At 66.9% G+C, this 115,343-nt stretch carries 95 protein-coding genes, 1 tRNA gene, 3 rRNA genes and 1 pseudogene (2 of these 100 only partly in view); 78 read left to right on the top strand and 22 right to left on the bottom strand.

Annotated elements, in window-relative coordinates; translation table 11 throughout:
• The 8 genes from argC to argH form a co-directional block, all read left to right on the top strand.
• A protein-coding gene (argC, locus tag E5206_RS15965) for an N-acetyl-gamma-glutamyl-phosphate reductase (RefSeq protein WP_136323343.1) crosses the window boundary here: on the top strand, window positions 1-442 show its 3' portion. 590 nt of this gene lie to the left of the window's left edge; 442 of the gene's 1,032 nt are visible here — the last part of the coding sequence; the start codon falls outside the window, past its left edge; its stop codon occupies window positions 440-442.
• A complete protein-coding gene (argJ, locus tag E5206_RS15960) occupies window positions 439-1,605 on the top strand; it encodes a bifunctional glutamate N-acetyltransferase/amino-acid acetyltransferase ArgJ (RefSeq protein ID WP_136323342.1) in 1,167 nt (388 codons plus the stop codon). The genes argC and argJ overlap by 4 nt, the downstream gene beginning before the upstream one ends.
• Before the next feature lie 34 nt (window positions 1,606-1,639).
• A complete protein-coding gene (gene argB, locus E5206_RS15955) occupies window positions 1,640-2,599 on the top strand; it encodes an acetylglutamate kinase (RefSeq protein WP_136323341.1) in 960 nt (319 codons plus the stop codon).
• A gap of 68 nt (window positions 2,600-2,667) precedes the next feature.
• On the top strand, window positions 2,668-3,894 hold the full coding sequence (locus E5206_RS15950) for an acetylornithine transaminase (RefSeq protein WP_136323340.1): 1,227 nt from the start codon (window positions 2,668-2,670) through the stop codon (window positions 3,892-3,894).
• Window positions 3,891-4,907: an ornithine carbamoyltransferase gene (gene argF, locus E5206_RS15945; protein WP_136323339.1), complete on the top strand. Its 1,017-nt coding sequence runs from the start codon at window positions 3,891-3,893 to the stop codon at window positions 4,905-4,907. The genes E5206_RS15950 and argF overlap by 4 nt, the downstream gene beginning before the upstream one ends.
• Before the next feature lie 16 nt (window positions 4,908-4,923).
• Complete coding sequence (locus tag E5206_RS15940; protein WP_136323338.1) at window positions 4,924-5,484, top strand: arginine repressor; 561 nt, start codon at window positions 4,924-4,926, stop codon at window positions 5,482-5,484.
• 12 nt (window positions 5,485-5,496) lie between these two features.
• Window positions 5,497-6,702: an argininosuccinate synthase gene (locus tag E5206_RS15935; protein ID WP_136323337.1), complete on the top strand. Its 1,206-nt coding sequence runs from the start codon at window positions 5,497-5,499 to the stop codon at window positions 6,700-6,702.
• Entirely contained in the window at window positions 6,702-8,117 is a 1,416-nt protein-coding gene (gene argH / locus E5206_RS15930) for an argininosuccinate lyase (protein WP_136323336.1), read from the top strand. The genes E5206_RS15935 and argH overlap by 1 nt, the downstream gene beginning before the upstream one ends.
• 117 nt (window positions 8,118-8,234) lie before the next feature.
• Here the strand turns inward: argH and E5206_RS15925 are convergent, their stop codons facing one another.
• Both E5206_RS15925 and E5206_RS15920 read right to left on the bottom strand, forming a co-directional pair.
• Complete coding sequence (locus E5206_RS15925; RefSeq protein ID WP_136323335.1) at window positions 8,235-8,747, bottom strand: methylated-DNA--[protein]-cysteine S-methyltransferase; 513 nt, start codon at window positions 8,745-8,747, stop codon at window positions 8,235-8,237.
• Window positions 8,744-10,276 carry an AlkA N-terminal domain-containing protein gene (locus tag E5206_RS15920; protein ID WP_136323334.1) on the bottom strand — a complete coding sequence of 511 codons (1,533 nt, stop codon included), beginning with the start codon at window positions 10,274-10,276 and terminating at the stop codon, window positions 8,744-8,746. Before E5206_RS15920 ends, E5206_RS15925 begins: the two co-directional genes overlap by 4 nt.
• Window positions 10,277-10,377: 101 nt before the next feature.
• Here E5206_RS15920 and E5206_RS15915 point away from each other — a divergent pair, with 101 nt between their 5' ends.
• Both E5206_RS15915 and E5206_RS15910 read left to right on the top strand, forming a co-directional pair.
• On the top strand, window positions 10,378-11,085 hold the full coding sequence (locus E5206_RS15915) for a DNA-3-methyladenine glycosylase (protein ID WP_136323333.1): 708 nt from the start codon (window positions 10,378-10,380) through the stop codon (window positions 11,083-11,085).
• 54 nt (window positions 11,086-11,139) lie between these two features.
• Complete coding sequence (locus tag E5206_RS15910) at window positions 11,140-11,733, top strand: hypothetical protein (protein ID WP_136323332.1); 594 nt, start codon at window positions 11,140-11,142, stop codon at window positions 11,731-11,733.
• 69 nt (window positions 11,734-11,802) lie between these two features.
• On the opposite strand, the gene E5206_RS15905 is transcribed toward E5206_RS15910, so the two are convergent.
• A complete protein-coding gene (locus E5206_RS15905; RefSeq protein WP_136323331.1) occupies window positions 11,803-12,420 on the bottom strand; it encodes a GNAT family protein in 618 nt (205 codons plus the stop codon).
• 209 nt (window positions 12,421-12,629) lie between these two features.
• Between E5206_RS15905 and E5206_RS15900 the strand changes: the two genes are divergently transcribed.
• The 6 genes from E5206_RS15900 (at window position 12,630) to rrf (ending at window position 23,002) form a co-directional block, all read left to right on the top strand.
• Window positions 12,630-13,172, top strand: a complete 543-nt coding sequence (locus tag E5206_RS15900) for an adenine phosphoribosyltransferase (protein WP_136324179.1) — start codon at window positions 12,630-12,632, stop codon at window positions 13,170-13,172.
• Between the two features lie 121 nt (window positions 13,173-13,293).
• On the top strand, window positions 13,294-15,522 hold the full coding sequence (locus tag E5206_RS15895) for an AAA family ATPase (protein ID WP_136323330.1): 2,229 nt from the start codon (window positions 13,294-13,296) through the stop codon (window positions 15,520-15,522).
• A gap of 79 nt (window positions 15,523-15,601) precedes the next feature.
• Complete coding sequence (gene tyrS, locus E5206_RS15890) at window positions 15,602-16,915, top strand: tyrosine--tRNA ligase (protein WP_136323329.1); 1,314 nt, start codon at window positions 15,602-15,604, stop codon at window positions 16,913-16,915.
• A 519-nt stretch (window positions 16,916-17,434) separates the two neighbouring features.
• Window positions 17,435-18,958 (top strand): 16S ribosomal RNA (locus E5206_RS15885).
• Window positions 18,959-19,521: 563 nt separating this feature from the next.
• Window positions 19,522-22,648: ribosomal RNA gene (locus tag E5206_RS15880) — 23S ribosomal RNA — on the top strand.
• A gap of 237 nt (window positions 22,649-22,885) precedes the next feature.
• Window positions 22,886-23,002, top strand: a 5S ribosomal RNA gene (gene rrf / locus E5206_RS15875).
• Together the 16S, 23S and 5S rRNA genes form the textbook arrangement of a ribosomal RNA operon.
• 412 nt (window positions 23,003-23,414) lie before the next feature.
• Here the strand turns inward: rrf and E5206_RS19495 are convergent.
• Window positions 23,415-24,461 (bottom strand): hypothetical protein, encoded by a 1,047-nt coding sequence (locus E5206_RS19495; protein ID WP_240689784.1) that lies wholly within the window; start codon window positions 24,459-24,461, stop codon window positions 23,415-23,417.
• On the opposite strand from E5206_RS19495, the gene E5206_RS19490 reads away from it, so the two are divergent.
• From E5206_RS19490 to E5206_RS15815, 12 genes and pseudogenes are all read left to right on the top strand, one after another.
• Window positions 24,414-25,313: a hypothetical protein gene (locus tag E5206_RS19490; RefSeq protein ID WP_240689783.1), complete on the top strand. Its 900-nt coding sequence runs from the start codon at window positions 24,414-24,416 to the stop codon at window positions 25,311-25,313. The two genes, E5206_RS19495 and E5206_RS19490, sit on opposite strands and share 48 nt — an antisense overlap.
• A gap of 4 nt (window positions 25,314-25,317) precedes the next feature.
• Window positions 25,318-26,310: an HAD-IIA family hydrolase gene (locus tag E5206_RS15865; protein WP_136323327.1), complete on the top strand. Its 993-nt coding sequence runs from the start codon at window positions 25,318-25,320 to the stop codon at window positions 26,308-26,310.
• A 22-nt stretch (window positions 26,311-26,332) separates the two neighbouring features.
• Window positions 26,333-26,629, top strand: coding sequence for a hypothetical protein (locus E5206_RS15860; protein WP_205759948.1), 297 nt, complete (start codon window positions 26,333-26,335; stop codon window positions 26,627-26,629).
• A complete protein-coding gene (locus E5206_RS15855; protein ID WP_136323326.1) occupies window positions 26,616-27,428 on the top strand; it encodes a TlyA family RNA methyltransferase in 813 nt (270 codons plus the stop codon). Before E5206_RS15860 ends, E5206_RS15855 begins: the two co-directional genes overlap by 14 nt.
• Before the next feature lie 22 nt (window positions 27,429-27,450).
• Window positions 27,451-28,473 carry an NAD kinase gene (locus E5206_RS15850; protein WP_136323325.1) on the top strand — a complete coding sequence of 341 codons (1,023 nt, stop codon included), beginning with the start codon at window positions 27,451-27,453 and terminating at the stop codon, window positions 28,471-28,473.
• A 3-nt stretch (window positions 28,474-28,476) separates the two neighbouring features.
• Entirely contained in the window at window positions 28,477-30,216 is a 1,740-nt protein-coding gene (gene recN / locus E5206_RS15845) for a DNA repair protein RecN (RefSeq protein ID WP_136323324.1), read from the top strand.
• 90 nt (window positions 30,217-30,306) lie between these two features.
• Entirely contained in the window at window positions 30,307-32,094 is a 1,788-nt protein-coding gene (locus E5206_RS15840) for a CTP synthase (protein ID WP_136324178.1), read from the top strand.
• 26 nt (window positions 32,095-32,120) lie between these two features.
• Window positions 32,121-32,783, top strand: a complete 663-nt coding sequence (locus tag E5206_RS15835; RefSeq protein WP_136323323.1) for an NUDIX hydrolase — start codon at window positions 32,121-32,123, stop codon at window positions 32,781-32,783.
• Window positions 32,783-33,799: a site-specific tyrosine recombinase XerD gene (gene xerD / locus E5206_RS15830; RefSeq protein ID WP_136323322.1), complete on the top strand. Its 1,017-nt coding sequence runs from the start codon at window positions 32,783-32,785 to the stop codon at window positions 33,797-33,799. The genes E5206_RS15835 and xerD overlap by 1 nt, the downstream gene beginning before the upstream one ends.
• A gap of 292 nt (window positions 33,800-34,091) precedes the next feature.
• Window positions 34,092-35,698, top strand: a pseudogene (locus E5206_RS15825) (DUF222 domain-containing protein).
• 122 nt (window positions 35,699-35,820) lie between these two features.
• Window positions 35,821-36,309, top strand: a complete 489-nt coding sequence (locus E5206_RS15820; protein WP_136323321.1) for an 8-oxo-dGTP diphosphatase — start codon at window positions 35,821-35,823, stop codon at window positions 36,307-36,309.
• A gap of 139 nt (window positions 36,310-36,448) precedes the next feature.
• On the top strand, window positions 36,449-37,225 hold the full coding sequence (locus tag E5206_RS15815; protein ID WP_136323320.1) for a hypothetical protein: 777 nt from the start codon (window positions 36,449-36,451) through the stop codon (window positions 37,223-37,225).
• Between the two features lie 85 nt (window positions 37,226-37,310).
• On the opposite strand, the gene E5206_RS15810 is transcribed toward E5206_RS15815, so the two are convergent.
• The 4 genes from E5206_RS15810 to E5206_RS15795 form a co-directional block, all read right to left on the bottom strand.
• Complete coding sequence (locus tag E5206_RS15810; RefSeq protein WP_136323319.1) at window positions 37,311-38,450, bottom strand: bifunctional 2-methylcitrate synthase/citrate synthase; 1,140 nt, start codon at window positions 38,448-38,450, stop codon at window positions 37,311-37,313.
• A 62-nt stretch (window positions 38,451-38,512) separates the two neighbouring features.
• Window positions 38,513-39,415 (bottom strand): methylisocitrate lyase, encoded by a 903-nt coding sequence (gene prpB / locus E5206_RS15805; RefSeq protein WP_136323318.1) that lies wholly within the window; start codon window positions 39,413-39,415, stop codon window positions 38,513-38,515.
• Window positions 39,415-40,935, bottom strand: coding sequence for an MmgE/PrpD family protein (locus E5206_RS15800; RefSeq protein WP_136323317.1), 1,521 nt, complete (start codon window positions 40,933-40,935; stop codon window positions 39,415-39,417). The genes prpB and E5206_RS15800 overlap by 1 nt, the downstream gene beginning before the upstream one ends.
• 10 nt (window positions 40,936-40,945) lie before the next feature.
• Window positions 40,946-41,587 carry a GntR family transcriptional regulator gene (locus E5206_RS15795; RefSeq protein WP_136323316.1) on the bottom strand — a complete coding sequence of 214 codons (642 nt, stop codon included), beginning with the start codon at window positions 41,585-41,587 and terminating at the stop codon, window positions 40,946-40,948.
• 177 nt (window positions 41,588-41,764) lie between these two features.
• On the opposite strand from E5206_RS15795, the gene E5206_RS15790 reads away from it, so the two are divergent.
• Entirely contained in the window at window positions 41,765-43,678 is a 1,914-nt protein-coding gene (locus E5206_RS15790; protein ID WP_136323315.1) for a propionyl-CoA synthetase, read from the top strand.
• 15 nt (window positions 43,679-43,693) lie between these two features.
• On the opposite strand, the gene E5206_RS15785 is transcribed toward E5206_RS15790, so the two are convergent.
• Entirely contained in the window at window positions 43,694-44,410 is a 717-nt protein-coding gene (locus tag E5206_RS15785) for a response regulator (protein WP_136323314.1), read from the bottom strand.
• Complete coding sequence (locus E5206_RS15780; RefSeq protein ID WP_136323313.1) at window positions 44,407-46,116, bottom strand: sensor histidine kinase; 1,710 nt, start codon at window positions 46,114-46,116, stop codon at window positions 44,407-44,409. Before E5206_RS15780 ends, E5206_RS15785 begins: the two co-directional genes overlap by 4 nt.
• A 139-nt stretch (window positions 46,117-46,255) precedes the next feature.
• Here E5206_RS15780 and E5206_RS15775 point away from each other — a divergent pair, with 139 nt between their 5' ends.
• The 15 genes from E5206_RS15775 to E5206_RS15705 all read left to right on the top strand — a co-directional run bounded on the left by E5206_RS15775 (window position 46,256) and on the right by E5206_RS15705 (window position 59,365).
• Window positions 46,256-47,617 carry a cation:dicarboxylase symporter family transporter gene (locus tag E5206_RS15775; protein WP_136323312.1) on the top strand — a complete coding sequence of 454 codons (1,362 nt, stop codon included), beginning with the start codon at window positions 46,256-46,258 and terminating at the stop codon, window positions 47,615-47,617.
• A 275-nt stretch (window positions 47,618-47,892) separates the two neighbouring features.
• The gene (locus E5206_RS15770; RefSeq protein WP_136323311.1) at window positions 47,893-48,792 is read left to right on the top strand and encodes an AAA family ATPase; all 900 of its coding nucleotides are present in this window, start codon (window positions 47,893-47,895) and stop codon (window positions 48,790-48,792) included.
• An 86-nt stretch (window positions 48,793-48,878) separates the two neighbouring features.
• Window positions 48,879-49,712 (top strand): ScpA family protein, encoded by an 834-nt coding sequence (locus tag E5206_RS15765; RefSeq protein ID WP_136324177.1) that lies wholly within the window; start codon window positions 48,879-48,881, stop codon window positions 49,710-49,712.
• A 101-nt stretch (window positions 49,713-49,813) separates the two neighbouring features.
• On the top strand, window positions 49,814-50,395 hold the full coding sequence (locus E5206_RS15760) for an SMC-Scp complex subunit ScpB (RefSeq protein WP_240690199.1): 582 nt from the start codon (window positions 49,814-49,816) through the stop codon (window positions 50,393-50,395).
• A gap of 123 nt (window positions 50,396-50,518) precedes the next feature.
• Window positions 50,519-51,757, top strand: a complete 1,239-nt coding sequence (locus E5206_RS15755) for a pseudouridine synthase (RefSeq protein ID WP_136323310.1) — start codon at window positions 50,519-50,521, stop codon at window positions 51,755-51,757.
• A 3-nt stretch (window positions 51,758-51,760) separates the two neighbouring features.
• Window positions 51,761-52,870 (top strand): prephenate dehydrogenase, encoded by a 1,110-nt coding sequence (locus E5206_RS15750; RefSeq protein WP_136323309.1) that lies wholly within the window; start codon window positions 51,761-51,763, stop codon window positions 52,868-52,870.
• The gene (gene cmk, locus E5206_RS15745) at window positions 52,870-53,598 is read left to right on the top strand and encodes a (d)CMP kinase (protein WP_136323308.1); all 729 of its coding nucleotides are present in this window, start codon (window positions 52,870-52,872) and stop codon (window positions 53,596-53,598) included. Before E5206_RS15750 ends, cmk begins: the two co-directional genes overlap by 1 nt.
• 4 nt (window positions 53,599-53,602) lie before the next feature.
• A complete protein-coding gene (locus E5206_RS15740) occupies window positions 53,603-54,340 on the top strand; it encodes a lysophospholipid acyltransferase family protein (RefSeq protein ID WP_136324175.1) in 738 nt (245 codons plus the stop codon).
• Window positions 54,337-55,887, top strand: coding sequence for a ribosome biogenesis GTPase Der (gene der / locus E5206_RS15735; RefSeq protein ID WP_136323307.1), 1,551 nt, complete (start codon window positions 54,337-54,339; stop codon window positions 55,885-55,887). Before E5206_RS15740 ends, der begins: the two co-directional genes overlap by 4 nt.
• Before the next feature lie 138 nt (window positions 55,888-56,025).
• Window positions 56,026-56,102, top strand: a tRNA-Pro gene (locus E5206_RS15730).
• A gap of 141 nt (window positions 56,103-56,243) precedes the next feature.
• Window positions 56,244-56,630 (top strand): glycine cleavage system protein GcvH, encoded by a 387-nt coding sequence (gene gcvH / locus E5206_RS15725; protein ID WP_136323306.1) that lies wholly within the window; start codon window positions 56,244-56,246, stop codon window positions 56,628-56,630.
• Window positions 56,631-56,772: 142 nt separating this feature from the next.
• Window positions 56,773-57,249 (top strand): FHA domain-containing protein, encoded by a 477-nt coding sequence (locus E5206_RS15720; protein ID WP_136323305.1) that lies wholly within the window; start codon window positions 56,773-56,775, stop codon window positions 57,247-57,249.
• A 23-nt stretch (window positions 57,250-57,272) separates the two neighbouring features.
• Complete coding sequence (locus tag E5206_RS15715; protein WP_136323304.1) at window positions 57,273-57,989, top strand: MerR family transcriptional regulator; 717 nt, start codon at window positions 57,273-57,275, stop codon at window positions 57,987-57,989.
• On the top strand, window positions 57,989-58,492 hold the full coding sequence (locus E5206_RS15710) for a bifunctional nuclease family protein (protein ID WP_136323303.1): 504 nt from the start codon (window positions 57,989-57,991) through the stop codon (window positions 58,490-58,492). Before E5206_RS15715 ends, E5206_RS15710 begins: the two co-directional genes overlap by 1 nt.
• A 276-nt stretch (window positions 58,493-58,768) precedes the next feature.
• Window positions 58,769-59,365 carry a MerR family transcriptional regulator gene (locus E5206_RS15705; RefSeq protein ID WP_136323302.1) on the top strand — a complete coding sequence of 199 codons (597 nt, stop codon included), beginning with the start codon at window positions 58,769-58,771 and terminating at the stop codon, window positions 59,363-59,365.
• A 105-nt stretch (window positions 59,366-59,470) separates the two neighbouring features.
• Here E5206_RS15705 and E5206_RS15700 read toward each other — a convergent pair whose 3' ends face one another.
• A complete protein-coding gene (locus E5206_RS15700; RefSeq protein ID WP_136323301.1) occupies window positions 59,471-60,313 on the bottom strand; it encodes a ParA family protein in 843 nt (280 codons plus the stop codon).
• Between the two features lie 345 nt (window positions 60,314-60,658).
• Between E5206_RS15700 and E5206_RS15695 the strand changes: the two genes are divergently transcribed.
• Complete coding sequence (locus E5206_RS15695) at window positions 60,659-64,054, top strand: pyruvate carboxylase (RefSeq protein WP_136323300.1); 3,396 nt, start codon at window positions 60,659-60,661, stop codon at window positions 64,052-64,054.
• Window positions 64,055-64,219: 165 nt separating this feature from the next.
• Here E5206_RS15695 and E5206_RS15690 read toward each other — a convergent pair whose 3' ends face one another.
• Window positions 64,220-66,037: an AMP-dependent synthetase/ligase gene (locus E5206_RS15690; RefSeq protein ID WP_136323299.1), complete on the bottom strand. Its 1,818-nt coding sequence runs from the start codon at window positions 66,035-66,037 to the stop codon at window positions 64,220-64,222.
• Window positions 66,038-66,235: 198 nt separating this feature from the next.
• Between E5206_RS15690 and E5206_RS15685 the strand changes: the two genes are divergently transcribed.
• A complete protein-coding gene (locus E5206_RS15685; protein WP_136323298.1) occupies window positions 66,236-67,327 on the top strand; it encodes an ROK family glucokinase in 1,092 nt (363 codons plus the stop codon).
• Here E5206_RS15685 and E5206_RS15680 read toward each other — a convergent pair.
• Complete coding sequence (locus tag E5206_RS15680; protein WP_136323297.1) at window positions 67,324-67,839, bottom strand: hypothetical protein; 516 nt, start codon at window positions 67,837-67,839, stop codon at window positions 67,324-67,326. The genes E5206_RS15685 and E5206_RS15680 overlap by 4 nt on opposite strands.
• Window positions 67,832-68,635 carry an alpha/beta fold hydrolase gene (locus E5206_RS15675; RefSeq protein ID WP_136323296.1) on the bottom strand — a complete coding sequence of 268 codons (804 nt, stop codon included), beginning with the start codon at window positions 68,633-68,635 and terminating at the stop codon, window positions 67,832-67,834. The genes E5206_RS15680 and E5206_RS15675 overlap by 8 nt, the downstream gene beginning before the upstream one ends.
• Window positions 68,636-68,823: 188 nt before the next feature.
• Here E5206_RS15675 and E5206_RS15670 point away from each other — a divergent pair, with 188 nt between their 5' ends.
• Both E5206_RS15670 and E5206_RS15665 read left to right on the top strand, forming a co-directional pair.
• Window positions 68,824-69,567, top strand: coding sequence for a lysophospholipid acyltransferase family protein (locus E5206_RS15670; RefSeq protein ID WP_136323295.1), 744 nt, complete (start codon window positions 68,824-68,826; stop codon window positions 69,565-69,567).
• 66 nt (window positions 69,568-69,633) lie between these two features.
• A complete protein-coding gene (locus tag E5206_RS15665) occupies window positions 69,634-71,025 on the top strand; it encodes a 3-deoxy-7-phosphoheptulonate synthase class II (RefSeq protein ID WP_136323294.1) in 1,392 nt (463 codons plus the stop codon).
• A gap of 74 nt (window positions 71,026-71,099) precedes the next feature.
• On the opposite strand, the gene E5206_RS15660 is transcribed toward E5206_RS15665, so the two are convergent.
• Together E5206_RS15660 and E5206_RS15655 are read right to left on the bottom strand one after the other, a co-directional pair.
• Window positions 71,100-73,220: a PASTA domain-containing protein gene (locus E5206_RS15660; protein WP_136323293.1), complete on the bottom strand. Its 2,121-nt coding sequence runs from the start codon at window positions 73,218-73,220 to the stop codon at window positions 71,100-71,102.
• Between the two features lie 119 nt (window positions 73,221-73,339).
• Window positions 73,340-74,740: a lytic transglycosylase domain-containing protein gene (locus E5206_RS15655; protein ID WP_136323292.1), complete on the bottom strand. Its 1,401-nt coding sequence runs from the start codon at window positions 74,738-74,740 to the stop codon at window positions 73,340-73,342.
• Window positions 74,741-75,027: 287 nt separating this feature from the next.
• On the opposite strand from E5206_RS15655, the gene E5206_RS15650 reads away from it, so the two are divergent.
• Window positions 75,028-75,381 (top strand): Rv2175c family DNA-binding protein, encoded by a 354-nt coding sequence (locus tag E5206_RS15650; protein WP_136323291.1) that lies wholly within the window; start codon window positions 75,028-75,030, stop codon window positions 75,379-75,381.
• Window positions 75,382-75,471: 90 nt separating this feature from the next.
• Here E5206_RS15650 and E5206_RS15645 read toward each other — a convergent pair whose 3' ends face one another.
• The gene (locus tag E5206_RS15645) at window positions 75,472-76,566 is read right to left on the bottom strand and encodes a polyprenyl synthetase family protein (protein WP_136323290.1); all 1,095 of its coding nucleotides are present in this window, start codon (window positions 76,564-76,566) and stop codon (window positions 75,472-75,474) included.
• Window positions 76,563-77,096, bottom strand: a complete 534-nt coding sequence (locus E5206_RS15640) for a hypothetical protein (protein WP_136323289.1) — start codon at window positions 77,094-77,096, stop codon at window positions 76,563-76,565. The genes E5206_RS15645 and E5206_RS15640 overlap by 4 nt, the downstream gene beginning before the upstream one ends.
• Before the next feature lie 189 nt (window positions 77,097-77,285).
• Between E5206_RS15640 and dinB the strand changes: the two genes are divergently transcribed.
• The 23 genes from dinB (at window position 77,286) to dnaE (ending at window position 105,114) form a co-directional block, all read left to right on the top strand.
• Window positions 77,286-78,446 (top strand): DNA polymerase IV, encoded by a 1,161-nt coding sequence (gene dinB, locus E5206_RS15635; RefSeq protein ID WP_136323288.1) that lies wholly within the window; start codon window positions 77,286-77,288, stop codon window positions 78,444-78,446.
• 344 nt (window positions 78,447-78,790) lie between these two features.
• Window positions 78,791-79,162: a DUF3040 domain-containing protein gene (locus E5206_RS15630; protein ID WP_136323287.1), complete on the top strand. Its 372-nt coding sequence runs from the start codon at window positions 78,791-78,793 to the stop codon at window positions 79,160-79,162.
• Between the two features lie 448 nt (window positions 79,163-79,610).
• Window positions 79,611-80,039, top strand: a complete 429-nt coding sequence (mraZ, locus tag E5206_RS15625; protein WP_136323286.1) for a division/cell wall cluster transcriptional repressor MraZ — start codon at window positions 79,611-79,613, stop codon at window positions 80,037-80,039.
• A 210-nt stretch (window positions 80,040-80,249) separates the two neighbouring features.
• A complete protein-coding gene (gene rsmH / locus E5206_RS15620; protein ID WP_136323285.1) occupies window positions 80,250-81,248 on the top strand; it encodes a 16S rRNA (cytosine(1402)-N(4))-methyltransferase RsmH in 999 nt (332 codons plus the stop codon).
• Window positions 81,245-81,943, top strand: a complete 699-nt coding sequence (locus E5206_RS15615) for a hypothetical protein (protein WP_136323284.1) — start codon at window positions 81,245-81,247, stop codon at window positions 81,941-81,943. Before rsmH ends, E5206_RS15615 begins: the two co-directional genes overlap by 4 nt.
• 42 nt (window positions 81,944-81,985) lie before the next feature.
• Complete coding sequence (locus tag E5206_RS15610; RefSeq protein WP_205759947.1) at window positions 81,986-83,788, top strand: penicillin-binding protein 2; 1,803 nt, start codon at window positions 81,986-81,988, stop codon at window positions 83,786-83,788.
• Between the two features lie 105 nt (window positions 83,789-83,893).
• Window positions 83,894-85,546, top strand: coding sequence for a UDP-N-acetylmuramoyl-L-alanyl-D-glutamate--2,6-diaminopimelate ligase (locus tag E5206_RS15605; protein ID WP_240689780.1), 1,653 nt, complete (start codon window positions 83,894-83,896; stop codon window positions 85,544-85,546).
• Between the two features lie 6 nt (window positions 85,547-85,552).
• Window positions 85,553-87,124, top strand: coding sequence for a UDP-N-acetylmuramoyl-tripeptide--D-alanyl-D-alanine ligase (gene murF / locus E5206_RS15600; protein ID WP_136323282.1), 1,572 nt, complete (start codon window positions 85,553-85,555; stop codon window positions 87,122-87,124).
• Window positions 87,121-88,230 carry a phospho-N-acetylmuramoyl-pentapeptide-transferase gene (mraY, locus tag E5206_RS15595; RefSeq protein ID WP_136323281.1) on the top strand — a complete coding sequence of 370 codons (1,110 nt, stop codon included), beginning with the start codon at window positions 87,121-87,123 and terminating at the stop codon, window positions 88,228-88,230. The genes murF and mraY overlap by 4 nt, the downstream gene beginning before the upstream one ends.
• Window positions 88,227-89,813, top strand: coding sequence for a UDP-N-acetylmuramoyl-L-alanine--D-glutamate ligase (murD, locus tag E5206_RS15590; RefSeq protein WP_136323280.1), 1,587 nt, complete (start codon window positions 88,227-88,229; stop codon window positions 89,811-89,813). Before mraY ends, murD begins: the two co-directional genes overlap by 4 nt.
• 2 nt (window positions 89,814-89,815) lie before the next feature.
• A complete protein-coding gene (gene ftsW, locus E5206_RS15585; RefSeq protein WP_136323279.1) occupies window positions 89,816-91,264 on the top strand; it encodes a putative lipid II flippase FtsW in 1,449 nt (482 codons plus the stop codon).
• A 7-nt stretch (window positions 91,265-91,271) separates the two neighbouring features.
• Window positions 91,272-92,408, top strand: coding sequence for an undecaprenyldiphospho-muramoylpentapeptide beta-N-acetylglucosaminyltransferase (gene murG, locus E5206_RS15580; protein WP_136323278.1), 1,137 nt, complete (start codon window positions 91,272-91,274; stop codon window positions 92,406-92,408).
• Between the two features lie 19 nt (window positions 92,409-92,427).
• Window positions 92,428-93,888: a UDP-N-acetylmuramate--L-alanine ligase gene (gene murC / locus E5206_RS15575; protein WP_136324173.1), complete on the top strand. Its 1,461-nt coding sequence runs from the start codon at window positions 92,428-92,430 to the stop codon at window positions 93,886-93,888.
• A complete protein-coding gene (locus tag E5206_RS15570; RefSeq protein WP_136323277.1) occupies window positions 93,881-94,846 on the top strand; it encodes an FtsQ-type POTRA domain-containing protein in 966 nt (321 codons plus the stop codon). Before murC ends, E5206_RS15570 begins: the two co-directional genes overlap by 8 nt.
• A 274-nt stretch (window positions 94,847-95,120) precedes the next feature.
• A complete protein-coding gene (gene ftsZ / locus E5206_RS15565; RefSeq protein WP_136323276.1) occupies window positions 95,121-96,332 on the top strand; it encodes a cell division protein FtsZ in 1,212 nt (403 codons plus the stop codon).
• 90 nt (window positions 96,333-96,422) lie between these two features.
• Complete coding sequence (locus E5206_RS15560; RefSeq protein ID WP_136323275.1) at window positions 96,423-97,154, top strand: polyphenol oxidase family protein; 732 nt, start codon at window positions 96,423-96,425, stop codon at window positions 97,152-97,154.
• Entirely contained in the window at window positions 97,147-97,926 is a 780-nt protein-coding gene (locus tag E5206_RS15555; RefSeq protein WP_136323274.1) for a YggS family pyridoxal phosphate-dependent enzyme, read from the top strand. Before E5206_RS15560 ends, E5206_RS15555 begins: the two co-directional genes overlap by 8 nt.
• 88 nt (window positions 97,927-98,014) lie before the next feature.
• Entirely contained in the window at window positions 98,015-98,545 is a 531-nt protein-coding gene (sepF, locus tag E5206_RS15550) for a cell division protein SepF (RefSeq protein WP_136323273.1), read from the top strand.
• A gap of 122 nt (window positions 98,546-98,667) precedes the next feature.
• The gene (locus E5206_RS15545; RefSeq protein WP_136323272.1) at window positions 98,668-98,976 is read left to right on the top strand and encodes a YggT family protein; all 309 of its coding nucleotides are present in this window, start codon (window positions 98,668-98,670) and stop codon (window positions 98,974-98,976) included.
• Window positions 98,977-99,125: 149 nt separating this feature from the next.
• On the top strand, window positions 99,126-99,809 hold the full coding sequence (locus E5206_RS15540) for a DivIVA domain-containing protein (RefSeq protein WP_136323271.1): 684 nt from the start codon (window positions 99,126-99,128) through the stop codon (window positions 99,807-99,809).
• Between the two features lie 150 nt (window positions 99,810-99,959).
• Window positions 99,960-100,616 carry a signal peptidase II gene (lspA, locus tag E5206_RS15535; protein ID WP_240689778.1) on the top strand — a complete coding sequence of 219 codons (657 nt, stop codon included), beginning with the start codon at window positions 99,960-99,962 and terminating at the stop codon, window positions 100,614-100,616.
• Entirely contained in the window at window positions 100,609-101,565 is a 957-nt protein-coding gene (locus E5206_RS15530; RefSeq protein ID WP_136323270.1) for an RluA family pseudouridine synthase, read from the top strand. The genes lspA and E5206_RS15530 overlap by 8 nt, the downstream gene beginning before the upstream one ends.
• An 18-nt stretch (window positions 101,566-101,583) precedes the next feature.
• Window positions 101,584-105,114 carry a DNA polymerase III subunit alpha gene (gene dnaE / locus E5206_RS15525; protein ID WP_136323269.1) on the top strand — a complete coding sequence of 1,177 codons (3,531 nt, stop codon included), beginning with the start codon at window positions 101,584-101,586 and terminating at the stop codon, window positions 105,112-105,114.
• 23 nt (window positions 105,115-105,137) lie between these two features.
• On the opposite strand, the gene E5206_RS15520 is transcribed toward dnaE, so the two are convergent.
• The gene (locus tag E5206_RS15520) at window positions 105,138-105,596 is read right to left on the bottom strand and encodes a flavin reductase family protein (protein WP_136324171.1); all 459 of its coding nucleotides are present in this window, start codon (window positions 105,594-105,596) and stop codon (window positions 105,138-105,140) included.
• Between the two features lie 209 nt (window positions 105,597-105,805).
• Here E5206_RS15520 and E5206_RS15515 point away from each other — a divergent pair, with 209 nt between their 5' ends.
• The 3 genes from E5206_RS15515 to nrdR all read left to right on the top strand — a co-directional run bounded on the left by E5206_RS15515 (window position 105,806) and on the right by nrdR (window position 108,479).
• The gene (locus tag E5206_RS15515) at window positions 105,806-106,402 is read left to right on the top strand and encodes a hypothetical protein (RefSeq protein ID WP_240689776.1); all 597 of its coding nucleotides are present in this window, start codon (window positions 105,806-105,808) and stop codon (window positions 106,400-106,402) included.
• A 14-nt stretch (window positions 106,403-106,416) separates the two neighbouring features.
• Window positions 106,417-107,832, top strand: coding sequence for a histidinol dehydrogenase (gene hisD, locus E5206_RS15510; RefSeq protein ID WP_136323268.1), 1,416 nt, complete (start codon window positions 106,417-106,419; stop codon window positions 107,830-107,832).
• A gap of 146 nt (window positions 107,833-107,978) precedes the next feature.
• Complete coding sequence (gene nrdR / locus E5206_RS15505) at window positions 107,979-108,479, top strand: transcriptional regulator NrdR (protein ID WP_136323267.1); 501 nt, start codon at window positions 107,979-107,981, stop codon at window positions 108,477-108,479.
• A gap of 101 nt (window positions 108,480-108,580) precedes the next feature.
• Here the strand turns inward: nrdR and ppgK are convergent, their stop codons facing one another.
• On the bottom strand, window positions 108,581-109,384 hold the full coding sequence (gene ppgK, locus E5206_RS15500; protein WP_136323266.1) for a polyphosphate--glucose phosphotransferase: 804 nt from the start codon (window positions 109,382-109,384) through the stop codon (window positions 108,581-108,583).
• 100 nt (window positions 109,385-109,484) lie between these two features.
• Window positions 109,485-110,363: a type I methionyl aminopeptidase gene (gene map, locus E5206_RS15495; RefSeq protein WP_136323265.1), complete on the bottom strand. Its 879-nt coding sequence runs from the start codon at window positions 110,361-110,363 to the stop codon at window positions 109,485-109,487.
• A 69-nt stretch (window positions 110,364-110,432) separates the two neighbouring features.
• Here map and E5206_RS15490 point away from each other — a divergent pair, with 69 nt between their 5' ends.
• A complete protein-coding gene (locus E5206_RS15490) occupies window positions 110,433-110,597 on the top strand; it encodes an SPOR domain-containing protein (RefSeq protein WP_136323264.1) in 165 nt (54 codons plus the stop codon).
• 69 nt (window positions 110,598-110,666) lie between these two features.
• On the opposite strand, the gene panB is transcribed toward E5206_RS15490, so the two are convergent.
• Window positions 110,667-111,575, bottom strand: coding sequence for a 3-methyl-2-oxobutanoate hydroxymethyltransferase (gene panB / locus E5206_RS15485; RefSeq protein ID WP_136323263.1), 909 nt, complete (start codon window positions 111,573-111,575; stop codon window positions 110,667-110,669).
• A gap of 261 nt (window positions 111,576-111,836) precedes the next feature.
• Between panB and glnA the strand changes: the two genes are divergently transcribed.
• Window positions 111,837-113,177, top strand: a complete 1,341-nt coding sequence (gene glnA / locus E5206_RS15480) for a type I glutamate--ammonia ligase (RefSeq protein ID WP_136323262.1) — start codon at window positions 111,837-111,839, stop codon at window positions 113,175-113,177.
• A gap of 9 nt (window positions 113,178-113,186) precedes the next feature.
• Window positions 113,187-115,343, top strand: the 5' portion of a protein-coding gene (locus E5206_RS15475) for a bifunctional [glutamine synthetase] adenylyltransferase/[glutamine synthetase]-adenylyl-L-tyrosine phosphorylase (protein ID WP_136323261.1). 855 nt of this gene lie beyond the right edge of the window; 2,157 of the gene's 3,012 nt are visible here — the first part of the coding sequence; its start codon is at window positions 113,187-113,189; its stop codon lies beyond the right edge, outside the window.

Genomic DNA, 115,343 nt, shown 5'->3' with positions numbered 1-115,343 from the left:
GAACCCCTACGGCGTGGGCGGCGGCCACCGGCACACCCCCGAGATCGAACAGGGACTCTCCAAGGCACTGAACGCCCCGGTCACCGTGTCCTTCACGCCCACGCTGGCTCCGATGAGCCGGGGCATCCTCACGACGGCGACGGCGAAGGTGCGTCCGGGCGTGACCGCCGAGGAACTGCGCCGCGCCTGGAGCGAGGCTTACGACGACGAACAGTTCGTCCATCTGCTCCCGGAAGGCCGCTGGCCCACCACCAAATCCGTGCAGGGATCCAACCACGCCGTCATGCAGCTGGCGCTTGACGCGCACACCGGCCGGGTGATCGTCTGCTGCGCCATCGACAACCTGACCAAGGGGACCGCCGGCGGCGCCGTGCAGTCCATGAATATCGCCCTCGGCCTGGCGGAAGACGCCGGCCTCAACCTGCAGGGAGTCGCACCATGAGCATCACCGCACCCAAGGGATTCCGCGCCGCCGGGGTCACCGCCGGGCTGAAGGCCTCCGGCAACCCGGACTTCGCCCTCGTGGTCAACGACGGACCCGCCAAGGCTGCCGCCGCCGTCTTCACCTCCAACCGGGTGGCAGCAGCCCCCGTGCACTGGTCCCGCGAAGTCGCCAAGGACGGACGGGTGGACGCCGTCGTTCTGAACTCCGGAGGAGCCAACGCCTGCACCGGTCCCCAGGGCTTCCAGAACACCCACACCACCGCAGAGAAGACCGCCGCCGCGCTGGGCATCTCCGCCACCGACGTCGTCGTCTGCTCGACGGGCCTGATCGGCGAGCAGCTCCCGATGGACAAGATCCTTGCCGGGATCGGCGCCGCGGCGGCCGCGCTCAGCCCCGAGGGCGGCGCCGAGGCGGCCACCGCCATCATGACCACCGACACCGTGTCCAAGCAGGCCGTGTTCACCGGAACGGACGCCGAAGGCAACGAATACACCATCGGCGGCATGGCCAAGGGCGCCGGCATGCTCGCCCCCGGGCTGGCCACCATGCTGGTGGTCCTCACCACGGACGCCGACGTCCAGCCGGAAATGCTCGACGTCGTGCTCCGCGACGCCACGCGCGTCACCTTCAACCGGGCCGACTCCGATGGCTGCATGTCCACCAACGACACCGTGGTGCTGCTCGCCTCCGGTGCGTCCGGCGTCGTTCCCTCCGCCACCGCGTTCGGGGCCGGCCTGACGCAGGTCTGCGCCGAGCTTGCCCGCAAGCTGATCGGCGACGCCGAGGGCGCCAGCCATGACATCGCGATCCGCACCTTCAACGCCGCCAGCGAGAAGGACGCCGAAATCGTCAGCCGCGCCGTCGCCCGCTCCAACCTCTTCAAGGCCGCCATCTTCGGCAAGGATCCGAACTGGGGCCGGGTGCTCTCCGCCGTCGGCACCACCGACGCGGCCTTCGAGCCGGACCGGCTCAATGTCTCCATGAACGGCGTGCAGATCTGCCGGAACGGCAGCATCGGCGAGGACCGCAGCCTCGTGGACCTGGAACCGCGGGAGGTGCTGGTCGAGATCGATCTCCAGGCCGGCGAGGCCGAGGCCACGATCCTGACCAACGACCTCACGCACGACTACGTCGAAGAAAACAGCGCCTACTCAAGCTAATCCTCCTGGAAGGACGGACAGAAGGACGACCAGCATGAACACCCAGACCCGCGAGAACACCTCCATGTCCGACGCCCAAAGCAAAGCCGGCACCCTGATTGAGGCCCTGCCCTGGATCCAGCGCTTCGCCGGCACCACCATGGTGATCAAATACGGCGGCAACGCCATGGTCAACGAGGAACTGCGCCGCGCCTTTGCCGAGGACGTCGTATTCCTCCACCATGTCGGCATCCACCCCGTTGTGGTGCACGGCGGCGGCCCCCAGATCAATGCCATGCTCAGCCGCCTCGGCATCGAATCCGAGTTCAAGGGCGGCCTGCGGGTCACCACCCCCGAGGCCATGGACGTGGTCCGCATGGTCCTGACCGGCCAGGTGGGCCGCGAACTCGTCGGCCTGATCAACTCCCACGGCCCCTACGCCGTCGGCATGTCCGGGGAGGACGGCGGACTGCTCCGCGCCGTCCGCACCGGCACCGTCGTCGACGGCGAAGAAGTGGACCTGGGCCTGGTCGGCGAAGTGGTCGGCGTCAACCCCGACGGCATCCTGGATATCGTCGCCGCCGGCCGGATCCCGGTGATCTCCACTGTCGCCCCGGAAATCTTCGATGACGGCAGCGGCGACCCAGGAGCAAAGCAGGCGCAGACCACCGGCCAGGTCCTCAACGTCAACGCGGACACCGCCGCGGCCGCCCTGGCCGAAGCGCTCGGCGCCTCCAAGCTCGTGATCCTGACCGACGTCGAAGGGCTCTACGCCAACTGGCCGGACCGCTCCTCGCTGATCTCCTCCCTGACGGTCTCGGAGCTGCGCGAACTGCTGCCGGGCCTTGAGTCCGGCATGATCCCGAAGATGGAAGCCTGCCTCAAGGCCGTGGAGGGCGGCGTTGAACGTGCGCACATCGTGGACGGCAGGCTGCCGCACTCGATGCTGCTGGAAACCTTCACGACGGCGGGCATCGGCACGCAGGTCGTCCCGGACGAGGAAGTGAACGCATAGTGAACAGCACTGAACTGAGCCATTCCCCTGAAGGCCGCAGCAGCGATGGGGCCCCCAAAGCGTCCGTCATGACTGGAACGGGTAGCGGGGCTGAGTGGCTGGCCCGCTACTCATCCTCCCTGCTGGGTGTCTTCGGGACCCCGCAGCGGGTCCTCGTCCGCGGCGCCGGCTGCCTCGTCTGGGACGCCGACGGCAAGGAGTACCTGGACCTCCTGGGCGGGATCGCGGTCAACGCGCTCGGCCACGCCCACCCGTTCGTCACCTCGGTGATCTCCAGCCAGCTCGCCACCCTGGGCCACGTCTCCAACTTCTTCACGAGCCCCACCCAGATTGCCCTGGCCGAGAAGCTGCTGGAAATTTCCAACGCGCCCGCCGGGTCCAAGGTGTTCTTCGCCAACTCCGGCACCGAAGCCGTCGAGGCCGCCTTCAAGCTGGCGCGCCGTAATGCCCGGTCCGGTACGGAAGGAAACGGGAAGCCCCGGACCAGGATCATCGCCTTGGAAGGGGCCTTCCACGGCCGCACCATGGGTGCCCTCGCACTCACCGCGAAGGAGGCCTACCGGGCACCGTTTGCTCCGCTGCCCGGCGGCGTCGTCCACATCCCGTTCGGTGACATCGACGCGCTCCGCGCCGCCGTGGACGAGACCGTTGCCGCCGTCTTCCTCGAACCGATCCAGGGCGAGGCCGGCGTCCGGCCGCTGCCCGCCGGCTACCTGCAGGCGGCCCGTGAGGCCACCAGCCGGGCCGGCGCCCTCCTGATCCTCGACGAGGTCCAGACCGGCATCGGCCGCACCGGCAAGTGGCTCGCCAGCGGCGACGCCGGAATCGTGCCCGACGCCGTGACCTTCGCCAAGGGCCTGGGCGGCGGCTTCCCGATCGGCGCCCTCGTGACCTTCGGCCCGGAGGTCTCCTCGCTGCTGACCGCAGGCCAGCACGGCACCACCTTCGGCGGCAACCCGGTCGCCACCGCGGCGGCCCTGGCCACCCTGCACGTGCTCGAAAGCCAGCATGTCCTGGACCATGTCCGGGATGTGGGGGAGCACCTGCGCTCCGGCCTCGCCGCGATCGACGGCGTCACCGAGGTCCGCGGCGAAGGGCTGCTGATCGGCTTCGACCTCGACGCCGACGTAGCCCCCGGTGTGGTCACCGCCGGCCTCGATGCCGGCTTCATTGTCAACAGCCCCGGCCCGCACACGATCAGGCTCGCGCCGCCGCTGATCCTCACCACTGCCCAGGCCGACCGTTTCCTCGCAGCGCTGCCCGCCATCCTCCAGACCGCAAAGGACGCCCAGTGACCGCCCCCGCTGCAACACCCGTACCCACCCGCCATTTCCTCAAAGACACCGACCTCAGCCCTGCCGAGCAGGCCGAAGTCCTTGACCTCGCCGTCCGGATGAAGGCCGCTCCGTACAGCGTGCAGCCCTTCGCCGCGGAAGGCAACGGCCGTAAGACCGTGGCCGTCATCTTCGACAAGACCTCCACCCGGACCCGTGTCTCCTTCGCCACCGGCGTGGCCGACATGGGCGGCAACGCGCTCATCATCAACCCGGGCGAGGCGCAGATCGGCCACAAAGAGTCCGTGCAGGACACTGCCAAGGTGCTGGAGCGCATGGTCTCCACCATCGTGTGGCGCACCGGGGAACACTCCGGCCTCGTCGCCATGGCGGAGAACTCGCGCGTTCCGGTGATCAACGCCCTCTGCGATGACTACCACCCGTGCCAGCTCCTCGCGGACCTGCTCACCATCAAGGAACACAAGGGCCGGCTCAAGGGCCTCACCATGAGCTACCTCGGCGACTCGGCCAACAACATGGCCAACTCCTACCTGCTGGCCGGCGTCACCGCGGGCATGCACGTCCGCATCGCGGGCCCCGACGGGTATCTGCCCTCTCCGGAAATCATCGCCGCGGCGGAGGACCGTGCCGCGGAGACCGGCGGCTCGGTGCTGGTCACCGTGGACCCGGCCGAGGCGCTCCTGGGCGCCGACGTCGTCGCCACTGATACGTGGGTGTCGATGGGCCAGGAGGACGAGAAGGAAGCCCGGCTGCGGCTGTTCCGTGAGTATTCCGTGGACGAGGCGGCGATGAAGCTCGCGGCGCCGGACGCCGTCGTGCTGCACTGCCTTCCGGCGTACCGGGGCTACGAGATCGCCGCCGGCGTCATCGACGGCCCGCAGTCGGTTGTCTGGGACGAGGCCGAAAACCGGCTTCACGCCCAGAAGGCCCTGATGGCCTGGCTTATGCACCGCTCCGGCCTTGCCGTTGTGGCGGGGTTGACACCGGTCGGAAGCCCAATGGAAAGCCGCTAGTGGAAGGCCGTCGAAAATGACTGTCCAGCCAGCCGCTCCGGGGGCGAGCCCGGCCACCAAGACGGCCCGGCTGGCGCGGATCACCGCGATCCTGACCGGCGAATCGGTCCGCTCGCAGGCCGAGCTCGCCGCGTTGCTGGCCGACGACGGTGTCCAGGTCACCCAGGCCACGCTGTCCCGGGACCTGGTGGAACTCGGTGCGGTGCGGGTCCGCGGCAAGGACGGCGTCCTGGTGTACGCCGTGCCGGGGGAGGGCGGGGAGCGCACGGCCAAGAGCGGCGTGACCCAGGAAATCCTGGATGCCCGGCTCGCCCGGCTGTGCGGGGAACTGCTGGTCACCGCCGAAGCTTCGGCGAACATCGTGGTGCTGCGGACCCCGCCCGGCGCGGCAAACTTCCTGGCGCTCGCGATCGACCACTCGGTGATGCCGTCCATCCTGGGCAGCATCGCCGGGGACGACACCGTGCTGCTGGTCACCCGGGACCCGCTGGGCGGCGCCGCCGTCGCGGCCCGCTTCCTGCAGTTCGCCGAGGAAGCCGGCCATAAGCTTGAAGAAAACCAAGAACCAAACAACTAAGGAGCATTTGAAGTGACTGAGCGTATTGTGCTGGCATACTCCGGTGGCCTGGATACTTCCGTAGCCATCGGCTGGATCGGTGAAGCCACCGGCGCCGAGGTCATCGCCGTGGCGGTCGACGTCGGACAGGGCGGCGAATCGCTGGAGACGATCCGGCAGCGCGCCCTGGGCTGCGGCGCCGTCGAGGCCTACGTGGCCGACGCGGGCGACGAGTTCGCCAACGAGTACTGCATGCCCACCCTGAAGGCCAACGCCCTCTACCAGGGCCACTACCCGCTGGTTTCCGCGATCTCCCGACCGGTGATCGTCAAGCACCTGGTCAAGGCCGCCCGCGAATTCGGCGCCACCACAGTGGCCCACGGCTGCACCGGCAAGGGCAACGACCAGGTCCGCTTCGAGGTCGGCATCCAGACCCTCGGCCCGGACCTGAAGTGCATCGCCCCGGTCCGCGACCTCGCCCTGACCCGAGACAAAGCCATCGCCTTCGCCGAGGAAAAGGGACTGCCGATCGAGACCACCAAGAAGAACCCGTACTCGATCGACCAGAACGTCTGGGGCCGCGCCGTCGAAACCGGCTACCTCGAGGACATCTGGAACGCCCCCACCAAGGACATCTACGACTACACCGCGACCCCGGAATTCCCGCCGGCCCCGGAAGAGGTCACCATCTCCTTCGAAGCCGGCGTCCCGGTCGCGATCGACGGCGTCCGGGTCACCCCGCTGCAGGCCATCAAGGAACTCAACCGCCGTGCCGGCGCCCAGGGCGTCGGCCGGATCGACGTCGTCGAGGACCGCCTCGTCGGCATCAAGTCCCGCGAAATCTACGAAGCCCCCGGCGCCATGGCGCTGATCACGGCGCACAAGCACCTCGAGGACATCACGATCGAACGTGAGCAGGCCCGCTTCAAGGCGACCGTCGGCCAGCGCTGGGCAGAGCTGGTCTACGACGGCCAGTGGTTCTCCCCGCTCAAGCGCTCCCTCGATGCCTTCATCGAGGACACCCAGCGCTACGTCACCGGCGACATCCGCATGGTCCTGCACGGCGGCCAGGCGATCGTCAACGGACGCCGCTCCGACACCTCGCTCTACGACTTCGACCTCGCCACCTACGACACCGGTGACACCTTCGACCAGTCCATGGCCCGCGGCTTCATCGAGCTGTGGGGCATGTCTGCCAAGGTTGCCTCCGGCCGCGATATCCGCGTCGCAGGAAAGTAATGGCCTCCGCAACGAACGAAGGTGCGCTGTGGGGCGGCCGGTTCGCCGGCGGCCCCGCGGACGCCCTCGCGGCCCTGAGCAAGTCCACGCACTTTGACTGGCGGTTGGCCCGCTACGATATCGCCGGTTCCAAGGCGCATGCCCGCGTGCTGCACAAGGCCGGTCTGCTGGACGGCGCCGAGCTCGAAGGCATGCTCGCGGCCCTCACCCGGCTGGACGAGGATGTCGCCTCCGGCGCGTACACGCCCGCTGAGTCCGACGAGGACGTCCACGGATCGCTGGAACGCGGACTGATTGAACGGGCCGGCGCGCAGCTCGGCGGCAAGCTCCGTGCCGGACGCTCGCGCAACGACCAGGTTGCCACGCTCGGCCGGATGTTCCTGCGCGACCACGCCCGGATCATTGCCCGCGGCGTGCTCGCCACCATCGACGCGCTGATCGGCCAGGCCAAGGAGCACCGCGGCGTGGCCATGCCCGGCCGCACGCACCTCCAGCACGCCCAGCCGGTCCTGCTCAGCCACCACCTGCTGGCCCATGCCTGGGCGCTGCTGCGCGATGTGCAGCGCTTCCAGGACTGGGACAAGCGCGCAGGAGTTTCGCCCTACGGTTCCGGCGCCCTCGCGGGCTCCTCGCTGGGCCTGGACCCGGAGGCGGTGGCGGCGGAGCTGGGCTTCTTCTCGGCAACGCACAACTCGATCGACGGCACCGCCTCCCGCGATGTCTTCGCCGAGTTCGCGTGGATCACGGCCATGATCGGCGTGGACCTGTCCCGGGTCTCGGAGGAGGTCATCCTGTGGGCCACGAAGGAGTTTTCCTTCGTCACCCTGCACGATTCCTACTCCACCGGCTCCTCGATCATGCCGCAGAAGAAGAACCCGGACGTGGCCGAGCTGGCGCGCGGGAAGGCAGGCCGGCTGATCGGCAATCTGACCGGGCTCCTGGCCACGCTCAAGGGCCTCCCGCTCGCGTACAACCGCGATCTGCAGGAGGACAAGGAACCGGTCTTCGACGCCGCCGACACGCTCGAGGTGCTGCTGCCGGCAGTGTCCGGCATGATCGCGACGCTGAAGTTCAACACCGCACGGATGGAGTCACTCGCCCCGCAGGGCTTCGCGCTGGCCACGGATATCGCCGAATGGCTCGTCCGCCAGGGGGTTCCGTTCCGCGAGGCGCATGAGCTCTCCGGTGCCGCGGTCAAGCAGGCCGAAAGCCGCGGCGTCGAGCTCTGGGACCTGACGGATGAGGAATACGCCGCCATCTCGGAGCACCTGACGCCGGAAGTCCGCACCGTCCTGTCCACCGAGGGCTCGCTCAACAGCCGGAACTCGCAGGGAGGCACCGCACCGGCCGCCGTCGAGCGACAGCTGCTGGCCCTCGAGGCCGAGCTTGCCGGCGTGCGCGGGTACGCAGGGTAGTCACTCTTTCCGATCCACGCGGGATGACATGTCGCGGCAACGTCTTTCGACAAATGTTTTTCGAAAAAACTGCCGAGAGAAAACACTGCCGTGAAGTGTCATCCCGCGGCGGTTAACTCACTTCGGGGCCGGCGCCAGTCCGTGTTCCCTCTCCAGCAGGCTCTCCTTGATGGCGAGCCCCCAGCGGAAGCCGCCCAGGGTGCCGTCGGTGCGGATCACCCGGTGGCACGGGACAAACAGGGCAGCCGCGTTGAACGCGCAGGCACTGGCCGCAGCACGGACCGCTTTCGGGTTCCCGGAGAGCTCCGCGTACTCCGTGTACGTCACCGGGCTTCCCGGCGCCACCGTCCGGAGCATGTCCCAGGCATGGCTGCGGAAGGGGCCGGATTTCTGCAGCACCGGCACTCCCATGGCCGGGGCCGGATTTCCGGCGTAGAACTCCTCGACGGCCGCGGAAATGGTTCCGAGCCCCAGGACGGGCTCGTATTCCGCGGGCAGCAGCTCGGCGTGGATCTGGCCGGTGAGTTCGCTGGGAACCGCGGTCCAGCCGGAGGCAAGCACGGCGCCGTCCCTGGCAATGATGGTGAACGGGCCGTCAGGGGTGGACATGGTCAACAGCTGGGCTTTCATTTCTTCGCTTCCTTCGTCGAGGGGGTCTGTTTCCGCGCTGCGGCCTGCGCTGCCGCGCGCCACAGGTGCATGGTGGCGTAGGAGCGCCAGGGGCTCACCCCGCGGAAATCCGGGGCCAGGACCGTCGGGTCAAGTGTGGTGTTGTCGGCGGCCGCGCCGTCGGGCCCGTCAGCAGCCTTGGGCAGCAGTGAGCGGATGCCGTTCCGCACCGCCGCGTCGTTGCCGAGGAAGACGTCCGGGGCGCCGATGACCCGCATCGCCACATACCCCACCGTCCACGGCCCGACGCCGGCCAGGGGCAGGAGCCTGGCCTGCAGCCCTGGAAGGTCGTCACCATAGCCGAAACCGAGGTCCCCCGAGGCCATCGCCGCGGCGGCCGCGCGGATGGAGTCGATCCGGCGCTGCGGGCCCCGCAACAGTTCGAAGCCCGTCTCCGCGATCTGTCCCGCCGTGGGAAACAGCCGGTGCAGCCCGCCGGCCGGCACCAGGCTTTCGCTTCCGGCCGCGGAAAGCTGGACCAGGGCGGTGCGGGCGGCCGCCACGGTGATCTGCTGCCCGATCATCGCCCGGATCAGCAGCTCCTGCGGGTCCACCGCGCCCGGCATCCGGATGCCGGGCGTCCGTGCCACGCTGGCCGTTAGCCGGGGATCAGCCGCGAGGGCGCCGTCGATCGCGACCGGATCGGAATCGAGGTCCAGCAGCCGGCGGACCCTGCTGAGCAGGGCGGCGAGGTCCCGCAAATCCACGGCACCGACCGTCAGTACCAGCGGGCGCCCGGGCGCGGCGGCGTCGTACTCCACCACGAAGCGGGCATCGCCGTGGGCCAGCCGCAGGGTCCGGGCATAGGACGTGGAGCTCCCGGTCTCGATCCCCGGGATGGCACGGACCGCGAGGAAATCGAACACGCCCGGATCGAACGGCTCCCGGTACGGCAGGTTCAGCGTCAGCGCCGTGGAAGCCGCAGGCGCCCGGTGGCGGGCCGTGGCCCGCAGCGCCGAGGGTGTCATAGCGAACACCTCGCCGATGGTCTCGTTGAACTGGCGCACGCTGCTGAAGCCAGCGGCGAAGGCGACGTCGGCTACCTTCAGGGAGGTGGAGACCAGCAGGGTGCGGGCGGTCTGGGCGCGGCTGGCCCGTGCCAGGGACAGCGGGCCGGCGCCGAGTTCGTGGCTGAGGATCCGGTTGAGCTGGCGGGAGGAATAGCCGAGCCGGGAGGCGAGCCCTTCCACGCCGTCGCGGTTGATGACCCCGTCATTGATGAGCCGCATGGCCCGCCCGGCGATGTCCGATCGGATGTTCCACGCCGGGGTGCCCGGCACGGCCTCCGGAAGGCAGCGTTTGCAGGCCCGGTACCCGGCGTCGTGGGCGGCGGCGGAGGTCTCGTAGAACGTGACGTTGCCCGCCTTGGGGGTCCGGGCCGGGCAGGAGGGCCGGCAGTAGATGCCGGTGGTCCGGACAGCCGTGTAGAACTGCCCGTCGAAACGGGTGTCCCGGGCATCGATCGCCCGGTAGCGCTGCCAGAAGTCCATGGCTTCATCCTCTCAGCTTGCCGGTGCCACTGCTAGCGGAAATCGGACACGGCCGTGGCGGGGATGGTGCCCCGCCAGGCCAGCTTTGTTAAAGTCGGAGCATGAGTTCGCGCCCGCTTCCAGCAGGCCCGCTGCCGCACCCCCGGCCGGGCGGCCAGCCAGCCGTGCCCCCGGGGCCCGACGGGAGCGCGCCGCTGCGGGAGCTGCTTTCCCGGGATGCGCGGCAGGTGGCGCCGCTGCTGCTCGGCGCCGTGTTGACTCACGAGGGGCCGGAAGGCACGGTGTCGGTGCGGATCACCGAGGTGGAGGCCTATCTTGGGCCGCATGACTCGCTGCACCCTGATCCCGGATCCCACACCTTCCGCGGCGCGACGGCCCGCAATGCGCCGATGTTCGGCCCCGCCGGCCATCTGTACGTGTACTTCAGCTACGGAATGCACCACTGCGCCAACATCGTCTGTGGTCCGGCGGGCGTGGCATCGGCCCTGCTGCTGCGGGCCGGCGAGGTCATCGCCGGGCAGGAGCTGGCACTGGCCAGGCGTCCGACGTCGAAATCCGCCAAGGACCTCGCGAGCGGACCCGCCCGGCTCGCCAGTGTCCTCGGACTCACGACGGCGGACAGCGGACGGGACGCGCTCGGCGCGCCGTTCCGGCTGGAGCTGCCGGCCGTTCCGCCTGCCGCCGTCAGCTCAGGGCCGCGGGTCGGCGTCTCCGGGGACGGCGGCACGGGCGACTACCCCTGGCGGTTCTGGCTGACCGGGGATCCGACGGTGTCCCGCTACAAGGCGGCGAAGGTGCGGACCGCGTAGCTGAGGCTGCAGTCCGATTCCGTAGCGACTGCAGTGGGGGCATGATGAAGCCTTATGGGCGAAGGTAAACGCGGGAAGCCAAGCAGTGAACTGGAAAGGCTCCGGATTTTTGAAAGCCTGGCCACCGAGTACTTCCGGATGGTCGAACTGTTCAAACCGGACGGAGCCGCGCTCCCTCCCGACTCCGTCGAGGGGGAGCGCAGGCATTGGGTAGAGCTCTTCCGTGCGGCCCTGTTGCGTAAATTCATTGTTCGTGATGAACATGTGTCGCTCAAGCTGGTGGTGAGGGCGCTCCGCCTCTGCAACTTCCGGGTGGACCGCAAGGTGGCGGAGGGGACGGAAGAAGTGGCGAGGCTGTTCACCGCCGAGATGGTGCAGGGGCGTCGTCGGCTGTTGTCCGGACTGGCCCAGGATGATGGACCAGACCTTTTCGAGGACGTTTTGTATGGACGGCTGTTGCATGGCGATGCTGACAGGTTCCGCCGTTCCGAATGGGCAGATGACTACTCCCGATTGAGCAGCGTAGCGGCCAGCAGGTTCGATGCGGAGCACGCCCTCAGGAAAGCGCTCGACGTCGTCAGCTACGGGCTCACGAATGAACTCCTGCGGCAGCCCGCTGTGCCGCCCGACGATGCCGGGCCTCCATAGGCAAAACGTAGCTGTTCTCCAGAGCCGGCGACGGCGGTCCCGGCTGACCGGCGATCCGGCCACGCCGCGCTACGAGGCGGCGAAGGTGCGGACCGCGTAGTCTTCCGCCACGGCGAATGGAGCCAACCGCCGTGCCAGCAATTCCCTCACCCGGGGCCACTCACCGCTCAGGATAGAGAACACCGCCGTGTCCGAACGGCCCCCGCCGGGTGCGACCCGATGACCGCGGAGGACTCCCTCGAATTGCGCGCCGAGCCGTTCGATCGCCGCCGCGCTCCGCGTATTCCTGGCATCGCATCGGAAAGCCACCCGACGGACCGCCAGGGCGTCGAAGGCATGGGCGAGGAGCATGTTCTTGCTGGCCGGGTTGACGTGGCTGCCCCAGAACTGCCGCCCGTAGAAGGTGCCGCCGATCTCCAGGCGCTGCTGGGCGGGGACGTAATCGCAGAGGGACGTCGTGCCGAGCAGTGCCCCGGTGCGCTGGTCGGTCACGGCGAAGGGGATATTGGCGGGATCCTCCAGCCTCGACCGGAACAGGGCCGCGAGCTCGTCCGGAGTAGTGGGCATCGCGGCGGCCATACCGGCCCACATGCCCGGATCAACAAAGTCAAACAGCCCCGCGGCATGGTCCGGGGACAGCGGGACCAGGCTGATGCCGTGTCCGGATAAGGCAATTTCGTGTCGCATGGCAGCATCTAATCACCGCCGGAGTGGACGGGAGCCGCGAATCGGTTGCTGCGGCGGTGAACATTGGGTGACGGCAGGGCGGCACCCGGGCGCCAGCCGGGCCAGTGCCCGGCTGGCGTCCGGCCCGGGGTGGGCCGTCAGCGGCGGGCCACGGAATGGCCGGAAGATTTGGCGGCAGCCCGTAAGGTAGATGGGTGAATCAAAGCGCTATGGACCCGATCAACAGAACCGCAACGGTGGATGAGCTGATCAACAGCCTGTGCGCCACCGTCCCGGACTATCCCAAACCGGGAATCAGCTTCAAGGATCTGACCCCCGTGTTCGCCGACGGGACCGCCTTGAAGGCCGTCGTCGATGCCCTCGTGGCTCCGTTCAAGGGCCAGTTCGACGCCGTCGCCGGAGTGGAAGCCCGCGGCTTCCTGCTTGCGGCCGCCGCGGCGTACGCCACGGATACCGGCGTCATCACCGTCCGCAAGGCGGGCAAGCTGCCACGCGAAGTGGTCTCCGAGGACTACGCGCTGGAATACGGCACGGCCACGGTCGAGCTGCACACCACCGATCTGGCGCCGGGCAGCCGGGTCCTGATCCTCGACGATGTGCTCGCCACCGGCGGCACGCTCGGCGCAGCCGTCCGGCTGTTCGAACGGTGCGGGGTCCGGATTGCCGGTGTGGGAGCCGTCCTGGAGCTCGATGAACTGCGGGGCCGTGAGGCCTTGAGCGGACACAGGGTCCACTCCCTGCTGCGCCTTTAGCCGGACCATTCCATCTGTATCGGTACAATGCCTGAAAAACAATGCCTGACATGTTTCAGATGCGTTCACCGAAATGGCTGTAGAATGGACGGTCTGTCTTTTTCGATAGGGGAAACGTTCGATGCACGACGCTGATTTGGCCCATGAACGCGACTATGTGGCCGGCCTCTATGCCCGGCTCGATGAGTTGCGGGCGGAAAAGCGCGCCCAGCTGGCCCAGGTGCGGCGGGCCGGCGCGGTCGGCACCATGCAGAATGTCTCCGAACGCGATGCCTTCGCGGCCTTGTATGAGGACCGCCTCGCCCAGCTCGACGCCGTCGACGACCGCCTCGTCTTCGGCCGCCTGGACCTCGACTCGGGGGAGGCCCAGTACATCGGGCGCATTGGCCTGACCACGGAGGACCTCCAGCGGCTCATGGTGGACTGGCGGGCGCCCGAGGCCGGGCACTTCTACCAAGCCACGGCATTCGACCGGCAGGGCGTGCGCCGCCGCCGGCATCTCATCCTGCAGGGCCGCGAGGTCAAGGCGATCGAGGACGACGTGCTCGACGCCGACCTGCTCGCCGACAACGACTCGCTCCAGGGCGAAGGCGCACTGCTGGCGGCACTGAACTCCAAGCGGACCGGGCGGATGTCCGACATTGTCGGCACCATCCAGTCCGAGCAGGACCGGATCATCCGCTCCTCCATTTCCGGGGCACTCGTGGTCCAGGGCGGACCCGGCACCGGCAAGACCGCCGTCGCCCTGCACCGCGCCGCCTATCTGCTGTACACCCACCGGGACCGCCTCAAGACGGCCGGCGTCCTGCTGGTGGGCCCGACGTCGTCGTTCATGAAGTACATCGAACGTGTGCTGCCCTCCCTCGGCGAGACCGGTGTTGTGATGGCGAGCCTGGGCCGCCTGATGCCCGGCATCCACGCCGTCGAGGAGCCCGAATCCGCCGTTGCGGCGATCAAGGGCCGGCTGGAGATGGCGGACGTGGTGGCAAACGCCGTCGCCAACCGCCAGCGCATCCCTGCCGGGAACCGGATCCTTGAAGTGGACGGACGCAAACTGGTCCTGACGCCGCGGCAGGTCCGCCGGGCCCGGGACAGGGCGCGCGCCACCGGAAAGCCGCACAACGAGGCCCGCGTCCCGTTCGTCAAGATCCTGCTGCGCGAACTTACCGAGCAGATGACCGAACTTGTCGAGGCCGGCAGCATCGGCAACAACGCCGACCGTTCCTATCTGGCCGAGGACGTCCGCTCCGCCCGGGACGTCCGGATTGCGCTGAACCTGTGCTGGATGCCGATGACGCCGGAAAAGCTCGTGGGGGAGCTCCTGAGCAAGCCGGCGATCCTGGAGGCCTGCACGCCGGACCTCACCGCGGCCGAGCGCGCCCTGCTGCTGCGGCCGGCCGATTCGCCGTGGACAGACGCCGATGTGCCGCTGCTCGATGAAGCCGCCGAACTGCTCGGCGAGCTCGACGCCGCTGCCGGGCGGGGCCTGGCGCAGCAGGAAAGCGACCGAGCCCGCGACCTCGCCAACGCCAAGCAGACCCTGGTCAATATGGAAACCGCCGGCGTGGATGTCCTCATTTCTGCCGAGGACCTGGTGGACCAGAACCAGGAACGTGTGTCCCGCCTGACCGCCGCGGAGCGTGCCACGACCGACCGCACCTGGGCCTTCGGGCACATCGTGGTGGACGAGGCCCAGGAACTCTCGCCGATGCAGTGGCGGCTCCTGGTCCGCCGCTGTCCGCTGAAGTCTTTCACCATCGTGGGGGATATCGCGCAGACGAGTTCGGTGGCCGGGGCCAATTCCTGGCAGAGCGCTCTGGCCCCGATGTTCGGGGACCGCTGGCAGCTTGAGGAACTCACGGTCAACTACCGCACGCCATCCCAGATCGCCGAGGCCGCCGCGCGTATGGCCAACGCGGCCGGACTGGTTGTCTCCGCGCCCAAGGCCGTCCGGGAGGGCCGCTGGTCCCCGATCATCGACCGAGTGGAGCCCGGCCGTGTCGTCAGCAAGCTCGTTGAGGTCCTGCCGGAGGAGCTGGCTGCCCTGGAAGGGGGGCTCCTGGCCGTGATTGCCGACGGCGACCTTCTTCCGGAAGCGGCCAAGGCGCTGCGCGCCGTCTACGGACGCCGCGTCGGCACCGGCGCCGGCAGCTACGTGCAGGACATCGTCGTGATCAGCCCCCGCGAGGCGAAGGGCCTGGAGTTCGACGGCGTCGTGGTGCTTGAGCCGACGGCGATGCTCAACCATGAGCATGGCCGCGTCGGGGACCTGTATGTGGCGATGACGCGGCCCACCCAGCGGTTGAGGCTCATCGCCGCCGCGGACGTTCCGGCTGGCATAGAAGACTGAGGCGCGCGCCTGCGGTAAATCCTGTCACCTGCGCTGGCCATCTGCGCTGCGTTGGCCCGATCCTGCTACCTTAGATTCCGTGTCCCAGCTAAATAATCTCGAGTCCCAGCAGAATGACCCCAGCTTCGCCAATGTCTGGCAGGAGCTGAAATGGCGCGGCCTTGTCCACGTCTCCACGGATGAGGCGGAGCTGGAAAAACTGCTCGCCGGTGATCCCGTGACCTACTACTGCGGCTTTGACCCCACCGCGCCGAGCCTGCACCTGGGCAACCTGGTCCAGTTGCTCCTGATGCGCCGGATCCAGCTGGCGGGCCACAATCCGCTCGGTCTGGTCGGAGGTTCCACCGGGCTGATCGGTGATCCCCGTCCCACGGCGGAGCGCACCCTCAACACCAAGGACACGGTTTCAGAGTGGGTGGGGTATCTGCAGGCCCAGGTCCGTCGCTTCCTGAGCTTCGAGGGCGACAACGCCGCACGGATGGTCAACAACCTGGACTGGACCGCGCCGCTGAGCGCCATCGACTTCCTCCGCGAGATCGGAAAGCATTTCCGTGTCGGCACCATGCTGCGCAAGGATGCCGTCGCCTCCCGCCTTGGCTCCGACGAGGGTATCAGCTACACGGAGTTCAGCTACCAGATCCTGCAGGGCATGGACTACCTCCAGCTCTTCCGCGACTACGACTGCGTGCTGCAGACCGGCGGCTCGGACCAGTGGGGCAACCTGACCAGCGGCACCGAACTCATCCGCAAGGTCGAGGGCAAGCACGTCCATGCCCTGGGCACGCCCCTCATCACCAACTCCGACGGCACCAAATTCGGCAAGAGTGAAGGCAACGCGATCTGGCTGGATCCGGAGATGTGCAGCCCCTACGCCTTTTACCAGTTCTGGCTCAACACGGCGGACGACGACGTCGCGGCCCGCCTCAAGGTCTTCACCTTCCTGAGCCGGGCGGAGATCGAGGCCCTGGAGGTGTCCGTCGCCGAGCGTCCCTTCGCCCGCGAGGGCCAGCGGAAGCTCGCCTATGAAGTGACTTCACTGGTCCACGGCACGGATGCCACCGAGAAGGTCATTGCGGCGTCGGCCGCATTGTTCGGCAATGGCGATCTCAGCGTGCTCGACGAGGCGACCCTGAAGGCCGCGACCTCCGAACTGCCCTCCGCGAGCGTCGATGCCGGCGCCCTGGGAATCATCGACCTGCTGGTGGCCTCCGGCCTGTCCGAGAGCAAATCGGCAGCCCGCCGCACCGTAGGGGAGGGTGGGGCCTACGTCAACAATGCGAAGGTCTCCGATCCCGACGCCGTTATCGCGCCCGGCCAGCTGCTGCACGGCCGGTATCTCCTGCTGCGCCGCGGCAAGAAGAACCTGGCGACTGTGGAAGTTTCCCAGTCCTGATCCGTGTCCTGGATCATCATCCGCACGCTCCTTCCCGGCCGATTTGCCCGGTGGGGGAGGAGCGTGTAATGTTTTCTGAGTCGCCGCCGCTGAGTGGTGACAAACCCCCGACAAAACAGAAGCAATTCTTCATGCGCCAGGCGCTGAAATGAAAATTTGCTTCATATTTTGCTGGGGGGATTCATTCCATCAGGTGAAATTCGGAAGAATATCCCGGATTTGCAAAGTGGAAATGAATGAAATAAACTGTAAACATCGCAGCGAAGGAAAGCGAAACAAAAGAATTCATTGAAATTATGAAATGAATTGTTTCGGTAAGTATTTCGAATGTGTCTGTTGTTTGAGAACTCAATAGTGTGCCAAGTTTGTTGATACCAATTTATTGTATTGGATTGGTTGAATTGACTGGATCCGCCACCCCGTGGTGTGGTCTGGTTTTTACAGCTGGTTTCAAATTTTGTGCAGCCTGGGTCCGCGTTTTCCCGTGGGCCTGTTGGTTGTGTCTGTTTTTGTTTTACTTCAACGGAGAGTTTGATCCTGGCTCAGGATGAACGCTGGCGGCGTGCTTAACACATGCAAGTCGAACGATGAACCTCACTTGTGGGGGGATTAGTGGCGAACGGGTGAGTAACACGTGAGTAACCTGCCCTTAACTCTGGGATAAGCCTGGGAAACTGGGTCTAATACCGGATATGACTCCTCATCGCATGGTGGGGGGTGGAAAGCTTTATTGTGGTTTTGGATGGACTCGCGGCCTATCAGCTTGTTGGTGAGGTAATGGCTCACCAAGGCGACGACGGGTAGCCGGCCTGAGAGGGTGACCGGCCACACTGGGACTGAGACACGGCCCAGACTCCTACGGGAGGCAGCAGTGGGGAATATTGCACAATGGGCGCAAGCCTGATGCAGCGACGCCGCGTGAGGGATGACGGCCTTCGGGTTGTAAACCTCTTTCAGTAGGGAAGAAGCGAAAGTGACGGTACCTGCAGAAGAAGCGCCGGCTAACTACGTGCCAGCAGCCGCGGTAATACGTAGGGCGCAAGCGTTATCCGGAATTATTGGGCGTAAAGAGCTCGTAGGCGGTTTGTCGCGTCTGCCGTGAAAGTCCGGGGCTCAACTCCGGATCTGCGGTGGGTACGGGCAGACTAGAGTGATGTAGGGGAGACTGGAATTCCTGGTGTAGCGGTGAAATGCGCAGATATCAGGAGGAACACCGATGGCGAAGGCAGGTCTCTGGGCATTAACTGACGCTGAGGAGCGAAAGCATGGGGAGCGAACAGGATTAGATACCCTGGTAGTCCATGCCGTAAACGTTGGGCACTAGGTGTGGGGGACATTCCACGTTCTCCGTACCGTAGCTAACGCATTAAGTGCCCCGCCTGGGGAGTACGGCCGCAAGGCTAAAACTCAAAGGAATTGACGGGGGCCCGCACAAGCGGCGGAGCATGCGGATTAATTCGATGCAACGCGAAGAACCTTACCAAGGCTTGACATGGACTGGAAACATCTGGAGACAGGTGCCCCGCTTGCGGCCGGTTCACAGGTGGTGCATGGTTGTCGTCAGCTCGTGTCGTGAGATGTTGGGTTAAGTCCCGCAACGAGCGCAACCCTCGTTCTATGTTGCCAGCGCGTGATGGCGGGGACTCATAGGAGACTGCCGGGGTCAACTCGGAGGAAGGTGGGGACGACGTCAAATCATCATGCCCCTTATGTCTTGGGCTTCACGCATGCTACAATGGCCGGTACAAAGGGTTGCGATACTGTGAGGTGGAGCTAATCCCAAAAAGCCGGTCTCAGTTCGGATTGGGGTCTGCAACTCGACCCCATGAAGTCGGAGTCGCTAGTAATCGCAGATCAGCAACGCTGCGGTGAATACGTTCCCGGGCCTTGTACACACCGCCCGTCAAGTCACGAAAGTTGGTAACACCCGAAGCCGGTGGCCTAACCCCTTGTGGGAGGGAGCTGTCGAAGGTGGGACTGGCGATTGGGACTAAGTCGTAACAAGGTAGCCGTACCGGAAGGTGCGGCTGGATCACCTCCTTTCTAAGGAGCACCTACAACTTTCCGTGCCCCGTGTATGCGGGTGTTCAGGGGTTGTCAGGAGTAGGCCCGTTGCGCAGGCGATTGTTCTGCGGCGGGTGCTCACGGGTGGAATATCAGCAGATAGGTGCCTGGCGGCACAGGCCGGCAGCTAGTACGGACGGGTTCCCTTCGGGGTGTCCTGTCCTGGAACGCTCGCCGGGATGGTCCGCCGGGTAGTGTTTGGCACACTGTTGGGTCCTGAGGCAACAGGGCCATGCCGCATGTCTGTTTGTTCCCTTGTGGGGGCGGGCGGGGTGTGGTGTGGGTTTGTTTGTTTCTGGTTTCCTGGCTGCACCGATCACACGGTTCCGGTTCCTGCTTTGGCGGGGCTGGTGTGTGGGGTGTGTGGTACGGGGTTGTTGTTTGAGAACTACATAGTGGACGCGAGCATCTTTTATAAGAAGCAATTTCCAAGAATATGAACCTGGATCTGTGCCGTTGCGTGGTTGTGCCTCTTCGGGGGTGTGGCTGGTGGCGGTGTGGTTTCCGTGGTTCTCTCGAAAATAGCGTTTTTGATCTTTTGTGGTCAAGTTTTTAAGAGCACACGGTGGATGCCTTGGCATTAGGAGCCGAAGAAGGACGTAGGAATCTGCGATAAGCCTGGGGGAGTCGATAACCGGACTGTGATCCCAGGGTGTCCGAATGGGGAAACCCCGCCAGGGGCGCGAGCTGCCTGGTGACCCGCATCTGAACACATAGGGTGTGTGGAGGGAACGCGGGGAAGTGAAACATCTCAGTACCCGCAGGAAGAGAAAACAATAGTGATTCCGTCAGTAGTGGCGAGCGAACGCGGATCAGGCTAAACCGTTCCATGTGTGATAGCCGGCGGGCGTTGCATGGTCGGGGTTGTGGGACTTTCCGTACCAGTTCTGCCGGACTGGTGAGGTGCGAAGTGTGGGCATAGGTGAACGGTCTTGAAAGGCCGGCCAGAGAGGGTGTGAGCCCCGTAACCGAAATGTTGTCATACCGCCTGGAGAGTATCCCAAGTAGCACGGGGCCCGAGAAATCCCGTGTGAATCTGTCAGGACCACCTGATAAGCCTAAATACTCCCTAATGACCGATAGCGGACCAGTACCGTGAGGGAAAGGTGAAAAGTACCCCGGGAGGGGAGTGAAACAGTACCTGAAACCGTGTGCTTACAATCCGTCGGAGCCAGTCTGATTCTGGTGACGGCGTGCCTTTTGAAGAATGAGCCTGCGAGTTAGTGTTACGTCGCGAGGTTAACCCGTGTGGGGAAGCCGTAGCGAAAGCGAGTCTGAACAGGGCGTTGCAGTGGCGTGATCTAGACCCGAAGCGAAGTGATCTACCCATGGCCAGGTTGAAGCGACGGTAAGACGTCGTGGAGGACCGAACCCACTTCAGTTGAAAATGGAGGGGATGAGCTGTGGGTAGGGGTGAAAGGCCAATCAAACTTCGTGATAGCTGGTTCTCCCCGAAATGCATTTAGGTGCAGCGTTGCGTGTTTCTTACCGGAGGTAGAGCTACTGGATGGCTAATGGGCCCTACAAGGTTACTGACGTCAGCCAAACTCCGAATGCCGGTAAGTGAGAGCGCAGCAGTGAGACTGTGGGGGATAAGCTTCATAGTCGAGAGGGAAACAGCCCAGACCACCAACTAAGGCCCCTAAGCGTGTGCTAAGTGGGAAAGGATGTGGAGTTGCGAAGACAACCAGGAGGTTGGCTTAGAAGCAGCCATCCTTAAAAGAGTGCGTAATAGCTCACTGGTCAAGTGATTCCGCGCCGACAATGTAGCGGGGCTCAAGTACACCGCCGAAGTTGTGGATTTCAGACAAGTGCCTAGCCTTCGTGGTTCAGGTGTCTGGAGTGGTAGGGGAGCGTCGTGTGGGCAGTGAAGTCGCGGTGTAAACCAGCGGTGGAGCCTACACGAGTGAGAATGCAGGCATGAGTAGCGAAAGACGGGTGAGAAACCCGTCCGCCGAATGATCAAGGGTTCCAGGGTCAAGCTAATCTGCCCTGGGTAAGTCGGGACCTAAGGCGAGGCCGACAGGCGTAGTCGATGGACAACGGGTTGATATTCCCGTACCGGCGAAAAACCGCCCATGCTGAACAGGGGATACTAACCGCCCGAGACCTGCCCGACCGCCCTTGTGGTGTGAGGGTTTTGGTGGAGCGCGGGACCTGATCCTGGGAGGCAAGCGTATTAACAGGTGTGACGCAGGAAGGTAGCCGGGCCGGGCGATGGTTGCCCCGGTCTAAGGATGTAGGGCGAACGGTAGGCAAATCCGCCGTTCATGATGCCTGAGACCCGATGGGACCCCCTCACGGGGGGATCCGGTGATCCTATGCTGCCGAGAAAAGCATCGACGCGAGGTTTTAGCCGCCCGTACCCCAAACCGACACAGGTGATCAGGTAGAGAATACTAAGGCGATCGAGAGAATTATGGTTAAGGAACTCGGCAAAATGCCCCCGTAACTTCGGGAGAAGGGGGGCCCCCAGCGTGATGGACACAAGCTGTCCGGAGCGTGCAGGGGCCGCAGAGACCAGGGGGAAGCGACTGTTTACTAAAAACACAGGTCCGTGCGAAGTCGCAAGACGATGTATACGGACTGACTCCTGCCCGGTGCTGGAAGGTTAAGAGGACCGGTTAGCCGCAAGGCGAAGCTGAGAATTCAAGCCCCAGTAAACGGCGGTGGTAACTATAACCATCCTAAGGTAGCGAAATTCCTTGTCGGGTAAGTTCCGACCTGCACGAATGGAGTAACGACTTCCCCGCTGTCTCAACCATAAACTCGGCGAAATTGCAGTACGAGTAAAGATGCTCGTTACGCGCAGCAGGACGGAAAGACCCCGAGACCTTTACTATAGTTTGGTATTGGTGTTCGGAGTGGCTTGTGTAGGATAGGTGGGAGACGTGGAAGCCCGGACGCCAGTCCGGGTGGAGTCATCGTTGAAATACCACTCTGGTCACTTTGGACATCTAACTTCGGCCCGTAATCCGGGTCAGGGACAGTGCCTGATGGGTAGTTTAACTGGGGCGGTTGCCTCCTAAAAAGTAACGGAGGCGCCCAAAGGTTCCCTCAGCCTGGTTGGCAATCAGGTGTCGAGTGTAAGTGCACAAGGGAGCTTGACTGTGAGAGAGACATCTCGAGCAGGGACGAAAGTCGGGACTAGTGATCCGGCGGTACATTGTGGAATGGCCGTCGCTCAACGGATAAAAGGTACCTCGGGGATAACAGGCTGATCTTGCCCAAGAGTCCATATCGACGGCATGGTTTGGCACCTCGATGTCGGCTCGTCGCATCCTGGGGCTGGAGTAGGTCCCAAGGGTTGGGCTGTTCGCCCATTAAAGCGGTACGCGAGCTGGGTTTAGAACGTCGTGAGACAGTTCGGTCCCTATCCGCTGCGCGCGCAGGAAATTTGAGAAGGGCTGTCCTTAGTACGAGAGGACCGGGACGGACGAACCTCTGGTGTGTCAGTTGTACTGCCAAGTGCACCGCTGATTAGCTACGTTCGGATGGGATAACCGCTGAAAGCATCTAAGCGGGAAGCTCGCTTCGAGATGAGATTTCCATACACCTTGTGTGTGAGAGGCCCCCAGCCAGACCACTGGGTTGATAGGCCGGACGTGGAAGACAGGACTAAAGACTGTTGAAGCTGACCGGTACTAATAGGCCGATAACTTACACCACACACTCTCTTCGTGAACGGATTCAAAAGACGCTCACACCATGAAGAGAGTACAAAGAAACAAGACTGCTTGCGTCCACTATGTGGTTCCCAAACAACAAACCCGCACCACGGGCACGTTGCACCAGGGAACACCACCACAACACAACAACACCACCACTGCACACACATGCAGCGGACAGGTTGTAACCACAGATTTCCCACCACACCCACCAGGGTGCCAGGTGCGGAGCAAGGGTTACGGCGGTCATAGCGTGGGGGAAACGCCCGGTCCCATTCCGAACCCGGAAGCTAAGACCCACAGCGCCGATGGTACTGCACCCGGGAGGGTGTGGGAGAGTAGGACACCGCCGGACAACCATTAACACGGTCGAGAGCCCCAACCACACGGTTGGGGCTCTCCCGCATTTAACCCCGAAATCCACATAGGAAACATTGCCCCCATCCCCCGCATCCCGCCAGCCAGAGCCCGACGCCCCTTCACACCCCGCCGGTTGGTCGAAAAACAGGTGACGGAGCGTCACCCCGGGAATCCGGGGAACCTGAGGGAACTCCCGTTGTGGCCGCCCTCGACGAAATGCCTATGCTGGACTTCGGCTGTGAGACTTGCCACCGGGACCACCGAAAGGGCCCGAGCCGTTAGTCGGTCGCGGGGGGACTCGCCTAGAATTGGATGAGATGTACGGACTTCGAAGCGCTTGATTTTCGGGTTGCGTAGGAAACGAAACACGGAACAGAGCGGCTGCGATTGCGCCAGTGGTCGGCTCACTACAGGAGGAATCCAGCATGGCTGAGCACAACGACGGCAATCGCGGCGGAAAAGACCGCGGCAACTTCGGTGGGGGCCGTAACTCGGGAGGCGGCGGTTTCCGCGGAACCAACAATTCCGGCGGTGACCCGCGCGGTTTCCGCGCCAGGGAGGACAAAGGCTCCGAGGGAGCGCGACCGTCCTACAACGACCGTGATCGTAAGCCGTTTGGTGATCGCCCAGCGCGCGAAGGTGATCGTAAGCCGTTTGGTGATCGTGCTCCGCGTGAGGGTGGGGAGCGCCGCAGCTTCGGCGGTGGGGATCGTGATCGTAAGCCGTTCAGCGGTGGCGGTGACCGTAAACCGTTCAGCGGTGGCGGTGACCGTAAACCGTTTGGCGCTGGTGATCGTGACCGTAAACCGTTTGGCGCTGGTGATCGTGCTCCGCGTGAGGGTGGGGAACGCCGCAGCTTCGGCGGTGGGGATCGTGACCGTAAGCCGTTCAGCGGTGGCGGTGACCGTAAGCCGTTCAGCGGTGGCGGTGACCGTAAGCCGTTTGGCGATCGTGCCCCGCGTGAGGGTGGAGAGCGCCGCAGCTTCGGCGGTGGGGATCGTGACCGTAAACCGTTCGGCGGTGGGGATCGTGACCGTAAGCCGTTTGGCGATCGTGCTCCGCGTGAGGGTGGAGAGCGCCGCAGCTTCGGCGCTGGGGATCGTGACCGTAAGCCGTTCGGCGGCAGCGGTGACAACCGCAAGCCCTTCGGCAACCGCGAGGATCGTCCTGTCAGGAGCTTCGACCGGGGAGACTCCGGCCCCCGCTCGTTTGCCCGTGACCGCGCCGAAGACCGCCCGGTGCGCGTACCGAACGCCCGCGATCTCCGCAGCGCCAACCGCCCCGACCGTGAGCGTTCCCCCCAGATCGATGAGGACGTCACGGGCAAGGAACTGGACCGCGCCACGCAACACCAGATCAAGACCCTTGAAGACAACAGCGCCGAATGGGTTGCGCGCCACCTCGTCATGGCCGGGCGCCTGATTGACGAAGAGCCCGAGCTTGCCTTCCAGCATGCCCTCGCTGCCAGCCGCCGTGGCGGCCGTCTTGCGGCTGTCCGTGAAGCTGTCGGTCTGACGGCCTATGCCGCCGGGCACTATGGTGAGGCCCTGCGCGAATTCCGCACTTACCGGCGGATCAGCGGCTCGAACATGCACCTGCCGGTCATGGCGGACTGCGAGCGTGGACTTGGCCGCCCGGACCGTGCCCTGGACATGGCGCGCTCCGAAGAAGCCAAGGACCTCGACGCCCCCGGCAAGGTCGAACTGGCCATCGTCGCCGCCGGCGCCCGCACCGATCTGGGCCAGCTCGATGCCGCAGTCGTCGAGCTGGAGATCCCGCAGCTGGACATCAACCGGGCCTTCTCCTATAGCCCCCGGCTGTTCCGGGCCTACGCGGACGCCCTGACGGCAGCCGGCCGCGCCGCCGAAGCCGGAAAGTGGCAGCGCCAGGCCGGCGTCGCCGAAAACGCCCTCGGCATCGATGTCTCGGAGGAGCCGGACATCATCGACCTCGGCTGGGACGAGGAAGAGGAGGCCCGGGAAGAAGAACAGCAGCGCCGGCTCCGCGCCCAGCAGGCCGCCGAAGCAGCAGCGGAACAGCAGGCGCCGCGTGCCGCCGGCGCCGGCGCCGAAGCCGTAGCCGGGCTCCCGGAAGCCTCCCCTGCCGGGTCCGGAGTCACCTCGCTCGACGAAGGTTCCGACGATGCCGAATCGGACTTCTGGGAATCCGACGACGCAGAGTCAGATGAAGACTCCGTGGAGCAGGACGCCCTGGACCACTCTGAGATACTTCCCGGAGAACTCCCCGACGCCGACGCCGACTCCCATGACGCGGACCCGGCCCAGCCGGAACGCGTCGAGGACTAAACGCATGGGAACCGGCCTGATCTCCATGTTCGATGCGCTGCTCGCTGACCTCGATGGTGTGGTCTATGCAGGACCCCACGCCATCCCAGGAGCTGTGGAGTCCTTGCGCAGGCTTGCCGGAATCGGCGTCGGACTGGGCTACGTCACCAATAACGCGTCCCGTTCGCCCGCAGAGGTGGCTCAGCACCTGCGCGAGCTCGGAGCCCCCGCCGAGGACCAGCAGGTGGTGAGTTCCTCGCAGGCCGCGGCCGAACTCCTCGCCTCGCTGCTGCCTGCCGGGGCACATGTGCTCATCACCGGCAGCGCCGCGCTGGCGTACGAGATTGAACTCGTCGGCCTGGTTCCGGTCCACAGTGCGGAGCAGGGACCCGTCGCCGTCGTGCAGGGATTCAGCCCGGAAATCGGGTGGAAGGACCTCGCGGAAGCGTCGTACGTCGTCGCGGGCGGCGCCCTGTGGATGGCCACCAACACGGACATGACCATTCCCCAGGTCCGCGGCTTCGCCCCCGGCAACGGCGCCCTTGTGGCGGCCGTTGCCGCCGCCACCGGCAAAACGCCCCTCGTCGCGGGCAAGCCCCAGGCGCCCCTGTTCCACGCCGCCGCAAAACGGCTGGCAGCAGACCGGCCGCTCGTCGTCGGCGACCGGCTGGATACCGACATCCTCGGTGGCAACAACGCCGGATTCGCCACTGTAGCGGTGCTGACGGGAGTGGACACGCGGGAATCGATCCTTGCCGCCCGGACTTTGGAGCGCCCGGGTTACATCATCCGTGACCTGACGGATCTGTACCGGCCCTACCCCGTAGTGGAGCACGACGCCGGACGGTACCGCTGCGGTGCCGCCTCCGCCGTCGTGCAGGGACAGTCAGTCCGGATCAGCGGGGATCCCGCCGACCTGGACTCCTGGCGGGCCGCCTGTTCGGCGTGGTGGGCCGCGAACCCCGAAACCACGATTGCACTGGCGCCGGTCCTTCAATGGCTGGACCACCAGGACTGACCGAATCACTAGACTGGAGACCATGACCGAGCCGAACCAAGCAGTTCAAGCACCGGAACCGGAAGCGGCGGTCGCGTGGCCGGCGCTTCCCCCGAAGCGGGCCCAGGCTTCCCAAAGCGGGACCGACGGGACCGATAACGGGATCCCGGACGCGGCCGTGGCCGCCCTGCTGGATCGTCTTGGGGCGCTGCCCTCGACGCCGGTGTCCGGGCACGGCGAGACGTATGCAGCGCTGCACGATGACCTGCTGGCAGCCCTGAATGAGGACGTGGCAGGACAGATCAACCCGATGGGGACGCCGCACCATGACCAGGCTTGACCAGACACTTGTCAGCCGGGGATTGGCGAGGTCCCGCACCCATGCCGCACGCCTCATCGCCGAGGGCAAGGTCAGCTCCGGGGGCGAAGTGCTCGCAAAGGCCTCCCTCCAGGTGCAGGACGACACCGTCCTGGATGTCCAGGCCTCCGGTGAGGACAGCTATGTCAGCCGCGCGGGCCACAAGCTGGCCGGCGCGCTGGACGCCTTTCCCGACGTCGAGGTCCAAGGCAAGCGATGCCTGGACGCCGGCGCCTCCACCGGGGGATTCACCGATGTGCTGCTCCGGCGCGGGGCCGGGCACGTCGTCGCCGTGGATGTCGGCCACGACCAGCTCGTTCCGCAGATCCGGACCGATCCCCGGGTTTCCGTCCACGAAGGCCTCAACGTCCGGTACATGACGGCGGCCGAGATCGGCGGCCCGGCCGCGCTGACCGTGGCGGACCTGTCCTTCATCTCGCTGACCCTGGTCATGGCGTCGCTCGCGGCGTGCACCGAGCCGGGCGGCGACCTCGTCCTGATGGTCAAGCCGCAGTTCGAGATCGGCAAGGACCGGCTGGGGCGCACCGGCGTGGTCACCTCGGAACGGGAGCGCCGGATGGCGGTGGGCAAGGTCGCGGCGGAGGCCATGGACAGCGGCCTGGAATTGAAGGGCCTCGCCAGCAGCCCCCTGCCCGGCCAGGACGGAAACGTCGAGTACTTTCTGTGGATAAAGCGCGGGATTGGAACAGACCTGCCTAAGATCGAGGAGCGTGACGCAGCCGTGGCGGCGTTACTCGGAATAATCTGGCCAGAGCACTAGAAGCACTAGAAGGCGGAACCTGATGAGCAGGCGTGTCCTCATCCTTGCCCACACAGGGCGCGAGGAATCCCTCACAGCGGCCTGGGAAGCGTGCGCGCAGCTCCACGCGTCCGGCATCGTTCCGGTGATGCAGAAATCCGAACTCGGTGACATGGTCCGCTTTTTCGGGCGGCTCGACCAGCCAGTCGAGGTCCTCCACCACCACGTCAGACTCCCGGACGTCGAACTGGTTATGGTGCTCGGCGGGGACGGCACGATCCTGCGGGCGGCCGAGCTCGTGCGGGAAGTCGACGTCCCGCTGCTGGGCGTCAACCTCGGCCACGTAGGGTTCCTGGCCGAAAGTGAGCGTGCGGACCTGGCACAGACCGTCGAGTGGATCGCCAGCCGCCAATACACCGTGGAAGAGCGGATGACGATCGACGTCCAGGTCTGGGTCCGCGGGCAGAAGATCTGGCACACCTGGGCGCTGAACGAGGCCGCAATCGAAAAGGGCAACCGCGAACGGATGCTTGAGGTGGTCACCGAAGTCGACGAACGCCCCCTCACCTCCTTCGGCTGCGACGGCGTCGTCCTCGCCACCCCCACCGGGTCCACAGCCTATGCCTTCTCCGCTGGCGGCCCGGTGGTCTGGCCCGAGGTCGAGGCCCTGCTGATCGTGCCGATCAGTGCACACGCGCTGTTCGCCAAGCCGCTCGTGGTGTCCCCCCGGTCCCGGCTCGCCGTCGAGATCCTGAACCGCACCGACGCCCGCGGGGTGCTCTGGTGCGACGGACGCCGTTCCGTGGACCTGCCGCCGGGGGCCCGTGTGGAAGTAACCCGGTCCGCCACGCCCGTGCGGCTGGCGCGCACCCACCAGACCCCCTTCTCGGGGCGGCTGGTCCGCAAGTTCGAGCTGCCGATCCAGGGCTGGCGCGGACCCGTGCCACAGACCGGAACCATCCCGACCGGACCGATGCCGGTTGTCCACACCCTCAGGCCGGCCACGCCGCTGGCACCGCGGCACGCAGGTCCCGGCCAGATAACCGATCCATCGACTGCGAAGTGAACCATGCTTGAAGAACTGAGAATCCGCGACCTGGGAGTTATTACCGACGCCACCCTGCCGCTGGGCCCGGGCCTGAGCGTGGTGACCGGTGAAACGGGCGCAGGCAAGACCATGGTGGTCACCGCCGTCGGGCTGCTGCTCGGGGCGAGGTCCGACGCCGGCGCCGTGCGCAGCGGCGCGAAAAGTGCTTCCGCCGAGGCCGTGCTGAAGCTCGACGCCGGGCACGCCGCCATCGCGCGGGCCCGTGAGGCGGGGGCTGAGATCGAGGAGTTCGACGGCGGTGCGGAGTTGCTGCTCGCCCGCAGCGTCGGCGCTGACGGCCGCAGCCGGGCGTTCCTTGGCGGACGCGCCGCGCCCGTGGGCGTCCTCGCCGAAATCGGCGCAACGCTCGTCGTCGTCCACGGACAGTCCGAGCAGATCCGGCTCAAGAGCCCCGTGGCGCAGCGCAGCGCCCTGGACAAGTTCGCGGGGGAGAGCCTGGCCGGAAGCCTGGCCGGCTACCAGGAACTGCACTCGCACTGGAAGGCAATCCAGGCCGAGCTGGACACGCTCCGCGGCGCCGCCCGCGAACGCCTGCGCGAGGCGGAATCGCTCGAGGCAGCCCTGGCCGAGATCGACGCCGTCGACCCGCAACCGGGGGAGGATGAGTCCCTCAAGGCCGAAGCCGTCAAGCTCGCGAATGTCGAGGAACTGCGGATCGCGGCCACGACGGCTCACCAGGCGCTCATCTCGGAAGACTTCGGGGAGGACGCCGATGCGACGACGCTGGTGGACGCCGCCAAGCGCACCCTGGAACACGTCGCAGGCCACGATGAGGAGCTGGGGTCCGCGGCGGCGCGGCTGGCCGAGGTCGGCTTCCTGCTCAACGACATCGCGGCGGAGCTCGCCAGCTACCAGGCCGCGCTCGATACCGAGGGCCCGGAGCGGCTCGCCGAGATCGAGGACCGGCGGGCGGCGCTGGCGAAGCTCGTGCGCAAATACGCGCCGAGCATCGACGAGGTGCTGGTCTGGGCCGAGGATGCGCGGGCCCGGTTCGAGGAGCTGCAGGACGACTCCACCCGGATCGAGGCGCTGGACGCCGAGGTGGCCCGCGCGGAGGCCGGGCTCCGGAAGCAAGCCGCGGACATCAGCAAGGCGCGCAAGAAGGCCGCCAAGGAGCTCTCGGCCCGGGTCAGCGCGGAGCTGAAGGCCCTGGCCATGGCCGATGCCACCCTGATCATCAACGTGGAGTCCGGTGGGCAGCTGGGTCCGTTCGGCGTCGACGAGATCTCCTTCCTGCTCCAGCCGCACTCCGGAGCCCCGGCCCGTCCGCTCGGCAAGGGTGCCTCGGGGGGTGAGCTCTCGCGTGTGATGTTGGCCATCGAAGTGGTGCTGGCCGCCGTCGACCCCGTCCCCACCTTCGTCTTTGACGAGGTCGACGCCGGCGTGGGCGGCCGCGCCGCCGTCGAGATCGGGCGTCGGCTCGCGATGCTCGCCCGGCACGTCCAGGTGCTCGTGGTCACCCACCTGCCGCAGGTGGCCGCCTTCGCGGACCAGCACATCCGGGTCATCAAGACCTCCGTGCGGGGCCCCGACGGCGCCACTGCGACCGGTTTCACATCCAGCGACGTGCAGCTGCTGGACGAGGCCGAACGGGTCCGGGAACTGGCCCGGATGCTGGCCGGCCAGGAGGATTCCGAATCCGCCCGGGCCCACGCCCAGGAACTGCTGGACGACGCCAAGCTCCTGCCGCAGCAGGGCTGAACCTGCCTTGACGAGCAGCACCGGGACGAGCATGGCCGGGAGGACAATCACAGCGGCATACCGCCGGTGGACCCGTAGGAGGCATAAATGGTGATAGGCTCGAACTCCGTGGTGCAGCGATCAAATTCCCGTGTAAATTCCCGGTTTCCGGGCTCGTCCAAGACGACCAAACACATCTTCGTCACCGGCGGTGTGGCGTCCTCGCTCGGCAAGGGACTGACGGCTTCAAGCCTCGGCCACCTGCTGCGGGCACGCGGTTTGTCTGTAACTATGCAAAAGCTCGATCCCTATCTGAATGTGGATCCGGGCACGATGAATCCGTTCCAGCACGGCGAAGTCTTCGTCACTGACGACGGCGCCGAAACGGACCTCGACATCGGCCACTATGAGCGATTCCTCGATGAAAACCTCGAAGGCTCGGCCAACGTCACGACCGGCCAGGTCTACTCGACGGTCATCGCCAAGGAGCGCCGTGGCGAGTACCTCGGCGACACCGTCCAGGTCATCCCGCACATCACCGATGAAATCAAGCGGCGCATGCGGCTTCCTGCCGAGGGCAAAAACGCCCCCGATGTCATCATCACAGAAATCGGCGGCACCGTGGGCGACATCGAGTCGCAGCCCTTCCTCGAATCCGCCCGCCAGGTCCGCCAGGACATCGGCCGCGGAAATGTCTTCTTCCTTCACGTATCCCTCGTCCCGTACATCGGCCCGTCGCAGGAACTGAAGACCAAGCCGACGCAGCACTCCGTTGCCGCGTTGCGCTCCATCGGCATCCAGCCCGAAGCCATCGTGATCCGCTCGGACCGCGAAGTGCCCCAGCCCATGCGCGAAAAGATCGGCCGGATGTGCGACGTCGACATCGACGCCGTCATCGGCTGCCCGGATGCGCCGAGCATCTATGACATCCCGAAGACCCTGCACTCGCAGGGCCTGGACTCATACATCGTCCGCGCCCTGGACCTTCCGTTCAAGGACGTCGACTGGACCAGCTGGGACAAACTGCTCGACGCGGTCCACAATCCCAAGCACGAGGTTGAGATAGCCCTGGTGGGCAAGTACATCGACCTGCCAGACGCCTACCTCTCGGTCACCGAGGCCCTGCGTGCCGGCGGCTTTGCCAACGACACCAAGGTCAAGATCCGCTGGGTGCCCTCGGACGAATGCGAAACCCTCGAGGGCGCGGTACAGGCCCTCGACGGCGTCGACGCCATCTGCGTTCCGGGCGGCTTCGGGATCCGCGGACTGGAAGGCAAACTGGGCGCGCTGAAGTACGCCCGCGAAACCAAGCTCCCGGTGCTGGGCCTGTGCCTTGGCCTCCAGTGCATGGTGATCGAGTACGCCCGCAACGTGGTCGGCCTCGAAGGCGCATCCTCGTCCGAGTTCGAGCCCGACTCCAAGTACCCGGTCATTGCCACCATGGAAGAACAGCTGGACATCGTTGAGGGCAAGGGCGACCTGGGCGGCACCATGCGCCTGGGCCTGTACGAAGCCAAGCTCGATGAAGGCTCCGTCGTGGCCGAGACGTACGGCACCACCAAGGTCAGCGAACGCCACCGGCACCGCTACGAGGTCAACAACAAGTACCGCGGGCAGATCGCCGCCAAGGGCCTGGTATTCTCCGGAACCTCACCCGACGGCAAGCTCGTGGAGTACGTGGAACTTCCCCGTGAAGTCCACCCGTACTACGTGGCAACGCAGGCGCACCCTGAGCTGAGCTCACGGCCCACCCGCCCGCATCCGCTGTTTGCGGGCCTGGTCAAGGCTGCCCTGGAGCACCAGCACGGCAACGGCAGCAAGTTGACCCCCGCTGCCACGGAGGCCAAGGCCGTTCCCGCAGACCCGGCCAAGCCCTCGACGGCGGCAGTGTCCAAGTAACCCCAGCTGAATCAAAGGACGGCGCGATGCCCGCTACATCTGAGACCCCCAATGCTGCACGGCAGGTTTCGGATCAGCCGAGCCCGCGCCGTCTTTTGTCGTCCCAGACGGTCTATGAGGGCCGGATCTGGGATGTTGTCAGTGACAGCTTCCAGCTCAACGATGAGGGGGCGCCCCTCGTCCGCGACTATATCGAGCACCCCGGGGCCGTGGCGGTGCTTCCGATGAACGACGCGGGTGAGGTGCTGCTGATCAAGCAGTACCGGCACCCCGTCGGCATGGACCTCTGGGAAATCCCGGCCGGGCTGCTGGACGTCGAGGGCGAGGACTTCGTCGTCGGCGCGGCCCGCGAGCTCGCCGAGGAAGCGGATCTTGTGGCCAGCCGCTGGAACGTCCTGGCGGACTTCTTCAATTCCCCCGGATCCTCCAGCGAGGCGATCCGCATATACCTGGCCCGCGGCCTGGGCGATGTGCCGGGCCACGAACTTCACGTCCGCACCGATGAGGAAGCAGAAATTGAGCTCCACTGGCTTCCGCTCGATGCCGCGGTGGCAGCGGTGCTGGATGGCCGCCTGCACAACCCGTCCGCCGTCGTCGGCGTCCTCGCCGCCGCGGCTGCCCGCGCGGACAACTTCGAGGGGCTGCGCCCCGCCGATGCGCCGTGGCCTGCCCATCCCAGCCAGCGCTGATGGCTGAGCCCGCGGCAACAGAGCAACCTGCTCCGGTCGAAGCTCCCGCGAAGGCGGACGCCCGGCCGCCGAACGCGATCGACCGTGCCGTGACGGACTACCTTCAGCACATGGGGGTCGAGCGCGGGCTGGCCGCGAACACCCTTTCGGCGTACCGCCGGGATCTGGCCCGCTATGCCAAACACCTTGCTCGGACCGGCCGCCAGCATCCTGGCGAGATCACCCGGCACGATGTGACGGCCTTCGTCCAGGCGCTGTCCGACGGTTCCGACGGCGGCTCGGCCCTCGGCATCCGCTCGGCGGCCCGGACGGTGGTGGCCGTGCGCGGACTCCATAAATTCTGGGCGCTGGAAGGCGTCACGGCCACGGATCCCGCGAGCGATGTCCATCCGCCGATGCCCGGCAAGCGCCTGCCCAAGGCCATCAGCGTCGATGAGGTCACGAGAATCCTCGAGGCCACCGGCACCGACACGGCGACAGGCCTGCGCGACCGGGCCCTGCTGGAGTTCCTCTACTCCACCGGCGCCCGTATCAGCGAGGCCGTGGGCCTGGATGTCGACGACATCTCACTGCACACCGGGGCTGCCGATGAGGGCACCGGCCCTGCGATTGTCCGTTTGTTCGGCAAAGGCTCCAAGGAACGGCTGGTGCCGCTGGGGTCCTTCGGGGCACGGGCCCTGGACGCCTACCTGGTCCGCGGCCGGCCGTTGCTGTCCGCCAAGGGCAAGGGCACCCCGGCCCTCTTCCTGAACGCGCGGGGCGGGCGGATCAGCAGGCAGAGCGCCTGGACCATCCTGAAGACCGCGGCCGGGAAGGCCAACATCACCAAGGACGTATCGCCCCACACGCTGCGGCACTCCTTTGCCACCCACCTGCTCGAAGGCGGAGCCGACGTCCGCGTCGTCCAGGAGCTGCTGGGCCATGCGTCCGTGACCACCACACAGGTTTACACCCTCGTGACCGCCGATACCCTGCGGGAGATCTACGCAGCGGCGCATCCCCGGGCGCTCGGCTGACAGCCCCCGGCCGTCTGCTTCGCCGGCCTGCGTGCGAATGCTAACTGGGCGGCGATATTCCTGCTTGTTGCTTTTGAGACGGTGACGACGCCGCCCTTGCCTCTATCGATCCAGCCCAGTACCGTCCGGCAGGCCGTTACGCGCATTCTTCGGCCACAAACCGACCTGGCCCACGGCACCATTGGACGTGGTGTCGGGGATCGCCAAGGCATGTACCCGTCCAGTCGGCAACCCACGCAATTTCATCAATACTGTCGGTGGCAGGTGATTGGATGGGGGTGTGGATGGTAACGTGGCATGGAGATGGAGTGCGGACAGCAGGGAGGCCCTGGCGGCCGTCGCCGCGTCCGCTGCTGCGCTTGCTGCCTTCACCGAAGCGGGCGCGGACCACGCTGATCTGCCCGGCGCCGTTCCGCTGCCCGGCGCCGATCCGTTGCGGCGCCTGGCGGATGGTTGCCTGGACGGGCTGGCCGAGGTGGCCCGGCTGGAAGCCCGGACCGCGGCGCTGAAGGTGCGGCTGGCCGCGGAATACGTGCAGGCGGCCAGGGCCCTGGCGTCACCGCCGGCGTCCGCGCGGGAACGCACCGCCGAAGAGATGGCCCTGGTCGCTGAGGTCGCCTGTGTCCTGACCGTCAGCGAACGGGCCGCCGGGCCCTCCTGTCCGAATGCCGGGCCCTGACGACGGCGCTGCCGCTGACCCTTGCGGCCCTTGCGGCCGGGTCGATCTCCTGGCAGCACGCCCGGATCATCGTCGAGGAGGCCACCGGCCTGGATCCCGCCGGAGCGGCCGCGCTGGAGGCGCACTTCCTGGACCCCGGCGCGCCGGACCCCGCCCGGGGCTGCCGGGCCGGGGACCTCGTGGCGTCCCGGTTCCGGGCCAAGGCACGCACCTGGCGGGAACGCCACCACCCGGTCAGCATCGAAAAACGCCACACCAAAAGCGCCGGGGACCGGCGGGTCGAGTACCTCCCGGACCGGGACGGCATGGCCTGGCTTTCGGCCTACCTCCCGGCAGATACCGCCGCAGGGATCTGGGAACGGAGCACCGCCGCCGCCCGCGCCCTCCAGGGCCCGGACGAGGCCCGGTCCCTGGCCCAGCTCCGCGCCGACATCACCGCCAGCTGGCTCCTCACCAGCCACACCACCTGCGCCGCGGGCGGAATGGCCGGCGGCGGCGGCATGGCCGGGTGCGTCGCCGGACGTGTCCCGTCCCCGAGGGCGCAGGTCCTGATCACCGTCCCGGTCCTGTCCCTGCTGGGCGCCACCGCCGAACCGGCCACCCTGGACGGGTACGGGCCGATCCCGCCGTCCATGGCCCGCCGCCTGGTCACCGACGGCGCCGGCTCCTTTTACCGGGTCCTGACCGACCCCCGCGATGGCGCCCCGCTGGAAATCGGACGGACCAGCTACCGCCTGACGAAGGCGCAGCGTCAATGGCTCCGCCTCCGCGACGGCAGGTGCCCCTTCCCCGGCTGCAACAACCACTCACTGGACAACGAGGCAGACCACCTCCTGGCCTGGGCCGACGGAGGCACCACCGCCATCTCCAACCTGGGCCAACCCTGCCCCAGACACCACCGCCTGAAACACGGCTCCGCCTGGACACCCACCGGGGCCAGCAAGGACAGCCCGCCCGGGTGGACCTCCCCATCCAGACGGCACTACCCCAGCGAACACCAGGACTGGGAACCACCCCACTGGCCACACCACATCCAAGCCACCGACGCAGGCCCGGACACCTCCGGCGATCCCGAACGGGAACTGCCCCAGGACCCCTTCCCGGACTGGCACTCATTCACGGCCGCACACCCATTCCCCGCCGCAGACACCGACAACCCGGGCTGGCCGGCGCCCCTCGACGACCCCTACCCGGAATGCTTCCTGCTCCCATGCGTCTGACCGACCATTTTGCAGGTACCCGAGCATATTGGTGGCACCCCGTGGGATAGCCGAAGGCACTACCTGCCGTTTCCTGGCCGGGATCCCGTTGCGCGGCCTCTCCGCAGCTATAGGCTGAATTCATGATCCCAACCCCCGTCACCCTCTGCTTCCTGCTCCGCGAAGCGGGTTCCGCCACCGAAGTGCTGCTTGGCCTGAAACGGACCGGGTTCGGCACCGGCAAGATCGTGGGCATCGGCGGCCACGTGGAAGCGGGGGAGAGCGACGCGGAGGCCGTGGTCCGCGAGGTCTGGGAAGAGGTCGGCATCGTGGTGCTCCAGGAGGACCTGGCCCACGCTGGCGTCGTCGAGTTCATCTTTCCTGCCAGACCCGAATGGAACATGTCGTGCCGGCTCTTCACCAGCCGGCAGTGGGAAGGCGAACCGGGAGAAAGCTCCGAGATCATCCCGGAATGGTTCGACACTGCAGAGCTGCCGATAGACCGGATGTGGCAGGATGCCGAGCACTGGCTGCCCCCCGCGCTGGCAGGGGTATTGATCGACGTCGTGATCGTCATGAACGATGACAACGAAACCGTGGCGTCCGTGCAAGGTCTGTCGCAGCCGATGTAGCCTCTGTCTACGGCCTGGAATCGACGGTGCGCCTGCCGTTGCGGTCCTGTGACCGTCACTGATATTGGGGGAACACATGGCGGGGACCAGAGCAGCTCCAGCAGAACATACTCGGCGGACAGGCGGCGCTGTGCAGGTGATGGTCACAGCAGGAGCCGTCGCCGCAGCGGTGCTACTCGGGATCACCGCATGCGCGCCGGCGGGCACGGTTTCGGCGGCGAACGCAACGGCCGGCGTTACAGCGTCGTCGTCGGCGACGGCGATGACGCCGGACGCGGTGCTGTCGGCAACGCCAGCCTCCCCGGTTGCCCCGACTTCTGCTGCTCCCGTACCCCAGGCCCAACAATGGCGGACGTTCAGCAGCGCAGGCGGAAAAGTCAGCTTCGATTACCCGGCCCAGTGGACCGTCACGGCGCCGCCAGGCGCGTCCGGGTCATCGGCCGTGGACGTCGATGTCACGGACGCCCAGGGCATGGTGGTGGCGTCCCTGCACTACGGTCCCTCCGGGGGAATTGGCGGTGCCTGCCAGGGACCCGTTCCCTACACCGTCCTTGATTCGGTGGAGCTTGCGCTGCCGTACAACACGTACGCAGCCGACACCATCACGCCGCGGTTTGCTTTCCGGGCACTCCAGGAAGCGGGGCGCGTCACTGCCTCCTATGGAATTACGAGCAGTGTGGCTGGGAAAGATGGAAAGTCCTGCATGTTCTACAACGTGGTCAGCGGCCCGGCCGAATCGCCGCTGTACTCTTTTGCCGACGCCTTCCAGGTCAACGTCGGCGGTTCCGAACAGAACGGAAACCGGAAGGGTGCCAAGTCGTTCCCCTCCCTGGAAGAGGCCCGGGCCTACATGCAGAGCTCCGAATACCTCAACGCGAAGCGAATGATCACATCGCTGAAGATCGACGCCGGCTAGCAGCAGAAAAGAAGCGGACAGAAACAGAAAAACGCGGGCCGGTCACCTTTCCCAAGGTGGCCGGCCCGCCGTCGTCGGTGGAAAATTACGCCAGGTGCCGTTCCTCGACGCCGTTGTAGGCGCTCAGCGGGCGGATCAGCGAGTTCGAGTCCAACTGCTCCATGATGTGCGCGGTCCAGCCGGTGATGCGGCTGGCCACGAACAGGGGAGTGAACGTCGCGGTGTCGAAGCCCATGAGGTGGTACGTCGGGCCGGTCGGGTAGTCGAGGTTGGGCTTGATCGCCTTGGCCTCGTCCATCGCGGTCTCCAGCCCGTTGTACAGCCCCAGCAGTTCGGGCCGGCCGTAGTGCGCAATCATCTTGTCCAGTGCCGCTTTCATGGTGGGCACCCGGGAGTCGCCGTGCTTGTAGACGCGGTGGCCGAAGCCCATGACCTTCTTCTTGTGGGCCAGGGCGTCCTCCATCCAGGCCTTGGCCCGGGTGTGTGCCTCCTCCAGCGATTCCTCCGGACGGATGCCGATCTCGTCGAAGGTGTGCATGACGGCCTCGTTCGCGCCGCCGTGCAGGGGGCCCTTAAGTGCGCCGATGGCACCGGTCACGGCCGAGTGCAGGTCCGAAAGCGTGGAGGTGATGACGCGGGCCGTGAAGGTCGAGGCGTTGAAGGAGTGCTCGGCGTACAGGATCATCGAGACGTTGAAGGCGTCAACCACGTCGGGCGCGGCCTCCTCGCCGAACGTCATCCAGAGGAAGTTGGCGTCGTAGCCCAGGTCGTCGCGGGGCTCCACGACGTCCTGGCCGTGCCGGCGCCGCTGGTCGTAGGCCACCACGGCGGGCATGGCCGCGAAGAGATCGATGGCCTTGGCCATGTTGGCTTCGCGGGAGGAATCCTCGGCGAGCGGGTGCCGTGCCCCCATGACGGATGCCGCCGTGCGGCAGACGTCCATCGGGTGCGAGGTGAGCGGCAGGGCGTCGATTACCTGCTTGACGACCGGGTCCAGCGCGCGGCCGGCCCGTTCCTTCGCGGTGAATTCCGCGAGCTGTTCCGGGGTGGGCAGCTCGCCGTTCCACAGCAGGTAGGCGACTTCCTCGAAGCTGCACTTGGCGGCCAGTTCCTGGACCGGGTAGCCGCGGTAGAGCAGCGAATTGGTGTCCGGGTTGACCTTGGAGACGGCGGTGTAGTCCACCACGACGCCGGCGAGGCCCTTTTTGATGTCTTCTTCAGCCATGCTCAAACTCCTTTGTTCCTGTCGCCTGTATGCCGGCGCGGGCCGGAAATCGATTGTGGGGGTCACTGGCCGGGGACCTGGAAATTGAAGACCCCGGTGTCAAAGCGGTTGTAGGCCTCGTAGTCGACGAGGTCGTACAACCGCGCGCGGGTGAGCATGTTTCCTACCTGTGCCTCCTGGGTCCCGTCGGCCATAATCGCTTCCAGCGTACGCTCCGCGGCGCCCATGGCACTACGGAGCAGGGTCACCGGATAGATGATCATGTTGACCCCGACGCCGGCCAGCTCGTCCACCGTGAACAGGGCGCTCTGGCCGAATTCGGTCATGTTCGCCAGGATCGGCACGTCGACGGCGTCGCGGATGGCCTGGAATTCGGACAGGTCCTTCATGGCCTCGGGGAAAATGGCGTCGGCGCCGGCGTCCACGAGTGCCCGGGCGCGGTCCTGGGTGGCCTTGAGCCCGTCGGTGGCCCGGATGTCGGTCCGCGCCATGATCAGGAAGTTGGGGTCCCGCCGGGCGTCGGCCGCCGCGCGGATGCGCTTGGTGGCGGTGTCGAGGTCCACGACGTTCTTGCCGTCCAGGTGGCCGCAACGCTTCGGGTTGAACTGGTCCTCGATGTGCAGGCCGGCGAGGCCTGCGTTCTCGAGTTCCTGGACCGAGCGGGCCACGTTCATCGGCTCGCCGAAGCCGGTGTCGGCGTCGACGATGCAGGGCAGGTCCGTCATCCGGGCGATCTGCCCGGCGCGGGTGGCGACCTCGGTGAGCGTGGTCAGTCCGATGTCCGGCAGGCCGAGGTCATTGGCAAGGACGGCGCCGGAAATATAGACACCGGCGAAGCCCTTCTCCTCGATCAGCCGGGCCGAGAGCGGGTTGAAGGCACCGGGGAACTGCTGGATTGTGCCGGAGGCGAGGAGTTCGCGGAAGCGGATCCGCTTCTGCTCCGGCGTGGTTTTGGAATACAGCATCAGAACAGTCCCTTCGGTGCGGCCGCGAGGTCGATCACGCCGTCGGCGGCCTGGATGTTCAGCTGGTCCAGTTCGCCGGCAGCCAGCTCGGGGAGCCGTGCCGCGGCGGCCAGGAAGCGCTCGATTTCCTCGTCCGCCACGAGTCCGGCGGCGAGGGTGCGGAACTTGTGCACGTACTGGTCACGGGCGAACGGCCGGGCGCCCAGCGGGTGCGCATCGGCGACGGCGATCGACTCGGTGATGACGTTGCCGTCCGTGAGCGTGATCACGACGGTGCCGCCGAAGGCCTTCTCGGCGATGTCGAGGGAGTGGTAGCGCCGGGTCCATTCCGGGTCCTCGACGGTGGTGACCTTATGCCAGAGTTCCACGGTGTCGGGCCGGCCGGCGCGCTCGGGGGCGTAGGAATCGACGTGGTGCCAGGTGCCGTCCTGCAGGGCGACGGTGAAGATGTACGGGATGGAGTGGTCCAGCGTTTCGCGGCTGGCCGTGGGGCTGTACTTCTGCGGATCGTTGGCGCCGGAGCCGATCACATAGTGCGTGTGGTGGCTGGTCTTGATCAGCACCGACTCGACGTTGGCGGGGTCCTTGAGCTCGGGGTGTTCGCCATGGAGTTTGCGGGCGAGGTCGATCCATGCCTGGGCCTGGTACTCGGCGGAGTGTTCCTTGGTGTAGGTGTCCATGATGGCGCGCTTGGCCTCGCCGGCTTCCGGCAGCGGCACCGTGTAGGAGGCGTCGGGGCCGTCCAGCATCCACGCGATCACACCGTCTTCGCCCTCGTAGATCGGCACCGGGGAGGTCTGGCCGCGCATGGCACGGTCCGCCGATTCGACGGCCATCTTGCCGGCGAATGCCGGGGCGTGGGCCTTCCAGGTGGAGATCTCGCCCTTGCGGGACTGGCGGGTGGCGGTGGTGGTGTGCAGCGCCTGGCCGATGGACTGGAAGATCGTTTCAACGTCGAGCCCCAGCAGGGTTCCGATGCCGGCGGCGGCGGAAGGGCCGAGGTGCGCGACATGGTCGATCTTGTGCTTGTGCAGGCAGATGGCCTTGACCAGGTTGACCTGGATCTCGTAGCCGGTGGCGATGCCGCGGATGAGGTCCTTGCCGCTGGAGCCCACGTGCTGGGCCACGGCGAGGATCGGCGGGATGTTGTCACCCGGGTGAGAGTACTCCGCGGCCAGGAATGTGTCGTGGTAGTCGAGTTCGCGGACGGCGACGCCGTTGGCCCAGGCCGCCCATTCCGGGGCGACGCGTTCTTCAATGCCGAAGACCTTCGAGCCCTTGCCGCCGGTGGTGGGTCCGTGCGTCAGTGCCTGGGCGCGGGCTGCGATGATCGGGGCGCGGTTCAGCGAGGCGATGGCTACCGAGGCGTTGTCGATGACCCGGTTGATCACCATGTCGGTGACCTCGTCGGTGACGCCCACGGGATCCGCGGCGACCTTTGCGATCTTGAACGCGAGCTGGTCCTCGCGGGGCAGGTTTTCCTCGCTCTTGTAAACGCGGACGTGGTGTTCCTTGACCATGGTGCTCCTTTTAGTGAGGTGTATGCGTGGCTTTGACGTGGGAAAGACTTCGGTGCAGATGGAGCGTGGTGGCGGCCTCGGCCAGCCGGGGGTTGCCGGCGGCGATCGCTTCGGCAATGGCGGCGTGCTCGGCGGCGGCGGCGGTCAGCCGGGCGGTGTCGTCGGCCGCGAGGCGGCGGACGCGGACCAGGTGCACGCGCAGGCTGCGCATCGCCTGGGCGAGGTAGGAGTTGGAGATAGCGGCGTCGATGGCCGCGTCGAGCCGGCCGACCAGTCCGTAGTAGTCGTGCCGGGCGGGGTCCTCGCCGCCGATCAGTTCCGGGGCCCTGAGCAGCTCGTTCCGGAGCTGCTCGAACGTCGCCGGGTCGCCGCGTTCGGCGGCCAGCGCTGCGGCCTTGCCTTCGAGGGTGTCGCGGAGTTCGAAGAGTTCGTCGATGTCCTCCAGCGAGATGTCGGTGACGACGACGCCGCGGACGCCGGCCGTCGTCGTCAGACCTTCCGCGGTAAGCCGGCTCAGGGCCTCCCGCAGCGGTGTGCGCGAAATGCCCAGCCGCTCGGACTGCTCCACTTCGGCGAGCACCGTCCCCGGAAGCAGGCGCCATTCGATGATGTCGTCGCGGAGGGCCGCATAGGCCTTGTCGCTGGCGCGCATTCCTGCCTCCTTCATTGGCTGACATCAACGAGTGTATACAAGTACGGCGGAAATTCCCAGCAATTCCGCAAAAATTCCAGTGAGCCAGCCCGTAATGTATACACAGCCCCTTGTGTCCTCGTCCGCCGCGGGACTACCATGAGCCACATCACATCGTCGTGGACGGGATTCATTTTCATGGTTACCAAGAGCTATCAGGACAGTTACGATCGCAGCCTGGAACAGCCCGCAGAGTTCTGGCTGGCTGCCGCGGACAAGGTCTCGTGGTCAACGCCGCCCCGGCAGGCCCTCGATTCCAGCAAAGCCCCGCTGTACGGCTGGTTCCCGGACGGCGTCCTGAATACTTGCTACAACGCGCTGGACCGGCATGTGGAGGAAGGCCGCGGCGCGCAGGACGCCCTGATCTGCGACTCGGCCATGCTCGGCACGCAGCGGCGCTACAGCTATGCGGAGCTGACGGACCTCGTGGCCCGGTTTGCCGGGGTCCTGCGCAGCCACGGCGTGGGCAAAGGCGACCGCGTCGTGATCTACATGCCGATGGTCCCCGAGGCAGCCATCGCGATGCTTGCCACGGCCAGGCTCGGCGCAGTGCACTCCGTCGTCTTCGGCGGCTTCGCCCCCAAGGAGCTCGCCGCCCGCATCCGGGACGCCGCGCCTGCCGCGGTGGTCACGGCCTCCGGCGGCATCGAACCGTCGCGCAGGATCGAGTACCTCCCCGCCGTCGAGGAAGCCCTTGGCCTGGCCGGTGCGCCGGACACCCCGGTCCTGGTCAAGGCGCGGGACGGGTTCGCCTCATCCGTGGCCGACCACGCAGGCTGGCTGGACTGGGACACCGAGATGGCAACCGCCGCGCCTGCCGCGCCGGTCGACGTCAAAGCCACTGATCCGCTCTACATCCTCTACACCTCGGGGACCACGGGTTCCCCCAAGGGCGTCGTCCGGGACAACGGCGGCCATGCCGTGGCCCTGTCCTGGACCATGGAAAACATTTACGACGTCGGCCCCGGCGACGTGATGTGGACCGCTTCCGACGTCGGCTGGGTGGTGGGCCACTCCTACATCGTGTACGGTCCGCTGCTGGCCGGCGCGACGACCGTCCTGTACGAAGGCAAGCCCGTGGGAACCCCTGACGCCGGCGCGTTCTGGCGGGTCATCCAGGACCATAAGGTCAACGTGCTCTTCACCGCGCCCACCGCGCTGCGCGCCATCCGGAAGGCCGACCCCGAGGCCACGCTGCTGGGGAGCTATGACATCTCCAGCCTGCGCACCCTCTTCGCCGCGGGCGAACGCCTCGACACCGACACCTTCCACTGGGCCTCCCGGGTCCTGGGCGTCCCGGTGGTGGACCACTGGTGGCAGACCGAGACCGGCTGGGCCATCTGCGCCAACCCCCGGGGACTCGACGAGCTGCCGATCAAGGCCGGCTCGCCCAGCGTGCCGATGCCGGGCTTCCGGCTCAAGATTGTCGACGGCAGCGGCGAAGACGTCGAGGCCGGCATCGAGGGCAATATTGTCCTCGGGCTGCCGCTTCCGCCGGGAACGCTCACCACCCTCTGGGGGGACGACGAACGCTACATCTCCTCCTACCTCGAGGCGTTCGAGGGCTACTACGCCACCGGCGATTCCGGCTACCGGGACGAGGACGGCCACCTGTTCGTGATGGGCCGCACCGATGACATCATCAACGTCGCCGGCCACCGCCTCTCCACGGGCGCCATGGAACAGGTGATTGGCCAGCACCCCGCAGTTGCCGAGTGCGCCGTGATCGGCCTCGCGGATGCCCTGAAAGGCCAGCGCCCGAGCGGCTATGTCGTGCTCAAGTCAGGCGTTGACATGGCCGAGGACGTGCTGGTCAAGGAGCTCATCGCCCTGGTCCGCCGGGACATCGGGGCGGTGGCGGACTTCAAGCACGTCACCGTCGTCGAGGCCCTCCCCAAGACCCGTTCCGGGAAGATCCTGCGCAAGACCATGCGCCAGATCGCCGACGGCGAGGACTACGTGGTGCCGTCCACGATCGAAGACGCCGGCGTGATCGAGACGCTGATCGGGACCCTCCGCCCCGCCGCCACGGGGGAGCAGCACGCGGGCTAAGGGGCAGTGGTGCCGCTATGGCGGCCGGAGCCAGCGGTATTCGTTCTCCGGCCGGCCGGGGGTGCCGTAGCGCGCCGTGCGCGAGACGGCGCCGGCGTCGGCGAGGTACTCGAGGTAGCGCCGGGCGGTCACCCGGGACATGCCCAGCGCCGCCATCACCTCGCTGGCCGAGACGGCGCCGGACTGCTGCCTCATGAAGTCCCGGACGGATTCCAGCGTGGACACGGCCAGCCCTTTGGGCAGCGGCAGCTCCGAAGGGGCCCGCAGGCTCGCAAAGGCCTGGTCCACCTCGCTCTGGGAGGCTCCGGCGCCGGGTCTGCCCGAGGCCGGCGAGGCCAGCTGTTCCCTGAATTTCCGGTAACTGGAGAGTTTGTCCGCGAAGGTCGCATAGGTGAACGGCTTGATCAGGTACTGGACCACCCCGGTGGCCACGGCGCTGCGGACGATGGTGAGCTCGCGCACGGCGGTGATGGCAACGATGTCCGCGAAGAGGCCGGCGGCCCGCATCCGCCGCGCGATGTCCAGCCCGTGCAGGTCCGGGAGATTCATGTCCAGGAGCACCAGGTCAACGGGTGAGCCGGCAGCCGCGAACTCCGTCATGAGGCGCAGGGCGGACTGCCCGTCGGGGGCGGAGCCGGCCAGGGTGAAGCCGTCCAGCCTGCCGACGTAGGCGGCGTGGGCCGCGGCGGCGACGGGCTCGTCTTCGACGACGAGTACGCGGATGTCGCTCATTGCTGTCCCTCCGTGGCCCGGTCCGTGGCCGCTGGCGCGGTTGTAGCTGGCGCGGCAGCGGCCGGCGCGGTGGCCTCCGTCGGCAGCGTGACACGGAAGAGTGCCCCCGCGGGGCTGCTGATGGTCAGGGTGCCGCCGAGGCGCTGGACCGCCTGGCGGACGAGGGCCAGTCCGAGCCCCCGTCCGAACGGTCCCGGCTCCTTGGTACTGAAGCCATGGCGGAAGATGTCCTCCACCGCCGCGGGATCGATGCCCGGGCCGCTGTCTTCCACCGTGATCTCCAAGGCCCCGCCGACGTTCGCGACGGTCAGCTCCACGAGCTTGGGGGCCGGAGCCCCGGCGGCCGCGTCGATGGCGTTGTCCAGCAGGTTGCCCAGGATCGCCACCAGATCCTGGACGGCGAGGCCGGTGACAGCGGTGGAGCCGGCGGCATTGAGGTCCAGTTCGACGCCGCGTTCGTGGGCCTGGGCCACCTTGCCCATGATGAGCGCCCCCAGTACCGGTTCCTCGATGGAGCCCACCACGTCATCCGTCAGGCGCTGGCTGAGCTCGAGGTCCTTGGTGGCGAATTCCAGGGCCTCGGAACCGCGTCCCAGCTCCATCAGCGAGACGATCGTATGCAGCCGGTTGGCGTGCTCGTGCGTCTGGGCGCGGAGGGCATCGGAGAGAGTGCGCACGGTTTCCAGTTCGCTGCCGAGCGCTTCGATTTCCGTGCGGTCCCGGAGGGTGGCCACCGTGCCGAAGACCGCGGCGCGCTGACGCCCGCCGGGGGGCTGCGGCGCCACCGCGGGGCCCTGGTTGACCACCAGGATGCGGGAGCCGGTCAGATGGATCTCGTCCTGGGCGCTCCGCCCTGACTCGAAGAGTTCCTTGAGGCTCGCCGCCAGGGGCAGCCCCGCCAGCGACGGCGCCGCCTGGCGCCCGTCTGTTGGGCCGCCTGGTGGACTGCCTGCGGCCACGTGCGGGGTGAGTCCCAGAAGTTCTGCGGCCTGGTCGTTGTACATCACCACCTTGCCCCTGGAATCAATCAGGATCACGCCCTCCCGGACCGAGTGGAGCACCGATTCGTAGTAGGCGAAGAGCTGCGCAAGCTGCTCCGGGCCCCAGCCGCGCGTCACCCGGCGCAGGTACCGCCCCAGCAGCCAGGACACCACCGAGCCGCCCGCCAGCAGGGCCAATCCGAGGGCCAGCAGCGCCGGCAGCCTGCCGGAGACGGCCACGTCCACCGTCCGCACCGTCACGCCGGCCGCGACGAGGGCCCGCACCGTGCCCCCGGCGTCCTTCACCGGCGCGATGGTGCGGACCGAGGGGCCGAGGGTTCCGGCGGTGATTTCGGTGAAGACCTGACCGTTCAGGGCGGCGTCAATGGACCCGATGTACGGCTTTCCCAGTTCCTCGTTCCGGGGATGGGTCCACCGCGTCCGGTCCGGCGCCATGATGGTGATGAAGTCCGCCTTCGAGTCCTCCATGACCTTGAGGGCGTAGGGCTGGAGCAGGGCCGTAGGGTCGGCGGCGCTCGCCGCCTGCAGCACCAAGGGGTTGTCCGCCACGGCGGTGGCGACGCCGGACATCCGCCGTCCGGCCTCGTCGTAGGCGTGGTCGCGGGCGTCGACGAAGCTGGCCGTGCCCACGATTGCCGTCAGGGCCAGCACAAACAGCAGGTTGGCGACGAACAGCCTCCGCGCGATGCTCCAGCGGTGGATCATCAACACCTTTCATGACCAATATGAACGTAACGGTGAGCCGTGTCACTTCAGCGCCAATGATGGATATCACACCGGAGCGACGTCATGAGCCCAGAGCCTGGGCCGCAGCGTCTTCCAGATTATCCATAAGGAGACAATCATGGCCTCTCAACGAGGAGAGTCAGCTGCGCAGCCCAGCACGCGCCGCAAAGGGCTCGACAAGTCCCATTATCTCTACATTGCCGTCATTGTCGCCGTCATCCTCGGCGCCGTGGTGGGGCTGCTGTTCCCCGAAGCCGGCAAGGCCCTGAAGCCGCTCGGTGATGGGTTCATCAAACTCATCAAGATGATGATCGGCCCGGTCATTTTCTGCACGATCGTGCTGGGCATCGGCTCGATTGCCAAGGCCGCCACGGTGGGCAAGGTCGGCGGCCTGGCCCTGGGCTACTTCGTCGTTATGTCCACCTTCGCACTGGCCATCGGCCTGGTCGTGGGCAACCTGATCCACCCGGGCGAGGGACTGAACCTCGCACCCTACGATCCGAACAAGAAAGCCGCGACGGACAGTACCGTCGACTTCCTGCTCGGCATCATCCCCAACGACATCCCGGTGCTGCCGACCCTGCTCGTCGCGATCCTCGTCGGCTTCGCCCTCCAGAAGCTGGGCAGCCAGGGCGCCCCGGTCCTGAAGGCCATCGGCTATGGCCAGGCCCTCGTCTTCCGCATCCTCATCATGATCATGTGGCTGGCCCCCGTCGGCGCCTTCGGTGCGATCGCCGCCGTCGTCGGTGCCACCGGTGTGCAGGCCATCTTCAGCATGTTCACCCTTATGGTCGCCTTCTACATCACCTGCGCCCTGTTCATCGTCGTGATCCTCGGCGGGCTACTCCGGGTCGTGGCCGGCGTGAGCATCTTCCGGCTCATGAAGTACCTGGCCCGCGAATACCTGCTGATCTTCTCCACTTCATCATCCGAGGCGGCACTGCCACGGCTGATCGCGAAGATGGAGCACCTCGGGGTGTCCAAGCCCGTCGTCGGTGTCACGGTCCCCACCGGCTACTCGTTCAACCTGGACGGCACAGCCATCTACCTGACCATGGCGTCGCTGTTCGTTGCCAACGCCATGGGCACACCGCTGGATCTCGGTGCCCAGGTTTCCCTGCTGGTTTTTATGATCATCGCCTCGAAGGGTGCCGCCGGTGTCACCGGTGCCGGCCTGGCCACCCTGGCCGCCGGTCTCCAGGCGCACGCCCCCGCGCTGCTTGGGGGCGTGGGCATGATTGTCGGCATCGACCGCTTCATGTCCGAGGCCCGCGCGCTGACCAACTTCACCGGCAACGCCGTCGCCACCGTGCTGATCGGCACCTGGGTCAAGGAGATCGACGGCGGCCAGGTCGAGCGTGTCCTCTCCGGCGCCGAGCCCTTCGATGAGCAGACCATGATCGCGGGCCACGCAGCCGGCCCGGATGCCGCTCCGCAGGCCGCTCCGCAGGCCGCACAGCCGTTGCCTGCCAGCGTCTGACCGGACGTCGGAGCGGCAAGAACCCTCCCGGCAGGACTGCCGCGCCACCCCGGTGCAACCGCCCGGACGCGAACACCGCGTCCGGGCGGTTTTCCGCGGCCGGCTGCCAACCCTCGACCTCAACCAGAAGGTCAAGGCTCAAATGACGGCCGCTGTCAAGGTCCGTGGAATACCGTGTCGGGCGCTGTAACCTTGGGAGGAACAAGATCGGCGCTGGGCGTCCAGCGGCAGCAAGATCAAGCACGACAATCACCGTCGAAAGTGTGGATAGATACGTGAGCAGCGAACAGGGTTCAGCAACTCTGGAAGGCACCGAACTCGATCTGGAAGACGCCGTCATGGGCCCCACCGGGCGCCCTCACCGCGACTTTCCGGAGCCTGCACCGCTGTCATCCCACGGCCCCGCGCGGGTCATCGCCATGGTCAACCAGAAGGGCGGGGTGGGTAAGACCACCTCTGCGATCAACCTTGCCGCAGCGCTGGCCGAATACGGCCGCCGTGTGCTTCTGGTCGACTTCGACCCGCAGGGCGCGCTGTCCGCCGGCCTCGGCACCAACCCCCATGAGCTGGACCTCACGGTCTATAACGTCCTGATGGACCGCAAGGTCGACATCCGCGACGCCATCCAGAAGACCGGCGTCGAAAACGTGGACCTGCTCCCGGCCAACATCGATCTCTCGGCCGCGGAAGTCCAGCTGGTCAACGAGGTTGCCCGCGAACAGGTCCTGGACCGGGCACTGAAAAAAGTCGAGGACGATTACGACGTCGTCCTGATCGACTGCCAGCCCTCCCTCGGCCTGCTGACCGTCAATGCCCTGACCGCCGCCCACGGCGTCATCATCCCGCTGATCTGTGAATTTTTCGCCCTCCGCGCCGTGGCGCTGCTCGTGGAAACCATCGACAAGGTCCAGGACCGCCTGAACCCGAGGCTCCAGATCGACGGTGTGCTGGCCACGATGTACGACTCCCGCACCCTGCACGGCCGCGAAGTCATCGCCCGCCTCGTCGAGGCCTTCGGGGACAAGGTCTTCGAGACGGTCATCAAGCGCTCCATCAAGTTCGCCGACGCCACGGTGGCGGCCGAGCCCATCACCACCTACGCCGCCACCCACGTCGGCGCGGAGGCCTACCGCAGCCTGGCCAAGGAGCTCATCTCGCGCGGCGGGGCACCCTAGCGCGAACCGTGGCAGCAACAAGCACGCAAGCGGGGCTCAATCTCCCAGGGCCCGATCTTTCCGGGTTCGATCTTTCCGGGCCCGAGGTGCCGGCGGAGCTGGACGTTCCGGCCGCGAAAAAGCCCGGCTTCGAGGTCCGGCTCGCCAATTTCACCGGTCCCTTCGACCTCCTGCTCGGCCTGATTTCCAAGCACCAACTGGACATCACCGAGGTGGCGCTGTCCACGGTCACCGACGAATTCATCAAGTACATCAAGGGCCTGCAGAAGCTGGGGGAGGAATGGGCCCTGGACGAGGCCAGCGAATTCCTCGTCATCGCCGCCACCCTGCTCGATCTCAAGGCCGCACGGCTGCTGCCGGCCGGCCCGGTCGAGGACGACGAAGACGTCGCCCGGTTTGAAGCCCGGGACCTCCTGTTCGCCCGGCTGCTGCAGTACAAGGCCTTCAAACACGTGGCGGGCATGATCGGCTCCACCCTTGAACTCGAGGCCGGCCGGTACCCGCGGCAGGTTGCGCTGGAAGGCCATTTCGCCGCCCTGCTCCCGGAACTGCTCTGGAAGCACACCCCGCAGCAGTTCGCCGCCCTGGCGGAAACCGCCCTCAAGCCCAGGGACGCCGCCCCCACCGAGGTGGGCCTGGCCCACCTGCACGCCACGCCCGTGAGCGTCACGGAGCAGGCCGAGCTGCTGGGGCGCCGGCTGCGCCTGGGCAAGCCGCTCACCTTCCGGGCACTGATCGCCGACGCCGGATCCACGCTCGTGGTAGTGGCGCGCTTCCTGGCGCTGCTGCAGATGTTCCGGGACAAGGTGGTGGGCTTCGAGCAGCTGCAGCCGCTCGGGGACCTCACCGTGCACTGGACCGCCGACGGGGCGGACTGGAGCAGTGGAAACCTGGGCGAAGACTACGAGGAGCAGCCGTGAGCGGAACCCTGGATCCAGCCGAAACCGGCAGCGGGGCCACAGGCGGCCCCGATGTCCACAGTCTCCCCGGCGGCGCGCGCGCGGCCCTCGAGGCCGTGCTGATGGTGATCGACGAGCCGGCGACGGCCATCGGGCTGGCCGCCGGACTGAACCTGACGGTCGACGTCGTCGAATCCCTGCTGGCGGAACTGCAGGAGGAGTATAACGGCTATACTGGTAATGCCCCGGACATGGACGTTGCCAGTAGCAACAGCAACAGGAACGGCATCAGTGCCACCCCCCGGGGTTTTGAATTGCGGAATATCGCCGGAGGCTGGCGGATCTATTCCCGTGCAGAATTTGCCGACATCGTCGGCGGATTCGTGCTGGAAGGACAGACAGCCAGGCTGACGCAGGCGGCGCTCGAAACGCTCGCCGTCATCGCTTACCGCCAGCCCGTATCCAGGGCGCGCGTGTCTGCAATTCGAGGAGTCAATGTTGACTCTGTCGTGCGGACGCTGACGCAGCGCGGGCTGATCGAGGGTGCCGGGACCGATCCCGAATCCGGGGCCATCCTGTACCGCACGACATCGCATTTCCTGGAGCGGATGGGAATCGGCTCGGTGGCTGAATTGCCGCAGCTTTCCCCCCATCTTCCGGGGCTCGAAGGCATCGAAGAGTTTTACGACGCAGGAAGAATGTAGGCAGTATTTTGTGCCGGCACGACTGCCTGCACAGGAGTATCCACCAGGGCGGAACCATTTTGCCCTAGTCGGCGGGTGTTGTCGGGAGACAGCGGCCGTTGGCCAATAAACGAAGGACGGGTCATGACACAGGCGGGACGCCAGGGTTCACCACGTAACAGTTCGGGACGCAACAGTGCCGGACAAAGTTCAGCGCAGGGCGGCGCGGGCCGCGGCGCGCAGGGCGCCCCTCGCGGCGGCAGGGGCGGAGCCGGTTTCAAGGGAGCCGGTTTCAAGGGCGGCGGAGACCGCCCCTTCAAGCACCCCAAGCCTCGCGAAGAGGCCTTCATCGATCCGGACCTGCAGGCTCCCGGCGGCGCGCCCGCAGAGCGCCCTGCCGGCGACTGGAAGTCCACAGGGCCGTCCGGCAAGGAAGCAGCCCGCAAGGCCGCCGCCCGCAAGCCCGGTTTCGGCAAGGCTCCGGGCACCCCCGGTGCGCTCAAGCCCAAGCCGCGCATCGGCGCCGGCGCGGCCAGGGCCACCGGCTCCCGTGCCTTCGGCAGCGAACGCTTCGGCCAGAACCTTGGCCCGGTCCGTAAGCCCGCCCGCAAGCGCGGACCCCGCGGCGACGTGCCCCAGTCCGAGCTGCACGACGCCGACGGGATCCGGCTGCAGAAGGTCATGGCCTCGGCCGGCGTCGCCTCACGGCGCGTCTGCGAAGAAATGATCGCCGAAGGCCGTGTCGAGGTCGACGGCCAGGTCGTCACCGAGCTCGGCGTCCGCGTCGACCCGAAGACTGCCGTCATCCACGTCGACGGACTCCGCATCCAGCTGGACGAAAACATGGTCTACATGGTCTTCAACAAGCCCAAGGGTGTTGTCTCCACCATGGAAGACCCCGACGGCCGTCCCTGCATCAGCGACTTTGTCCGCAGCCATCACGGCGAAAGGCTCTTCCACGTGGGCCGGCTCGACGTCGCCACCGAGGGCCTGCTGCTGCTGACCAACGACGGCGAACTCGCCAACCGCCTGACGCACCCGTCCTACGAGGTCCCCAAGACCTACCTCGTGCAGGTCCGCGGGCCCTTCCCGCAGGGCATCGGCGCCGAGCTCAAGGCCGGCGTCGAGCTCGAGGACGGAATTGCCTCGGTCGACTCCTTCAAGCTCGTGGACTCCACCCCGGGACACGTGCTGATCGAGGTCGTGCTGCACTCGGGCAAGAACCGGATCGTCCGGCGCCTGTTCGACGCCGTCGGCTTCCCGGTGCTCCGCCTGGTCCGCGTCAAGGTCGGCCCCATCGGCCTGGGCGACCAGCGCCAGGGCAGTATCCGCAACCTCGGCAAGCAGGAAGTCGGCCACCTGCTGGCATCCGTAGGGCTGTAGGGCATGTCCGCCTTTCGTACCCACGGCCGCGGCCACCTGAACGGCCCGGTCGTGGTTATCGGGACGGGGCTGCTGGGGACCAGCATCGGCCTCGGGCTGCGCGGCCGCGGAGTGGCAGTTTTCCTCTCCGATCCGTCGCCCACCAACCAGGCCGTCGCGGTCGACATCGGCGCAGGCCTGCCGTTGGCACGCCTTGACGGGGAACAGCCCGAACTCGTTGTGGTCGCCGCGCCGCCGGACGTCACCGCCGATGTAGTGGAACGGGCCCTCGCCGAGTACCCGCGGGCCGTCGTCGTGGACATCGCCAGTGTGAAGGCCGGCATCCAGGCCGAGCTTCGTGCCCGCGGCGCCGACCTGGGCCGCTACGTGGGGACCCACCCGATGGCGGGCCGCGAGAAGTCCGGCCCCGTCGCAGCCCGCGGCGAGCTGTTCACGTCCATGCCATGGGTCCTGTGCCCGTCGGAAGAGACAACGCCCGAGGCCTTGCAAAGCGCGCGTGCGCTGGCGACAGACCTCGGCGCCGTCGTCTCCGAATTCAGGGCGGAGGAACACGACGAGGCGGTGGCGCTGGTGTCGCACGTACCCCAGGTCATGTCCTCGCTCGTGGCCAGCCGCCTTCAGGGGACGCCGCTGCATGCCCTCTCCCTGGCCGGGAACGGCCTGCGGGACGTGACCAGGATCGCAGCCAGTGATCCCACCCTCTGGGTCCAGATCCTGGGCGCGAATGCGGACAAGGTGGTCCAGGTCCTGCACGGGGTCCGCGACGACCTCAACCGGGTGATCGGCACGCTTGAGAACCCCACGGCCCCGGGCGCCAGGCTGGACCTGGCCCAGCTGATCAGCGAGGGCAACGCCGGCCAATCCCGGATTCCGGGCAAGCACGGCGGACCCCCGCAGGCCTACTCCTGGCTGACGGTCCTGGTGGATGACACGCCGGGCCAGATCGCCCGGCTGCTGACCGAAATCGGCGAGATCGGGGTCAACCTCGAGGACCTCCGCCTGGACCACTCTTCCGGACAGAACGTGGGCATGGTGGAGATCTCCGTGCTGCCCAACAAACACGACCTGCTCATCGAAGCCCTCAACGACCGCGGATGGCGGGTACTCCAGTAATGACCCAGGAACTTATCGAAACTGTGGACCTTGTCCGCCCCGGAAAAAGCCTTGTCGTCGCGATTGATGGACCATCGGGGTCCGGCAAGTCCAGCGTCAGCAAAGAGGTGGCACGCCGGCTCAAGCTGGCTTACCTCGACACCGGCGCCATGTACCGGGCCCTGACCTGGTACTGCCTGGATTCGGGCACCGACCTTGAGGACCGTGCCGCCGTCGAGGCTGCTTCCAAGCGCCTTCCGCTGGAAATCAGCACGAGCCCGCTGGAGGAATACATCCGCGTCGGCGGCACCGATGTCACGCTTGCCATCCGGGAGCCGTCGATTTCCGCCGCCGTCAGCGCCGTCGCCACGGCGCTGGGCGCCCGCACGGAACTGATCCGCCGCCAGCGTGAACTGATCGAAAAGCACCACCGCCGCATGGTGGTCGAGGGCCGGGACATCACCACCGTCGTCGCGCCACACGCCGAAGTGCGCATGCTCCTGACAGCAAGCGAGGAGGCACGCCTGCGCCGCCGTGGCATCCAGCTCGGCGGCAGCCAGAACGCCGAGCAGCTCGCGGCGCAGGTGACCCAACGCGACGCGAAGGATTCGACCGTGGTGAACTTCACCACGGCAGCCGACGGCGTGGTCACCCTGGACTCCTCGGAGCTGGACTTCGAGCAGACGGTCGACGCCGCCCTCGGGATCGTGCACAGCATCATCGACTACAGGGTCGTCACCCGTGAATAAGGCCATGCCGCGGGCGGAATCTGAACTGCCCGGCCGGTTGACCACCGCCTGGAGCCGGCCCGTGGGCTGGATCCTGGACCATATCCTGTACCGGACCTCGGTCACGGGGCGTTCGAACGTCCCGGCCACCGGCCCGGTCATCTTCGCCGGAAACCACATCAGCTTCCTGGACGGACCGGTGATGTTCGGGGCCTCACCGAGGCCGATGCACATCCTGGTCAAGGAGGAAATGTTCGCCGGTTTCCTGGGCCGCGTGCTCATAGCCGCCGGCCAGCTGCCGGTGGACCGCACGGGTGACCGTGCAGCCCTGCAGAAGGCCAAACGGGTGCTCGACGCCGGCCGGTGTGTCGGGATTCTGCCCGAAGGAACGCGGGGGAGCGGCGAAGCCTCCGCGATCAACAACGGGGTGGCCTGGCTGGCGCTGAACTCCCGGGCCACGGTGGTCCCCGTGGCCATCCTCGGCACCCGGAGCGGCGGCGAACATGTCGACACCGTTCCGCCGCTGCGCCGGCGGCTGCACATCAGCTTCGGCGCGGCCCTCAATGTCAGCCGCAGGCCCGGCGAGACCGGGCGTGTTTCAATGGACAGGGCGGGAACCGAGATCCGCGCCGCGCTGGCCCGCCATGTCCAGGATTCGATCCTAAGAACCGGGCAGCCATTGCCCGACGCGGATTCCCCGCAAGAACGTCATGAAGCAGTAGCCGGGACGCCGGCAGATCACCCCATAAGGAAAGTGCAATGAGCGATACGACTCAAACCTCCGGCAATTTTGGCGCCGGCGAAGACGAATACACGCCCACCGGCACGGACCAGGTGGCTGAGCACCTCGCCGCGCTGGATGACGAGGAAGCGGAGCTCCGTGCGGCCTCCCTCCGCGCCGGCCTGGACGACTACGAGCTGGACGAGGAGGACGCCGCCCTCCTCAGCGGCGGGTATGACGACGAGGAATTTGACGGTCCGGTCAAGCTTGACCCCGTCCTGGCCATCATTGGCCGGCCCAACGTGGGCAAGTCCACCCTGGTCAACCGCATCCTCGGCCGCCGGGAGGCCGTTGTGGAGGACACCCCCGGTGTGACCCGTGACCGGGTCATGTACTCGGCGACCTGGAACGGCCGGAACTTCACGGTCGTCGACACCGGCGGCTGGGAACACGACGCCCGCGGCATCCACGCCCGTGTCGCCGAGCAGGCCGAGATGGCCGTGGAGCTCGCCGACGCCGTGCTATTCGTCGTCGACTCCGCTGTCGGCGCGACCGCCACGGACGAAGGCGTCATGAAGATGCTGCGCAAGTCCAAGAAACCGGTCATCATGGTCGCCAACAAGGTGGACGATTTCGCGCAGGAAGCCGACTCGGCCGCCCTGTGGGGGCTGGGCTTCGGCGAGCCGTACCCGGTCTCGGCGCTGCACGGCCGCGGCGTGGCCGACCTGCTGGACCACGTGATGGACACACTGCCGGAGTTCTCCACGATCGAGGGCCTGGAACGGTCCGGCGGACCCCGCCGCATCGCCTTGATCGGACGCCCGAACGTGGGCAAGTCCTCGCTGCTGAACAAACTTGCCGGCTCCGAGCGCGTGGTCGTCGACAACACCGCCGGCACCACCCGCGACCCGGTCGACGAATTCATCGAACTCGGCGGCCGCACCTGGCGCTTCGTGGACACCGCAGGCATCCGCCGCCGCCAGCACATGGCGCAGGGCGCGGACTTCTATGCCTCGCTGCGGACCCAGAGCGCGCTCGAAAAAGCCGAGGTCGCCGTCGTGCTCCTCGCCGTCGACGAAGTGCTCAGCGAGCAGGATGTGCGCATCCTCCAGCTGGCCATCGAGTCCGGCCGCGCCCTGGTGCTGGCGTTCAACAAGTGGGACCTGCTCGACGACGAACGCCGCCGCTACCTTGAGCGGGAGATCGAACAGGACCTGGCCCACGTCGAGTGGGCTCCCCGGGTGAACATCTCGGCCAAGACCGGCTGGCACAAGGACAAGCTCGTTCCCGCCCTGGACACCGCGCTGGAGAGCTGGGACAAGCGCATCCCCACCGGGCGCCTCAACGCCTTCCTGGGCGAACTCGTGGCCGCGCACCCGCACCCGGTGCGGGGCGGCAAGCAGCCACGCATCCTGTTCGGTACCCAGGCCTCCAGCCGGCCCCCGAAGTTCGTGCTCTTCACCACCGGATTCCTGGATCCGGGATACCGCCGCTTCATCACCCGCCGGCTCCGCGAGACCTTCGGTTTCGAGGGCACGCCGATCGAGGTCAACATGCGCGTGCGCGAAAAGCGCGGCAAGAAGCGTTAATTTCGACACACCGGGCCTGCGGCACCTGAAAATGTCATAGGCACCCTCCGGGATCGTGTAAGCTTTTGGAGGTGGTTCGGCCGGACTGCTGAGGTGAAAATCTTCGGATAACACCGCAGCGGAGAACGGCGGAACTAACGGGCTGTAGCGCAGCTTGGTAGCGCACTTGACTGGGGGTCAAGGGGTCGCAGGTTCAAATCCTGTCAGCCCGACCAACAGAAAGTCCCCGCCGTTCCCGACAAGGGAACGGCGGGGTTTTTTGTTTCCCGGACCAGTCCGCTTCGGCCTATACTTTCAGCGGCGGACAGAACATGAACCGCCCCGACATTGCTGACTGACCCGACGAAAGGCCCGTGATGAGCAACATTCCCGAAGAGCTGTCCTACACCGCAGAACACGAATGGGTGTCCGCCCCGAACGCCGACGGCGTCGTGCGTGTGGGCATCACGGATTTTGCCCAGGACGCGCTGGGGGACGTCGTCTACGCCCAGATGCCCGAAGTTGGAACAAAGGTGACGGCGAACGACGTCGTGGGTGAGGTGGAGTCCACCAAGAGCGTCAGCGACATTTATGCGCCAGTGAGCGGCGAGATCGTGTCCCGCAACGAGGCCCTCGACACCGACTCCGCGCTGATCAACTCCGATCCTTACGGGGAGGGATGGCTGATGGAAGTCAGGCTCGCCGAGGCCGACGCGGTCGAGTCGCTGCTGAGTGCATCCGAGTACGAACAGCAGGTAGGCTAAAGCAACGGGTCATTTGGGCCGGGTCGTTGGGAAAACTCATCAAACAACGCCCCGCCGAAGGGCTACACCGGATCTGCGAGGCTTTTCCGGACGGCATGCGTTGTTTGCAGGGGGGACACCTGCAACGAATGAGGAGGACTCAATGTTTGGGCACGAACGGAACGACACCGGTGACGGTTACGGCACGGGTGGAGTGAAGGCTTCGGAGACCACGTCGATCAACCTCACCCCGGTGCGCGACGAACCCACCATCGCACCGAAGCTTTCTGTGGAGGAGCGTGCCGCGGTCGAGGCCCTTCCCTTCGGCTCGGCGCTGCTCGTCGCCCACAGCGGACCCAACATGGGAGCCCGCTTCCTGCTGGACTCGGACGTTACGACGGCGGGCCGGCACCCGGACGCCGACATCTTCCTTGATGACGTGACGGTCTCGCGCCGCCATGTCGAATTCCGCCGCACGCCGCGCAGCTTCGAAGTTGTGGACACCGGAAGCCTGAACGGCACCTATGTCAACCACGACCGCGTTGACAGCGTGGAACTGAAGTCCGGAAACGAGGTCCAGATCGGGAAGTTCCGACTCACCTTCTACCTGAGCCCTGCCCGCGCAGCAGGCAACGTCTGATTCCGGGGTAGTTGCCGGTGGCAATGGCACAAGCCGAACGGCGCGGACCCCAGGTCCTGAACATCGGGGAGGTCCTGGCTCAACTGAGTGGCGATTTCCCCAATATGACAGCGTCGAAAATCAGGTTCCTCGAAGAAAAGGGACTCATCAATCCGCAGCGGTCGCCTGCCGGCTACCGGCAGTACTCGGAGAGCGATGTCGAGCGGCTCCGCTTCGTGCTGGCTCTCCAGCGGGACCAGTACCTCCCGCTGAAGGTCATCAAGGACTACCTTGCGGCGATCGACCGTGGCGAGCGTCCGGACAACCTTTCCCCCGGGGTCACTGTGTCCCCGCGGATCGTCTCCGAGGAGCTCGCCGCCGAACTGCAGAACCGCGTACGGCGGCTGAGCGAGGAACAGCTCCGGGCGGAGTCCGGAGCCAGCGTCCCGCTGCTGGAATCGCTCCTGAGCTACGGCCTGATCAGCCACGCCAACGGCAAGTTCGACGAACACGCGCTCCAGGTGGCGCGTGCCTGCGTGAAGCTGGAGAGCCATGGCCTGGAGCCGCGGCACTTGCGGCCCTTCCAGGCTGCTGCCGAACGTGAATTCGGGCTGGTGGAACGTGCGGTGGCCACGCTGACCTCGCGCAAGGATGCCGCCTCCCATGCGCGTGCCGCCGAGGCTGCGCGGGAAATCAGCGACCTCTGCCTGTCGCTGCATCAGGCACTGGTCCAGGACCGCATTTCGAGGATGGACATCTGATGATTGAAGTGGAGATTGTTGGCGTGCGGATTGAGCTGCCGTCCAACCAGCCGCTCGTCCTGTTGAAGGAAATCCATGGTGAACGCCATGTGCCGATCTGGATCGGCACCCCGGAGGCCAGCGCCATTGCCCTTGCCCAGCAGGGCGTGGTCCCGCCCCGACCGATGACCCATGACCTGCTGGTGGACGTGGTCGAAGCCCTCGGCCACACCATCGTGAGCGCCAACATCGTGGCCGTGGAGGACAACATCTTCTACGGCCAGCTGCAATTCGAGAACGGAGCCACCGTCAGCTCGCGGGCATCGGATGCGCTGGCGCTGGCGCTGCGGGCCAAGTGCCGGATCTGGTGCGCCGACGCCGTCATGGACGAGGCCGGCGTCCGGATCACCGAGCATGACGAGGGCGAGGACACCCACCCGGGGCCCGACGTCGACGAAGAAGGCGAGCTGCGGCGCTTCCGCGAGTTCCTGGACGACGTCGAGCCTGAAGACTTTGCCGGCTGAACCGGCCGAAGCCCGTGAAGCTTAAAGCCGGGGATGAAAGTTTCGACACGCCCAGGCGATAGGGCCGGGGTCTTTGACCTTGGGCGCTGGCAGGCCTAACGTCAGAGGTACAAGTTTCCATTGCATACGGCAGCCGCGCAAGTCACACTGGAAAGTGCAGCCACGGCTAAATTACACGGATGAATTTCACACTCAGGATTCACACTGTGTTGGTTGATTCGTTAATCAGCTGTTGCTGCGACTTCCTCAGGGGAGCTCATGACAAGGAGGATCCACGTGAGTCCGAAAGGCGAAGCAGGAGAGCTTAGGGACCCGTTGACGACCGGTGTAGCTGTGCCCGCCCGCGGCGCCCAGGGCCTGCTGTTCACCGAGGATCTTCCTGTCCTGGATGAGGACGCGGGCTACCGCGGCCCCACCGCCTGCAAGGCCGCGGGGATCACCTACCGCCAGCTCGACTACTGGGCACGCACCGGGCTGGTGGAGCCGGCAGTCCGCGGCGCGGCCGGCTCGGGATCCCAGCGGCTCTACGGTTTCCGGGACATCCTTGTACTGAAGGTCGTCAAGCGCCTCCTTGACACGGGCGTTTCACTGCAGCAGATCCGCTCCGCCGTCGAACACCTGCGGGAACGCGGTGTCGAGGACCTGGCCCAGATCACACTCATGAGCGACGGCGCAAGCGTCTATGAGTGCACCTCGGCAGACGAGGTCATTGATCTGGTCCAGGGCGGCCAGGGTGTTTTCGGCATCGCGGTCGGCCGCGTCTGGCGTGAAGTCGAAGGCAGCCTCGCCGCGCTGCCCAGTGAACATGCCGCCGTGCAGTCGTTTCCCGACGACGAACTAAGCAAGCGCCGGGCAGTCCGCAAGATCGGCTAGCCAGGGCCGGCCACCTGAACCGGTCAGCACATCGAGAGCTGGAACGAAGGCCGCCTTCCCACGGGGAAGGCGGCCTTCGTTTCAGCCCTGGCGGTCGCGGCCTGCCTAGCGGCGGCTGCGGTCCCGGACCTTGCCGTTCGCACCGGTGGACTTCATCAGGTTCGCCAGCAGGGCATCGAACAGCGCCGCGGCGTTCTTGGCGGAGTCTCCGGGCCAATGATGGACGGAGTGGGCCGCACCCTGGATCTGCTGCCAGTTGGCCTGTTCCGGAATGACCGGCGACAGCAGCAGTTCGCCAAACATGGACTGCATCTCGGCCATCCGGAAGCTGTGCTCGGAGGAGGCGCTGCGCACGCGGTTCGCCACGATGCCCGCGGGTGAGAGATTCGGGGCGAATTCCTGACGGAAGAGCTGGATTGCCCGCATGGTGCGCTCGGTGCCGGCCACGGAGAAGAGGCCGGGTTCGGCCACGAGGGTGACCTTGTCACTCGCGGACCATGCCATCCTGGTGAGGCCGTTGAGCGAAGGCGGGCAGTCTACCAGGACCAGCTCATAGTTTTCCGCTCCGGCCAGGACCGCCGAGAGCCGGCGAAGGTCGCGGCGGCCAAGATCCGGGCGGTCATAGATGCCGGTATAGGCGGAGCCCACGGCCACATCCAGGATGGGTACCGGGGAGCCTGCCGGGGAGCCGCTGCCCCGGGCTCGTTCCACCCAGCCGCTGGGGACAACATTGTCGGCCAGCCGCGCCCGCCGGGGGGCCTTGAGCATCCGGCCGATGTCGAGCTGCCCGTCAGGGTGGACGCCCAGGGCAGTGCTCGCATCGGCGTGGGGGTCAAGGTCGACTACGAGGGTGGGAATGCCGGCGGCGAGAGCCGCGGACGCCAATCCTGTGGTCACTGATGTCTTGCCGACACCGCCTTTGAGGCTGCTGATGCTGACTACTTGCACTTGAAAGACCAATACCTAACGCCGGTTGCCGAGACGGGGTCGTGCCGGCTCCTGCGTTCTTCGGAACCGGGGCGTGCGTGCGCCACCCACCCCTTCATCATATGTTGATGCTCCACCGAAACCCGTCTCATCCGGCGCCGGGGCGGCAGGTCGGCGGCTGCCTTGGGGCCGCTTCTGCGCCCGTCACCGGTAAGCCGCACGCCGGGGCGCAGGCTGTGCCCCGGCCCCGGATGGCAAACGTGACGCGCAATACTGTGACCGTGGCCACAATGATTTGTGTTTGCCTACGCCGGTCTTGGAGACTGTGTGGAATTACCGATACGCCCGCAATGATGCAGGAGAAGCATGTTTTCGAAGATTCTGGTGGCAAACCGCGGCGAGATCGCGATCCGTGCCTTCCGTGCGAGCTACGAGCTGGGCGCCAAGACTGTGGCGGTCTTCCCCAATGAGGACCGCAACTCGATCCACCGCCAGAAGGCTGATGAGGCGTACCTGATCGGCGAAGAAGGCCACCCGGTCCGGGCGTACCTCGACGTCGACGAAGTCGTGCGCGTGGCCAAGGAATCCGGGGCGGACGCGATCTACCCGGGTTACGGCTTCCTCTCCGAGAACCCCCGCCTGGCCCGGGCTGCCGAAGCCGCAGGCATCACCTTCGTCGGTCCGCCGGCGGAGGTATTGGAACTGGCCGGCAACAAGGTGGCAGCCCTTGAGGCGGCCCGCCTGGCCGGGGTTCCCGTGCTCAAGTCCAGCCAGCCGTCAAAGGACGTCGCTGAGCTGATCGCTGCGGCAGACGAGATCGGGTTCCCCATCTTCGCCAAAGCAGTAGCCGGCGGCGGCGGCCGCGGCATGCGCCGGGTGGACACCCGGGAGGCGTTGCCGGAGGCCCTGCAGGCGGCCATGCGCGAGGCCGACGCGGCGTTCGGCGATCCCACCATGTTCCTGGAGCAGGCCGTCCTGCGTCCCCGCCACATCGAGGTCCAGATCCTGGCCGATGCCGAGGGCAACGTCATGCATCTCTTCGAACGCGACTGTTCCATCCAGCGCCGCCACCAGAAGGTCATCGAGATCGCCCCGGCACCGAACCTCGACGAGGGCATCCGGCAGGCGCTCTACCGCGATGCCGTGAAGTTCGCCAAGGCGCTGAACTACGTCAACGCCGGAACGGTCGAATTCCTGGTCGACACCGTGGGGGAGCGCGCCGGCCAGCACGTCTTCATCGAGATGAACCCGCGCATCCAGGTCGAGCACACCGTGACCGAGGAAGTCACCGACGTGGACCTCGTCCAGGCGCAGCTGCGCATCGCCGCCGGAGAGACCCTCGCGGACCTGGGACTTTCGCAGGAGACCGTCCAGCTCAAGGGAGCGGCGCTGCAGTGCCGGATCACCACCGAGGACCCCGCCAACGGCTTCCGGCCCGACGTCGGCAAGATCACCGGCTACCGCTCGGCCGGCGGCGCCGGCGTCCGGCTCGACGGCGGCACCGTGTACTCCGGCGCCGAGATCAGCCCGCACTTCGACTCCATGCTGGTCAAGCTCACCTGCCGCGGCCGTGACTACCCGGCCGCCGTCGCCAGGGCACGCCGTGCCCTGGCCGAGTTCCGCATCCGGGGGGTCTCCACCAACATTTCCTTCCTGCAGGCCGTCCTCGACGATGCGGACTTTGTGGCCGGCAACGTGGCCACATCGTTCATTGACGAGCGCCCCGAGCTGCTCAAGGCCCGCATCTCCGCGGACCGCGGCACCAAGCTGCTGACCTGGCTCGCGGAGGTCACCGTCAACAAGCCCAACGGCGAGCTCAAGGTCCACAGTGATCCGGCCGCGAAGCTCCCGTCGCTGGAGGGCACGGACTACCAGCCGGGCTCACGCCAGCGGCTGCTGGAGCTCGGGCCGGAGGGCTTCGCCAAGGCCCTGCGCGCGCAGACTGCAGTCGCCGTCACCGACACCACGTTCCGGGACGCCCACCAGTCCCTGCTGGCCACGCGTGTCCGCACCCGCGACCTCGTCGCGGCCGGCCCTGCCGTCTCGAAGCTGCTGCCCGGGCTGCTCTCGGTGGAAGCCTGGGGCGGCGCGACCTATGACGTCGCGTTGCGGTTCCTGGGCGAAGACCCCTGGGACCGGCTCGCGGCCTTGCGGAAGGCACTGCCGAACGTCTGCCTGCAGATGCTCCTCCGCGGCCGGAACACCGTGGGCTACACCCCGTACCCGGAGGAGGTCACGGTGGCATTTGTCAACGAGGCCGCCGCCACCGGAATCGATATCTTCCGTATCTTCGATGCCCTCAACGACGTCAACCAGATGGCTCCGGCCATCCGCGCCGTCCGTGAGACCGGCACCGCAGTCGCCGAGGTAGCCCTCTGCTACACGGCGGACATGCTGGATCCCGATGAAAAGCTCTACACCCTGGACTACTACCTGGAGCTGGCACAGCGGATCGTCGACGCGGGCGCGCACATCCTGGCGATCAAGGACATGGCCGGGCTGCTGCGCCCCGCCGCGGCTGCCCGCCTGGTAGCGGCCCTGCGGGAGCGGTTTGACCTTCCGGTCCACCTGCACACCCACGACACCGCCGGCGGCCAGCTGGCCACCCTCCTGGCGGCCGTCGACGCCGGCGTGGACGCGGTGGACGTGGCGTCGGCCTCCCTGGCCGGCACCACCAGCCAGCCCTCGGCCTCGGCCCTCGTTGCCGCCCTGGCTCACACTCCCCGGGACACCGGTCTGAGCCTTGCGAACGTCTGCGCCTTGGAACCCTACTGGGAGGCCGTCCGCCGCGTGTACGCGCCGTTCGAATCCGGGCTGCCGGGCCCCACCGGCCGGGTCTACCAGCACGAAATCCCCGGCGGACAGCTCTCCAACCTGCGCCAGCAGGCGATCGCGCTGGGCCTGGGCGAGCGGTTCGAGGCGATCGAGGACATGTACACCTCCGCGGACCGTATCCTCGGCCGGCTCGTGAAGGTGACCCCGTCCTCCAAGGTCGTGGGCGACCTGGCCCTGCACCTCGTCGGTCTCAACGCCGACCCGGCCGACTTCAATGAGAACCCGCAGAAGTACGACATCCCGGATTCCGTGATCGGCTTCCTGTCCGGTGAGCTGGGCGATCCTCCCGGAGGCTGGCCCGAGCCGTTCCGGACCAAGGCCCTGCAGGGCCGCACCATCAAGGTCCGTGACGTCGAACTCAGCGCCGAGGACAGCGCCGCGCTGAGGGGCGACTCCACGACCCGTCAGCAGACACTCAACCGCCTGCTCTTCGCCGGTCCCACCAAGGACTACCAGAAGAGCATTGAGTCGTACGGCAACCTTTCGGTGCTGGACACCCGCGACTACCTGTTCGGACTGCAGCGCGGCGCCGAGCACGAGATCGAGCTGGAGAAGGGCGTCCGCCTGATCGCCTCCCTCGAGGCGGTCTCGGAGCCGGACGAAAAGGGCATGCGCACTGTCATGTGCACGCTCAACGGCCAGTCCCGGCCTGTTGTGGTCCGGGACCGTTCCGTGGTCAGCAACGTCAAGGCTGCCGAGCGTGCCGACGCCTCCCAGCCAGGCCAGGTGGCCGCGCCGTTCGCCGGCGCCGTGACCCTGACGGTCAAGGCCGGAGACACGGTCAAGGCCGGGGATACCGTCGCCACCATCGAGGCCATGAAGATGGAGGCCTCCATCACGACGCCGGTGGGCGGCACCGTCTCCCGGCTCGCCGTCGGCGCCGTGGAACAGGTCCAGGGCGGAGACCTGCTGCTCGTCGTCGAGTAGCTGCAGCGCGTAGCAACACACCGCAACGAAGAAGGGTCCCTCCGGCCGAGGCTGGAAGGACCCTTCTTCGTAAAGAGCAACGCGGGGTCAGATGCGGCCCATCAGAGGGTCGGGGATGGGCGCCAACTGACCCCGCGTTGCTTTGTGGCGCTGCTTGGCTGCTGCTCAGGCGTGCGTGGGGCGCTTCGCGCGGTACATCTCTTCGATCACGTTCTCGAAGTCCTTCATCACCTGCGCGCGCTTGACCTTCATCGAGGGCGTCAGATGCCCGGAGGCCTCAGTGAAGTCGGCCGGAACGATCCGGAACGCCTTGATGGCCTCGGCCTGGGAAACCGAGTTGTTGGCGCGGTTGATCAACTCCTGGACGGCGGCCTTCACCACGGTGTTTTCTCCCGCTTCGGCCAGCGTCGACGCCGGCAGTCCGTGGCGGTGCAGCCAGCCCGGGAGCGCTTCCTCGTCCAGGGTGACCAGGGCGCCGATGAACGGGCGGTTGTCGCCCACCACCAGCACCTGGGAGACGAGCGCATCGGCGCGGATCTGGTCTTCGAGCAGGGCCGGCACCACGTTCTTTCCGCCGGCCGTGACAATGATTTCCTTCTTGCGGCCGGTGATCGTCAGGAAGCCCTGCTCATCAAGCTGGCCGATGTCGCCGGTGCGCAGCCAACCATCCACGAAGGCTTCGGCCGACAGGTCCTCGCGCTTGAAGTAGCCGCGCATGACGCACACGCCCTTGGCGAGGATCTCGCCGTCGTCGGCAATCCTGACGGCGTTGCCGGGAAGCGGGGCGCCGACCGTGCCGATCTTGATCAGCTCCGGCGTGTTCACGGTGACGGGCGCGGTGGTCTCGGTGAGCCCGTAGCCTTCCAGGATCTGCATCCCGATGCCCTGGAAGAAGTGTCCGAGCCGTTCACCGAGCGGGCCGCCGCCGGAGACCGCGTGTGAGACCTGCCCGCCCATCGCGTTCCGGAGCTTGCCGTAAACGAGCTTGTCGAACAGTGCGTGCTTGAGTTTCAGGCCCGGCCCGATCCTGCCGGCCTGCCGGGCGCGGGAGTAGGCGATGGCCGTCTCTGCGGCGCGGTGGAAGATGGCGCCCTTGCCGCCGTCCTCGGCCTTGGTCAGGGCTGAGTTGTAGACCTTCTCGAACACCCGGGGTACGGCGAGGATGAACGTGGGCCGGTAGCTCTGCAGGTCCGGCAGCAGGTTCTTGATGTCCGGGGTGTGCGCGACAGTGACTCCGCCCGCAACAGCCAGCACCGAGATGAAGCGGGCGAAGACGTGGGCGAGGGGCAGGAACATGATGGTCCGGGCGTGTTCGTGGACGACGGCGCCCAGCGAGGAGGCCAGTGCGTTTTCGGAAAGTTCCACGAAGTTGCCGTGCGTCAGTTCGCAGCCTTTGGGCCGGCCGGTCGTGCCGGAGGTATAGATGATGGTGGCGAGGTCGCTGAGGGACGCCAGGCTGCGCCGTGCCTCCAGTTCCGCGTCGCTGACGGCCGCACCGGCGGCGCGGACCTCGTCGAGGCCGGTTCCTTCGAGCTGCCAGACATGGGCCAGGGCGGTGAGGCCTTCGGACGTCGCGGCCTGCCGGATGATGTCCTCGTGGTGCGCGGACTCGCCGAAAGCGGCCACGGCGCCCGAATCGCCGAGGTTCCAGGCCACCTGGGACGCGGAGGAAGTTTCGTAGATCGGAACGGAGACGGCTCCGGCAAACCAGATGGCGAAGTCAATGAGTGCCCATTCGTAGCGGGTGCGGGACATGATGCCGACCCTGTCGCCAGCCCCGACACCGCTGGCCATGAGGCCTTTGGCGAGCAGTGAAGCGTCTGCCAGGAAATCGGTGGCCCGGATGTCCTGCCACTGTCCGGCCGCGTCCAGGCGCGAGAAGAGCGCGGGGTTGGAAGCCTTGGCCGCCTGGCGCAGCACCAGGTCGGTGACGTTCCAGTCCGAGGGGACGTCCACCAAGGGCGGGACACTGATTTCTCGCACAATAGCTCCTTTGGTATCTATAGCCCGCTCGGGGTACAGCTAAGACTAGTACGCGGGCCACAGCGGGGCGTGTTCCACAACACTACTGGCGAGTAACTTTACGATGAAGCCCACACTTCCGCCACCGGGGCGCCTTTCCTGGCAGGGTCTCCGCCGCAGGGCGCCGCCGGGGGCACCCTGTGAATACAATGGGGAACCATGCATACACCGACACCCGGCCAGCAATCCGGCCGACAGCACAGGACTGCCGCATGGCGCCGCAGGGCACTGGCCGGTGCGGGGGCGGGTGCCGCGGCCCAGGGACTCCGTTCGCCCTTGAGGTTGGGCCGGAAGGGCCTGGCCATCGGCGTCGATATTGGCGGCACGAAGGTCGCTGCCGGCGTCGTTGACGCGGAGGGGCGGATCCTCGGCCAGGCGAAGCGTTCCACGCCAGGAAACGATCCCCGCGCGGTGGAGCAGGTCATCGTTGAGCTGGTCGATGAGTTGGGCCGGGGCCACCGGATCTGGTCGGTCGGGATCGGCGCCGCCGGCTGGATGGACCTCGACGGCGGTACGGTCCTGTTCAGCCCGCACCTGGCCTGGCGCAACGAACCCCTGCGTGACAATCTGCAGCGCCTGCTGCGCCGGCCCGTACTGCTGACCAATGACGCCGACGCCGCCGGCTGGGCCGAATGGCGCTTCGGCGCGGGCCGGGGCGAGAGCCGGCTCGTCTGCATCACGCTGGGCACCGGAATCGGCGGTGCGATGGTGATGGACGGACGGCTGGAACGCGGCCGCTTCGGGGTGGCGGGGGAATTCGGCCACCAGATCATCATGCCGGGCGGCCACCGTTGCGAATGCGGGAACCGCGGCTGCTGGGAGCAGTACGCTTCCGGGAACGCGCTCGGCCGGGAAGCCCGGGAACTCGCCGCCGCCAACTCCCCGGTGGCCCAGGAACTGCTTAAAGCGGTGGACGGCCACGTCGAGGGCATCACCGGAGTGATCGTCACCGAACGGGCCAAGGCCGGGGACGCGGCCTCCCGTGAACTGATCGAAGATGTCGGAGAGTGGTTGGGGCTTGGGCTGGCGAACCTGGCTGCCGCCCTGGATCCGGGCACGTTTGTCATCGGCGGCGGGCTCTGCGAAGCCGGCGAACTGCTCGTGGCGCCGGCGAGGAAGGCGTTCGCGAGGAACCTGACCGGGCGCGGCTTTCGTCCCGCGGCCGGGATCGAACTCGCCGCCCTGGGCCCCGACGCAGGCCTGATCGGGGCCGCGGACCTGTCCCGCGTCAGCAGCCGCATGCACTCCTAGACGCGTGCGCCGTCGTCGTGCTCGTCCTTTTCTCCCGGCAACTTCATGATCAGGAAGATCACCGACGCCGCAAACGCGGCCACAATCCCCAGGAGGGCGACCATCGGGGCGGAGCGCCAGAACATTGCGGCCATCACGAGGGCGACGGGGCCGCCGACAGCCCCCAGCCAGGCCAGCACGGTCATCGGATCGGCTCCGGCGAGGCTGGGGGGCTCCTCGGGAACGAAGACGCCGTCGTCGTCGGCCTCGTAGTCCCGGGGTCCCGCCATGTCCTGGCCGGAGCCGGCCGTCCCGGGAGCGGCGGCGAGCCGTTCGTCCGCGGGGAGCTCGACCGGCGCGGCAGCGGAGAGGCCCAGCGGATCGAAATCCGTGAAGGATCTGGCGGGCCGGTACCCGGAGGGTCCGGCCGGGGAATCCGGGTCCTTGCCCTCCAGCCTGGCGACGAGGTCCAGCCAGACGGCGTCGTCCTGATTGGCCCCGGGGTCCGGGGACTCGGGGTCCGGTCTAGTCATCTGCCGTGTCCTTCTGGCTGGCGTGGGCGGCGTCTGGGGTGCTACCGCCGGTAACGGCCCGGATGAATTCGGCCGTGCCGCGGAAGATCTCAGGCGCGTCGTTGTCCATGGTAGCCACGTGATAGCTGTTTTCCAGCCGGATCACCTCCAGCGGGGCGTGGGTCAGCCCGCGTCGCAGGGCCCGGATGCTCTTGTCCGAGACCACGTGGTCCACCGTGGAACGGTACACCCGCACCGGCGCGCTGATCCGGGGGAGGAGCTGCACGGTGTCCTTGAACATCTTGTTCAGCTCGTGCGCGGCGGCGACCGGCGTCCGCGGATAGGCGCCTTCATCCGTATCCGGCTTCCGGATGTCATTGGCGATCGCCGGGGTGCTCCTGAGCACGAATTTGAGGATCCCCGCCAGCGGCGCGCGGGGATCATCGATGACCAGGCCCGGATTCACGACCACGGTCCCGGCTACGGGACGGGTGGCGGCGATCCGGAGCGCCAGCGCCCCGCCCATGGACAGGCCGGCCACGACGACGTGCTCGCACTCCGCAGCGAGTTCGAGGTAGGCGGCGTCCAGGGCCGTGTGCCAATCCTGCCAACGGGTCCTTGCCAGCTCCTGCCAGCTCGTGCCATGGCCGGGCAGCAGCGGCATCCTCACGGCATACCCGGCGGCGGCCAGCGATTGCGCCCAGGCCCGGACCCCGTGGGGGCTTCCGGTGAAGCCGTGCGACACCACGACGCCGGTGCGGGGGCCGGTGCCGGTGAACGGGCTGTTGAAGGGTGTGTGGTCCGGGCCGATGCTCATGGGGTCTCCGAAGATGCCGGGATGGCTGGTAAGGGGCTGACGGCCGCAGGTGCCAGGCGGGAGCGACTTCGGGTCATGGGCCCATCGTGTCACTGTTCCGGACAAAACTCACTAGAGTAGTGTGTCATTGAAGTCCATGCCTGGTCCCGCGGAGGGCAGGACGGACGCCTTCCGGAGGGGTGCACCACGTGTTTTATTGGTTCATGAAGACGTTTGTCCTGGGACCGGTGCTGAAGACGCTGTTCCGGCCCTGGGTTAAAGGCCTGGACAATGTCCCGGCCGAGGGTGCCGCCATCATCGCCTCGAACCATCTGTCCTTTTCGGACTCCATCTTTATGCCGCTCATGGTGCCCCGCCCCGTGGTGTTCCTGGCGAAATCGGAGTACTTCACCGGCACCGGGATCAAGGGCAGGCTTACGGCGGCCTTCTTCCGGCTGACGAACCAACTTCCCATGGACAGGTCCGGGGGAGCCGCCTCGGCGCAGTCGCTGGAAGCAGGCATGGACGTGCTCCGGAACGGCTCGCTGCTCGGGATCTATCCGGAGGGGACCCGCAGCCCCGATGCGCGGCTCTACCGGGGGAAGGTGGGCGTGGCCAGGCTCGCCCTGCAGGCGCGCGTCCCGGTGATCCCGGTGGCGATGATCGGCACCGACAAGGTCCAGCCGATCGGCAAGCGGATGCCCAACATCCGGCGCATCGGGATGATTTTCGGAGAACCGCTGGACTTCAGCCGCTACTACGGGATGGAAGACGACCGCCTGATCCAGCGTTCCGTGACCGACGAGATCATGTATGAGCTGATGCGGCTGTCCGGCCAGGAGTACGTCGACGAGTATGCCGCCGTCGTGAAGCTGCGCCTCGCGGGGAAAGCGGTTGGCGGCAACCCGGCCGCGGCCGGCGATGATGGGCCGCCGGATCCCGGAAAAGTGTGACGGCAGCGCAAAAGCCAATGACGGACCGGATCCGTCGATCCGCGCCGCGGCAACTATCCTTAGAGAGTGACTGAACTAACTGAGAAATCTGTCTCCCCGCTGACCAGTACTGCCCAGAGCGGTGCAGCCGACTATCCCGGGCTGGACGGCTGGCGGGACCTGCCGGCCTCCCAACAGCCCAGCTGGTCGGACCAGGCCGTCTTTGCAGCCTCGGTCAAGGAACTCTCGGTCCTTCCGCCCCTCGTCTTCGCCGGCGAAGTGGACATCCTGCGGGAACGGTTGGCGGCTGCCGCCCAAGGCAAGGCATTCCTGCTCCAGGGCGGCGACTGCGCGGAAACGTTCGAGGCCGCGACGGCGGACAGGATCAGCGCCCGGGTCAAGACCATCCTCCAGATGGCTGTTGTCCTCACCTACGGTGCGGCCATGCCGGTCATCAAGATGGGCCGCATGGCAGGCCAGTTCGCCAAGCCCCGCTCGTCCAATGACGAGACCCGCAACGGCGTGACGCTTCCGGCGTACCGCGGCGACATCGTCAACGGCTACGAGTTCACGCCGGAATCGCGTGCCCACGATGCCAGCCGGATGCTGAAGGCATACCACACCTCGGCGTCGACCCTTAACCTGATCCGCGCCTTCACCCAGGGCGGATTTGCGGATCTGCGCCTCGTGCATCAGTGGAACAAGGGCTTCACGGAAAACCCAGCCCACGCACGCTACGAGTCCCTGGCCCGCGACATCGACCGCGCCATCAAGTTCATGGCCTCCTGCGGTGCCGACTTCGAGGCGCTCAAGCGCGTGGAGTTCTATGCCAGCCACGAGGCGCTGCTGCTTGAGTACGAGCGTGCACTGACCCGCATCGACTCGCGCACCGGCTTCCCCTATGACACCTCCGCACACTTCCTCTGGATCGGCGAGCGTACCCGCGAGCTGGACCACGCCCACGTCGACTTCCTGTCCCGCGTGCGCAACCCCATCGGTGTGAAGCTGGGACCGTCCACGAGCGGCGACGACGCGCTGCGCCTGATCGACAAGCTGGACCCGGACCGCGAACCAGGCCGCCTGACCTTCATCACCCGGATGGGCGCCACCAACATCCGGGAGAAGCTGCCCCCGATCGTCGAGCGGGTCACCGCTTCCGGTGCCCAGGTCCTCTGGGTCACGGATCCGATGCACGGCAACACGGTCACCTCGCCCAACGGCTACAAGACGCGCAGGTTCGACGACGTTATGGACGAGGTCCGCGGGTTCTTCGAGGTGCACCACGGGCTGGGGACCGTTCCGGGCGGACTGCACGTGGAAATGACCGGTGACGATGTGGCCGAATGCCTTGGCGGCGCCGACCCGATCGACCAGGAGGCCTTCCTGGACCGTTACGAATCCGTCTGCGATCCGCGCCTGAACCACATGCAGTCGCTTGAGATGGCCTTCCTGGTGGCCGGAGCCCTGTCCAGCCGCTAGGAATGCGTCCCTGAACGTCGACGAACTCCGCCCCGGCTGATCCAGCCGGGGCGGAGTTCGTTGAGCGGAAGCCGCTAGACCACCGTCAGGGTGACGACGGACCCCTCGGGAGCCTTGGTGTTCACCGGATCCTGGTCCCGGACCGTGCCGAAGAAGCCGCCCAGGATGTTGTTCACCCGGACTTCGAAACCCAGTTGCTCCAGGGCCTTGCGCGCCTCGTTGGCCTGTTTGCCGATATAGCTCGGGACATCCACAAGCTTCGGCCCCTTGGAAATGGTCAGCGTCACCGCACCGCCCCTGGTGAGGTTGCCGGATGCCGGATCCTGCGCCACCACGGCCCCCTTGGGGACCTTCCGGTCGTTGACGGTCTCCCCGGACAGCACCGCCTTCAGACCGGCGGCTTCCAGTGCCTTGACCGCGGCGCCCTGCTCCTGGCCCCGGACATCCGGCACGGGAATGGGCTGCGGGCCCTTGGACACCGTCAGGCTCACGGGCGTGCCGTGCCTTACGGGATTGCCGCTGCGCGGAGCCTGCGCCAGGACGATTCCGGCGGCAGCCGTTTCGTCGTAGGTTTCGGTGACCGGCCCCAAGGCCATCCCTGCGCCGTTGAGGGCGGACTTGGCCTGGTCCAGGGTATTCCCGGCAAGGTCCGGCAGCGGGAACAACTCCGGCCCCTTGGACACGGCGAGCGAGACCGGCTGGAACTTCCGGATCACCTGTCCGGCGACCGGTTCGGAGCCGACCACCAGGCCGGGCGAGACGTTGTCATCGAAGACGTCCTTGACGGTGGACTGGAACCCGGCCGTCCGGAGCAGCAGTTGGGCCTCGGCCACCGTCTTGTTCGCCAGTTGCGGAATGGTCCCGGGGGAGCCGGGACCCATACCGAAGAACCAGCCGGCGCCCGCTGCCAGCAGTGCCGCGATGACAAGGACCAGGACCCACAGCAGGCCCCGGCGTCGGCTGTTCCCCTCGCGCAGGCTGCGGACGGGTGTGGCCGCGGCCCGCTGGCGTGCCTTCTGCTCTTCGCGGTCCTGCTTTCGCTGCGCCCGTTTGGTGGCCGGGGCCCCCTGCCCGGCGCCGTACCCGGGGCCGTCGGGCTGGCCGGGGAACGGCACCTCCTCGGGGGCCGAGAGGGGGCCGTACGCCGGGCGCGGGGGCGCGCCGGACATCACGGCCGTGGGGTTGCTGCCGTGCTCGATGATTTCCGTCGGGAACTGGAGGCCGCCGAGCACCTCGGTATGGGCAGCGGCGGGCGCGGACCGGTCCTCCCGGGAGGAAGCGCGGTCCGGGCTGCCGGGAGGCCCTGCCGGCGCGCCCGGGACGGCGGCCGGCGGCTGGAGGTCGAGTTCGGCGTCGCTCAGGTTCCTCCGGATATGCCGCAGCTCGGACAGCAGTGCGTTCCCGTCGACGGGACGCTTGTCCGGATCGTTGGCGGTGCACCACTGGACCAGCTCATCGACCTCGTCCGCCAGTCCGGGGACCAGCGCCGACGGTGCATCAACTGTGGAGTTGACGTGCTGGTAGGCGACCTGGATGGGGACGTCGCCGTCGAACGGCTGCCGGCCGGTGATCATCTCGTAGAGCATGATTCCGACCGAGTAGATGTCGCTGCGGGCATCCGCCTGCTTGCCCAGGACGAGTTCGGGGGAGAGATACGCGACGGTCCCGATCAGCGTCCCGGTGCTGGTCGACGTAGAGATGGCGCGGGCCAGCCCGAAGTCGCCGAGCTTGATCCCGCCATCGTCGGCGATCAGCACATTTTCCGGTTTGATGTCACGGTGGATGAGGCCGGCGGCATGGGCGGCGCCCAGGCCTTCGACGACGGGGTCGATCAGGGCCAGGGCGAGCCGGGGGGAGAGGGCGCCCTTGTCATTGATGACGTCGCGCAGCGTATGGCCCTTGATGTACTCCATCACGAGATAGGCCAGACGGCCGTCGTCGCCCTGGTCCAGAACGCCCACCACGTGCGGGTGGGAGAGCCTGGCGGCTGCCTTCGCCTCGCGGCCCAGGCGGTCCAGGAACTGGGGATCCTCGGCCAGATGGGGATGCAGGACCTTCAGTGCGACGTCGCGCTCGAGCCGCCGGTCTGTGGCCAGATAGACGGTGGACATGCCGCCGCGGGCCAGCCTGGATTGAACCAGGTACCGGCTGTCCACCAGGGTTCCAACGAGAGGGTCTGACGCGTATTCCTGCACCGTACAATCCTAGTCGCTGCGCGAAAACGGGCCCGGATCGACATACGATCCGGGCCCGCAGCCTGAGGTTCAGGGCGTTCAGCGGGTGCGTCTCAGGTCAGCCGCCGTGCCCTTGCGCCTTAGCCGAACTTCAGTTTGTTGGCCTTGATGGAGGCGACGTACTGCTTGGTGTCGTCGTACATCCCGTACTTGCTGACGGAGTACTGGCCCTGGTAATAGCCCGCAATGGCGGTGTCCACGTCCTTGCTGGTCAGGACCAGCTGGCGGATAATGGCGACGCCGGCCGTCGCGTTGTCATAGGGGTCCAGGAGATTCAGCGTGCGGCCCACGAGATCCGAGGCCCACTGGCCCGAGGACGGGATGACCTGCATGGTGCCGATGGCGTTGGCCGGGGATACCGCGCGCTGGTCGAAGCCGGATTCCTGCAGGGCGAAGGCCAACGCCAGGGACGGATCGACGCCCATCCGGCGTGCTGTGTCTGCAACGATCGACTTCATCTGCTCGCGGCTCGGGACCGGCGAGGCGTTGAGCAGGGCCTTGTTCTCATTGGCCGAGCTGACCACGGCCGCCGGGTAGCTGAACCCAAGGAACGTGCTCGGAACAAGCGGCGTCACCGTGGCTGCGGGCTGGCTGGAAGCCGGCGCGAGGGAGGTGCCGGTGCCGGGGATGACCAGCTTCTGCCCGGGGTAGATGATGCTGCTCATCGTGAGCTGATTGGCGGAGAGGACATCGGAGAGCCTGACACTGTTTCGGGCCGCAATGCCCGAGAGGGTGTCGCCGGATTTGATCGTGTAGGAGCCGGAGGTCGCGGGGGCCGGGGCGGGAGCGGCCGCGGGAGCCGCCGGGGCGGGAACGGCCGGGGCAGGCGCTGACGGGGCGGGAGCGGCTGAGCCGGCGCCGATCTTGATCTTCTGGCCCGGGTAGATGATGGACCCCATATTGAGCCCGTTCCAGCCGAGGACCTCGGAGAGCCCGACGCCGTTGCGGGCTGCGATGGCGCTGAGCGTGTCCCCGGACTTCACGGTGTAGACGCTGCCGCCGGCGGCGGCGGCCGGGGCTGCTGCCGGGGCCGGCTGGGCGGCCGGAGCTGCTGCCGGGCCGTTGAGCCTGATCTTCTGCCCGGGGTAAATGATGGTGTTGGCCTGAAGGTTGTTCAGCTTCAGGATCTCGTACGTGTCCAGGCCGAACTTGCCAGCAATACCGCTGATCGTGTCGCCGCGGGCGATGACGTACTCCGCCGGGGCCGGGGCCAGGGCCGGCTTGAAGGCCGCCGGGATGGCCGCCGGGACGGCCGCGGCCGGGATCACCGCGGCCCTCAGCGGCCTTCCGGTTTCAGCCTGGACCTGCGCGCGCATGGCCGCCGCCAGGGTCACCGGAATGGCGCGCGCACCGGACTCGGCTGCCGCCGGCTGGGCCAGCGCCAAAGAGGAAAGTACGACGGCGGGAAGAGCAGCGGTCGTCGCGGCAATCACCGGCAGGGTGGGCCTCGGGTTGGGCTTTGGCGAACGTGACGTCGTCATGGGAAAGATCCTCTTCTCAGCGGCGAACGCTGCGGTCAGGCCGGTGTTACTGGTGGTATCAGTGGGACTGAAGTTATTGCTGTTACTAATATGATCCCTGTGAATCTCTCATGAATCGGCAATTAGCACAAGAACCGTCTGACATTCCGCAAACACCAGTTCACGGAGTGTCAGTGCGGGTGTCAGTCGGTGTGTCCGGCCGGGTCGGGACCCGTCGGGCGGCAGCGGTGGTTTATCGGGCCGGACCCGACTAGGCGTGGGGGCCCCAGCCATGGCAATCTTGATCCGTGAGTAATGTAGAAAGCCTTGTGGGCGAATGGCTGCCCCTGCCCGATGTTGCACAGCTTCTGAACGTTTCAATTACCAAGGTTCATGCGCTCCTCGATGAACGCGCGCTGGCTGCATTGCGGGTTGGCGACCGGCGCATTCGATGCGTGCCTGCGGCTTTTATCCAGGACGATCACGCCGTGGAGAGCCTGAAGGGGACGATTATTGTTCTCTCGGACGCCGGCTATTCGGATGAGGAACTCATCACCTGGTTGTTTACGCCGGATGAATCCCTGCGTGGCCGCCCGATTGACGCCCTCCGTGAAGGACGCAAAACGGAAATCCGGCGCCGGGCACAGTCCCTGGCCTGGTAAAACATCCCGAATAGTATTTCCCCAGCTTTTCCGCCGGGCCGCGCACAGCAATTAACAATGTGCGCGGCCCGGCGGCGTATCCGGCTCTTCTCAGGCGGCGCGGCTGACGGTGGCCTCGGCGAGCCTGCGGAGGGCCGTCTTGGGCAGTTCCTCCAGTGGCAGGACGTCCAGGGCGTCGAAGGCCGCCCTCCCGAACTCCTCGATGAGTACTTCCGTGGCCTGGAGCGCGCCGCAGTCCACGATGATGCGCCGGATCTCCTCGACATCGGTGCCGCTGAGCTCCGGGCTGCCCAGCTTGGCGTCGATGAACGCTGATTCGGCCGGTGAGGCCTGGTCCAGGGCGAAGGCAACCAGGACCGTCCGCTTGCCTTCGCGCAGGTCGTCCCCGGCAGGCTTCCCGGTGGTGACGGGATCGCCGAAGACGCCCAGCACATCGTCACGCAACTGGAACGCCTCACCGAGGGGCAGTGCAAAGGCCGAATAGCCGCGCAGCAACTCTTCGGGCGCACCGGCCAGTGCGCCGCCAAGCGCCAGCGGGTGCTCGGTGGAGTACTTGGCCGACTTGAAACGGATGATGGACTGGGCGCGGCTGACGGCACCTGCCGGGTCCCGCATCGGCCCGGCGACCTCTTCGAGGATGTCGAGGTACTGGCCGGCCATGACTTCCGCCCGCATCAGGTTGAAGATGTGCCTGGCCTGGCTGCCGGACGCGGCCCGGTGTCCGATTTCCGTGAAGGATTCCTCGCTGAAAGACAGGCAAAGATCACCCGTCAGGATGGCGGCCGCATGGCCGAACCGCTCACTGTCCAGTGCCCAGCCCTGGGTCTGGTGCAGCTCACTGAAGCGCCGGTGCACGCTGGGACCGCCCCGGCGGGTGTCCGAGCGGTCGATGATGTCGTCGTGGATGAGGGCCGCCGCCTGGAAGAGTTCCAGCGCAGAGCCTGCCGTGACGATCTCGCAGGCCCCGGCCTCCCCGCCCGCGCCGCGCCAGCCCCAGTAGCACATGAGTGCCCGAAGCCGCTTTCCCCCCGTCACGAGGTTCGAGATGGATCCCATCAGCGGATCGATGTCCTGGGAGATTGAGGACATGATGGCCTGGCGGCCGGTCAGGAAGTCGGTGAGCTTGCCGGCGACGGCGGCCACGTAGGCCGTCTGCTCCAGGCGCAGCTGTTCCGCGAGGGTCACTTGACCGACTCGGCGGCGACGTTCGCGCCGATGGTGAAGGTGGACACCCCGGAAGCCTCCATGACGGCAATGTTCACAGTCTCGTTGTCACCGCGGAGGAAATCCTTGGACGGCACGGTGCCCACGGTTTCTCCGGGGACGGCCTTGAAGCCCTGGGCCTCAAGTTCTGTCGTGTAGAAGGCGAGGACCGCGGCCGCCGGCGATGCGATGCTGCCCACCAGGGCCACGGTTGCAGGCACCGTGGTCTTGTCAAAGCTGCTCGAAACCACCTTGGCGCCGGGCATCAGTGGCAGGAGCTTCTGCGGGAAACCGGAGACGACGGCGCCCACCGTGGCGGAGGTGCCAGGCTCCGCGGAGGGGCTGGGAGGCGCCGTGGTGGCGGCCTCCGCGGTGGAGGGTGCGGCCGCCACCGACGAGGATGCCGAGGAGGAAGTCCCGGGGGCGGCGGGCGTGCATGCGGCCAGGGCCAGTAGCGCGCCGGCCGCCATCACGGCGGCTCCAGCACGTTTGCGCTCTCCAAAAACCTTCACAGGGACGTTCCTCCATGGTGTCGACGCCGGATCCAGCCTCCAGTTTAGTCAGTCCCTGGGCATAAGATTGCAGTCGTGGGGCCGGACGAAGTTAAAGCAGCAAATACAGCAGCACATAGTCAGAGGGCTGGACAAGGAATCGAGCGGGACAGCGAAGCACGGCTCCGGGAGCTCCGGCGGAGCAGCATCATGCACGTGGACATGGACGCCTTCTTCGTCTCCGTGGAACTGCGGAGCCGCCCGGAGCTGAGGGGCAGGCCCGTCATTGTGGGCTACCCTGCGGACCGTTCGGTGGTACTTTCCGCCTCCTACGAGGCGCGTTCTTTCGGCGTCAAATCCGCGATGCCCATGGTGGTGGCCGCCCGGATGTGCCCCGCGGCCGTCATCATCGAGCCCCGCCACAAGCTCTACTACGAAGTGTCCGGCCAGATCATGGCCATCTTCGGCTCCATCACCGAGCTCGTCGAGCCGCTGAGCGTCGATGAGGCGTTCCTCGACGTCGGGGGAGCTATCCGGCGGCTCGGCCCGCCCCGGGTGATCGGGGAGCTTATCCGCAGCCAGGTCCAGCGCGAACTGGGCATCACGGCATCGGTGGGGATCGCGGCCAGCAAGTTCGTCGCCAAGATCGCGTCCACCCGGTGCAAGCCGGATGGCCTGCTCCTGATCGGGCCGGATGAGACCGTGCCGTACCTGCACAGCCTTCCGGTCAGCGCACTGTGGGGCGTGGGCGCCAAGACTGTGGAGGTGCTGTCCCGGATGGGGATCCGGACGGTCGCCGACGTCGCTGCCTCACCCCTGCCTTCCCTCCGCAAGGTTCTCGGAGCCTCGGGGGAGCACGTCTACCGGCTGTCGTGGGGGATCGACCCCCGGCCGGTCACACCGGTCCGGCTGGAAAAAAGCATCGGCGCTGAAGAGACCTTCGCCGTCGACACCGCCGACGAAGCACTCCTGCACCGGGAGCTGCTCCGGCTTTCGCACCGGACGGCTGAACGGCTCCGCGGTGCGGGCCTGCACGCCCGCACGGTGGCACTGAAGCTGCGCTACGCGGATTTTTCCACCATAACCCGCAGCCGCACGGTGGGTACTCCGATCGACAGCGCACAGTTGCTCTACGCGGTGGCCTTGCAGCTTCTTCAGTCCATCGGGGACCGGCCGATGACCGTGCGCCTTGTAGGCATCCGGGCGGAACAGTTGGAGGAAGCAGCCCAGGCGTCGCTGCAGCTCAGCCTTGACCGCCGCGACGACAACTGGCGCGCCGCGGAGCAGGCCCTGGACCGGGTCACGCAAAAATTCGGTACCAAATCCCTGCTCCCGGCCCGTCTCCTGGACCCTGGCAGCAGCTCCGGCTGAGACCTTGGCCAGGCCCGTCTCCAGGACCCGGGGCCCGGCCGCGGGCCATGGTGCTGGCCCTGGTGCGGCCGCGGGCCCGGGACCCGCTAGCCGATACGGGCGAAGGAAGCAACAGCGTCTTTCAGAACAGGGCGCAACAAACTATCCTTATTTATACGTAGGTTTAGAACGACTGGATCGAACGTTCGGACTACGGCGTGGCCAGCTGAACAACCCGTACGGGACGGTGGAATCGCCTTTTCGATCAATGACGGCGAATGGGAACCACTCGGGAAACCCGGACGTTATGGGTTTAGGCACAGGTCACGTCAAGTCTGGACGTTGGCCGACTTAAGGAGGTCGTGATGCCGCTCTCGGAGCACGAACAGAAGTTGCTGGAGCAACTTGAGAAGCAGCTGAATGAGGACGACCCCAAGTTCGCCAGCTCGATGGGCTCGGTCGCGGGTCGTTCATGGTCCACCCGCCATCTGGTCATCGGGGTCCTTGCCGCCTTGGCCGGCATCGCGCTCCTGCTGGTGGGCGTGACGCTCCAAATCATCGTTGTCGGGGTGCTGGGCTTTGTTGTGATGGGCGCCGGCGTCTATTTCGCCACCATGCGCAGTTCGGGGGTCGGCAGGTCCAGGGCCGAGGCCGGCCGGAAATCAGGCAAGCCCAGGAGCTCATTCATGAGCAACCTCGAGCAGCGTTGGGACGAGAGGCACCGCGGGGAATCCTGACAGCTCCGGACTGTCCGGCGGCCGCATCCGCCCCGCCCTCCATTTTCCACCACCCGGCACGCCGGGAGGCCGCTGGGAGACCCGCTTCGACGGGTCTCCCACTTTTTTAACCTGAACCCCGCGTAACCCGGCTGGCCCGTACTGAGCCCGCTCCCTTGCAGGCCGCCGCGGCACCGGCGGACCGGCCGGCGCCGTCATGCCCCGTCATTCCCGGCCGCCGGGCATGGCCGGTTCCGGACCACTCCGGGCCAGACTTCCTCCACTGCGCCCCACGATCCCTGCTTCCCTGCGGTGACAGGAAACGCCGGGCCCACACCTCCCACGGATTTGGGCAAATAGCCCCCGCGCCTCGTTGACTGTGGAGGGATGTGGAGTAATGTGGAGGGCGTAAGAGGGTAGTGGCAGCACAGGGGACGTTGGGCTTCCTAGGACAGACGGGCGGTGGGCCGTGTTTCTCGGCACACATTCGCCGCGTCTGGACGAAAAAGGTCGAATTATCCTCCCAGCGAAGTTTCGTGAGGAACTTGCCAGCGGGCTGGTTCTCACAAGGGGTCAGGAGCGTTGCATCTACGTCTTCAGTGAGGCGGAATTCGGGCGGGTTCACGAGCAGATGCGGGAGGCTCCAATCTCCAATAAGCAAGCGCGTGATTACATCCGTGTTTTCCTCTCTGGAGCCTCGGACGAGGTACCTGACAAGCAGGGGCGCGTGACGATTCCGCAGGCGCTCCGGGAATACGCAGGTCTTAGCAGGGAGCTGGCCGTCATCGGCGCCGGAACCCGCGCCGAGATCTGGGACGCCCAGGCCTGGAATGAGTACCTGGCCGAAAAGGAAACCGCCTTCTCGGAGACCGACGACGCCATCCCGGGGATTCTCTGAAGCCCCACCTGACCGCCGCACCATACGATTCTTGATCGAGATCTCCAGCCGCCCGTCCGTTTGTTTTCCTGGCTCACTTCCCCGGAGCCAGGCGGACGCAGGTCAGGGGCGGATGGGGATCCCGACCAAGAAGCACACAGTCCAGCAACACCAGTAAAAGCACCACAAGAAGCCAGCACAGCAAGATCCGGACAACGAAAGGACGCAGGCATGACGGACCCCGACCAAGCGAAGCCTACGTCCGAACGGCATGTACCGGTCCTCAAGGACCGGTGCATTAATTTGTTGGCACCTGCTTTCGAGGTTGCCCGCAGCCGCGGCGAGACGCCGGTGGTCATCGACGCCACCCTCGGCATGGGCGGCCACGCCGAAGCCATGCTTGAGCGCTTTCCGGATCTTCACCTGATCGGGATCGACCGCGACGAGGAAGCCCTGGCCCTGGCAGGGGAGCGGCTGTTGCCGTTCGCGGACCGCATCGACCTGGTTCACGCCGTGTATGACGAAATCCCGGAGGTGCTTGAGGACCTGGGATTCGCGGAAGTCCACGGAGTCCTGATGGACCTCGGGGTATCCTCCCTGCAGCTCGACGAGCGGGACCGCGGCTTCGCTTACTCCTTTGACGCACCCCTGGACATGCGGATGGACACTGGCCGCGGCCAGACCGCCGCCGACGTCGTCAATAACTACAGCGAAGAGGACCTCGTCCGGATTATCCGGAAGTGGGGCGAAGAGAAGTTCGCGGGCCGCATCGCCAACAGGATCGTCACGGCGCGCGCCGCGAAGCCCTTCACCACCACGGGGGAACTTGTCGAGCAGATCCGCGACGTCGTCCCCGCGGGCGCCGCCAAGTCCGGCGGCCACCCCGCGAAGCGCACCTTCCAGGCGCTCCGGATCGAGGTCAACGAGGAACTCGACGTCCTGGAGCGTGCCGTCCCGGCAGCCATCGCCGCGATCGCCCCCGGCGGCCGCGTCGTCGTGATGTCCTACCACTCGCTGGAGGACAAGATCGTCAAGGGATTCTTCCAGGCCGGCTCGAAGTCCTCCGCGCCGCTGGGCTTCCCTGTGGAGCTGGAAGAACACAAAGCCGAACTGAAGACCCTGACCAAGGGCACCGAAGTCCCGACCCCCGCTGAAATCGCCGAGAACCCACGCGCCGCCTCCGCAAGGCTCCGCGCCGTGGAACGCATCAAAGCCAGGAGAGCCGCATGAGCACTGCCGCTGTCAACAGATACCCCGTTTCCACTGGCGCCACCGCCCGTGCCCTGCCCGGCCGGGCCCCCGGACCGGCGCGGAAGGCACGCACGCCGCTTTCGCTCGTCCGCTCTGCTCCGCGCAAGCGCCGCGCCCCGTTCGTGGTGCTCTGCTTCGGACTCCTTGCGATTGCCCTGATGGTGGTGTTGGTGCTCAACATCTCCGTGTCTTCGGCGCAGTACCAACTGGTACAGCTGCGGGGCGAGCAATCCACCCTGACGAAGCAGAACCAGGATCTGACGCAGCAGGTGCAGAACTTTGACGCACCGCAGAACCTGGCGGCCAAGGCGACGGAACTGGGCATGGTCGCTTCCACCGCGAAGGGCCAGATCGACCTGTCCACCCTGACCGTCACAGGCAAGGCCAAGCCCGCGGTCAAGGGCGATGCCCCCGGCGCCGTCATCGCCGCACCGGCCGTCGCCGGGCAGCTCACTGTGGTGCCGCCCGCCTCGGCCAATGAGCCGCTCGCTAACCGCAAGCCCGCCGAAAGCGTTGCCGCGGCACCTGCGGCGCCCGCCGCCGCTACCCCGGCTCCGCCGGCCGCCGCCGCTACCCCGGCTCCGCCGGCCGCCGCCGCTACCCCGGCTCCGCCGGCCGTCGAACTGCACGGGGGATCGGTTCCGGCCCCCGCACAAAAGGTTCCGGGACACTAGGACAGGACTGACCCCCAGCCAGGCAAACAGCAAGGAAACATCGTGGCGCAGAAGACCGGCAACGCCCGGAAGGCGAACGTGCCGAGCGCGACGCGTCGGCTCCGCCTGGGCCTTGGCATTATGCTCGTATTCCTGCTCGTCGTCGGCGGCAAGCTGTTCCTGGTCCAGGGCCTCGACGTCGGGGGCATGGCCGAGGCGGCGCTCAAGAACCGGCTCACGCCTGTCGAGCTGCCCGCCGAACGGGGCCGTATCCTGGATTCCGCCGGCACCGTGCTCGCCAGCAGCGTCATCCGCTACAACGTCGTCGTGGACCAGACCGTCAATACCAAGACGGAATCCTTCCGCCGGCTGGAAACGGTGGACGGCAAGGACACGCTGGTCAAAGTGTCCCGGGACCAGGGCATCTCGGAACTGGCGTCCGTGCTCGGCATGGACAAGAGTGCCCTGACGGACGCCCTCACCGGAAACCAGCGCTACTACATCGTGGCCAAGGACATCAAGCCAGACATCGAGGACCGCATCTCGAAACTGCAGATCCCCGGCATCGTCACCGAAGGCACCAGCAAGCGGGTCTACCCCAACGGCTCCGTCGCCGGCGGAATCATAGGTTTCCTGAAGGACGGCACCACCGGGCAGGCCGGGCTTGAACAGACCCAGGACGAGGTCCTGAAAGGCACGCCCGGCAAACGGCTGTTCGAAATCGGCGCCGACGGGCTGCGCATTCCGGTGGGTGTGGACCAGTTGACGCCCGCGGTGAACGGCAAGGACGTCAAGCTCACGCTCAACTCGGACCTCCAGTACTTCGCCCAGCAGGCGATCCAGAGCCAGAAGGACAAGCTCAGCGCCGAGTGGGGCACGATCATCGTCTCCGACGTCAAGACCGGCAACATCATCGCGATGGCGGACACCAACGCCCCGGATCCGAACGACCCGGGCAAGGTCGATGCCAAGGACCGCGGCGTCCGCGCCGTGACGGCCGCCTACGAGCCCGGTTCGGTGGAAAAGATGATCACTGCTGCCTCGGCAATCGACGAAGGCAAGTCCAGCCCGCTGGACAGGTTTACCATCCCGCCGACCTATACCGTCGACGGGCAGACCTTCAGCGATGCCTTTGAGCACGGCACCGAGGAACGGACGCTGGCAGGTATCGTGGGCTACTCGATGAACACCGGCACCGTCATGGTGGGCCAGCGGCTGAGTAAAGACCAACGCCACGACTGGCTGCAGAAGTTCGGCATCGGCGAGGCGCCCGACATCGGGCTTCCAGCCGAAGCCACGGGCATCCTGACGCCGGCCGACCAATGGGACGGACGCCAGGAGTACACCGTCCTCTTCGGCCAGGGCGTCTCCCAGTCGACCCTGCAGACCGTGCGGGCCTACCAGAGCATCGCCAACGGCGGCGTTATGCTCCAACCACGGCTGATCGACAGCTATATCGGCCCCGGCGGCACCGAGGAAAAGGTCCCCGCCCAGCCCTCGCGGCAGATCGTTTCGAAGGACACCGCGAAGCAGGTCCGTGACATCCTCGAGAGCGCCGTGACCGAGGGCGAGATAAAGGAAGCCGCGATCGACGGCTACCGGGTGGGTGCGAAGACCGGAACCTCGGAATCGCCCTGCGATGACGGTAAATCCGGGTTCTGCGGCTACACCGCCTCCATCATCGGGATGGCGCCGATGGATGATCCGCGGTTTATTGTTGAGGTGGTCCTGCAACGGCCAAAGGGCAGCATCTATGGCATCACGAACGGGCCGGTGTTCCGTTCGGTGATGAGCCAGACGTTGCGGACATTCAACATCCAGCCGTCCACCGGCGAGCCCGCCCGGTTGCCGCAGTACGCCAAGTAGCGCCCCGAACCACACAGCACGGGAAGCTGTACCAGAAGAGCCTGCGGGCCGGAGCAATCCTCCATGCGCAGCGCAAGATCCACTAGCACCACAACGGAGATCCACTTGTCAGAACTCAACGCCCCCGGCGCGTCCGCGCCGTCCGGCCGGGAATCCACTGCCGGCTTCCGGCCCACCGCGGTCGCCGCCGTGCCGCTGGCCACCATCGGTGAGTCGATCGGCGTCGTCGTTCCCGGGCAGGCCGGATCCGTCCCGGTCACCGGGATCTCGCTGAATTCCCGTGCCGTGCAGCCCGGGGACCTCTACGTTGCTCTGCCGGGTGCCACGCGGCACGGTGCCGACTTCGCCGCCCAGGCGGTCGGAGCCGGGGCCGCCGCCATCTTGACGGACGACGCCGGCGCGCGCCTGCTGGCGCTCTCCAACGACATCTCCGTACCCGTGCTGCTCGCCGAGGAACCACGCGGCCTCGTCGGCCGGCTGTCCGCCCTGATCTACCGGAGCCGGCCCGAAGGCGCCGGCGCGCCGGTCCTGTTCGGTGTCACGGGTACGAACGGCAAGACCACCACGACGTACTTCATCAATTCCCTGCTGCGGGCGCTCGACAGGAAAACCGGCCTGATCGGCACCATCGAGATCCTGGCCGGCGGCGAGCCGATCCCCAGCCTGCTCACGACGCCGGAGTCCACGGACGTCCATGCCCTGCTCGCGCTGATGCGTGAACGGGGGCTCGATGCGGCGTCCATGGAGGTCTCCTCGCACGCCGTTTCCTTCCACCGGGTCGACGGGGTCGTGTTCGACGTGGCCGGCTTCACGAACCTGACCCAGGACCATCTGGACCTGCACGGCACCATGGAGGAGTACTTCCAGACCAAGGCCAGGCTCTTCACGGCGCAGCGTGCCCGTTCCGCCGTCGTGACCGTCGACGACGAGTGGGGCCGGAAGCTGGCTGCCGCGGCGGACATCCCGGTCACGACCCTCGCCACGGCCCAGGCCGCCGGCGGCACCGGCGCAGCCGGCGCTGACTGGACCGTCGCCCGCCCGGTACCCCGGGCGCTGGGCACCGAATTCACGCTCCGGCACCGCGACGGCACGGAACTGCACGTCCACACCGGCTTGCCCGGCAGCTTCAACGTCGCCAACGCGGCGCTGGCCACCATCATGGTCCTTCAGAGCGGGCAGGATCCGGCCGCCGTGCAGTCGGCCCTCGACACCGCGGACCCGTTTACCGTGGCCGTCCCCGGCCGCATGCAGCTGATCTCCACGGCTCCCGCCGCTGTCGTTGACTTTGCGCACAACCCGGATGCCCTGGCCAGGGCGCTGGAGGCTGTCCGTTCCCCGCAACCCGGCTCCAGAGTGATCATCGTTTTCGGCGCCACCGGGCAGCGGGACCAGGGTAAACGGCCCGCCATGGGGGCCATCGCCGCCCGGCTCGCCGACACCGTCATTGTCAGCGACGACGACCCGCACGACGAGGACGCGGCGGCGATCCGTGCCGATGTGCTGGCCGGCGCCGTGGCCGCGAAGCACAACGAGGGCCTGGACTGCACGGTCCTGGAGGTCTTTCCGCGCGACGCGGCGATCAGGAAGGCCGTGGAACTGGCGGCGCCCGAGGACACCATCCTCGTGGCCGGCCGGGGGCACGAGGTATGGCAGGAGGTCAAGGGAGTCAACCTCTCCCTCGACGACAGGGTGGAGCTCCGGAACGCCTTGACAGCCCGGGGATTCACCGTTCTCGAAGACCAGCGGATAGAGTCCTAAACCGAGATGATTGCACTTACAGCGGCGGAAATCGCCGAGATTACCAACGGCCGGCTGGCCGCGGAACCGGGCATTACCCCCGCATCCGTGGTGACCGACTCCCGTGAAGCCACAGCGGGTTCCCTCTACGTGGCGAAGCCCGGCGAGAGCGCCGACGGCCACGACTTCGTCGGCGCCGCATTTGAACGCGGCGCCGTGCTGGCACTCGTGGAGCATGATGTCGCCGACGGCGCCGGGCGGAACTATCCCGCCGTCGTGGTCGAGGATTCGGTCCTTGCCATGGGCGCCCTCGCGGCCGAAACCGTGCGCCGGATCCGCGCCCGCCGCGACGCCGAAGGCGCCAGGCTGACGGTCATCGGCATTACCGGCTCGGCCGGCAAGACCACCACCAAGGACCTGCTCGCCGGGATCCTCGACGCGGGCGCCGGCCCGGACAGCGACGCCGGCGGTGCCACCGAAGGCAGGACGATTGCCCCGCAGGGCTCCTACAACGGCGAGATCGGCGTCCCTCTCACCGTCTTCAGGGCCGGATACGACACGCGGTACCTCGTGATCGAGATGGGCGCCACGGGCGTCGGCCACATCCGCTACCTTGCCGGGATGGTCCGCCCGGACATCGGGGTCGTGCTCGGCGTCGGCTCGGCCCACGCCGGGGAGTTCGGCGGCGTCGAGAACATCGCCATTGCCAAGGGCGAGCTCGTCGAGGCCCTTCCGGCCGGCGGTACGGCCGTGCTGAACCTGGATGACTCCCGTGTCGCGGCCATGGCGGACCGGACGACGGCCACCGTACTCGGGTACACCTCGCAACCGGCGCGCAGCGTCCAGCCCGGCGCAGCCGGTGGAGAGTGTGTCCGCGCGGAAGGCGTCGAACTCAACGCCGGCGGGCACCCCGAATTCGACCTGATCCTGCCCGGCGGGGATTCCCGGCGCCATGTCTCGAGCCGCCTGATCGGCGCCCACCATGTCGGGAACCTGCTGGCAGCGGCGGCGGCGGCCTACGCCGCCGGCATCACCGGTGCGCAGATCGCCGCCTCGCTCAGCGCGCAGACCGCCGCCAGCCGCTGGCGGATGGAACGCACGGAGCGGGCCGACGGCGTCACCATCATCAACGACGCGTACAACGCGAACCCGGAATCCATGCGAGCCGCCCTGCGGACACTCGCCGATCTGGGCCGGGGCCGGCGGACCTGGGCCGTCCTGGGCGCCATGCTGGAGCTGGGCGAGGATTCCATCCGCGAACACATGGCCGTGGGCACCCAGGTGGTGAGGCTGAATATCTCCCGTCTGGTCGTGGTCGGGCGGGAGGCACGCTCGCTCTACGTCTCCGCGGTCAATGAAGGGTCCTGGGGCAACGAATGCGTCTTCGCCGAGACGGCGGACGAGGCGTTCGAGCTCCTGCAGGCGGAACTCGAGCCGGGCGATCTGGTCCTGTTCAAGTCCTCCAACAGCATCGGGCTCCGCCACCTGGGGGATCGGATAGCATTACCCGCACAGGCCCTTGGAACCCCTGCCGGAACCCCGGTTGGAAATGCTGCCGGAAAACCCGCCGGAACCGCCACTGAAGGGAGTGCGCTGTGATTGCACTGCTGATCGGCGCCGGCCTGGCCCTGCTCTTCGCCCTCATCGGCACGCCCCTGTTCATCCGGCTCCTGGTCCGGAAGAGCTACGGGCAATTCATCCGGGACGACGGGCCCACCTCGCACCACACCAAACGCGGCACGCCCACGATGGGCGGGACGGTGGTCGTCCTGGCGGTCATCGCCAGCTACGGCATCACGCACCTGGTCATGTGGCTGATGAACCCGCGGTCTCCGGGGCCGACGGCCTCGGCACTGCTGCTGCTGTTCCTCATGGTGGGCATGGGACTCGTCGGCTTCCTGGACGACTTCATCAAGATCTCCAAGCAGCGCAGCCTCGGGCTGAACGCCAAGGCCAAGCTGATTCTGCAGGGCGCCGTCGGCATCATCTTCGCCGTGCTGACCCTGAACTTCCCCAATGCCGGCGGAGTGACGCCCGCGTCCACACAGATTTCCCTGGTCCGCGATATTCCGTGGCTGAACCTTGCCTTCGGCGGCACCGTGTTCGGCGCCATCCTCTTCGTCCTGTGGTCCAACCTGATCGTCACGGCGGCAACCAACGGCGTGAACCTCACGGACGGCCTCGACGGCCTTGCCGCAGGCGCCTCCGTGATGGTCTTCGGTGCCTACACCCTGATGGGGATCTGGCAGAGCAACCAGGCCTGCGGCTCACCGCGGCAGGCCGGCAGCGGCTGCTATACCGTCCGCGACCCCCTGGACCTGGCACTGCTGGCCGCGATCCTCAGCGCGGCACTGGTCGGCTTCCTGTGGTGGAACACCTCACCGGCCAAGATCTTCATGGGGGACACCGGCTCCCTGGCCATCGGCGGCGCCGTCGCCGGCTTCGCCATCCTGTCCCGGACCGAACTGCTGCTGGCCTTCATCGGTGGCCTCTTCGTCCTGATCACCCTCTCGGTCATCATCCAGGTCGGTTACTTCAAGATCACCAAGGGAAAGCGCTTCTTCAAGATGGCCCCGCTGCAGCACCACTTCGAACTCAAGGGCTGGGCGGAAGTCACCGTCGTCGTCCGTTTCTGGATCCTGTGCGGACTGTTTGTCGCCGCGGGTCTGGGCATCTTCTACGCAGAATGGGTGGTGCTCCTATGACCGGTCCGATTCCCTCCGCTATCACGACGTCGCCGCGGCTCAAGGACCTGGACAGTTGGGATTCCGACTGGGCCGGGCTGCGCGTGGTGGTCACGGGCATCGGAGTCTCCGGATTCGCCGCAGCGGACACCCTGATCGAGCTCGGCGCCCGTGTCGTCGTGGTGGACGCCGCGACCAGCACGAAAGCCAAGGCCCAGGCGGACACTCTCCGGATTGTCGGCGCGGCCGGGGTCCTGCTGGGGGAGGACGCCGTCGCCACGGTGCCCAAGGTCGACGGCCAGAAGCCGGAGCTGATCGTCACCTCGCCGGGCTGGCGGCCGGATCAGTCGCTGCTGGCCGCCGCGGCGCGGGCCCACATCCCGGTCTGGGGCGACGTCGAACTGGCCTGGCGCGTCCGTGTACGCAAGGGACGCAAGACCGCCGACTGGCTCACCATCACCGGCACCAACGGCAAGACCACCACCGTCGGCCTGACCGAGGCCATGCTGCAGGCCGCCGGCCTCAAGGCCATCGCCGTCGGCAACGTCGGGACCCCCATCCTGGACGCCTTGCGCGACCCGGTGGAGTACGACGTGTTTGCCGTGGAGCTCTCAAGCTTCCAGCTGCACTGGAGCGGCTCCGTCTCGCCCGTGGCCAGTGTGTGCCTGAACGTCGCCGAGGACCATGTGGACTGGCATGGCTCCTATGCCTCCTACCTGGCGGACAAGGCGAAGGTCTACGAAAACACCCAGAAGGCGTGCATCTACAACGCCGAACAGATCGAAACCGAACGGATGGTCGAGGACGCTGACGTGGTGGAGGGCTGCCGTGCGGTCGGCTTCACCACCCTGCCGCCCGCGGTCAGCATGCTCGGCGTCGTCGAGGGCCTGCTGGTGGACCGTGCCTTCATCGCCGAGCGCAAGGACAGCGCCGCTGAACTGGCCGCCGTCTCGGACCTCGGAGCGGTGGCACCCCGCCACATGGTGGCCAACGCCCTCGCCGCGGCGGCGCTCGTCCGGGCCTACGGCGTCGAACCGTCCGCGGTCCGCAAGGGACTACAGGACTACCTGCCGGGGGACCACCGCATCCAGCCCGTCGCCCGCCACAACGGTGTGCTCTGGGTCAATGACTCCAAGGCCACCAACCCGCATGCCGCCTCCGCCTCGCTGTCCTCGTTCAAGAACGTGGTCTGGATCGCCGGCGGACTGTCCAAGGGCGTCAACTATGACGCGCTGATCAGGGAGCACGCCCACCGGCTCAAGGCCGTCGTGCTGATCGGCGCGGACTCCAGCGCCCTGCACTCCGCGCTGCAGCGACACGCACCGGATGTCCCCGTGATCAGCGAGGCGAAGGGCGACACTGAAAATGTGCAGACTGCCGGGACGGCCCATGCCGGTGCAATACCTTCGCCGATTTTCAGCGAGACTGTGATGGCCCGGGCCGTCGCGTCGGCGGCACAGCTGGCCGCCTCCGGTGACACTGTGCTCCTGGCCCCGGCGGCTGCTTCCATGGATCAGTTCTCTTCCTACGCTCACCGTGGCGACGCCTTTATCGAAGCTGTCCGCGAGCTGGTGGAGGGGCAGGCTCAGACCAGCGAGGAGTGAGAATGGCCAGCACGCCCACACGTACGACGGCGGCCAGGCCCGCCGTCGCCACGACGCCGGCCGCTAAAGCAAGCACCGCGAAGTCCCCCGCGGCGCCCAGGACCCTCCCGGAGAAGCTCCGCGGGGGGTACCGGGCCTTCTGGGCGGCCCTGGAGGGAAACGGCAAGTCCCGCAACGGTTCCACCTATTACCTGATCCTCGGATCCACCCTGGCACTGACCGCGATCGGTATCATGATGGTGCTCTCGGCCTCCAGCGTGGAAGCCATCGCGGCGGGGGAATCACCGTACTCGGCGGCCCTCAAGCAGGGGCTGTTCGCCGCGATCGGCGTGTTTGTGATGTTCGTGCTCTCTCGCGTCAACGTGGTGTGGCTCAAGCGCGTCGCCTGGCCGGCCATGTTCCTCGCGGTCATCCTGCTCGGACTGGTGCTCGCGGTCGGACGCAGCACGCTCGGCAACCAGAACTGGATCGACGTCGGGCCCTTCACCTTCCAGCCCTCCGAGGCCGCGAAGCTTGCGCTGGCACTTTGGATGGCCACCGTGCTTAACCGCAAGGCCAAGCTCCTCACCCATTGGCGGCATGTCCTGGTCCCGGTGGTGTTCCCGGGCGCCGCCGCGGTGCTGGGACTCATCCTGGCCGGAAACGACCTCGGCACCGCGATGATTGTTATGGTCATCATGGCGGCGGCGCTGTTCTTCGCCGGAGTACGGCTCTACCTGTTCGGCCTCGCCGGTGTGGCCCTGGCACTCGGGACCGCGGTCCTGGCCGTCACGAGCCCGAACCGCATGTGCCGCATCCTGTCCTGGACCGGCCAGACCTGCGCCGACGGGACCGACCTGAATTACCAGTCGACCAACGGCATTTACGGGCTCGCCTCCGGAGGCTGGTTTGGCGTCGGACTGGGCCAGAGCCGGCAGAAGTACAGCTGGATCCCGGAAGCCCACAACGACTTCATCTTCGCCATCATCGGCGAGGAGCTGGGACTCGTGGGGACGCTCGTCGTGCTGGCTCTTTTCGCGATCCTCGGCACCGCGATCTACCGTGTTGTGGTGGCCCAGCAGGACATCTTCCACCGTGTCCTCGCCGGCTCCATCATGGTCTGGCTGCTGGGCCAGGCAACCGTCAATATGGCGGTCGTGACGGGACTGGCCCCTGTGGTCGGACTGCCCCTGCCGTTCATTTCCTACGGCGGCTCGGCCCTTCTGATGTCGCTGGCGGCCATCGGCGTCGTTCTGTCCCTCGCCAGGGCACAGATGGCACCCGCTCTCCGGCCCAAGGGGCTGCTCCGGTTCGGCCCGGCCGGACTGGCCAGGTCGCTGCGTAAGCGCTCCGCCGCGGGGGATCCTGCGCGGAACCCCGCACCCCGGAACCCCGCCCCCAGGAACCCCCTACCCCGGAACCCCACAGCCAAAGTCCGCGCCCGGAAGATCCCCGCAGGAAAGCGTAAGTAGCCCCTTTATGAATACCGATTCGCCTTCAACCGGCTTTTCCGTCGTCCTGGCCGGCGGCGGAACAGCCGGGCACATCAGCCCGCTCCTGGCCATCGCGGACGCGCTCCGCCAGGCCCGCCCGGGGGTGCGGCTCCTCGCCGTCGGCACACCGGGTGGCATGGAAGCCCGGCTGGTCCCGGCTGCCGGGCTCAAGCTCGCCACCATCAGCCGCGTCCCGTTGCCCCGCAAGCCCTCGCTGGAGCTGCTGCGGCTGCCCGGCCGGCTGGCGGGCGCCGTGAAACAGGCCGGCGCCATCCTGGATGAGGCCAAGGCCGACGTCCTGGTGGGCGTCGGAGGCTACGTGTGCACGCCGATGTACCTCGCCGCCCGGTGCCGTAACATCCCCATCGTCGTCCACGAGGCCAACACCCGTCCGGGCCTGGCAAACCGGGTCGGGGCACTGCTGGGCGGCCGGGTGGCCGTGGCGTTCGCCGCGACGCGGCTGCCCGGGGCAGTGCACGTGGGCATGCCGATGCGCGCCGAAATCTCCGGCCTCGACCGTGTGGCTGCCAGGGCTTCGGCCCGGGCTGCCTTGGGGCTGGATCCGCAGCAGCCGGCCCTGATCGTCACCGGCGGTTCCTCCGGCGCCCAGAGCATCAACCGGACCCTGGCGGCGTCCATCGATGCCCTCGCCGAGGCCGGCATCCAGACCCTGCACATCACCGGCCGCGGGAAAGCGGTGCACGACGCCGACGGCAGGCCGCTCTCCGCACCCGGGTACCGGCAGGTCGAATACGTGGACGGCATGGAATCGGTGTACGCCGCCGCGGACCTGCTGCTGGCCCGTGCCGGTGCGGCCACGGTCTGCGAAGTGGCCGCCGTCGGGCTGCCTGCCGTCTTCGTCCCGCTGCCGATCGGCAACGGCGAGCAGGCGCTGAACGCGGCAGGCCTCGTGGACAGCGGCGGTGCCCTGATGGTTGCGGACAACGCCTTCACGCCCGCTTGGGTCAGCGAAAACATCATCCCGCTGATGCTGGACGATGAGCGGCTGGCCCGGATGGCGGCCAGTTCAGAACACCTCGGCATCCGCGACGCCGACCGGCGCATGGCCGGTCTCGTCCTTGAAGCGGCAACGCCATTGAAACAGCAAGGCAGGAAGCGGTAACCCCATGACGCAGTCGAAAATGCAACCCGACAAGCAGCCCGGAACCAGCCAGGCCGTCCGCAGCCAGGAATCCCTGGGCCGCGTGCACTTCATCGGCGTCGGCGGGGTCGGCATGTCCGCCGTCGCCCGCATCATGGTGGCGCGCGGCGTCACCGTGAGCGGTTCCGACGCCAAGGACCTGCCCGTCATGGCCGACCTGGCCGCCGCCGGTGCAAGGATCGCCGTCGGCTACGCCGCCGCGAACCTCGGTGATGCCCAGACCGTGGTCGCCGGCTCGGCAATCCGCCCGGACAACCCCGAACTTGTTGCAGCGCGCTCCGCAGGCCTGCCCATGATCCACCGCTCCGAAGCGCTGGCCGCGACGATGGCGGAGGACACCGTCGTGACAGTCGCCGGGACGCACGGCAAGTCCACCACGACGTCTATGATCACCGTACTGCTGCAGGGCGCCGGGCTGGACCCGTCCTTCGCGATCGGAGCGAACGTCCCGGCACTCGGGGTCAACGCCGCCACCGGCAGCTCGCCGGTCTTCGTGGCCGAAGCCGACGAATCCGACGGCTCCTTCCTGAACTACCGCCCGCAGATCGCGGTGGTGACCAACGTCGAACCCGACCACCTGGACTACTACGGCACCGCAGAAGCCGTCTACGCCTCCTTCGACCGTTTCACCGCGCTGCTGCCGGCCGACGGCGTCCTGGTCGCCTGCGCCGACGACGCGGGCGCCAGCGCGCTGGCGCGGCGCACGATCGAACGTGGCAACACCCGGGTAGTCCTGTACGGGACTTCGCCGGAGGCCCGGATCAGGCTGCACGACGGCGGCCCGGGCGACGTTGCGATCAGCACACCCGCCGGACGGTTCGCCCTCGAGCTGCACGTCCCGGGACGCCACAACGCCCTCAACGCGGCGGCCGCGTTCGCCGTCGCGCTGGAACTCGGCATCGATCCCGGAGTTGCCGCCGGTGCGCTGGCGGACTTCTCCGGTGCTTCACGCCGCTTCGAATTCAAGGGGGAGGGCCGGGGTGTCCGGGTCTACGACGACTATGCCCACCACCCCACCGAAGTCCGCGCCGCGCTGTCCGCCGCGCGCTCTGTCGCCAGCGGCCACAAGGTGCACGTGCTCTTCCAGCCCCACCTGTTTTCCCGGACGCGCGAATTCGCCCGTGAGTTCGCCGATGCCCTCAACGCCGCGGACACCGCGCTGGTCCTGGACATCTATCCGGCCCGCGAGGACCCGATCCCCGGCGTCAGCAGCCAGCTGATCGCCGATCACCTCGGCCCCGGCGGCCGGCTCGTCGGCCCAGGCCACGAGTCCGTGCAGGCGGTCCTTGCGGCCGCGCGGCCCGGCGACATCGTGCTGACCGCCGGAGCGGGCGACGTCACGGCATACGGCCCGCTGATCGTCGAAGCCCTGAACGTCGAAGCCCTGGAGACGGAACCCCTGGACACCGCGTCATCAAACGCGGAGGCCCACGGTGCCTAGCACCCGCCGCCCCACTTACAAGGCCCGCACCCGGGCGCCGGCCGCACCGTCGTCCGAGGTCATTTCGGCGTCCAAATCCTCCTCCGCAGGCCAGGCCCCAGGGCAGAACGCAGGGCAGAACCCAGCCAAGGCGGCAGGCCGGAACCCGGCCAAGGGCACAGTCCAGACGGCCAGGGCCGGCAGCGGCGGGACCGCGGGGGAGCCCAAGCCGGGCACATCCCCGGCGGGGGCCCAGGACAATGTGCTGTCCTTCCCGGAGCCCAAGGCCAAACGGCGGAAACGGATTTTCCTGACCACCGTCGGCATCCTGGTGGTCCTGATGGCGGGGATTGTGGCGACGGCCGTCTACTCGCCGCTGCTGGCCCTGCGCACCGTCACCGTGGAGGGCACAAAGCTGTTGAGCGCGGAGCAGGTCCAGGCGGCCCTCGCGCCGCTTCAGGGCAAGCCGCTGCCGCAGATCGGCGAGGAGGACGTCGCGGCCCTTCTGCAGCCGCTGGTCCAGGTCAAGGCGGTTTCCACCCAGGCGCATCCGCCTGCGACGCTGCAGGTCCACATCACGGAACGCGTTCCCGTTGCCCTGGTCAGGCAGGGGACCACCTTCCAGTTGGTGGACGTCGACGGCATCCAGCTCAGCACCACCACCGACCCCGACTCGATACCGTTGCCGGTCATCGACGGGGGAGGCGGAACCCTGCCGAAAGATCTCTTCCAGGCCATCACCGGAGTCCTCGGGGCGCTCCCCGCCGACGTACTCGCCAAGCTGTCCGATGCCTCGGCGAAGTCCGTGGACGCCGTCGAGCTCAGACTCGTCGACGGGCAGACGATCGTCTGGGGAAACGCGGGGGAGAAGGAGCTCAAGGCGCGCGTGCTCGCTGCACTCCTGAAGGCACCCGCGGATCCCAAGAATCCCGTCCGGATCTACGATGTCAGCGTGCCGCGGCACCCGGTCACCCGATAGCAGCCGATCAGTTGCCGGGCGGATCAATCGGCTAACCTGTCCGAAAGGCGGTGCGAAGCACAAGGAGGGCACACGGAGAGCCCAATAAACGGGTATTTCGCCGGTATTCGCGCGACACGCGGAGCCGGTTATTGAATGTCATCTACATAGGAAATAGCGTCACAACATGAGTTACTTGACATAACTATAACCTTCAAGTCGAAGGTTAAGGTTCAAAGATTCAAGCCCGACTCCAACAGTTTTCGCAACAGAACACGAACAAGGGACACGTAACGTGGCAGCTCCGCAGAATTACTTGGCCGTCATCAAGGTCGTCGGCATCGGCGGCGGTGGCGTGAACGCAGTCAACCGCATGATCGAGGTCGGTCTTCGCGGCGTCGAATTCATCGCGGTCAACACCGATGCGCAGGCATTGTTGATGAGCGATGCAGACGTCAAGCTCGACATCGGGCGTGAACTGACGCGCGGCCTGGGAGCCGGTGCGAACCCGGAGGTCGGCAGGCAGGCTGCGGAGGACCACGCCGAGGAAATCGAAGAGGTCATCCGTGGCGCGGACATGGTCTTTGTCACCGCCGGAGAAGGCGGCGGCACCGGTACCGGTGGCGCCCCCGTCGTCGCCCGCATCGCCCGCTCGCTCGGCGCGCTGACCATCGGCGTCGTCACCCGCCCGTTCACCTTCGAGGGCCGCCGCCGCGCCGGCTCGGCCGAAGCCGGCATCGACGCCCTGCGTGACGAGGTCGATACCCTGATCGTCATCCCGAACGACCGGCTGCTCTCCATCAGTGACCGCAATGTTTCCGTCCTTGACGCGTTCCGCTCCGCCGACCAGGTCCTGCTGTCCGGTGTCCAGGGCATCACCGACCTGATCACCACGCCCGGCCTGATCAACCTCGACTTCGCCGACGTCAAGTCCGTTATGCAGGGCGCAGGCTCGGCGCTCATGGGCATCGGCTCGGCCCGCGGTGAGGACCGTGCGGTGAAGGCTGCGGAGCTCGCCATCGCCTCCCCGCTGCTGGAGGCCTCGATCGACGGCGCCCACGGTGTCCTGCTGTCCATTCAGGGCGGCTCGGACCTTGGCCTGTTTGAGATCAACGAGGCAGCCCGCCTCGTCCAGGAAGTGGCCCACCCGGAGGCCAACATCATCTTCGGCGCGGTCATCGACGACGCCCTCGGTGACGAGGCCCGGGTCACCGTCATCGCCGCGGGCTTCGACGACGTCAAGGCCACCTCGCCGTCCATGGACCAGTCCCTGCCGGCCGCACCCCAGCGCCCGGCCGCGCCGGCTCCGGCCCAGGCTCCTTCCTCCGCCCAGGTCCAGCCGCTGCACGCCACCGTCGGTGCTCCGAGCTACGGCGGCTGGGGCCAGCAGCGCCCGTCCGCCGTGCCGGCCGACTCGGGCTTCGACGTCGACCTGCCCTCCGTTGTGGAACCGGACCTGTCCGGCCGGCACTCGGATGACCTGGATGTCCCCGACTTCCTGAAGTAGAACCTCTCGGCATCCATGGCACTGCCCCGGCGGTGCCATGGTGCTGCCACCGGGTTCCCGGTAATGCAAACGAATGTGACGGTGTTCTGATTGTTCTCGTGGCGGGCTGAAGTCCGGCCAGGCGTGTGGGTGGCGTTCACCGACGCCGCCGCCGGCAACCTTGCACTCCATGTCGGTGACGATCCGGCCCAGGTCCGGCTCCGCCGCCGGGAACTCGAACTCGCCGCCGGACTGGGCACGCGCCGCTTCCAGTACATGAACCAGGTCCACGGCAGCGACGTCGCCGTCATCGACCCCGCAGCGGCCGCCGCCGGGCCGGCACAGACTGCCCTGACCGCCGATGCCATGGTGTCCCGCGGCGGGCCGCTGGCCGTGATGGTGGCCGACTGTGTCCCCGTGGTACTCGTGGGGGAACCGGCGGCCGGTGCGCCCCTTCTGGGCGTCGTGCACGCCGGACGTCCCGGCGTCGCCTCCGGCATCGTCCACGCAGCCGTGGCGCGGCTGCGGGCGCTCGGGTCCGGACGGATCAGCGCCTGGCTAGGTCCCTCGATCTGCGGGAACTGCTACGAGGTCCCGGACGCCATGCGTGCCGAGGTTGCGGCCCTCGTCCCGGCGACCTGGTGCAGCACCTCCCGGGGGACGCCGGGACTGGACCTGCCGGCCGGCGTCCGCGGCCAACTGGAAGCCGACGACGTCACGGTCGAGTACTCCGGCGGCTGCACGCTCGAAGACGAAACACTGTTCTCCTACCGCCGCGACAGCAACACGGGCCGGTTTGCGGGCCCGGTGTGGACCGTCGGCAGCGACTGGACCAATGACTGAGCGCGGACCGGTGGCCGGGCCCGGGACATCGGACGGGGCCGCCGGTGTTCCGCCGGCTGACGCCCGTACGGCGCAGCTGAGGGAGCGGCTGGCCGCCGTCCGGCAGCGGATCGACGGCGCCGTGGCCGACGCCGGCCGGCAGGGGAACCCGCCGCAGCTGGTCGTTGTCACCAAGTTCCACCCTGCGGCGGACGTCCGCCGGCTGTCAGCACTGGGCATCACGGATGTCGGCGAGAACAGGGACCAGGAAGCCTCGGACAAGGCCGCCCGGCTCCAGGACCTGGACCTCCGCTGGCACTTCATCGGCCAGCTCCAAAGCAACAAGGCCAAATCGGTCGTCAAGTACGCCCACGCCGTGCATTCCGTGGACCGGCTGCAACTGGCGCTCGCCCTTGCAAAAGCGATGGCGGCCGAACGCGAACGCACCGGGCGTCCCCCTCTGCAGTGCTTCATCCAGGTCAGCCTGGACGACGATGCCGACGGACACCGGGGCGGAGCGCTTCCGGCCGACGTTCCGGAGCTGGCTGAAAGGCTTGCCGGCACGGCGGACCTCCGGCTCGCCGGCGTCATGGCGGTGGCACCCCTCGGGGTGGCACCGGCGGCGGCCTTCGAAAAGCTGGCGGCAATCTCCGCACGGCTGACTGCACTCCACCCCGGCGCCACCGGAATTTCCGCCGGCATGAGCCAGGACCTGGAAGCAGCCATCCGGTTCGGGGCGACACACCTGCGGATTGGCTCGGATATTCTCGGTCCGCGTCCGGCGTTGCGGTAGGTTCAACGTATTGGAAGGTTAAGGCGGGGATTCCAAGACTGTCAGGTCATTTGAGCGGCCCGCTTACGGACACGATTAGGAGTCGACCATGGCCGGCGCTCTGCGCAAGACAATGATCTATCTTGGGCTCGCTGATGGCGACGAACACTATGAGTCCGAGAACCACACATCGCACAAGGATGAGGACAATTCCATGGAGGACGACCGCGAGGAACGCCGTGCACCGGCGCCCGTCCGCGAAGCCCTCAGGGAAGAGCCCTACGCCGCTGAAGAGGAATACCGCGCACCAGTGACACCCATCAAGCGAGCGGCATCGGGCCGCGAAGAGACCACCGGACTCCGGCAGATCACCACGATCCACCCGCGGTCCTACAATGACGCCAAACTCATTGGTGAAAGCTTCCGTGACGGCATCCCCGTCATCATGAACGTCACAGACATGGGTGAAGCCGACGCGAAACGACTCGTGGATTTCTCCGCTGGCCTCGTCTTCGGACTCCGGGGCAGCATCGAACGGGTGACGAACAAGGTGTTCCTGCTGTCGCCGTCGTACGTTGAGGTCATCGGCGATGACAAGAAGATCAGCGAAACGCAGGCCTCCTTCTTCAACCAGAGCTAGGCCGGATTTTCTTTGCGGATGCCAGGCAGAAACAGCTGTCTGGCATCCGTGCTGAAATAGAAGCGATACTTTCTTCAGGACACTGAGGTTTCCGGAATGAACATGGAGATATGAGTTAACGCATGGGAATTGTTTTCGGACTTGTCTATATCGCGTTGTTGCTCTATTTCATTGCGCTGGTCATCCGCCTGGTTTTTGACTGGGTGCAGATGTTTGCCCGGAGTTGGCGGCCGCGCGGTGTGGCACTTGTGGCGGCGCATGCTGTGTATTCCGTCACTGACAGGCCGCTCAAACTGCTGCGGCGCCTGATTCCGCCCCTCCGGCTGGGCGGTATCTCGCTGGATTTGGGTTTCCTGCTGCTTTTCCTGGCTGTCAGTGTGGCCATGGGAGTGGCCAGGAGCCTGGCATACGCGCAGCCGATTCCGGCATGACCGGGTGACGGACGTTGTCCGCGGCCCGGACCGATAGAAACTCCGGTTTGACACCGCGGTGTTGAATTAGAGGAACCAGACCATATTTAGGTACCGTAGTTTTGACGGCCGGAAGGCCTACTGACTAACTAGACCAACGAGGTGACCAGATGGCTTTGACGCCAGAAGACGTTGTCAACAAGCGCTTTCAGCCGACCAAGTTCCGCGAAGGCTACGACCAGGACGAAGTTGATGACTTCCTGGATGAAATCGTCGTCGAACTGCGGCGCCTGAACCAGGAGAACGACGAACTGCGCAAGAAGCTCGCCGAACTCGGCGCCGGCACGCCGGCCAGCTCCGCCGCGGCGGCCCCCGTCGTGGAAAAGGTTCCGGCACCCGTCAAGGCCGAAAATGAGGACCGGGCCAAGGCAGAAGCCGAGGCCAAGGCAGCGGAACTTGCCAAGAAGAAGGAAGCCGAGCAGGCTCCGGCCCAGGCAGCCGCCCCGGCCCGCGCCGCCGTCACCACCCCGGTCTCCGAGTCCGCCGCTGGCCTGCTTGCCATGGCGCAGCAGATGCACGACAAGCACATCGCCGACGGCCAGCAGCAGCGCGACAAGATCATCGCCGAGGCACAGATCGAGGCAAGCAGCCTGGTCAACGATGCCCAGGAAAAGTCCCGCAAGATCCTCGGTGCCCTCGAGCAGCAGCGCTCCGTGCTGGAACGCAAGGTTGAGCAGCTGCGGGGCTTCGAGCGCGACTACCGTTCACGCCTGAAGGCCTACATCGAAGGCCAGCTCCGCGACCTCGATGCCCGCGGTTCGGTTGCGGCCGCCGAGGTTGGCGAAGCCAGCTAAGGCAAAAGCCAAGTATTCTGAAAGCCGGTGGCTGGGGATTCCTCGGCCGCCGGCTTTTCACTTTTTGCTCCGCAAACTGCCGCCTGCCGCGGCCCGCGTGCCCAGGCAGCAAGCTCCCGGTCCCCGGACTGGTTCCCGAACGAAAGCCCTATGACCGACGCACCATCATCTGACGCCATGCAGCCAGCCGACACCACCAAGCCTGCGCGGGCTGCGGCGCCGGCGGAATCCACCCTTGCCGACGCCGACCTTCCCAGCCCCGCGCAGCCCGTGCCCTTGCGGCCGCGCCGGCGGCGCGGACTGCTCTGGCTGTTCGCCGCATGCGCGGTTTTTGCCTATGTCTTCGACCAGCTGACCAAGCTCTGGGTAACCAGCACCATGATCGAGGGTGAGCGGATCCCCGTCCTGCCGCCGCTGCTGCACTGGTACTACATCCGCAACTCCGGGGCGGCATTTTCGATCGGTGAGAACATCACCTGGCTGTTCACCATCATCATGGCGGCCGTCTCCGTCGCGATCCTGCTGCAACTGCGCAAGCTCGGATCCCGGTGGTGGGCCCTCGCACTCGGGCTGCTGCTCGGCGGCGCGCTAGGCAACCTGACGGACCGGCTGTTCCGGGATCCGTCCTTCGCCATGGGCCATGTGGTGGATTTCATCCAGCTGCCCAACTTCGCGATCTTCAACATCGCAGACTCAGCTGTGGTGTCCGCCGTCGTGCTGATCTGCCTGCTGACCCTGCTGGGCATCTCGCTGGACGGTTCACGCCATCCGAAGGACGCCAAGGACACGGTGGAACACGATGTCTGAGCACAGCTCACCGGCGGCCCCGGCGTCGCGGCGCCTTGTGGTGCCCGCTGACCTTGCCGGGACCAGGGTGGATGCCGGGCTGGCGCAACTGATGGATGTCTCCCGCTCACAGGCCGCCACACTGATTGCCGAAGGCAACGTCAGCAGCAACGGCAAAGCCGTCGGGAAATCCCTCAAGCTCGTCGCCGGCGCCGTGCTGTATGTCGTCGTGCCGGAACGGCGGGACCCGCTGGAAATCGTGGAGGAAGTTGTGGAAGGCTTGAAGATCCTGCTGGACGATGACGAGTTCGTTGTCATCGACAAGCCCGTCGGCGTGGCGGCGCACCCGTCGCCCGGCTGGGTGGGCCCCACGGTGGTGGGCGGCCTGGCGGGGCTGGGGTACCGGATCTCGACGTCCGGGGCCCCCGAGCGCGCCGGTATCGTCCACCGGCTCGACGTCGGGACCTCCGGCGTCATGGTGGTCGCCAAGACCGAAGACGCCTACACGGTCCTCAAGCGGGCCTTCAAGGAGCGCACGGTGGACAAGGTGTACCACGCCGTCGTCCAGGGCCTCCCGGACCCGCTGGCCGGCACGATCGACGCGCCGATCGGCCGCCACCCCGGCCATGACTGGCGCTTCGCCGTGATCGAGGGCGGGCGCGACTCCATCACGCACTACGAGGTCCTGGAAGCGTTCGGCAAGGCGTCGCTGGTCGAGGTGCACCTGGAAACCGGTCGCACCCACCAGATCCGCGTGCACTTCGCGGCACTGCGCCATCCCTGTGCCGGCGACCTGACCTACGGGGCGGATCCGCGGCTCGCCGCGACCCTGGGCCTCACCCGGCAATGGCTGCACGCCCGGGAACTGTCCTTCGACCATCCCCGGACGGGGGAGCGGGTGACCGTGACGAGCGAGTACCCGCAGGACCTTGCCTACGCCCTGGCAGTCCTGGAATCCGGCGAAGCCTGACGGCACTAGAATGATTCGGTGACTTCCAGCAACAACTCGTTCGTGCACCTCCACAACCACACCGAATATTCCATGTTGGATGGTGCGGCGAGACTGGGGGACCTGTTCAACCACACCAAGGAACTGGGCATGTCCTCGCTGGCCACGACGGACCATGGCTTCGTCTTCGGGGCTTTCGACTTCTGGAACAAGGCCCGCAACGCCGGCGTCAAACCGATTGTCGGGGTGGAGGCCTACCTCACCCCGGGCACGGCGCGGGCGGACAAGACCCGCGTCCGCTGGGGCGACGGCGGGCGCAACGATGTCTCCGGCGCCGGTTCCTACACCCACATGACCATGTGGGCCGAAACCACGCAGGGCATGCACAACCTGTTCCGGATGTCCTCGCTGGCCTCGCTGGAGGGATACCTCTACAAGCCGCGCATGGACCGTGACCTGCTGCAGACCTACGGCAAAGGCCTGATTGCCACTACGGGCTGCCCGTCCGGCGAAGTCCAGACCAAACTCCGCCTCGGCCTCTACCAGGAAGCCAAGCAGGCGGCGTCGGACTTCCGCGACATCTTCGGTGCCGAGAACTTCTTCTGCGAGCTCATGGACCACGGCCTGGACATCGAGCGGACCATCCAGGCTGACCTGATCAAGCTGGCCAAGGAGCTCGGCCTGCCGATGGTGGCCACTAACGACCTCCACTACACGCACGCCGAAGACGCCGCCAGCCATGCGGCGCTGCTCTGCGTGCAGTCGGGTTCCAGCCTGGCCGACCCCAAGCGCTTCAAGTTCGACGCCGACGAGTTCTACCTGAAGTCGCCGGCGGAGATGCGGGCGATCTTCAGCGACCACCCGGATGCCTGCGACAACACCCTGCTGATCGCCGAGCGCTGCGACGTCGAATTCAACGAGAACGCCAGCTACATGCCGCGCTTCCCGGTGCCGGACGGCGAAAACGAGCAGTCCTGGTTCGTGAAGGAAGTCGAAAAGGGACTGCATTACCGCTACCCCAAGGGCATCCCGGACCACGTCCGCAAGCAGGCCGACTTCGAGGTCGGCGTCATCACGCAGATGGGCTTCCCGGGCTACTTCCTGGTCGTGGCAGACTTCATCAACTGGGCCAAGAACAACGGCATCCGCGTCGGTCCCGGCCGTGGCTCCGGTGCCGGCTCGATGGTGGCCTACGCCATGCGCATCACCGACCTCGACCCCCTCGTCCACGGGCTGATCTTCGAGCGCTTCCTGAACCCGGAGCGCGTTTCCATGCCCGACTTCGACGTGGACTTCGATGACCGGCGCCGTGCTGAAGTCATCCGGTACGTCACCGAGAAGTACGGCGACGAGCGAGTCGCCATGATCGTCACCTACGGCACCATCAAGGCCAAGCAGGCGCTCAAGGACTCCTCCCGTGTGCTGGGCTACCCCTTCTCCACCGGTGAGCGCCTCACCAAGGCCATGCCGCCGGACGTGATGGGCAAGGGCATCTCGCTGGCGGACGTGCACAATCCGGAGGCCAGCCGTTACTCCGAGGCCGAGGAACTGCGCGAACTCCTCAAGTCCGACGCCGATTCGCAGAAGGTCTTCGAGACCGCCCTGGGGCTGGAAGGCCTGAAACGCCAATGGGGCGTCCATGCCGCCGGCGTCATCATGTCCTCGGACCCGCTGATCGACATCATCCCGATCATGCGCCGCGAGCAGGACGGCCAGGTCATCACCCAGTTCGACTACCCCACCTGTGAGGGCCTCGGCCTGATCAAGATGGACTTCCTCGGCCTGCGGAACCTGACGATCATCACGGACGCCGTGGAGAATATCAAGCTCAACAAGGGCATCGACCTCGTCCTGGAGGACCTCGACCTTGAGGACCAGGGTGCCTACGAGCTCCTTGCCCGGGGTGACACCTTGGGTGTCTTCCAGCTCGACGGCGGGCCGATGCGCTCCCTGCTCAAGCAGATGCGCCCGGACAACTTCGAGGACATCTCCGCCGTCATCGCCCTGTACCGGCCCGGCCCCATGGGCGCGAACTCGCACACGAACTACGCGCTCCGCAAGACCGGACTGCAGGAAATCATTCCGATCCACCCCGAGCTCGAGGAACCGCTCGCCGAGATCCTCGGCGGAACGTACGGCCTGATCGTGTACCAGGAGCAGGTCATGGCGATCGCTCAGAAGGTCGCCGGGTTCACCCTCGGCCAGGCCGACATCCTGCGCCGCGCCATGGGCAAGAAGAAGAAGTCCGAGCTGGATAAGCAATACGCCGGCTTTGAAAAGGGCATGATGGACAACGGCTATTCCGCCGCGGCCATCAAGACCCTGTGGGACATCCTGCTGCCCTTCTCCGACTACGCCTTCAACAAGGCGCACTCGGCGGCGTACGGGCTGGTGTCCTACTGGACCGCGTACCTCAAAGCCCATTACCCGGCCGAGTACATGGCGGCCCTGCTGACCAGCGTCGGAGATGACAAGGACAAGCTGGCGCTGTACCTCAATGAGTGCCGCAAGATGGGCATCACGGTGCTGCCGCCGGATGTCAACGAGTCCAGCGTCAACTTCACCCCGGTCGGCAAGGACATCCGTTTCGGCATGGCCGCCATCCGCAATGTCGGCGTCAACGTTGTCGAGGCCATGGTCAGGGCCCGCGAGTCCGAGGGGGCCTTCACCTCGTTCAAGGACTACCTGCTCAAGGTTCCGGCCGTGGTTTGCAACAAGCGGACCATCGAATCGCTGATCAAGGCGGGTGCCTTCGACTCGCTGGGCCATCCGCGGCGCGCCCTGGCGATGATCCACGAAGAGGCCATCGACTCGGTCATCACGCTCAAGCGCAACGAGGCGATCGGCCAGTTCGACCTCTTCGCCGGCTTCGAGGACCAGGAGCCCGAGGCGTCGCTGACCACCGAGATCCCGGACCTGCCGGAGTGGGAGAAGAAGGACAAGCTCTCCTTCGAACGGGACATGCTTGGCCTCTACGTCTCCGACCACCCCCTGCAGGGCCTGGAGGGGCTGCTGAGCCAGCACGCGGACCAGACCATCACCTCGGTGATCGGCGAAGACGGGCCGAACGACGGCGCCATCATCACCATCGCAGGCATGATCACCTCGCTGAGCCGCCGGATCGCCAAGGCCAGCGGCAACGCCTATGCCCGTGCCGAAGTCGAGGACCTTGGCGGCTCGATGGAAGTCATGTTCTTTGGGCAGGTCTACGGACCCATAGCCTCGGTGCTTGCCGAGGACCTGATCGTGGTGGTCAAGGGCCGCCTGCAGAAGCGCGACGACGGCGCCGTCACCTTGAACTGCATGGAACTCTCGGTCCCGGACCTGAGCGACAGCATGAACGGCCCCGTGGTGATCACGATGCAGACGCACAAGGCGACCGAATCCGTGGTGACCGAGCTCGGAGATGTGTTGCGGACGCACCGCGGTACCTCGGAGGTCCGGCTGCACCTGCAGGGGGACACCCGGGTCGAGGTCATGGGGCTGCCGGTCCATCTGAGGGTCAACCCGGATCCGTCCCTGTTCGGTGACCTGAAGGTGCTGCTCGGCCCGACCTGCCTGGACGGCTAGAGCGTTTTGACCGTTACGGAAGACTAGATTTCGTAGTCCAGCGGGGCCGGCTGGCTGTACGTCCCTGAGTGGTACAGCAGGGGCATGTCGTCCCCGCCGATCTGGCCGTCGAGGACCTCGACGACGACCACGGCGTTGTTCTCGAAGGACAGCCGCATCTGCACCTTGCCGATCAGCCAGCCGGCGACGTCCTTCAGGACGGGCACCTCATGGGGGCCGAGCTCCCAGTGGTCGCCCTCGAAGCGGTTGCTGGTCCGGGCAAAGCGGTCGGCAAGTTCCTGGTTGTCCAGCCCCAGCATGTGGACGCCGATGTAGGTGGTGTTGGCGACGGCCGGCCAGGAGCTTGAGGTGCGGGCCATGTTGAACGTGAACCGCGGCGGCTTGGCCGAGAGCGATGCCACCGAGGTCGCGGTGAACCCGTAGGGAACCCCGTTGTAGTTGGCGGTGATGATCGCCACACCTGCCGCATGCCGGCGGAACATTTCCTTGAATGTTCCCTCGAAGACTCCGTCATCTGAGGCCACTGCGATCCAACTCCCTGCTGCACATGCGTGTGATTGTTCCTGTCCTGCCAGCGTATTGCCCGTGCGCCCGCCGGTGTTATTTTGTTTACCGGCCGTGTCATCTGCCGGACGGAAGACCTGCCGCGCCGGCCGACCGGCCCGTGGGATCTTTTGTTAAGGTTTGTTGGATGACACAGACAGCAGCCCAGGACCCGTTTCCGCAACAAGCCGAGGGCCCGGGTCACCCGGACCAACGGCTCCCGGGCGCCCCTTTCGCGGACGATGCTGTCCCGGACGCGCCTGACCCGGGGAGGGCGCCGTGGTGGTGGGGCGCCGTGATCGCAGCCGCCGGGATCCCCGTCGGGCTGCTGTGGTGGGTCCTGGCCCCCTCCGGCCTGAACCTGCTCTCGGGCGACCCGGCCCTGTCCAGCGGGAGCAACACGTCCGCGTGGCTGCCCCGGGACCTGGTGCTGGCCGGACTGTTCCTGCTCGCCGGCTGCATCACCGGGACGCTGGTGTCCGGAACCCGGCATGACGAGCCCACCACACGGACGGTGGCACTGGCCGTCGCGTCCGCGGCCGCCGGTGCCCTGATTGCCTGGGGCGTGGGGGTTCTCGCCGGCCAATGGTGGGGGGAACCGCAGGATGCCTCGGCCAACGCCAGCACCGCCTTTTCGCTCCGGTCCTACCAGCTCCTCGCCGTCTGGCCCGCCGCCGTCGCCCTTGCCGCCTTCCTGGGCATCGTCTTCCGGAAGCCCGCCCCGGCGGGGGAAACCACGGCCTGACGTAAAATGATCGGGTGACCCTTACTTCTGACAGCTCCGTACCCCCGGTTCCCGCCACCATTACCTTCCGCACCGTGGACGTGCGCGGCCAGCGACTGTCCCTCGCCGGGCTCCGCGCCGCCGTTCCCCGGGCGAAGGCCGGCACCATGGCCGACGCCGAGGCCAAGGTTCTGGACATCATCTCCGCCATCCGCACCCGCGGCTTTGACGCGCTCCGGGAGCTGGCCCTGAAGTTCGACGGGGTCGAGCAAACCCACCCGCGGGTCCCGGCCGAGGCGCTCCAGGCCGCACTGGACGGACTGGATCCGGCGGTTCGCGCCGCACTGGAAGAGTCCATCCGGCGGGCCCGAAGCTTCGCCGACGCCCAGCGCCCGGCGAACATCGACGTCGAACTCGGTGCAGGCGCCGTCGTGAGCCAGAACTGGGTCCCGGTCGCCAGGGTGGGCCTCTACGTGCCCGGCGGCCTCGCCGTCTACCCGTCCTCGGTGATCATGAACGTCGTCCCGGCCCTGGCCGCCGGCGTCGGGTCCATCGCCCTCGCGTCACCGCCGCAGAAGAACTTCGGCGGCCTGCCGCACCCCACGATCCTCGCGGCAGCGTGCCTGCTGGGCATCGGGGAGGTCTACGCGATCGGAGGGGCGCAGGCCATCGCGGCCTTCGCCTACGGCATCCCCGGCACCGGTCCGGCGGCCGGTCACCCAGCCACCGGCCCGTCGTCGGCGCAGCCCGGCGGAATTGATCCCGTCGACGTCGTCACCGGGCCGGGCAACATTTTTGTCGCCACTGCCAAGCGCCTCGTCAAGGGAGTTGTGGGGATCGACTCCGAGGCAGGCACCACCGAAATCGCGATCCTCGCCGACGCCACCGCCCGGCCGGACCTCGTGGCCGCGGACCTGATCAGCCAGGCCGAGCATGACCCGCAGGCGGCCTCCGTCCTCATCACGGATTCCGAATCCCTCGCGGCAGCCGTCCGGGTCGAACTGGAGAGCCAGGCTGCCGTGACGAAGCACAGCGGCCGGGTCCGCGAGGCGCTCTCCGGCCCGCAGTCCGGCGTCGTCCTCGTCGAAGACCTCGAACAGGGCATTGCGGCCTGCGACGCCTATGCCGCCGAGCACCTGGAAATCATGACGGCGGACGCGCCCGGCGTGGCCGCCCGGATCCGCAACGCCGGAGCGATCTTCGTGGGTGACTACAGCCCCGTCAGCCTGGGGGACTACTGTGCCGGGTCCAACCACGTACTGCCGACCAGCGGCACCGCAGCCTTCTCCTCCGGCCTGAACGTGACCACCTTCCTGCGCGCCATCCAGGTCGTCAACTACAGCCGCTCAGCCCTGGAGCAGGTCAGCGGCCACATCCTCAGCCTCTCCGGCGCGGAAGACCTGCCCGCCCACGGCCAGGCGGTCACCGCGCGCTTCACCGCCGGGAGCTGACACCGGGAGCCAATTAGTTGAGCCCACCACTACATGTAGTGGTTACAGGCTTGTTATTCGGCTACATCCAGTCGTAAACTGACAGCAAAGAGTCCTGCAGGATCTTCGTTCCTACGACGTTTGCAGTCGACAGGGGAGGAAAAGACGTGTATTGCCCGTTCTGCCGTAACCCTGATTCCCGGGTGGTGGACAGCCGCATCGCCGACGACGGTTCGGCCATCCGGCGCCGTCGTCAATGCCCGGAGTGCGGCCGCCGCTTCACCACCGTGGAAACCACGAGCCTGACCGTCATCAAGCGCTCCGGCGTCGGTGAGCCGTTCAGCCGCAGCAAGGTGATCAACGGTGTCCGCAAAGCCTGCCAGGGCCGTCCCGTCACCGAGGACGACCTCGCCCTGCTGGCCCAGGAAGTCGAAGAGTCGATCCGCGCCTCCGGTGCTGCCGAGATCGAGGCCCACGAAGTCGGCCTGGCGATCCTGAACCCGCTGCAGAAGCTCGACGAAGTCGCCTACCTGCGCTTCGCCAGCGTGTACCAGGCCTTTGAATCCCTCGAGGACTTCGAGACGGCCATCGCCCTGCTCCGCCACGAGGCCGAGTCAAACGGTCCGGACGGCGGGAATTCCCGGAAGCGCCCGCTCCGGGCCCCGTAAGCGCCTGGCGACGCGCACATGCCCTGCCGCTACCGGAATTCGGTTAGCGACAGGGCGTGTGCGCGTCGCGGGGCGCGATGCGCGTTGCCGTGGGCCCGGTGCTACTTGGCCAGCTTGTGCTTGAGCGCAATCTCGATCGCGGCGCCGACGATCCCGGCGTCGTTCTTCAATTCGGCCGGCACAATCGGTGTGCGCAGCTTGAGCCTGGGCAGGTATTCGTCGGCACGCTTGGAGATGCCGCCGCCGACGATGAACAGTTCGGGGGAGAACAGGAACTCGACGTGGGAGAAGTACCGCTGCAGCAGCACGCTGTACTGCTCCCAGCTGAGGCCATCGCGTTCACGGGCGACGGCGGAGGCCTTGCTTTCGGCGTCGAAGCCGTCGATCTCCAGGTGGCCGAGCTCGGCGTTGGGCACGAGCTTGCCGTCGAAAATGAACGCGGATCCGATGCCGGTGCCGAGCGTGATCACCAGGACCGTGCCGGCTACACCTGCACCGGCCCCGTAGCGGGCTTCGGCGAGGCCGGCGGCGTCGGCGTCGTTGATGACCTCCACCGGCCGCCCGAGACGGGCCGTGAGCAGGGCGTCGATGTCCAGCTCGAGCCAGGACCTGTCCACGTTGGCGGTCGAGTGGACCACGCCATGCTGGATGATGCCCGGGAAGGTGACGCCCACGGGGGAGTCTGCGGCCGGCGCGTCGGGACGCTTGGAGAGTTCCGCCACGACCTGTGCCACCACATCGGCGACAGCTTCCGGAGTCGACGGCTGCGGGGTGGGCACGCGCAGCCGGTCACCCACCAGCTTGCCCTTCTTCAGATCGACGATTCCGGCCTTTATTCCGGTGCCGCCGATGTCGACACCGATCAGGGGGGCGTTCTTAGCAGACTTCTCGTCCTTCTTGGCCAATGTAGTTCCGTTCGCAGAGGGCGGGCTAGGAAAGGGTGCGGCCCAGGGCCGCCGGGTGAAGAAGGGGTTTCGTTGGTGCAACTGGCTCTTGGAGCCGGGATCAGGCCAGCGTGAGGACTTCGGCGCCGGATTCCGTTACGAGCAGGGTGTGCTCGAACTGGGCGGTGCGTTTGTGGTCGCGCGTCACCACGGTCCAGTCATCGGCCCACATGTCCCAGTCGATGGTGCCGAGCGTCAACATGGGTTCGATGGTGAACACCATACCGGTCTCCATGACGGTGTTGTAGGCCGGGGCGGCGTCGTAATGCGGGATGATCAGCCCGGTGTGGAAGGCTTCCCCGACGCCGTGGCCGGTGAAGTCGCGGACAACGCCGTAGCCGAACCGTTTGGCATAGGACTCGATGGCCCGGCCGATGACGTTGATCTCGCGGCCCGGTGCCACGGCCCGGATGGCACGGTTCAGCGATTCCTGGGTGCGCTCGACGAGAAGCCGGGATTCCTCGTCGACGTCGCCCACGAGGAAAGTGTAGTTGGTGTCGCCGTGCACGCCGCCGATGAATGCCGTGATGTCGATGTTGAGGATGTCGCCGTCCCGGACCACCGTGTTGTCCGGGATGCCATGACAGATCACTTCATTCAGCGAGGAGCACAGGGACTTCGGGAACCCGCGATATCCCAGGGTGGACGGGTACGCCTTGTGGTCGAGGAGGAACTCGTGGCCCACCCGGTCCAGCTGGTCGGTGGTGACGCCGGGTTCGATGTGCTTTCCGACCTCCACGATGGCCTGGGCGGCGATCCGTGAGGCGATCCGGATCCTTTCGATGGTTTCCGCCGACTTGACCTCTGAGCCGGTGAACTTGGCTGGCCCGGGCTTGCCCACGTATTCGGGGCGCGGGATGGACGCCGGCACGGGAAGCTGCGGGCTGATCGTTCCCGGGACCAGGGTGCCGATGGGTGCAGTCAAGGCTAGAGAAGGCATACATTGATCATATAAGACGGGACCGGCACCCGTGCGGCACTGCCGGACCACGAGACTTGAGGAGTATCGATGCCGGAATACTGGTACAACGTCAACACCCATGAGGTCGAAGAGGACGCCATGTCTGATTGGAGCCAGCTGATCGGCCCCTACAAGACGCGGGAGGAAGCCGAACATGCCCTGGCCAAGGTCAAGGCGCGCAACGAGGCCTGGGAAAAGGGCGAGGAAGACTAGGCCCGAATCCACCGCTCGGATCCGGCGCGCGCGGCCCCGGATCCCTGGCCGGCCTTGGCCGGAGAGCGGTTAGAAGGAGTGCTCCGGGCCGGGGAACTGGCCGGATCGCACGTCCTCGCCGTAGGCCTTCGCGGCGTCGGCCAGGGTGGTCCGCAGATCGGCGTACTGCTTGACGAACTTGGCCATCCTGCCGCCGCGCAGGCCTGCCATGTCCTGCCAGACGAGCACCTGCCCGGTGGTGGCGTTGCCGGCCCCGATCCCGATGGTGGGAACGTCGACGGCGGCGTCCACGGCGGCCGCCGTGACGGCGGGGACCATTTCCATCAGCACGCAGAAGGCACCGGCGTCGGCCAGCGCGACGGCGTCCTCGACGAGCCGCTGGGCGTCATCTCCCCGGCCCTGGACCCGGTAGCCGCCCAGGGAATGCTCGCTCTGCGGCGTGAAGCCGATGTGTGCCATGACCGGGATGCCGGCCTGGACCATGGCCCGGACGGTTTCGGCGTAGAACTTGCCGCCCTCGATCTTGACGGCGTGGGCGAGCCCCTCCTTGAGGAACCGCACGCCCGTGGCCACCGCCTGCTGGGCCGAGACCTCGTAGCTGCCGAACGGCAGGTCCGCCACCACGAGGGCGCGCCGGGCCGAGCGGGCGACGGCGCGGCACAGCGGGAGCAGTTCGTCCACCGTCACCGGCAGGCTGGTTTCGTTGCCGAACACGTTGTTGGAGGCCGAATCCCCGACGAGGAGCACCTCGATGCCGGCCTGGTCGAAGATCTCCGCGGTGTACTGGTCGTACGCCGTGAGCATGGCGAAGTGCTCTCCCTGGAGCTTCGCGTCGCGCAGGTGATGGGTGCGGATCCTGGCGACGGGCTTCCGGGCTGCGGCGGAAGAAGGGCCGGCGTCGGATGCTGCCGGGCCGGTTCCGTAGGGGGCCGAAACTTCTGCGGGCGTGCTCGAATCAGGGCTGGGGCTTGTGGACATAAGACGAGCTTAATGCGCGACGGCGCATCGGAGCCACCGGGCGCCCGGCGGAGCGCGGATGCCGCGTCACAGTTGCGGGGCGGCCGCTCCGCAGCCCGGCTGCGGAGCCTGATTTCCGGCGGCTTGTGTTAACGCTGTGTTACGGGGACCGGCTGCGTCAGCAATCCCCGGCAATGCTTAGTAATGTGGACGGTGAGCAGCTGTGGGCACCGAGCATGGAGGGGCCCGGGGCACGGACGAAAGAACCGGAAAGAGGCCAATATGGACCGCCAGCAAGAGTTTGTCCTGCGGACGATCGAAGAGCGCGACGTGCGGTTCGTGCGGCTCTGGTTCACCGACGTCGTGGGTTCCCTCAAATCGGTGGCCCTGGCCCCGGCCGAGGTCGAGGGCGCCTTCGAGGAAGGCCTCGGGTTTGACGGATCCGCCATCGAGGGACTGGCCCGCGTGTTCGAATCGGACATGCTGGCCCAGCCGGACCCGGCCACCTTTCAGATCCTGCCGTGGCGCGGCGAGAGCGAAGCGACGTCACGGATGTTCTGCGACATCCTCACGCCCGACGGCGAGCCCTCCACCGCGGATCCCCGCAACGTTCTCAAGCGCACCCTCGCCAAGGCCGCGGACATGGGCTTCACCTGCTACACCCACCCCGAGATCGAGTTCTACCTGCTCAAGTCACAGCAGCCGGGCCCGGACGGTTCGCCCGTGCCGGTGGACGAGGGCGGCTACTTCGACCATGTCCCGGGCGGCGTGGCGCAGGATTTCCGCCGGACGGCCGTGACCATGCTGGAATCGGTCGGCATCTCGGTGGAGTTCAGCCATCACGAGGCCGGTCCGGGCCAGAACGAGATCGACCTGCGCTACGCGGATGCACTGCAGACCGCGGACAACATCATGACGTTCCGCACCGTGATCAAGGAGGTTGCGCTCCAGCAGGGAACCTACGCGACCTTTATGCCCAAGCCGTTCACGGCCCACCCGGGATCCGGCATGCACACCCACTTCTCGCTCTTTGAGGGCGACACCAACGCATTCTTCGAGGCCGGGGCCGAATTCCAGCTCTCCAAGACGGCCCGCCAGTTCATGGCCGGTATCCTCAAGCATGCCCCCGAATTCACAGCGGTCACCAACCAGTTCGTGAACTCGTACAAGCGCCTCTGGGGCGGAGGAGAGGCCCCGAGCTACCTCAGCTGGGGACACAACAACCGCTCCGCCCTGGTCCGCGTCCCGCTGTACAAACCGGGCAAAGGCCAGTCCGCACGTATCGAATACCGCGGCATCGATTCCGCGGCCAACCCCTACCTCGCCTACGCCGTGCTGCTGGGCGCCGGGCTCAAGGGCATCGAGGAAGGCTATCAGCTGCCCGCCGCGGCCGAGGACGACATCTGGTCACTGAGCTCGGCCGAACGCCGCGCCATGGGCCATGACCCGCTCCCGGCCAGCCTGCACGAAGCCACCCGAAGCATGGAGGAGTCCGAGCTCATGCCCCAGATCCTCGGCGAGCAGGTGTTCGAGCACTTCCTGCGCAACAAGCGCGCCGAGTGGCAGGACTACCGCCTCCAGGTGACGCCCTACGAGCTGCAGCGCAACCTCGGCATCCTGTAGGCGGCCCCGGTGAGCCTGGCACGACGCCTCATTGCCGCGGGTTTCAGCGACCTGGAGAAGGGCGAACGGTTCCTGGCTGCCCCGGAGCTGGACGGCCTGGACCAGGACGCCCTGTTTGCCGGGCTGCAGCTGTCCGCCAACCCTGATACCGCCCTGCAGTCCCTTGTCCGGCTGATCGAGAAGCACCCGGACCTGCGGAAACTGGCGGTGGCGGAGCCGGAGAGCAGCGAGCCGCTGTACCGGGTCCTGGGGGCTTCCGAAGCATTGGGCGAATTCCTGATCAGGCATCCGGAGCATGTGGACGTCTTTGACGTGACGGCCAGCCCGGAACCCCGGGCCGCCGATGCCGGGGTGCTGCGCGCCCGGCTGCTGCAGTCCGTGCGCGCCGATCCGCAGTCGGCACGGCCGGTCGCGGCGGTGTCCGGCCAGGAGGCCTACGCGGCGCTCCGGACGGCCTACCGGCGGGGCCTCGTGGAGCTTGCGGTCAAGGACCTCTGCGCAGCCGATCCGCTGGACTTCATGCCGGCCGCCGGGGCGGAACTGGCTGATCTGGCCGGTGCCGCCATCGAGGCGGCCCTGGCGGTGTCCCGGGCCGAAGCGGCTGAGCACTTCAGCGCCGCCGAGGTGGCCGACGTCGGCCTCGCCGTGATCGGCATGGGCAAGTGCGGTGCCCGTGAGCTGAACTACATTTCCGACGTCGACGTCATCTACGTGATCGAGTCAGGCGGGCTCGAGGATTCCCGGGCGAACACCATCGGCACGGCGCTGGCGGCGGGCATCTCGCGGGCCATCATGTCCACCAGCCGCGAACCGGGGCTGTGGGAAGTGGACGCCAACCTGCGGCCCGAGGGGAAGTCCGGGCCGCTGGTCCGGACCCTGGCCTCGCACGAGAGCTACTACGCCCGCTGGGCCGAAAGCTGGGAGTTCCAGGCCCTGCTGAAGGCGCGGACCATCGCCGGCGACACCGGGCTGGGTGCCCGCTATGAGGCCGCCGTCGCTCCGCTGATCTGGTCCTCGGCAGGCCGCGAGGGTTTCGTTGAATCTGTCCGCTCCATGCGCCGGAGGGTGACCGAGCATATCCCCGCCGACGAAGAGCAGCGGCAGATCAAGCTGGGCCGCGGCGGACTGCGCGACGTCGAATTCACCGTCCAGCTGCTGCAGCTGGTGCATGGAAAATCGGACGAATCAGTGCGCTGCCGCGACACCACGTCGGCCATTGCCGCGCTGTCTGCCGGCGGCTACATCGGACGCTCGGACGCTGCCGAATTCGACCGTGACTACCGCTACCTGAGGCTGCTCGAACACCGGATCCAGCTCTTCCAGCTGCGGCGCACCCACCTGATGCCGGTCAGGGAGGACCTGCTGCGTGCCCTGGCCAAGGCGGTGCTGGGGCCATTCTCCACCGAGCGGCCCAAATCGGACGCGCTGCTCACCGCCTGGCATAAGACCAAACGCTCCGTCCGCGAGTTGCACGAGCGCATCTTCTACCGCCCGCTGCTCAACACCGCCGCGGCACTCAGCAGCGAAGAGGCCAGGCTGAGCCCGGAAGCGGCCCAGGGCCGCCTCGCCGCGCTGGGCTACCTCGATCCCCCGGGCGCGATGCGGCACATCGAGGCCCTCACCGCCGGAGTCAGCCGCCGCGCCGCCCTCCAGCGGCAGCTCCTCCCGATCCTGCTGGGCTGGCTCGCGGAAGGTGTGGATCCCGACGCCGGACTGCTCGCCTTCCGCCGGGTCAGCGAGTCGCTCGGCACCACCCACTGGTACCTGGGCATGCTGCGGGATTCGACGGCGGCGGCCGAACGCCTGTGCCACGTGCTCTCCAACTCGCGGCTGATTGCGGACCTGCTGGAGGTCTCACCGGAGTCGGTCGCGTGGCTGGGCACGGACAAGGAACTGGTGCCGCTGGGTTTCGAAACGCAGTGGCTCGAGATCGCCTCCAAGATGTCCCGGCACGCCGACCCCGAAAGCGCAATGCGGCTGATCCGGCTCATCCGGCGCAGGGAAATCCTGCGGATCGCCATCGCGGACAGCGCAGGGCTGCTGGATCAGGACCAGGTCGGCGACGCCCTGGCCGACACCGACCGCGCTGCGGTCCTGGGCGCGCTCCGCGTCGCAGAAACCACGGTCACCGCGGACGAGCCCCTGAAGACCCATGTGCTCGTGGTG

This window comes from Arthrobacter sp. PAMC25564, from assembly GCF_004798705.1.
GTDB lineage: Bacteria > Actinomycetota > Actinomycetes > Actinomycetales > Micrococcaceae > Arthrobacter.
Note: the sequence above shows the minus strand (reverse complement) of the source record. Positions and strands in the feature narration are given on the sequence as shown.

Bases quoted from the DNA above. Each gene is read 5' to 3' on its own strand.
- E5206_RS15530 (WP_136323270.1), top strand. From the start codon at position 100,609: ATGTCTGAGCACAGCTCACCGGCGGCCCCGGCGTCGCGGCGCCTTGTG.
- murF (WP_136323282.1), top strand. From the start codon at position 85,553: ATGATTGCACTTACAGCGGCGGAAATCGCCGAGATTACCAACGGCCGG.
- E5206_RS15785 (WP_136323314.1), bottom strand. From the start codon at position 44,410: ATGAGCGACATCCGCGTACTCGTCGTCGAAGACGAGCCCGTCGCCGCC.
- E5206_RS15775 (WP_136323312.1), top strand. From the start codon at position 46,256: ATGGCCTCTCAACGAGGAGAGTCAGCTGCGCAGCCCAGCACGCGCCGC.
- E5206_RS15865 (WP_136323327.1), top strand. From the start codon at position 25,318: ATGGGAACCGGCCTGATCTCCATGTTCGATGCGCTGCTCGCTGACCTC.
- E5206_RS15750 (WP_136323309.1), top strand. From the start codon at position 51,761: ATGTCCGCCTTTCGTACCCACGGCCGCGGCCACCTGAACGGCCCGGTC.
- E5206_RS15685 (WP_136323298.1), top strand. From the start codon at position 66,236: ATGCATACACCGACACCCGGCCAGCAATCCGGCCGACAGCACAGGACT.
- E5206_RS15740 (WP_136324175.1), top strand. From the start codon at position 53,603: ATGCCGCGGGCGGAATCTGAACTGCCCGGCCGGTTGACCACCGCCTGG.
- E5206_RS15555 (WP_136323274.1), top strand. From the start codon at position 97,147: ATGACTGAGCGCGGACCGGTGGCCGGGCCCGGGACATCGGACGGGGCC.
- argJ (WP_136323342.1), top strand. From the start codon at position 439: ATGAGCATCACCGCACCCAAGGGATTCCGCGCCGCCGGGGTCACCGCC.
- E5206_RS19490 (WP_240689783.1), top strand. From the start codon at position 24,414: ATGGCCGGGCGCCTGATTGACGAAGAGCCCGAGCTTGCCTTCCAGCAT.
- E5206_RS15795 (WP_136323316.1), bottom strand. From the start codon at position 41,587: ATGCGCGCCAGCGACAAGGCCTATGCGGCCCTCCGCGACGACATCATC.
- lspA (WP_240689778.1), top strand. From the start codon at position 99,960: ATGACCGACGCACCATCATCTGACGCCATGCAGCCAGCCGACACCACC.
- recN (WP_136323324.1), top strand. From the start codon at position 28,477: ATGCTTGAAGAACTGAGAATCCGCGACCTGGGAGTTATTACCGACGCC.
- cmk (WP_136323308.1), top strand. From the start codon at position 52,870: ATGACCCAGGAACTTATCGAAACTGTGGACCTTGTCCGCCCCGGAAAA.
- argH (WP_136323336.1), top strand. From the start codon at position 6,702: ATGGCCTCCGCAACGAACGAAGGTGCGCTGTGGGGCGGCCGGTTCGCC.
- E5206_RS15545 (WP_136323272.1), top strand. From the start codon at position 98,668: ATGGGAATTGTTTTCGGACTTGTCTATATCGCGTTGTTGCTCTATTTC.
- E5206_RS15900 (WP_136324179.1), top strand. From the start codon at position 12,630: ATGGACCCGATCAACAGAACCGCAACGGTGGATGAGCTGATCAACAGC.
- E5206_RS15630 (WP_136323287.1), top strand. From the start codon at position 78,791: ATGCCGCTCTCGGAGCACGAACAGAAGTTGCTGGAGCAACTTGAGAAG.
- E5206_RS15680 (WP_136323297.1), bottom strand. From the start codon at position 67,839: ATGACTAGACCGGACCCCGAGTCCCCGGACCCCGGGGCCAATCAGGAC.
- E5206_RS15860 (WP_205759948.1), top strand. From the start codon at position 26,333: ATGACCGAGCCGAACCAAGCAGTTCAAGCACCGGAACCGGAAGCGGCG.
- E5206_RS15835 (WP_136323323.1), top strand. From the start codon at position 32,121: ATGCCCGCTACATCTGAGACCCCCAATGCTGCACGGCAGGTTTCGGAT.
- E5206_RS19495 (WP_240689784.1), bottom strand. From the start codon at position 24,461: ATGCTGGAAGGCAAGCTCGGGCTCTTCGTCAATCAGGCGCCCGGCCAT.
- E5206_RS15490 (WP_136323264.1), top strand. From the start codon at position 110,433: ATGCCGGAATACTGGTACAACGTCAACACCCATGAGGTCGAAGAGGAC.
- gcvH (WP_136323306.1), top strand. From the start codon at position 56,244: ATGAGCAACATTCCCGAAGAGCTGTCCTACACCGCAGAACACGAATGG.
- E5206_RS15715 (WP_136323304.1), top strand. From the start codon at position 57,273: ATGGCACAAGCCGAACGGCGCGGACCCCAGGTCCTGAACATCGGGGAG.
- E5206_RS15780 (WP_136323313.1), bottom strand. From the start codon at position 46,116: ATGATCCACCGCTGGAGCATCGCGCGGAGGCTGTTCGTCGCCAACCTG.
- sepF (WP_136323273.1), top strand. From the start codon at position 98,015: ATGGCCGGCGCTCTGCGCAAGACAATGATCTATCTTGGGCTCGCTGAT.
- murC (WP_136324173.1), top strand. From the start codon at position 92,428: ATGCAACCCGACAAGCAGCCCGGAACCAGCCAGGCCGTCCGCAGCCAG.
- E5206_RS15905 (WP_136323331.1), bottom strand. From the start codon at position 12,420: ATGCGACACGAAATTGCCTTATCCGGACACGGCATCAGCCTGGTCCCG.
- E5206_RS15720 (WP_136323305.1), top strand. From the start codon at position 56,773: ATGTTTGGGCACGAACGGAACGACACCGGTGACGGTTACGGCACGGGT.
- E5206_RS15925 (WP_136323335.1), bottom strand. From the start codon at position 8,747: ATGAAAGCCCAGCTGTTGACCATGTCCACCCCTGACGGCCCGTTCACC.
- murD (WP_136323280.1), top strand. From the start codon at position 88,227: ATGACCGGTCCGATTCCCTCCGCTATCACGACGTCGCCGCGGCTCAAG.
- E5206_RS15615 (WP_136323284.1), top strand. From the start codon at position 81,245: ATGAGCACTGCCGCTGTCAACAGATACCCCGTTTCCACTGGCGCCACC.
- E5206_RS15895 (WP_136323330.1), top strand. From the start codon at position 13,294: ATGCACGACGCTGATTTGGCCCATGAACGCGACTATGTGGCCGGCCTC.
- E5206_RS15695 (WP_136323300.1), top strand. From the start codon at position 60,659: ATGTTTTCGAAGATTCTGGTGGCAAACCGCGGCGAGATCGCGATCCGT.
- E5206_RS15755 (WP_136323310.1), top strand. From the start codon at position 50,519: ATGACACAGGCGGGACGCCAGGGTTCACCACGTAACAGTTCGGGACGC.
- E5206_RS15515 (WP_240689776.1), top strand. From the start codon at position 105,806: ATGACACAGACAGCAGCCCAGGACCCGTTTCCGCAACAAGCCGAGGGC.
- E5206_RS15850 (WP_136323325.1), top strand. From the start codon at position 27,451: ATGAGCAGGCGTGTCCTCATCCTTGCCCACACAGGGCGCGAGGAATCC.
- E5206_RS15810 (WP_136323319.1), bottom strand. From the start codon at position 38,450: ATGGCTGAAGAAGACATCAAAAAGGGCCTCGCCGGCGTCGTGGTGGAC.
- E5206_RS15520 (WP_136324171.1), bottom strand. From the start codon at position 105,596: ATGTTCCGCCGGCATGCGGCAGGTGTGGCGATCATCACCGCCAACTAC.
- E5206_RS15675 (WP_136323296.1), bottom strand. From the start codon at position 68,635: ATGAGCATCGGCCCGGACCACACACCCTTCAACAGCCCGTTCACCGGC.
- E5206_RS15815 (WP_136323320.1), top strand. From the start codon at position 36,449: ATGGTCACAGCAGGAGCCGTCGCCGCAGCGGTGCTACTCGGGATCACC.
- E5206_RS15800 (WP_136323317.1), bottom strand. From the start codon at position 40,935: ATGGTCAAGGAACACCACGTCCGCGTTTACAAGAGCGAGGAAAACCTG.
- E5206_RS15820 (WP_136323321.1), top strand. From the start codon at position 35,821: ATGATCCCAACCCCCGTCACCCTCTGCTTCCTGCTCCGCGAAGCGGGT.
- rsmH (WP_136323285.1), top strand. From the start codon at position 80,250: ATGACGGACCCCGACCAAGCGAAGCCTACGTCCGAACGGCATGTACCG.
- E5206_RS15655 (WP_136323292.1), bottom strand. From the start codon at position 74,740: ATGACGACGTCACGTTCGCCAAAGCCCAACCCGAGGCCCACCCTGCCG.
- E5206_RS15855 (WP_136323326.1), top strand. From the start codon at position 26,616: ATGACCAGGCTTGACCAGACACTTGTCAGCCGGGGATTGGCGAGGTCC.
- glnA (WP_136323262.1), top strand. From the start codon at position 111,837: ATGGACCGCCAGCAAGAGTTTGTCCTGCGGACGATCGAAGAGCGCGAC.
- map (WP_136323265.1), bottom strand. From the start codon at position 110,363: ATGCCTTCTCTAGCCTTGACTGCACCCATCGGCACCCTGGTCCCGGGA.
- E5206_RS15915 (WP_136323333.1), top strand. From the start codon at position 10,378: ATGAGTTCGCGCCCGCTTCCAGCAGGCCCGCTGCCGCACCCCCGGCCG.
- E5206_RS15790 (WP_136323315.1), top strand. From the start codon at position 41,765: ATGGTTACCAAGAGCTATCAGGACAGTTACGATCGCAGCCTGGAACAG.
- argB (WP_136323341.1), top strand. From the start codon at position 1,640: ATGAACACCCAGACCCGCGAGAACACCTCCATGTCCGACGCCCAAAGC.
- E5206_RS15540 (WP_136323271.1), top strand. From the start codon at position 99,126: ATGGCTTTGACGCCAGAAGACGTTGTCAACAAGCGCTTTCAGCCGACC.
- ftsW (WP_136323279.1), top strand. From the start codon at position 89,816: ATGGCCAGCACGCCCACACGTACGACGGCGGCCAGGCCCGCCGTCGCC.
- E5206_RS15940 (WP_136323338.1), top strand. From the start codon at position 4,924: ATGACTGTCCAGCCAGCCGCTCCGGGGGCGAGCCCGGCCACCAAGACG.
- prpB (WP_136323318.1), bottom strand. From the start codon at position 39,415: ATGCTGTATTCCAAAACCACGCCGGAGCAGAAGCGGATCCGCTTCCGC.
- dinB (WP_136323288.1), top strand. From the start codon at position 77,286: ATGCACGTGGACATGGACGCCTTCTTCGTCTCCGTGGAACTGCGGAGC.
- murG (WP_136323278.1), top strand. From the start codon at position 91,272: ATGAATACCGATTCGCCTTCAACCGGCTTTTCCGTCGTCCTGGCCGGC.
- der (WP_136323307.1), top strand. From the start codon at position 54,337: ATGAGCGATACGACTCAAACCTCCGGCAATTTTGGCGCCGGCGAAGAC.
- panB (WP_136323263.1), bottom strand. From the start codon at position 111,575: ATGTCCACAAGCCCCAGCCCTGATTCGAGCACGCCCGCAGAAGTTTCG.
- E5206_RS15920 (WP_136323334.1), bottom strand. From the start codon at position 10,276: ATGGACTTCTGGCAGCGCTACCGGGCGATCGATGCCCGGGACACCCGT.
- E5206_RS15760 (WP_240690199.1), top strand. From the start codon at position 49,814: ATGGTGATCGACGAGCCGGCGACGGCCATCGGGCTGGCCGCCGGACTG.
- E5206_RS15950 (WP_136323340.1), top strand. From the start codon at position 2,668: ATGACTGGAACGGGTAGCGGGGCTGAGTGGCTGGCCCGCTACTCATCC.
- E5206_RS15910 (WP_136323332.1), top strand. From the start codon at position 11,140: ATGGGCGAAGGTAAACGCGGGAAGCCAAGCAGTGAACTGGAAAGGCTC.
- xerD (WP_136323322.1), top strand. From the start codon at position 32,783: ATGGCTGAGCCCGCGGCAACAGAGCAACCTGCTCCGGTCGAAGCTCCC.
- E5206_RS15710 (WP_136323303.1), top strand. From the start codon at position 57,989: ATGATTGAAGTGGAGATTGTTGGCGTGCGGATTGAGCTGCCGTCCAAC.